General features: G+C 71.9%; 95 protein-coding genes and 2 pseudogenes (1 of these 97 cut by a window edge). 47 read left to right on the top strand and 50 right to left on the bottom strand.

The window, feature by feature from the left end:
* The 16 genes and pseudogenes from ACZ4IF_RS22355 to ACZ4IF_RS22280 form a co-directional block, all read left to right on the top strand.
* A protein-coding gene (locus tag ACZ4IF_RS22355) for a nitrate reductase subunit alpha (RefSeq protein WP_467565275.1) crosses the window boundary here: on the top strand, positions 1–1,033 show its 3' portion. Its footprint begins 2,669 nt before the window's first position; the window shows 1,033 of its 3,702 coding nt (coding positions 2,670–3,702); its start codon lies beyond the left edge, outside the window; the stop codon is at positions 1,031–1,033.
* 1 nt (position 1,034) lies between these two features.
* On the top strand, positions 1,035–2,561 hold the full coding sequence (narH, locus tag ACZ4IF_RS22350) for a nitrate reductase subunit beta (RefSeq protein WP_467565273.1): 1,527 nt from the start codon (positions 1,035–1,037) through the stop codon (positions 2,559–2,561).
* On the top strand, positions 2,558–3,349 hold the full coding sequence (gene narJ, locus ACZ4IF_RS22345; protein ID WP_467565271.1) for a nitrate reductase molybdenum cofactor assembly chaperone: 792 nt from the start codon (positions 2,558–2,560) through the stop codon (positions 3,347–3,349). The genes narH (ACZ4IF_RS22350) and narJ (ACZ4IF_RS22345) overlap by 4 nt, the downstream gene beginning before the upstream one ends.
* Positions 3,346–4,128, top strand: a complete 783-nt coding sequence (gene narI, locus ACZ4IF_RS22340) for a respiratory nitrate reductase subunit gamma (RefSeq protein WP_467565269.1) — start codon at positions 3,346–3,348, stop codon at positions 4,126–4,128. Before narJ (ACZ4IF_RS22345) ends, narI (ACZ4IF_RS22340) begins: the two co-directional genes overlap by 4 nt.
* Positions 4,125–4,760, top strand: a complete 636-nt coding sequence (locus ACZ4IF_RS22335; RefSeq protein ID WP_467565267.1) for a vitamin K epoxide reductase family protein — start codon at positions 4,125–4,127, stop codon at positions 4,758–4,760. The genes narI (ACZ4IF_RS22340) and ACZ4IF_RS22335 overlap by 4 nt, the downstream gene beginning before the upstream one ends.
* 280 nt (positions 4,761–5,040) lie before the next feature.
* Positions 5,041–5,580, top strand: a complete 540-nt coding sequence (locus ACZ4IF_RS22330) for a radical SAM protein (RefSeq protein WP_467565265.1) — start codon at positions 5,041–5,043, stop codon at positions 5,578–5,580.
* A 4-nt stretch (positions 5,581–5,584) separates the two neighbouring features.
* The gene (locus ACZ4IF_RS22325; RefSeq protein ID WP_467565344.1) at positions 5,585–5,833 is read left to right on the top strand and encodes a hypothetical protein; all 249 of its coding nucleotides are present in this window, start codon (positions 5,585–5,587) and stop codon (positions 5,831–5,833) included.
* A gap of 386 nt (positions 5,834–6,219) precedes the next feature.
* Complete coding sequence (locus ACZ4IF_RS22320; RefSeq protein WP_467565263.1) at positions 6,220–7,500, top strand: MFS transporter; 1,281 nt, start codon at positions 6,220–6,222, stop codon at positions 7,498–7,500.
* A gap of 48 nt (positions 7,501–7,548) precedes the next feature.
* Positions 7,549–8,025 carry a hemerythrin domain-containing protein gene (locus ACZ4IF_RS22315; protein ID WP_467565261.1) on the top strand — a complete coding sequence of 159 codons (477 nt, stop codon included), beginning with the start codon at positions 7,549–7,551 and terminating at the stop codon, positions 8,023–8,025.
* Between the two features lie 308 nt (positions 8,026–8,333).
* The gene (locus tag ACZ4IF_RS22310; RefSeq protein ID WP_467565342.1) at positions 8,334–12,023 is read left to right on the top strand and encodes a nitrate reductase subunit alpha; all 3,690 of its coding nucleotides are present in this window, start codon (positions 8,334–8,336) and stop codon (positions 12,021–12,023) included.
* Positions 12,023–13,714 carry a nitrate reductase subunit beta gene (gene narH, locus ACZ4IF_RS22305; protein WP_467565259.1) on the top strand — a complete coding sequence of 564 codons (1,692 nt, stop codon included), beginning with the start codon at positions 12,023–12,025 and terminating at the stop codon, positions 13,712–13,714. The genes ACZ4IF_RS22310 and narH (ACZ4IF_RS22305) overlap by 1 nt, the downstream gene beginning before the upstream one ends.
* Positions 13,711–14,373: a nitrate reductase molybdenum cofactor assembly chaperone gene (gene narJ / locus ACZ4IF_RS22300; RefSeq protein WP_467565257.1), complete on the top strand. Its 663-nt coding sequence runs from the start codon at positions 13,711–13,713 to the stop codon at positions 14,371–14,373. Before narH (ACZ4IF_RS22305) ends, narJ (ACZ4IF_RS22300) begins: the two co-directional genes overlap by 4 nt.
* Positions 14,370–15,137 carry a respiratory nitrate reductase subunit gamma gene (narI, locus tag ACZ4IF_RS22295; protein WP_467565256.1) on the top strand — a complete coding sequence of 256 codons (768 nt, stop codon included), beginning with the start codon at positions 14,370–14,372 and terminating at the stop codon, positions 15,135–15,137. The genes narJ (ACZ4IF_RS22300) and narI (ACZ4IF_RS22295) overlap by 4 nt, the downstream gene beginning before the upstream one ends.
* Complete coding sequence (locus ACZ4IF_RS22290; protein ID WP_467565254.1) at positions 15,134–15,481, top strand: cupin domain-containing protein; 348 nt, start codon at positions 15,134–15,136, stop codon at positions 15,479–15,481. The genes narI (ACZ4IF_RS22295) and ACZ4IF_RS22290 overlap by 4 nt, the downstream gene beginning before the upstream one ends.
* A 471-nt stretch (positions 15,482–15,952) precedes the next feature.
* Positions 15,953–17,545: pseudogene (locus ACZ4IF_RS22285) on the top strand (oleate hydratase).
* Between the two features lie 338 nt (positions 17,546–17,883).
* Positions 17,884–19,089: a globin domain-containing protein gene (locus ACZ4IF_RS22280; protein ID WP_467565252.1), complete on the top strand. Its 1,206-nt coding sequence runs from the start codon at positions 17,884–17,886 to the stop codon at positions 19,087–19,089.
* Between the two features lie 118 nt (positions 19,090–19,207).
* Here ACZ4IF_RS22280 and ACZ4IF_RS22275 read toward each other — a convergent pair whose 3' ends face one another.
* The 8 genes from ACZ4IF_RS22275 to ACZ4IF_RS22240 form a co-directional block, all read right to left on the bottom strand.
* The gene (locus ACZ4IF_RS22275; protein WP_467565340.1) at positions 19,208–20,977 is read right to left on the bottom strand and encodes an SWIM zinc finger family protein; all 1,770 of its coding nucleotides are present in this window, start codon (positions 20,975–20,977) and stop codon (positions 19,208–19,210) included.
* A gap of 1,385 nt (positions 20,978–22,362) precedes the next feature.
* Positions 22,363–25,206 carry a DEAD/DEAH box helicase gene (locus tag ACZ4IF_RS22270; RefSeq protein ID WP_467565250.1) on the bottom strand — a complete coding sequence of 948 codons (2,844 nt, stop codon included), beginning with the start codon at positions 25,204–25,206 and terminating at the stop codon, positions 22,363–22,365.
* 130 nt (positions 25,207–25,336) lie between these two features.
* On the bottom strand, positions 25,337–25,918 hold the full coding sequence (locus ACZ4IF_RS22265; protein WP_467565248.1) for a sugar kinase: 582 nt from the start codon (positions 25,916–25,918) through the stop codon (positions 25,337–25,339).
* On the bottom strand, positions 25,915–27,060 hold the full coding sequence (locus tag ACZ4IF_RS22260) for an ROK family glucokinase (protein WP_095937492.1): 1,146 nt from the start codon (positions 27,058–27,060) through the stop codon (positions 25,915–25,917). Before ACZ4IF_RS22260 ends, ACZ4IF_RS22265 begins: the two co-directional genes overlap by 4 nt.
* A 120-nt stretch (positions 27,061–27,180) precedes the next feature.
* Positions 27,181–28,002, bottom strand: a complete 822-nt coding sequence (locus ACZ4IF_RS22255) for an ATP-binding cassette domain-containing protein (protein WP_359500702.1) — start codon at positions 28,000–28,002, stop codon at positions 27,181–27,183.
* Positions 27,999–29,060, bottom strand: a complete 1,062-nt coding sequence (locus ACZ4IF_RS22250) for an ABC transporter permease (protein ID WP_467565246.1) — start codon at positions 29,058–29,060, stop codon at positions 27,999–28,001. Before ACZ4IF_RS22250 ends, ACZ4IF_RS22255 begins: the two co-directional genes overlap by 4 nt.
* On the bottom strand, positions 29,057–30,061 hold the full coding sequence (locus ACZ4IF_RS22245; protein WP_467565244.1) for a sugar ABC transporter substrate-binding protein: 1,005 nt from the start codon (positions 30,059–30,061) through the stop codon (positions 29,057–29,059). The genes ACZ4IF_RS22250 and ACZ4IF_RS22245 overlap by 4 nt, the downstream gene beginning before the upstream one ends.
* Positions 30,062–30,439: 378 nt before the next feature.
* Positions 30,440–31,189, bottom strand: coding sequence for a GntR family transcriptional regulator (locus ACZ4IF_RS22240; protein ID WP_467565339.1), 750 nt, complete (start codon positions 31,187–31,189; stop codon positions 30,440–30,442).
* Positions 31,190–31,305: 116 nt separating this feature from the next.
* On the opposite strand from ACZ4IF_RS22240, the gene ACZ4IF_RS22235 reads away from it, so the two are divergent.
* On the top strand, positions 31,306–32,319 hold the full coding sequence (locus ACZ4IF_RS22235) for a Gfo/Idh/MocA family protein (RefSeq protein ID WP_345649816.1): 1,014 nt from the start codon (positions 31,306–31,308) through the stop codon (positions 32,317–32,319).
* Between the two features lie 73 nt (positions 32,320–32,392).
* On the opposite strand, the gene ACZ4IF_RS22230 is transcribed toward ACZ4IF_RS22235, so the two are convergent.
* From ACZ4IF_RS22230 to ACZ4IF_RS22220, 3 genes are all read right to left on the bottom strand, one after another.
* Positions 32,393–32,896, bottom strand: coding sequence for a hypothetical protein (locus ACZ4IF_RS22230; RefSeq protein WP_359500696.1), 504 nt, complete (start codon positions 32,894–32,896; stop codon positions 32,393–32,395).
* Positions 32,897–32,960: 64 nt separating this feature from the next.
* Positions 32,961–34,136: a cytochrome P450 family protein gene (locus ACZ4IF_RS22225; RefSeq protein ID WP_467565242.1), complete on the bottom strand. Its 1,176-nt coding sequence runs from the start codon at positions 34,134–34,136 to the stop codon at positions 32,961–32,963.
* Positions 34,137–34,285: 149 nt separating this feature from the next.
* Positions 34,286–34,957: a response regulator gene (locus ACZ4IF_RS22220; protein ID WP_467565240.1), complete on the bottom strand. Its 672-nt coding sequence runs from the start codon at positions 34,955–34,957 to the stop codon at positions 34,286–34,288.
* 285 nt (positions 34,958–35,242) lie between these two features.
* Here ACZ4IF_RS22220 and ACZ4IF_RS22215 point away from each other — a divergent pair, with 285 nt between their 5' ends.
* The 8 genes from ACZ4IF_RS22215 (at position 35,243) to ACZ4IF_RS22180 (ending at position 43,621) form a co-directional block, all read left to right on the top strand.
* Positions 35,243–36,154: an arylamine N-acetyltransferase family protein gene (locus ACZ4IF_RS22215; RefSeq protein WP_467565238.1), complete on the top strand. Its 912-nt coding sequence runs from the start codon at positions 35,243–35,245 to the stop codon at positions 36,152–36,154.
* A 49-nt stretch (positions 36,155–36,203) separates the two neighbouring features.
* Positions 36,204–37,766, top strand: coding sequence for a class I adenylate-forming enzyme family protein (locus ACZ4IF_RS22210; RefSeq protein ID WP_467565236.1), 1,563 nt, complete (start codon positions 36,204–36,206; stop codon positions 37,764–37,766).
* Positions 37,763–39,325 (top strand): FAD-dependent monooxygenase, encoded by a 1,563-nt coding sequence (locus ACZ4IF_RS22205; RefSeq protein ID WP_467565234.1) that lies wholly within the window; start codon positions 37,763–37,765, stop codon positions 39,323–39,325. Before ACZ4IF_RS22210 ends, ACZ4IF_RS22205 begins: the two co-directional genes overlap by 4 nt.
* 20 nt (positions 39,326–39,345) lie before the next feature.
* On the top strand, positions 39,346–39,921 hold the full coding sequence (locus tag ACZ4IF_RS22200; RefSeq protein ID WP_467565232.1) for a flavodoxin family protein: 576 nt from the start codon (positions 39,346–39,348) through the stop codon (positions 39,919–39,921).
* Positions 39,918–40,574: a response regulator transcription factor gene (locus ACZ4IF_RS22195; protein ID WP_467565230.1), complete on the top strand. Its 657-nt coding sequence runs from the start codon at positions 39,918–39,920 to the stop codon at positions 40,572–40,574. Before ACZ4IF_RS22200 ends, ACZ4IF_RS22195 begins: the two co-directional genes overlap by 4 nt.
* Before the next feature lie 342 nt (positions 40,575–40,916).
* Positions 40,917–41,954 carry a 3-oxoacyl-ACP synthase III family protein gene (locus ACZ4IF_RS22190; protein ID WP_359500681.1) on the top strand — a complete coding sequence of 346 codons (1,038 nt, stop codon included), beginning with the start codon at positions 40,917–40,919 and terminating at the stop codon, positions 41,952–41,954.
* Position 41,955: 1 nt separating this feature from the next.
* On the top strand, positions 41,956–42,777 hold the full coding sequence (locus ACZ4IF_RS22185) for an enoyl-CoA hydratase/isomerase family protein (protein ID WP_467565227.1): 822 nt from the start codon (positions 41,956–41,958) through the stop codon (positions 42,775–42,777).
* An 82-nt stretch (positions 42,778–42,859) separates the two neighbouring features.
* Positions 42,860–43,621: an SDR family NAD(P)-dependent oxidoreductase gene (locus ACZ4IF_RS22180; protein WP_467565225.1), complete on the top strand. Its 762-nt coding sequence runs from the start codon at positions 42,860–42,862 to the stop codon at positions 43,619–43,621.
* A gap of 80 nt (positions 43,622–43,701) precedes the next feature.
* Here ACZ4IF_RS22180 and ACZ4IF_RS22175 read toward each other — a convergent pair whose 3' ends face one another.
* A complete protein-coding gene (locus ACZ4IF_RS22175) occupies positions 43,702–44,655 on the bottom strand; it encodes an NAD-dependent epimerase/dehydratase family protein (protein WP_345649851.1) in 954 nt (317 codons plus the stop codon).
* Positions 44,656–44,669: 14 nt separating this feature from the next.
* Positions 44,670–45,500: a thioesterase II family protein gene (locus ACZ4IF_RS22170; protein ID WP_467565223.1), complete on the bottom strand. Its 831-nt coding sequence runs from the start codon at positions 45,498–45,500 to the stop codon at positions 44,670–44,672.
* A gap of 414 nt (positions 45,501–45,914) precedes the next feature.
* Between ACZ4IF_RS22170 and ACZ4IF_RS22165 the strand changes: the two genes are divergently transcribed.
* Positions 45,915–47,297: a helix-turn-helix domain-containing protein gene (locus tag ACZ4IF_RS22165; protein WP_467565221.1), complete on the top strand. Its 1,383-nt coding sequence runs from the start codon at positions 45,915–45,917 to the stop codon at positions 47,295–47,297.
* Between the two features lie 96 nt (positions 47,298–47,393).
* Here ACZ4IF_RS22165 and ACZ4IF_RS22160 read toward each other — a convergent pair whose 3' ends face one another.
* On the bottom strand, positions 47,394–48,872 hold the full coding sequence (locus ACZ4IF_RS22160; RefSeq protein WP_467565219.1) for a flavin monoamine oxidase family protein: 1,479 nt from the start codon (positions 48,870–48,872) through the stop codon (positions 47,394–47,396).
* A 254-nt stretch (positions 48,873–49,126) separates the two neighbouring features.
* Here ACZ4IF_RS22160 and ACZ4IF_RS22155 point away from each other — a divergent pair, with 254 nt between their 5' ends.
* A complete protein-coding gene (locus ACZ4IF_RS22155; RefSeq protein ID WP_426682223.1) occupies positions 49,127–49,624 on the top strand; it encodes a cupin domain-containing protein in 498 nt (165 codons plus the stop codon).
* A 147-nt stretch (positions 49,625–49,771) separates the two neighbouring features.
* Here the strand turns inward: ACZ4IF_RS22155 and ACZ4IF_RS22150 are convergent, their stop codons facing one another.
* From ACZ4IF_RS22150 to ACZ4IF_RS22120, 7 genes are all read right to left on the bottom strand, one after another.
* Positions 49,772–50,209 carry a TIGR03618 family F420-dependent PPOX class oxidoreductase gene (locus tag ACZ4IF_RS22150; protein ID WP_218835054.1) on the bottom strand — a complete coding sequence of 146 codons (438 nt, stop codon included), beginning with the start codon at positions 50,207–50,209 and terminating at the stop codon, positions 49,772–49,774.
* Between the two features lie 335 nt (positions 50,210–50,544).
* Positions 50,545–51,798 carry an IS701 family transposase gene (locus ACZ4IF_RS22145; RefSeq protein ID WP_467565216.1) on the bottom strand — a complete coding sequence of 418 codons (1,254 nt, stop codon included), beginning with the start codon at positions 51,796–51,798 and terminating at the stop codon, positions 50,545–50,547.
* A gap of 155 nt (positions 51,799–51,953) precedes the next feature.
* Complete coding sequence (locus tag ACZ4IF_RS22140) at positions 51,954–52,409, bottom strand: hypothetical protein (RefSeq protein WP_095937471.1); 456 nt, start codon at positions 52,407–52,409, stop codon at positions 51,954–51,956.
* 92 nt (positions 52,410–52,501) lie between these two features.
* Positions 52,502–52,909, bottom strand: coding sequence for a VOC family protein (locus ACZ4IF_RS22135; protein WP_359500661.1), 408 nt, complete (start codon positions 52,907–52,909; stop codon positions 52,502–52,504).
* Positions 52,906–54,498, bottom strand: a complete 1,593-nt coding sequence (locus ACZ4IF_RS22130) for a GMC family oxidoreductase (protein ID WP_467565213.1) — start codon at positions 54,496–54,498, stop codon at positions 52,906–52,908. The genes ACZ4IF_RS22135 and ACZ4IF_RS22130 overlap by 4 nt, the downstream gene beginning before the upstream one ends.
* Before the next feature lie 14 nt (positions 54,499–54,512).
* Positions 54,513–54,887: a nuclear transport factor 2 family protein gene (locus tag ACZ4IF_RS22125; protein ID WP_028800567.1), complete on the bottom strand. Its 375-nt coding sequence runs from the start codon at positions 54,885–54,887 to the stop codon at positions 54,513–54,515.
* 23 nt (positions 54,888–54,910) lie between these two features.
* Complete coding sequence (locus tag ACZ4IF_RS22120) at positions 54,911–55,333, bottom strand: nuclear transport factor 2 family protein (protein ID WP_179332629.1); 423 nt, start codon at positions 55,331–55,333, stop codon at positions 54,911–54,913.
* Between the two features lie 359 nt (positions 55,334–55,692).
* Between ACZ4IF_RS22120 and ACZ4IF_RS22115 the strand changes: the two genes are divergently transcribed.
* Both ACZ4IF_RS22115 and ACZ4IF_RS22110 read left to right on the top strand, forming a co-directional pair.
* Positions 55,693–57,675, top strand: a complete 1,983-nt coding sequence (locus tag ACZ4IF_RS22115; RefSeq protein ID WP_467565210.1) for an MFS transporter — start codon at positions 55,693–55,695, stop codon at positions 57,673–57,675.
* Entirely contained in the window at positions 57,672–58,736 is a 1,065-nt protein-coding gene (locus tag ACZ4IF_RS22110) for an AMP-binding protein (protein WP_467565208.1), read from the top strand. The genes ACZ4IF_RS22115 and ACZ4IF_RS22110 overlap by 4 nt, the downstream gene beginning before the upstream one ends.
* Positions 58,737–58,791: 55 nt before the next feature.
* Here ACZ4IF_RS22110 and ACZ4IF_RS22105 read toward each other — a convergent pair whose 3' ends face one another.
* The 6 genes from ACZ4IF_RS22105 to ACZ4IF_RS22080 form a co-directional block, all read right to left on the bottom strand.
* Positions 58,792–60,369, bottom strand: a complete 1,578-nt coding sequence (locus ACZ4IF_RS22105; RefSeq protein ID WP_467565206.1) for a Na+/H+ antiporter — start codon at positions 60,367–60,369, stop codon at positions 58,792–58,794.
* Complete coding sequence (locus ACZ4IF_RS22100; RefSeq protein WP_467565204.1) at positions 60,366–61,592, bottom strand: low temperature requirement protein A; 1,227 nt, start codon at positions 61,590–61,592, stop codon at positions 60,366–60,368. The genes ACZ4IF_RS22105 and ACZ4IF_RS22100 overlap by 4 nt, the downstream gene beginning before the upstream one ends.
* A 1-nt stretch (position 61,593) precedes the next feature.
* A complete protein-coding gene (locus ACZ4IF_RS22095; protein ID WP_467565202.1) occupies positions 61,594–62,547 on the bottom strand; it encodes an alpha/beta hydrolase in 954 nt (317 codons plus the stop codon).
* Positions 62,548–62,636: 89 nt separating this feature from the next.
* The gene (locus tag ACZ4IF_RS22090; RefSeq protein ID WP_359500646.1) at positions 62,637–63,575 is read right to left on the bottom strand and encodes an NAD(P)/FAD-dependent oxidoreductase; all 939 of its coding nucleotides are present in this window, start codon (positions 63,573–63,575) and stop codon (positions 62,637–62,639) included.
* A gap of 113 nt (positions 63,576–63,688) precedes the next feature.
* A complete protein-coding gene (locus ACZ4IF_RS22085) occupies positions 63,689–65,848 on the bottom strand; it encodes an AGE family epimerase/isomerase (RefSeq protein ID WP_359500644.1) in 2,160 nt (719 codons plus the stop codon).
* Positions 65,849–65,950: 102 nt separating this feature from the next.
* A complete protein-coding gene (locus ACZ4IF_RS22080) occupies positions 65,951–66,637 on the bottom strand; it encodes an NAD(P)H-binding protein (RefSeq protein WP_359500642.1) in 687 nt (228 codons plus the stop codon).
* 634 nt (positions 66,638–67,271) lie between these two features.
* Here ACZ4IF_RS22080 and ACZ4IF_RS22075 point away from each other — a divergent pair.
* Positions 67,272–68,435, top strand: coding sequence for an IS701 family transposase (locus tag ACZ4IF_RS22075; protein WP_467565199.1), 1,164 nt, complete (start codon positions 67,272–67,274; stop codon positions 68,433–68,435).
* A gap of 129 nt (positions 68,436–68,564) precedes the next feature.
* Here ACZ4IF_RS22075 and ACZ4IF_RS22070 read toward each other — a convergent pair whose 3' ends face one another.
* Both ACZ4IF_RS22070 and ACZ4IF_RS22065 read right to left on the bottom strand, forming a co-directional pair.
* Positions 68,565–70,586: a helix-turn-helix domain-containing protein gene (locus tag ACZ4IF_RS22070; protein WP_467565197.1), complete on the bottom strand. Its 2,022-nt coding sequence runs from the start codon at positions 70,584–70,586 to the stop codon at positions 68,565–68,567.
* Between the two features lie 40 nt (positions 70,587–70,626).
* Positions 70,627–71,736 carry a transaldolase family protein gene (locus ACZ4IF_RS22065; RefSeq protein WP_467565196.1) on the bottom strand — a complete coding sequence of 370 codons (1,110 nt, stop codon included), beginning with the start codon at positions 71,734–71,736 and terminating at the stop codon, positions 70,627–70,629.
* Positions 71,737–71,978: 242 nt separating this feature from the next.
* Between ACZ4IF_RS22065 and ACZ4IF_RS22060 the strand changes: the two genes are divergently transcribed.
* From ACZ4IF_RS22060 to ACZ4IF_RS22045, 4 genes are read left to right on the top strand one after another with little or no spacing between them, the layout of a single operon-like run.
* Complete coding sequence (locus ACZ4IF_RS22060) at positions 71,979–73,151, top strand: 3-deoxy-7-phosphoheptulonate synthase (RefSeq protein ID WP_426682202.1); 1,173 nt, start codon at positions 71,979–71,981, stop codon at positions 73,149–73,151.
* Between the two features lie 22 nt (positions 73,152–73,173).
* Positions 73,174–73,971, top strand: a complete 798-nt coding sequence (locus ACZ4IF_RS22055) for a 2,3-dihydro-2,3-dihydroxybenzoate dehydrogenase (RefSeq protein WP_467565194.1) — start codon at positions 73,174–73,176, stop codon at positions 73,969–73,971.
* 50 nt (positions 73,972–74,021) lie between these two features.
* Entirely contained in the window at positions 74,022–74,648 is a 627-nt protein-coding gene (locus tag ACZ4IF_RS22050) for an isochorismatase family protein (protein WP_467565192.1), read from the top strand.
* Positions 74,645–76,573, top strand: coding sequence for an anthranilate synthase family protein (locus ACZ4IF_RS22045; RefSeq protein ID WP_467565190.1), 1,929 nt, complete (start codon positions 74,645–74,647; stop codon positions 76,571–76,573). Before ACZ4IF_RS22050 ends, ACZ4IF_RS22045 begins: the two co-directional genes overlap by 4 nt.
* Before the next feature lie 422 nt (positions 76,574–76,995).
* On the opposite strand, the gene ACZ4IF_RS22040 is transcribed toward ACZ4IF_RS22045, so the two are convergent.
* Genes ACZ4IF_RS22040 through ACZ4IF_RS22020 form a run of 5 tightly spaced genes read right to left on the bottom strand, consistent with a single transcriptional unit; the run spans position 76,996 to position 83,826 of the window.
* Positions 76,996–78,444 (bottom strand): nitrosuccinate lyase, encoded by a 1,449-nt coding sequence (locus ACZ4IF_RS22040; protein WP_467565188.1) that lies wholly within the window; start codon positions 78,442–78,444, stop codon positions 76,996–76,998.
* The gene (locus ACZ4IF_RS22035; protein WP_467565186.1) at positions 78,441–80,426 is read right to left on the bottom strand and encodes an FAD/NAD(P)-binding protein; all 1,986 of its coding nucleotides are present in this window, start codon (positions 80,424–80,426) and stop codon (positions 78,441–78,443) included. Before ACZ4IF_RS22035 ends, ACZ4IF_RS22040 begins: the two co-directional genes overlap by 4 nt.
* A complete protein-coding gene (locus ACZ4IF_RS22030) occupies positions 80,423–81,661 on the bottom strand; it encodes an FAD-dependent monooxygenase (RefSeq protein ID WP_467565184.1) in 1,239 nt (412 codons plus the stop codon). The genes ACZ4IF_RS22035 and ACZ4IF_RS22030 overlap by 4 nt, the downstream gene beginning before the upstream one ends.
* 4 nt (positions 81,662–81,665) lie before the next feature.
* The gene (locus ACZ4IF_RS22025) at positions 81,666–83,234 is read right to left on the bottom strand and encodes a class I adenylate-forming enzyme family protein (RefSeq protein WP_467565182.1); all 1,569 of its coding nucleotides are present in this window, start codon (positions 83,232–83,234) and stop codon (positions 81,666–81,668) included.
* 40 nt (positions 83,235–83,274) lie between these two features.
* Positions 83,275–83,826, bottom strand: coding sequence for an SRPBCC family protein (locus tag ACZ4IF_RS22020; RefSeq protein WP_467565180.1), 552 nt, complete (start codon positions 83,824–83,826; stop codon positions 83,275–83,277).
* Between the two features lie 224 nt (positions 83,827–84,050).
* Between ACZ4IF_RS22020 and ACZ4IF_RS22015 the strand changes: the two genes are divergently transcribed.
* Positions 84,051–85,022, top strand: coding sequence for an NADPH:quinone reductase (locus ACZ4IF_RS22015; protein ID WP_467565178.1), 972 nt, complete (start codon positions 84,051–84,053; stop codon positions 85,020–85,022).
* Between the two features lies 1 nt (position 85,023).
* Here ACZ4IF_RS22015 and ACZ4IF_RS22010 read toward each other — a convergent pair.
* The 5 genes and pseudogenes from ACZ4IF_RS22010 to ACZ4IF_RS21990 form a co-directional block, all read right to left on the bottom strand.
* Positions 85,024–85,170 (bottom strand): annotated as a pseudogene (locus ACZ4IF_RS22010) (IS481 family transposase); the annotation flags it as partial.
* A 267-nt stretch (positions 85,171–85,437) separates the two neighbouring features.
* Positions 85,438–88,641 (bottom strand): ATP-binding protein, encoded by a 3,204-nt coding sequence (locus ACZ4IF_RS22005; protein ID WP_467565176.1) that lies wholly within the window; start codon positions 88,639–88,641, stop codon positions 85,438–85,440.
* Complete coding sequence (locus tag ACZ4IF_RS22000) at positions 88,634–89,479, bottom strand: S1 family peptidase (protein WP_467565174.1); 846 nt, start codon at positions 89,477–89,479, stop codon at positions 88,634–88,636. The genes ACZ4IF_RS22005 and ACZ4IF_RS22000 overlap by 8 nt, the downstream gene beginning before the upstream one ends.
* Positions 89,476–89,805 (bottom strand): CU044_2847 family protein, encoded by a 330-nt coding sequence (locus ACZ4IF_RS21995; RefSeq protein ID WP_467565172.1) that lies wholly within the window; start codon positions 89,803–89,805, stop codon positions 89,476–89,478. Before ACZ4IF_RS21995 ends, ACZ4IF_RS22000 begins: the two co-directional genes overlap by 4 nt.
* A gap of 568 nt (positions 89,806–90,373) precedes the next feature.
* Positions 90,374–91,756: a sensor histidine kinase gene (locus ACZ4IF_RS21990; protein WP_467565170.1), complete on the bottom strand. Its 1,383-nt coding sequence runs from the start codon at positions 91,754–91,756 to the stop codon at positions 90,374–90,376.
* 179 nt (positions 91,757–91,935) lie between these two features.
* Between ACZ4IF_RS21990 and ACZ4IF_RS21985 the strand changes: the two genes are divergently transcribed.
* On the top strand, positions 91,936–92,151 hold the full coding sequence (locus tag ACZ4IF_RS21985) for a hypothetical protein (RefSeq protein ID WP_467565168.1): 216 nt from the start codon (positions 91,936–91,938) through the stop codon (positions 92,149–92,151).
* Positions 92,152–92,201: 50 nt separating this feature from the next.
* On the opposite strand, the gene ACZ4IF_RS21980 is transcribed toward ACZ4IF_RS21985, so the two are convergent.
* The 3 genes from ACZ4IF_RS21980 to ACZ4IF_RS21970 all read right to left on the bottom strand — a co-directional run bounded on the left by ACZ4IF_RS21980 (position 92,202) and on the right by ACZ4IF_RS21970 (position 94,656).
* On the bottom strand, positions 92,202–92,594 hold the full coding sequence (locus ACZ4IF_RS21980) for a guanyl-specific ribonuclease (RefSeq protein WP_467565166.1): 393 nt from the start codon (positions 92,592–92,594) through the stop codon (positions 92,202–92,204).
* Positions 92,595–92,680: 86 nt separating this feature from the next.
* Complete coding sequence (locus ACZ4IF_RS21975) at positions 92,681–93,586, bottom strand: DMT family transporter (RefSeq protein WP_467565164.1); 906 nt, start codon at positions 93,584–93,586, stop codon at positions 92,681–92,683.
* 251 nt (positions 93,587–93,837) lie between these two features.
* Positions 93,838–94,656 (bottom strand): AIM24 family protein, encoded by an 819-nt coding sequence (locus tag ACZ4IF_RS21970; protein WP_467565162.1) that lies wholly within the window; start codon positions 94,654–94,656, stop codon positions 93,838–93,840.
* Between the two features lie 97 nt (positions 94,657–94,753).
* Between ACZ4IF_RS21970 and ACZ4IF_RS21965 the strand changes: the two genes are divergently transcribed.
* A complete protein-coding gene (locus ACZ4IF_RS21965; protein WP_467565160.1) occupies positions 94,754–95,515 on the top strand; it encodes an SDR family oxidoreductase in 762 nt (253 codons plus the stop codon).
* Between the two features lie 251 nt (positions 95,516–95,766).
* Here ACZ4IF_RS21965 and alc read toward each other — a convergent pair whose 3' ends face one another.
* Positions 95,767–96,882: an allantoicase gene (alc, locus tag ACZ4IF_RS21960; RefSeq protein WP_467565158.1), complete on the bottom strand. Its 1,116-nt coding sequence runs from the start codon at positions 96,880–96,882 to the stop codon at positions 95,767–95,769.
* A gap of 55 nt (positions 96,883–96,937) precedes the next feature.
* Positions 96,938–98,260 carry an allantoinase AllB gene (allB, locus tag ACZ4IF_RS21955; RefSeq protein WP_467565338.1) on the bottom strand — a complete coding sequence of 441 codons (1,323 nt, stop codon included), beginning with the start codon at positions 98,258–98,260 and terminating at the stop codon, positions 96,938–96,940.
* Between the two features lie 367 nt (positions 98,261–98,627).
* Here allB and ACZ4IF_RS21950 point away from each other — a divergent pair, with 367 nt between their 5' ends.
* Positions 98,628–99,431, top strand: coding sequence for an IclR family transcriptional regulator (locus tag ACZ4IF_RS21950; RefSeq protein ID WP_467565156.1), 804 nt, complete (start codon positions 98,628–98,630; stop codon positions 99,429–99,431).
* A 36-nt stretch (positions 99,432–99,467) separates the two neighbouring features.
* On the opposite strand, the gene ACZ4IF_RS21945 is transcribed toward ACZ4IF_RS21950, so the two are convergent.
* The gene (locus ACZ4IF_RS21945) at positions 99,468–99,782 is read right to left on the bottom strand and encodes a DUF5955 family protein (protein ID WP_078629005.1); all 315 of its coding nucleotides are present in this window, start codon (positions 99,780–99,782) and stop codon (positions 99,468–99,470) included.
* 211 nt (positions 99,783–99,993) lie between these two features.
* Here ACZ4IF_RS21945 and ACZ4IF_RS21940 point away from each other — a divergent pair, with 211 nt between their 5' ends.
* Entirely contained in the window at positions 99,994–100,593 is a 600-nt protein-coding gene (locus ACZ4IF_RS21940; protein WP_359500596.1) for a nucleotidyltransferase family protein, read from the top strand.
* Between the two features lie 222 nt (positions 100,594–100,815).
* Positions 100,816–102,450 (top strand): malate synthase A, encoded by a 1,635-nt coding sequence (aceB, locus tag ACZ4IF_RS21935; protein ID WP_467565153.1) that lies wholly within the window; start codon positions 100,816–100,818, stop codon positions 102,448–102,450.
* Between the two features lie 3 nt (positions 102,451–102,453).
* Here the strand turns inward: aceB and ACZ4IF_RS21930 are convergent, their stop codons facing one another.
* From ACZ4IF_RS21930 to ACZ4IF_RS21920, 3 genes are read right to left on the bottom strand one after another with little or no spacing between them, the layout of a single operon-like run.
* Positions 102,454–102,735, bottom strand: coding sequence for an Rdx family protein (locus tag ACZ4IF_RS21930; RefSeq protein WP_037763571.1), 282 nt, complete (start codon positions 102,733–102,735; stop codon positions 102,454–102,456).
* Entirely contained in the window at positions 102,732–103,646 is a 915-nt protein-coding gene (locus ACZ4IF_RS21925; RefSeq protein ID WP_467565151.1) for a HipA family kinase, read from the bottom strand. The genes ACZ4IF_RS21930 and ACZ4IF_RS21925 overlap by 4 nt, the downstream gene beginning before the upstream one ends.
* A gap of 22 nt (positions 103,647–103,668) precedes the next feature.
* Complete coding sequence (locus tag ACZ4IF_RS21920; RefSeq protein ID WP_467565149.1) at positions 103,669–105,204, bottom strand: IucA/IucC family protein; 1,536 nt, start codon at positions 105,202–105,204, stop codon at positions 103,669–103,671.
* A gap of 93 nt (positions 105,205–105,297) precedes the next feature.
* Here ACZ4IF_RS21920 and ACZ4IF_RS21915 point away from each other — a divergent pair, with 93 nt between their 5' ends.
* The 3 genes from ACZ4IF_RS21915 to ACZ4IF_RS21905 are packed head-to-tail and all read left to right on the top strand — an operon-like array spanning position 105,298 to position 109,015.
* Positions 105,298–106,854, top strand: coding sequence for an IucA/IucC family protein (locus tag ACZ4IF_RS21915; protein ID WP_467565147.1), 1,557 nt, complete (start codon positions 105,298–105,300; stop codon positions 106,852–106,854).
* A gap of 59 nt (positions 106,855–106,913) precedes the next feature.
* Positions 106,914–108,176, top strand: coding sequence for a VWA domain-containing protein (locus ACZ4IF_RS21910; protein WP_467565145.1), 1,263 nt, complete (start codon positions 106,914–106,916; stop codon positions 108,174–108,176).
* On the top strand, positions 108,176–109,015 hold the full coding sequence (locus tag ACZ4IF_RS21905; protein WP_467565143.1) for a hypothetical protein: 840 nt from the start codon (positions 108,176–108,178) through the stop codon (positions 109,013–109,015). The genes ACZ4IF_RS21910 and ACZ4IF_RS21905 overlap by 1 nt, the downstream gene beginning before the upstream one ends.
* 246 nt (positions 109,016–109,261) lie before the next feature.
* Here ACZ4IF_RS21905 and ACZ4IF_RS21900 read toward each other — a convergent pair whose 3' ends face one another.
* Positions 109,262–109,888 carry a winged helix-turn-helix transcriptional regulator gene (locus tag ACZ4IF_RS21900; RefSeq protein WP_467565141.1) on the bottom strand — a complete coding sequence of 209 codons (627 nt, stop codon included), beginning with the start codon at positions 109,886–109,888 and terminating at the stop codon, positions 109,262–109,264.
* A gap of 84 nt (positions 109,889–109,972) precedes the next feature.
* Here ACZ4IF_RS21900 and ACZ4IF_RS21895 point away from each other — a divergent pair, with 84 nt between their 5' ends.
* The 3 genes from ACZ4IF_RS21895 to ACZ4IF_RS21885 all read left to right on the top strand — a co-directional run bounded on the left by ACZ4IF_RS21895 (position 109,973) and on the right by ACZ4IF_RS21885 (position 112,590).
* Positions 109,973–111,181 carry a pyridoxal phosphate-dependent aminotransferase gene (locus ACZ4IF_RS21895; protein WP_359501139.1) on the top strand — a complete coding sequence of 403 codons (1,209 nt, stop codon included), beginning with the start codon at positions 109,973–109,975 and terminating at the stop codon, positions 111,179–111,181.
* A gap of 83 nt (positions 111,182–111,264) precedes the next feature.
* Entirely contained in the window at positions 111,265–111,915 is a 651-nt protein-coding gene (locus ACZ4IF_RS21890; protein WP_467565139.1) for a histidine phosphatase family protein, read from the top strand.
* A 42-nt stretch (positions 111,916–111,957) separates the two neighbouring features.
* On the top strand, positions 111,958–112,590 hold the full coding sequence (locus tag ACZ4IF_RS21885; protein WP_467565137.1) for a hypothetical protein: 633 nt from the start codon (positions 111,958–111,960) through the stop codon (positions 112,588–112,590).
* 178 nt (positions 112,591–112,768) lie between these two features.
* Here ACZ4IF_RS21885 and ACZ4IF_RS21880 read toward each other — a convergent pair whose 3' ends face one another.
* Positions 112,769–113,170, bottom strand: coding sequence for a winged helix-turn-helix transcriptional regulator (locus tag ACZ4IF_RS21880; RefSeq protein WP_467565135.1), 402 nt, complete (start codon positions 113,168–113,170; stop codon positions 112,769–112,771).
* A gap of 90 nt (positions 113,171–113,260) precedes the next feature.
* On the opposite strand from ACZ4IF_RS21880, the gene ACZ4IF_RS21875 reads away from it, so the two are divergent.
* Positions 113,261–114,733, top strand: a complete 1,473-nt coding sequence (locus ACZ4IF_RS21875) for an MFS transporter (RefSeq protein WP_467565133.1) — start codon at positions 113,261–113,263, stop codon at positions 114,731–114,733.
* The last annotated feature ends 142 nt before the right edge of the window (positions 114,734–114,875 follow it).

The raw sequence follows: 114,875 nt of genomic DNA, 5'->3' as shown, positions 1-114,875 counted from the left end.
CTACGCCGCCGTCGCGCAGAAGATGCGCGCGGTCGGTCCGCTGCTCGACACTCTCGGCACCACCACCAAGGGCGTCACCGTCCACCCGGACCGGGAGATCGACGAGCTGCGCCATCGGTGCGGCACCGTCCGCGACGGGGTGGCCGCCGGCCGTCCGTCGCTGGCCACCGCGTCCGACATGTGCGAGGCGATCCTCGCCCTGTCCGGCACCACCAACGGACGCCTGGCCACCGAGGGGTTCAAGGAGCTCGAGCGGCAGACCGGCAGCGAGGGGCTGGTGGAACTCGCCTCCGAACGGGAGGCGGAACGGATCACCTTCGCCGACACCCGTACCCAGCCCCGGTCGGTCATCACCTCCTACGAGTGGTCGGGCTCGGAGACGGGCGGGCGTCGCTACTCACCGTTCGTCATCAACACCGAGCACAACAAGCCCTGGCACACCCTCACCGGCCGGCAGCACTTCTTCGTCCAGCACGACTGGATGGCCGAACTCGGCGAACAACTCCCGGTGTACCGGCCCCCGTTGAACACGCCCCGGCACTACGGCGACGAGCATCTGCGTGAGGACGGCCGGGCGGAGGTCACGGTCCGCTATCTGACGCCGCACTCGAAGTGGTCCATCCACTCGAACTACCAGGACAACAAGTACATGCTCGACCTGTCCCGCGGCGGACCCACGATCTGGATGTCCACCGCCGACGCCGAGAAGATCGGCGTGAAGGACAACGAGTGGATCGAGGCGTACAACCGCAACGGCGTCGTCGCCGCCCGGGCCGTGGTCACGCACCGCATGCCGGAGGGCACGGTGTACATGTACCACGCGCAGGACCGCAACGTGAACGTCCCCAAGACCGAGGTCGGTGGCAAGCGCGGCGGCATCCACAACTCCCTGACGAGGCTGCTGCTCAAGCCCACCCATCTCGCCGGCGGCTACGCCCAGTTCACCTACGCCTTCAACTACTACGGCCCGACCGGCAACCAGCGCGACGAGGTCACCGTCATCCGCCGCCGCAGCCAGCAAGTGGAGTACTGACATGCGCGTCATGGCACAGATCGCGATGGTGATGAACCTCGACAAGTGCATCGGCTGCCACACCTGCTCGGTCACCTGCAAGCAGACGTGGACCAACCGCACCGGCGTCGAGTACGCCTGGTTCAACAACGTCGAGACCAAGCCCGGCGTCGGCTACCCCCGCCGCTACGAAGACCAGGAACACTGGAAGGGCGGCTGGATGCTGGACAAGCGCGGACGCCTCGTCCTGCGCTCCGGAGGCCGCCTCAAGCGGCTCCTGTCCCTCTTCTCCAACCCCGACCTGCCCGCGATCGAGGACTACTACGAGCCGGTCACCTACGACTACGACAACCTCGTCAATGCCCCAGCCCAGAAGGACATGCCCGTCGCCCGCCCGCGCTCGGTCCTGACCGGCAAGCCCACGTCCATCACCTGGGGCGCCAACTGGGAGGACGGCCTGGGCGGCGCCCCCGAGAACGCCGGCGGCGACCCCAACCTCACCGGGGAATGGGCCGCGAGGGTCAAGTTCGAGTTCGAGCAGACCTTCCTCTTCCACCTTCCCCGCCTGTGCGAGCACTGCCTCAATCCGGCCTGCGTCTCCGCCTGCCCGTCCGGGGCGATGTACAAGCGGGTCGAGGACGGCATCGTCCTGGTCGACCAGGACCGCTGCCGCGGCTGGCGGATGTGCGTGACGGCGTGCCCGTACAAGAAGGTGTACGTCAACCACGCCACCGGCAAGGCCGAGAAGTGCACCTTCTGCTTCCCGCGCATCGAGGCCGGCCAGCCCACCGTCTGCTCGGAGACCTGCGTGGGGCGGCTGCGCTACCTCGGACTGCTTCTCTACGACGCCGACAAAGTGGGCGAGGCCGCGGCTACGCCCGACGAGCAGGACCTGCTGGAGGCCCAGCGGGGCGTCTTCCTGGACCCGCGCGATCCCGAGGTGATCGCAGCCGGCCGCGCCTCCGGCATCCCCGAGGACTGGCTGGACGCCGCCCGGCGCTCGCCGGTGTACGACCTGGTCATGCGCTACAAGGTGGCGCTGCCGCTGCACCCGGAGTACCGGACGATGCCGATGGTCTGGTACGTGCCGCCGCTGTCCCCCGTGCTCGACGCCGTCGACGCGGCGGGCGGTAACCAGGACGATCCCGACCACGTGTTCGCGGCTGTCACCCGGCTGCGCATCCCGCTGGAGTACCTGGCGGAGCTGTTCACCGCCGGGGACGCCGACGTCGTCGCCGGTGTGCTGATGAAGCTCACCGCGCTGCGCTCGTTCATGCGGGAGCGCACCCTCGGTGAGGAAGGCGACGAGGCGGTGCTGAAGGCCGTCGGCCTGACAGCCCGTGAGGCGGAGGATCTGCACCGGCTGCTGGCCGTCGCCAAGTACAAGGACCGCTACGTCGTCCCGGCCGCGCACAAGGAGGACGCGGCCGCGTTGACCGCGATGGAGAACCGCTGCCCGGTCGAGTCCTCGGGCGACGCCGAGCCCCGCAAGGTCATGCTCGGCATTCCCACCCTGCGACGCGACACCACTGCCGGAGGACGTCCGTGAGCCCGCTGCCCGCAACGATTCCCGCCCTCGTCCGCACCCGCGTCCGGGCGGCAGTACGCCGCCCGGCCCGGCTCACGCCCGAGGAGACGGCGGGCCGAGCGCTGATACTGCGGCTCGTGTCGCTCTTCCTGCAGTACCCGGACGCAGAATTGACGGCAGCAAGGACGGAGTTGACAACCGTGGTGCAGGCCCTGCCGGCCACGCCCGCGGCGCTGCACCTGGCACGGTTCACCGACTGGTTCGCCGCGCAGGTCCCCGAGGAGCTGGAGCGGCACTACGTCGAGATGTTCGATCTGCGCCGCAAGAGCAGCCTCTACCTCACCTACTACCTGCACGGCGACACCCGCCGCCGGGGCATGGCCCTGCTCACTCTGAACCAGCGCTACCGGGCCGTCGGCTGGGACACCGACGGCGGAGAACTGCCCGACCACCTCCCGGTCGTGCTGGAGTTCGCCGCCCTGGCGGGCCCGGGAGGAGGCGAGGCACCGCTGCGCCAGCACCGGCGAGGACTGGAACTGATCCACCACGCCCTGACCGACGCCCAATCCCCCTACCAGCACGTCCTGGCCACGCTGCTCACCCTGCTGCCACCCCCCACCCAGGCCGACCGCGCGGCAGTCGCCCGACTCGTGGCCGAGGGGCCGCCGAACGAGGACGTCGGCCTCGACCCCTACGGGACGTACGGGGACGGCGAGTTCGCCCCACCGGGCACCTTCGTTCCGCCGTCACCAGCCCCGCCGACCTGTGCGCCACCCGCCCCGACCAACCGTACGGAAAGTCCCCGATGAACGCCCCGCTGTCCCCCTTGGCCGCCGCCCCGGCGAGCGGCGCCGATCTGCTGCTGTGGGTCGCCTTCCCCTACATCTGCCTGGCCGTGTTCGTGGTCGGGCACGTCTGGCGCTACCGGCAGGACCAGTTCGGCTGGACCTCCCGCACCAGCCAGCTGCTCGAACACCGCTGGCTGCGCTGGGGCAGCCCACTGTTCCACCTGGGCGCCTTCGCCGTGATCGCCGGTCACGTGGTGGGCCTGGCGGTGCCCGCGTCCTGGACCGAAGCAGCCGGCATCAGCGAGCACGCGTACCACACCACGGCCGTCGGGCTGGGCTCCGTCGCCGGGGTCGCCATGGTTGCCGGCCTGGGCATGCTGTGCGCCCGTCGCCTGCTCGCCCGCCGGATCCGCCTCACCACCGACCGCAGCGACAAGGTGCTCTTTCCGCTCCTTTCCGTCACGGTCCTGCTGGGCTTCAGCGCCACCGCCGTGCACAACGTCTTCGGCGGCGGCTACGACTACCGCGAGACCGTGTCCGTCTGGTTCCGCGGCATCTTCTCCCTCCATCCGCACCCCGAGGCGATCGCCGGGGCACCGCTGCTGTTCCAACTGCACGCCCTCAGCGCCTGCCTGCTCTTCGCCGCCTGGCCCTTCACCCGCCTCGTCCACGTGTGGAGCGCCCCGGTCGGCTATCTGGCCCGGCCGTATCTGGTCTACCGGCGGCGGGCCACACCGGCCGCAGCCCCGACGGCGGGTGGCCGGCCACGGTCGGCCTCCGGGCCCAGGCGAGCGGCATGAGTCACGGACCCGCGCTCGCGCCGGACGCCACGAGCGCCCGGCGCGCGCACGCCGTGGGCGCGAGCCGCCGAACGGGCATGGTCATGCTCCTGACCGGGATCGTCGGCTGGCTCGCCTCCTTTGCGCTGACCGTGGACGACTGGCGGCTCCTTCGCGACCCCTCCTATCAACCACCGTGCAACCTCAGTCCGGTCGTGAGTTGCGGCAGTGTCATGTCCAGCCCCGAGGGCCACCTGTTCGGCTTCCCCAACATGCTGCTCGGACTGGGTGCCTTCGCCGCCGTGACCGCACTGGGCGCCGCCGTGCTCTGCGGTGCCCGCCTGCACCGTCGGCTGTGGCTCGCGCTGGACGCCGGGGCGCTGGCAGGGGTCGTGTTCGTCCACTGGCTGATCGGACAGTCGCTCTACGAGCTGGGCAAGATCTGCCCCTACTGCGCTGTCGTCTGGACCGTCACCATCGCTCTGTTCTGGTTCCTCGTCCTGCACAGCCTGGACAGCGGGCTCATCCCCGTGCCCCGGGGAGTACTGGAGATCGTCCGGGACACGCACTGGATGCTGTTGGTCGCCTGGTACGGGGTGATCGCGCTGCTCGTCCTCACCCGCTTCTGGTCGTACTGGAGCAGCCGGGGCTGACCGTGTCCGCCGCAGCCCACCGGGAAGGGACTGTCGGCCCACCAGGAAGGACTGTTCGGCCGTTGCGCCGGGCCACTCCGGCGCAGCATGCTGATCGGCGACCGATCCGGAAGTAGCCCGTGTCCTACTGCAACCAGCATCCGTGCGGCTGTCTCCACCGCCGTCCGCCGTCACGGGTGCGGCGCACGGTCCGGTCCGGTCACCGTCCGGCCGCCCGCCTCGTCTGCCCTGACTCCAGGGCGGCCGGACGCAGCCTCAGGGCGCTGGGCAGGGCGGTCTGATGAGCGGCACCGACCGTGCCATCCGCGGTCCGCGGCACGACGCGGCCGACCGGCCGTCCATCGTCATCTGGGAGTCCACCCGCGCCTGCCCGCCGGCCTGTCTGCACTGCCGGGCCGAGGCGGTGCCCGACCGCGACCCGCGCGAGCTGGACACCGCCGCCGCCAAGGACCTTCTGGACCAGGTGGCCGCCTTCGGACAGCCCGCCCCGCTGTTCGTGATCACTGGTGGCGACCCGTTCCAGCGCCCCGACCTGACCGACCTCATCGCGTACGGCAGGGAGATCGGGGTCCGGGTCGCCGTCTCCCCCTCGGGCACCCCGACACTCACCACGGAGCGGCTGCGCGCCGTGCACGCCGCAGGCCGCCGAGTTGGGCCTGAACGCCCAAGTGCGCCGGGCGCGGCGCCCGCCGCGGGACGTGAACGCGGGCCGCGGCTTCGTCTTCGTCCCGAGACGACGTTGCCCGCGGCCGGCCACTACTCCTTCGTCGACCACGACATGCGTCACGCCGAAGCCGGGGGCCCACGACCGGCGGGATGACTGGCTGCGGGCGGGCCAGGCACTTCAGTACGTGCTGCTCACGGCGACCGCGCACGGGCTGCGCACGTCACTCATGCACCAGGCCATGGAGTGGCCCGACCTGCGGGCCGCGACGGCCCTGCCGGGACACAAGCGGTGTCATCCGCAGATGCTGATCCGATTCGGCTACGGACCGGACGGCGGCCGCACCCCGCGAGCGCCCGGGCGTTGGCGTCCCGGAGCACCGCCTGCCACCGAAACCGAAACGAGTTGAGGGCGCGGACTGTCCCTGTGCCGTCCGAGGAAGACGGCGGACAGGCCGTAGCTGTCCGCCGAGAAGGAGGCCGGCCTCTCAGCCCCGCGCCGCAGGCATCCCCGGGGTCGCGGCCGGTAACGAGCTCCGCCTCAGTGTCCGAGCCGCCAGACGGGCAGTGATGGTGACAAGGGGCGGATTGGCCCTGCGTGCCTGGCCGTTGGGCGCGGGGGAGGCGGATCCGACCTTGAGGACCGTTTACCTGGTCCGTAGGGCCCCTCGGCCCATGTCGCCCGGGCGCCCGGATGCGGACAGTGGCTGCGAGGCGTTCGATCCGGGGCAGGGAACACGCGGTTCCCATACGACCCCACGCGCCGAACCGACGTGAGAGTGAAGGGACGGACACCATGGTCCAGCCGACGACGGAGAACGAGAGGCCGGTCTCGGGTGCGCCGGTGCCAGGCCGGGCATGGCTGATGCTGGCCCTGGCCACCATCGGGTTCGCCGTCAACTTCTGGGCGTGGGCGCTGCTGAGCCCGCTCGGCCCGCGGTTCAAGGACTCCCTCGGCCTGTCTTCGTTCCAGCAGTCGTTGCTGGTGGCGGTACCGGTCGTGGTCGGCTCCCTCGGCCGCATCCCGGTGGGCGCGCTGACCGACCGGTTCGGCGGCCGGATCATGTTCCCGATCGTGTCCGCGGCCACCATCGTGCCGGTCCTTTATCTGGGTCTGGCCGGGCATTCCTCGCTCACCGCGCTGCTGGCCGGCGGGTTCTTCCTCGGCATCGGCGGCACCGCCTTCGCCGTCGGCGTGCCCTTCGTCAACGCCTGGTTCCCGCCCGCACGACGCGGGCTGGCCATCGGCGTCTTCGGCGCCGGTATGGGGGGCACCGCGATCAGCGCCCTGACCACCGTCAAGCTGGTCGACGCACACAGCATGTCGACCCCCTTCCTGATCACTGCCGTAGTGCTCGCCGTCTACGCCGTGGCCGCCGGACTCCTGCTGCGCGACGCCCCCGGCCGCACGGCGCCGACCGAGCCGCTGACCCGTCGTCTGGCGGCCACCTTCAAGCTGGGCATCACCTGGCAGGCGTCCGCCCTGTATGCGGTGGCCTTCGGCGGCTACGTCGCCTTCTCCGTCTACCTGCCCACCTACCTCAAGACCGGCTACGGCCTCACCCAGGCGGACGCCGCGAACCGCATGGCCGGCTTCGTGCTGCTGGCGGTGGCGATGCGCCCGGTCGGCGGCTGGCTGTCGGACCGCATCGGCCCGGTCCGGGTGCTGGCCGCGTCGCTGGCCGTGGTGGCCGTGGGAGCGGTGGTGCAGTCCTTCACCCCGTCGCTGGCCCCGGTGGGCACCATCGCGTTCCTGGCCATGGCCGGCGCGCTCGGCGCGGGCAGCGGTGCGACCTTCGCCCTGGTGGCCCTGCTGACTCCGGCGAACAAGGTCGGCTCCGTCACCGGAGTGGTCGGCGCCGCGGGCGGCCTGGGCGGCTTCGTGCCGCCCCTGGTGATGGGTTCGCTCTACGGCGAGTACGGGACGTACGCGGCCGGCCTCGTCCTGCTGGCGATCGTGGCCGCCGCGGCGCTGGGCTTCACCCTCACCGGTGTCCGCTCCGCCGTCCAGGGCGGCGGCCGGGCTCCCCGCACCGACCGTGGACAGCGGCACCACGGGGCGCACACGACGGCGTGAGACCACGCGGCTGACAACGACGCAACGAACAGGCAAGGAGAAGCCCAGATGTGCGAGTACTGCGGCTGCCAGTCCCTGGCGTCCATCGACGAGCTGACCCGCGAGCACGACGAGGTCGTCCGTCTGATCAGCCACCTGCGCCCCGCCCAGGACGACGGTGGCGTGGCCCGGATGGCCGAAATCGCCCGTGAGATCACCACCGTGCTCGACCCCCACACCCGCGTCGAGGAGCACGGCCTGTTCCCCGCCATGGCCGCCGACTTCCCCGAGCAGATCGCCGCTCTGGAGGCCGAGCACCGCCGCATCGAGTCGGTTCTGGCCGAGGCCGCCGACGGCGTCACTCCCTCGGATCCCGCTTGGCCGGACCGCCTGATGGAGGTGATGGCGATGCTGCGCAACCACATCCTCAAGGAGCAGGACGGCGTCTTCCCGGCCGCACTCGCCGGCCTCGGCACCGAGGAGTGGGAAGCGGTCGAGAAGGTGCGCGCGGAGGCGGGCAGTGCCCTGTCCCCGCCGGCTGCCTGACGCTCATTCACAGCAGGTCACCACGGCGGTCCAGCCTCTACACCGGCTGGACCGCCGCTCGTCCGTACGGGCTGATCCGTTCCGGCGTCGTGTCTCGTTCGTGCATAGCCCTGCGAGAGCCGGTCAGCAGTTCGGCGCGCAAACGATCTCGGCGCCCGGTTTGCCTGACCGTGGTGCGGCTGTTGACCTCCCCGGGGACAGCGGTCGTATTGTCGTGAACGGCCAGACTTGATCACGACTCGAACGGGCCGGCACGCCCGGGGCGGAGTGACACGGTGAGCTCGGAAACCAGCCGGACACGGGCAGGCATGGACGGCGACCTGACGGACGCCCTGGTGCGCTCCCGCCGGTTCTTCACCCGGGCGGAGGTCTCCGAGGACCTGCGCACCGTGCACCGAAAGGGCGGCAGGCAGGCCGACGACTTCTACCGGGACCGCTGGTCGCACGACAAGGTCGTGCGCTCCACGCACGGCGTGAACTGCACCGGCTCCTGCTCGTGGAAGGTGTACGTCAAGGACGGCATCATCACCTGGGAAGCCCAGCAGACCGACTACCCCTCGGTCGGACCCGACCGCCCCGAGTACGAGCCGCGCGGCTGCCCACGCGGAGCCGCCTTCTCCTGGTACACGTACTCGCCCACGAGGGTGCGCCACCCCTACGTGCGCGGGGTGCTCCTGCAGATGTACCGGGAGGCGAAGGCCCGCCTCGGCGATCCGGTGGCGGCCTGGGCTGACATCGTCTCCGACCCCGAGAAGGCGCGCCGCTACAAGAGGGCGCGCGGCAGGGGCGGCCTGGTCCGTGCGAGCTGGGACGAGGCGACCGAGATGGTCGCCGCCGCACACGTGCACACCATCAAGGAGCACGGCCCCGACCGGCTCGCCGGGTTCTCCCCGATCCCGGCGATGTCGATGGTCTCGCACGCCGCAGGGGCCCGCTTCTACTCGCTGCTGGGCGGGGTGATGCTGTCCTTCTACGACTGGTACGCAGATCTGCCGGTTGCCTCCCCGCAGGTGTTCGGCGACCAGACGGACGTACCGGAGTCGGGGGACTGGTGGGATGCCGGCTATCTGATCATGTGGGGTTCGAACCTGCCGGTGACCCGCACCCCGGACGCGCACTGGATGGCGGAGGCCCGCTACCGGGGTCAGAAGGTGGTGGCGGTCTCTCCGGACTACGCGGACAACGTGAAGTTCGCCGACGAGTGGCTGCCCGCCCAGCCCGGCACCGACGGGGCGCTGGCCATGGCCATGGGGCATGTGATCCTCAAGGAGTTCTTCGTCGACCGGCCCACCCCGTACTTCACCGGCTACGTCAAGCAGTACACGGATCTCCCCTTCCTGGTCTCCCTCGACGAGGTCGAAGGAGAACCGGGCACGTACACGCCGGGCAAGTTCCTGACCGCCGCCGATCTGGGCGGCGAGCACGCCGAGGCCGAGCATGCGCAGTTCCGGACCGTGCTGCTCGATGCCGCCACCGGAAGGCCGGTGGTACCCAACGGCACACTCGGCGACCGCTTCGGCGAGTCCGGCGCCGGGAAATGGAACCTGGACCTCGCCGGCACCGACCCCCTGCTGTCCGCCGAGGGGAGTGACGAGGCACCCGTCGCCGTCGAACTGCCCCGCTTCGACGCCCCCGACGGCAGCGCGGACCGGTTGAAGCGCGGCGTGCCGGTGCGCCGGGTGTTTGGGCGGCTGGTGACCACGGTGTACGACCTGCTGCTGGCCCAGTACGGAGTGGCCCGCGACGGGCTGTCCGGCCACTGGCCCACCGGCTACGACGACGCGGCCGAGCCGTACACACCGGCCTGGCAGGAAGCGATCACCGGCGTGGAGGCCGGGAAGGCGGCCCGTATCGCCCGGGAGTTCGCTGCCAACGCCGAGGAGTCCAGCGGCCGTTCGATGATCATCATGGGTGCGGGGACGAACCACTGGTTCCACTCCGACACCATCTACCGGGCGTTCCTGACCCTGACCACGCTGACCGGCTGCCAGGGGGTCAACGGCGGCGGCTGGGCGCACTATGTCGGCCAGGAGAAGGTCCGGCCGATCACCGGCTACTCGGCCATCGCCACCGCGGCGGACTGGAACAGGCCGGCCCGGCAGATGATCCAGACCGCGTACTGGTACCTGCACGGCGACCAGTTCCGCTACGACCCGTTCTCCGCCGACACCCTGGCGGCGGCCGGCCCGGGCGCGGGCGGCCCGTTCGCCGGGAAGACCACGGCGGATGTGGTCGCGCAGTCGGCGCGGATGGGCTGGATGCCGTCGTATCCGACCTTCGACCGCAATCCCCTCGATCTGGCCGACGAGGCTGAGGCGGCCGGGCGCGGCGTGGGTGAACACGTGGTGGAGGAACTGAGGGCGGGGCGGCTGGGGTTCGCGGGCGAGGATCCGGACGCCCCGGAGAACTTCCCGCGCGTGCTGACGGTGTGGCGGGCCAACCTGCTGGGATCCTCGGCCAAGGGCAACGAGTACTTCCTCAAGCACCTGCTGGGCACCGATGCCTCGGTCCGCGCGGCCGAAGCGCCGCCGGAGGCCCGTCCGACGAACGTGGTGTGGCGAGATCAGGCCCCCGAGGGCAAACTCGACCTGCTGCTCACCCTGGACTTCCGCATGACCAGCACCACGGTCTTCTCCGACATCGTGCTGCCGGCGGCGACCTGGTACGAGAAGCACGACCTGTCCAGCACGGACATGCACCCCTTCGTGCACGCGTTCAACCCGGCCATCGCCCCGCCCTGGCAGACCCGCACCGACTGGGACGCCTTCCACACGATCGCGAAGGAGTTCAGCCGCCAGGCCGTCGAGCATCTCGGGGTGCGAAAGGACGTGGTGGCCGCGCCGCTGCTGCACGACACCCCGGACGAGCTGGCCAATCCGCACGGCCGGGTCCGCGACTGGAAGGCCGGCGAGTGTGAGCCGGTACCCGGCCGCACCATGCCCAAACTGATCACGGTCGAGCGCGACTACGGTGCCGTCGCCGACAAGATGGGTGCCCTCGGCCCGCTGCTGGACAGCCTGGGCGCCACCACCAAGGGCGTCACCTTCAAGCTCGAGCGCGAGCTGGAGTACCTGCGGCACAAGAACGGCACCGTGCACGGCGGGGCCGCCGACGGACGGCCGTCGATCGCCCGCGACGTGCACGCCTGCGAGGCGATCCTCGCGATGTCCGGCACCACCAACGGCCATCTCGCGACCCAGGGCTTCCACACCGTGGAGGCCCGGACCGGCACCCGACTGGCCGATCTGGCCGCCGAGCACGAGGGCAAACAGATCACCTTCGCCGACACCCAGGCCGCACCCGTCCCGGTCATCACGTCCCCGGAGTGGTCAGGCTCGGAGACCGGCGGGCGCCGCTACTCCCCGTTCACCGTCAACGTCGAACGCCTCAAGCCCTGGCACACCCTCACCGGACGCCAGCACTTCTATCTCGACCACGACTGGATGACCGCGCTGGGCGAGCAACTACCCGTATACCGACCACCTTTGAACATGCACGCGCTGTTCGACGAACCCCGTGTGGGCGAGGTCGGCGAGCTCGGGGTGACGGTGCGCTACCTGACCCCGCACAACAAGTGGTCCATCCACTCCGAGTACCAGGACAACCTGTTCATGCTGTCCCTGTCCCGGGGCGGGCCGACGATCTGGATGAGCACGAAGGACGCGGCGAAGGTCGGCGTGAGCGACAACGACTGGATCGAGGCGGTCAACCGCAACGGGGTCGTCGCGGCCCGCGCGATCGTCTCGCACCGCATGCCCGAGGGCACCGTCTACATGCACCACGCCCAGGACCGCCTGATCGACGTGCCCCGCACCGAGACCACCGGCCGGCGTGGCGGCATCCACAACAGCCTGACCCGGCTGCTGATCAAACCGAGCCACCTGATCGGCGGCTACGCCCAGCTGTCCTACGCCTTCAACTACCTCGGCCCGACCGGCAACCAGCGCGACGAGGTCACCGTCATCCGCCGCCGCACGGACCAGGAGGTGCAGTACTGATGCGCGTCATGGCCCAGATGGCGATGGTGATGAATCTCGACAAGTGCATCGGCTGCCACACCTGCTCGGTCACCTGCAAACAGGCGTGGACCAACCGCACCGGCGTCGAGTACGTGTGGTTCAACAACGTCGAGACCCGCCCCGGCCAGGGCTACCCCCGCCGCTACGAGGACCAGGAGACCTGGCGCGGCGGCTGGGAGCTGAACACGAAGGGCCGCCTCGCGCTGAAGGCGGGCGGCCGGTTCAAGAAGCTGATCACGATCTTCTCCAACCCGGTCCTGCCCACGCTCGACGACTACTACGAGCCATGGACGTACGACTACGAGACCCTGACGAACGCCCCGCTGCAGGAGCACACCCCCGTCGCCCGCCCCAAATCGTTGATCACCGGCAAGGACATGAAGATCTCCTGGTCGGCGAACTGGGACGACGACCTCGGCAACTCCGCCGCAACCGGTGAGAAGGACGTGCTGCTCCATCAGGTATCGGAGAAGATCAAGCTCGAGTTCGAGCAGACCTTCATGTTCTACCTGCCGCGGATCTGCGAGCACTGCCTCAACCCGTCCTGCGCCGCGTCCTGCCCCTCCGGCGCGATCTACAAGCGGGAAGAGGACGGCATCGTCCTGGTCGACCAGGACCGCTGCCGCGGCTGGCGGATGTGCGTGACCGGATGCCCGTACAAGAAGGTCTACTTCAACCACCGCACCGGCAAGGCCGAGAAGTGCACCTTCTGCTTCCCCCGCGTCGAGGTCGGCCTGCCGACCGTCTGCTCCGAGACCTGCGTGGGCCGGCTGCGCTACATCGGGCTCGTCCTCTACGACGCCGACAAGGTGCTGGAGGCCGCCTCCACCCCGGACGACACCGATCTGTACGAAGCCCAGCGTGGCGTCTTCCTCGATCCCGACGACCCGCGGATCGTGCGGGAGGCGGAGAGGGCGGGCATCCCCCGGGACTGGATCGAGGCCGCCCAGCGCTCTCCGATCCATGCGCTGATCAACACGTTCAAGGTGGCCCTGCCGCTGCATCCGGAGTACCGGACGATGCCGATGGTCTGGTACATCCCGCCGCTTTCCCCGGTGGTGGACGCCGTGCGTGACACCGGCGAGGACGCCGAGGACCACCGAAACCTGTTCGCCGCCGTCGACGCGCTGCGCATCCCCGTCGACTACCTCGCTCAGCTGTTCACCGCGGGCGACCCGGCCCCCGTGGATGCGGTGCTGCGCCGCCTGGCGGCGATGCGCGCCTACATGCGTGACATCAATCTCGGCCGTGAACCCGATGCCGCCATCCCCGAGGCGGTGGGGATGGGCGAGGAGCAGATGTACGACATGTACCGGCTGCTGGCGCTCGCCAAGTACGACGAGCGGTACGTCATCCCGCCCGCGCATGCCGAACAGGCCCACCAGCTCGAAGAACTCGCCACCGAGTGCAGCCTGGACTACGAGGGCGGCCCCGGCATGGGCGGCTCCGGCCCCTTCGGCGAGACCTCCGGCGGCGCCGCCCCGATCGCGGTGGAGAACTTCCACGCCCTGCGCGACCGCCAGACGTCCGACACTCCCGCCGCCCCCACCGACAAGGCCACCCGCGTCAATCTCCTCGACTGGGACGGCAAGAGCTCCCCACCCGGCCTTTTCCCGGACAGGCCATCCGACGGCAGCGCCACCGGCGGGGAGGGAGAGCGGAAGCCATGAGACGCAAGCCCACGCGCACCGCCCGCCCGCAGCCGTGGCACCCCCACGCCTGGCAGGTGCAGTCCCTGCTGCTCGCCTACCCCGACGAGCAGTTCGAACAGCGCCTGGCCCTGGCCGGCCGGGTCGCCGTCACCCTGCCCGAGCCGGTGGCCGGTCCCCTGCTCCGTTTCACCGCACACGCCGAGCGGACCGCCCCCGCCGATCTGGCCACGGCCTACGTCGCCACCTTCGACCACCGCAAACGCTGCTGCCTGTACCTGACGTACTACGCGCACGGCGACACCAGGAAGCGCGGCGTCGGCCTGTTGCGGCTGAAGCAGACGTATGCGGCGGCCGGTTGGCGCCTGAGCGACGACGAACTGCCCGACCACCTCGCCGTCGTCCTCGAGTTCGCCGCCACCGACCCGGCCACCGGACAACGCCTGCTCACCGACCATCGGGCCGGCCTGGAACTGCTGCGCCTGGCCCTGACCGAGGACGGCTCGCCCTGGGCGCACGTACTGGACTCCGTCTCGGCCACCCTGCCCTCCCTCGCCGGCGACGAGCGCGAAGCCGTCCTGCGCCTTGCCGCCCAGGGACCGCCCGAAGAACAGGTCGGCCTCGACCCGTACGCCTCGCCGGTGTTCCTGCCCGACCCCGTCGTAGGAGGCCCCCGATGACCGCACCCGCGCAGTCCCTCAACGCGGCGGCCGAGACGGGCACCGGCGGCATCCTGCTGTGGGTCGTCCTGCCCTACATCGCCCTCGCCGTCTTCGTCCTCGGCCATGTCTGGCGCTACCGCTACGACAAGTTCGGCTGGACCACCCGCTCCTCCCAGCTCTACGAACGACGCCTGCTGCGCATCGGCAGCCCGCTGTTCCACTTCGGCATCCTCGTCGTGCTGCTGGGCCACATCGGCGGCCTGGTCATCCCCAAGAGCTGGACCACAGCGGCCGGCATCAGCGAGCACACCTATCACCTGGGCGCGGTTGTCCTGGGCACGATCGCCGGCGTCGCCACGCTCGGCGGACTGGCCATCCTGGTCTACCGGCGCCGCACGGTGGGCCCGGTCTTCTCCGCGACCACCCGTAACGACAAGGCCATGTACCTGTCCCTGACGGTGACCGTCGTGCTCGGCCTGTCCGCCACGGTCGTCGCCAATCTCATCGGCGGAGGCTACGACTACCGCGAAGCCATCTCCCCCTGGTTCCGATCCATCTTCTACCTCCAGCCCGACCCCGACCGGATGACCGGTGCCCCGATCCTCTTCAAGCTCCACGCCATCAGCGCCATGCTGCTCTTCGCAGCCTGGCCCTTCACCCGCCTGGTCCACATGCTCACCGCACCCGTGGGCTACCTGACCCGCCCCTACATCGTCTACCGCAGCCGGGACGTCCAACTCGGTGCCCGCGCCCCGCGCCGCGGATGGGAGCGCACCCGATGACCTCGACCCCGAACGACTCCGGCGCGGTCGTGCCGTTGCGCAGCCTCGGCCAGGAACTGCTGGCCGAGGCCCGCACCGTCGACTCAGGGCGGGCCGCACGCACCATCGTGGCCCTGCCCGGACTGCGGACCACGCTGCTGGCCCTGACAGCAGGACGTGAACTCGCCGAACACCAGGCCCCCGGCGCCGCGACCCTGATCTGCCTGGCCGGACAGGCCCGTCTGGCCACCGCCGAGCGAGAATGGGACCTCCGCGAGGACGCCCTCGTAGCCGTCCCCGATCAACGTCACCGGCTCATCGCCGACAGCGACACGCTCGTCCTGCTCACCGTCCGACTGGGCTGAGAGCACACCGCTGGGGTGTGCGCATCGTGGCGGCATGCCCGCTCAGCTCGCGTTGGCCGGGCCGCGTGCACCGGTGTCCTGCGGCCCTCGGGTTCTTCCCGGCGTCGGGCTGAGGGCCACGTCGTTCGCGGTCCGGTGAGCGCCCTGACATGGCTGGTGGCCCGCTCAGCACACCGGACGGCACACCCATCGACTGGCTGCGCGCGAGCCGCGTCTGTCCGGCTGCGTCGTCGTACGCCTGCGTGTGGCACGGTGCCCGGGGCCGGGCCCGTCGGCGCCTGATCAGGGACATCCGGCCCCTGCCTGCACGGCTTCCCCTGGAATTGGCTGACGGTTACGGGCGCCGGTCGTCATCCCGCCGGCGCCACGCCGTGCGCACAAGTCAGCCTCATCACAGATGGCGCCCCGCCGCACGGGCCTTGACCACTGTCGGCCGCCCGGTGGACCTGGGCGGCAGAACGGAGGGACGTCATGACCGACGCTCCGCAGCAGTCCCGCGCCTACCTCGTCGGCGGCGGCATCGCCTCGCTCGCGGCGGCCGCCTTCCTCGTCCGCGACGGCCGCTTCCCTGGCGAGAACATCCGCATCCTGGAGGAGCTCCCCGTTGCCGGCGGCTCGATGGACGGCAGCGGCGAGCCCGCCGGCTACGTCACCCGGGGCGGGCGGATGCTGGAGGAGGAGGCGTACACCTGCCTGTGGGACCTCCTGGAAACCATTCCCACCCTGACCGACGAGACGGTGACGGTGCGCGAGGAGATCCAGGCGTTCAACGCCGAGTGGCCCACCGACGCCAAGGCGCGCCTGATCGGCAAGGGCGCCACTGTCCTGGACGCCGCCGACTACGGCCTGGATGCCCGGGACCGTCTGGAGCTGACCCGCCTGCTGGTGCTGCCCGAAGCGGTGATCGGCGCCCGCCGCATCGAGGACTTCTTCTCCCCGCACTTCTTCGCGACCAACTTCTGGGCGATGTGGCGCACCACGTTCGCCTTCCAGAACTGGCACAGCGCCATCGAGCTCAAGCGCTATTTCCTGCGCTTCATGCAGGAGTTCCCGCGCATGCACACCCTGGCGGGGGTGCGCCGCACCCGGCTCAACCAGTACGACTCGATCATCCGCCCGCTGCGGGCCTGGCTGGAGGACCTCGGCGTCCACATCGAGCACGGCGTACGGGTCACCGATGTGGACTTCATCACCGAGGACGACGGCACTCGGCGCGTGCGACGCCTGCACCTCGACCGCGCCGGGGAACCCGGCACAGTCGAGCTCACCGACGACGACTACGCGTTCCTCACGCTGGGGTCGATGACCGCCGACGCCGCCTACGGCAGCGACGACACCGTGCCCGAGCTGCACCGCGGCAAGCGGGACGGCGGCTGGCGACTGTGGGAGACCATCGCGTCCAAGGCCGGCGACTTCGGGCGCCCCACTGCCTTCAACGGCAATGTGGACGAAGCCAAGTGGGAGTCCTTCACCCTCACGATGCGCAGCCCCCTGCTCCTGCACCGCATCGAGGAGCTGTCCGGCAACCTCCCTGGCACGGGCGCGTTGATGACGTTCAAGGACTCCAACTGGCTGATGTCGATCGTGGTGCCCCACGCCCCGCACTTCGACGGCTAGCCCGAGGACGTCTACACCCTGTGGGGCTACGGACTGTTCGTCGACAAGGAGGGCGACTTCATCGGTAAGCCGATGGCCCAGGCAACCGGCCGGGAGATCCTCACCGAACTCCTCGGCCACCTCGGCATGTCCGACCTCGAGGATCAGGCCGCGGCGACCACGACGGTGATCCCGGTGATGATGCCGTACATCACCAGCCAGTTCGCCCCGCGCACGACGCACGACCGACCGCGGGTCATTCCGCGGGGAGCGGCGAACTTCGCCTTCCTCGGCCAGTACACCGAGATACCGGAGGACGTGGTCTTCACCGTTGAATACTCCGTGCGCGGCGCCATGCACGCCGTCTACGGACTGCTCGGCCTCGACGAGCGCGAGATCCCCGGCATCTACCACGCCCTCGCCGACCCGAGAACGGCCTTCGGCGCACTCAAGGCCGCGCTGTCCTGAGCCGCACTGCCATTCCTGTGGCGCCGGCACAAGTGTGATACCGCGGTGCACCAGCCTTCCGTCGCCCCCGTACGGGGGCGACGGAAGGGGTTTGCTCCCCCCTCTCTGGTGGCCTGCCCGGAGAAGCCGGGCCAGGCTTCCCAGAGCGGGCGCACCGGCGGGCCACCTGGAGGCAGTGACCGGACCGGCCCGACGGGCCCTGTCCTCAGGGAAGTTCGGCCCCATGTGTGGCCTCGGCGTCACCGACACGATCGATGTGCCGGTCGGATCCGCCTCACGGTCCCCGGCTGTGACGGTGAGCGCCGTCCCCATACGTGCCCGCGTTCCAAAGGAGAGCCATGCTTTCGCCCGAGTCGGCCGCTGTCATTCGCGCCACCCTGCCCGCCGTCGGCGGGGCACTGGACGAGATCACGGCACGTTTCTACGGCACCATGTTCGCCGAGCAGCCCGAGTTGCTGGACGGGCTGTTCAACCGCGGCAACCAGGCCAGTGGCGAGCAGCGACGTGCCCTGGCCGCGTCCATCGCGTCCTTTGCCCAGGCGCTGCTGGCCGACCCGGGCACCCGCCCCGACGCGCTGCTTGCCCGGATCGCCCACAAGCACGCCGCGCTCGGCGTCACCGAGGACCAGTACACGATCGTCCACAAGTACCTCTTCCGCGCCATCGCCGACGTGCTCGGTGAGGCGGTCACACCGGAGGTCGCCGAGGCCTGGGACGAGGTGTACTGGCTGATGGCCGGTGCCCTCATCGCCCAGGAGGCCCGGCTCTACCAGGAAGCCCAGGTCGACCCCCGGCACCCGTGGCGACAGTGGACCGTAGTGGAGCGACGGGAGGAGACCCCGGACGTGGCGTCCTTCCTGCTGCGCCCGGCAGACCACGGCCCCGTGCCGCCGGCCCGCGCCGGCCAGTACGTCAGCGTCCGCGTGCTCATGCCCGACGGCATCCACCAGACCCGCCAATACAGCCTGTCCAACGCTCCGGGCGACCGGCTGCGGCGCATCACCGTCAGGCGGGTGGCGAGCGTCGCCGAGGCCCCGGAGGGCGAGGTCTCCAGCCAACTGCACCGTACAGTCATGCCCGGCGGCGAACTCACCCTGTCGGCCCCGTTCGGAGACGTCGTGCTCGACGATGCCGACACCCCCCTCGTGCTGGTGTCCGCCGGCATCGGCATCACCCCCATGGTCGCCATGCTCGAACACCTCGCTGCCACCGGCTCGCCCCGTCCGGTCCATGTCCTGCACGCCAACCGCACCCCTGCTGACCATGCCCTGCGCACCGACATCCGCCGTCTCGTGGAACAACTGCCCGACGCACGGGCAGAGTTCTGGTACGAACAGGAAGCAACCGAGGAACCCGGTTCTCGCACAGGCCTGATGGATCTCGACGGACTGGACCTGCCCGCCGACGCCGACGTGTACCTGTGCGGATCGCTTCCCTTCATGCGCGCCGTCCGCTCCCAACTGCTCCAGGCCGGTATCCCCGCGCGCCGCATCCGCTACGAGGTCTTCGGCCCCGACCTGTGGCTGGCCCACGCCGAGGGCTGAGACGTCCGCCCGCCGAGGCAGCAGGAAGCAGGAAGCACACGATCAGGGACGGCCCACAAGGCTGGTGGTCAAGGCCGCGCGCGGGCGGGCCCGCGCCGGCCGTGGGACACCGCGGCGGTCACAGCTCGCCGGGTACCCCGAGGCCGGTCAGGGCGCCCACCGGATCGAGGTCGGGGGTGCCCCTGGGCCACCAGTCGTCGTGGCCCGGTTCCGACTCGTAGGCGTACCAGAGGCCGTTCTGGCCCAGGCGCAGCTGGGCGTGACCCCGCGGGTGGGTGAGGTGGTTGCGCCAGGGGCGGAAGGCGGGCAGGTCGGCGGCGAGCAGGAGCGGCCGGGCCCGGTCGAAGCGGCCCGCCGGAGGGTCCCAGGGCTCCTCGAGCACCCTGAGCGCCTCGAATCCGCCCTGGCGCCACGCGGCGACGGCCCGCGCCAGGTCGGTCGCGGTGCGCCCCGACGCGGAGGCCAAAGACGCGTACAGGGCGCGGGTCGCGGCCGTGAGTCCGGAACCGGGCCGGGCCGCGGCGATACGAACCGCGTCCTGCCACAGCGTCAGCTCCGCTACGGGGTCACGGCCCGTGGTGAGCAGCGCGTGCGCGCGGGCGGCGGCGTCGGTGGCCAACTGGTCGAGCGCGAACGTGTCCGGGCCCCCGGGCACGCCCGGGTAGGTCGGCGGCTGCGCGGGGTGCGCGGGCGGCGGCAGCGGTGCGGGGAGCGGCGGCAGGGCGCGCGTCGCGAGCACGTCACCGGCGCGCACGCCGGGGACGGGCGCCGGTTCCCGTTCCTGCGCGGCGCGGGCAGCACGGGCCGCGCTGCGCCGGGACAGCGCGTCGAGCAGCTCGCGCTCGCCACGACCGCGCAGCAGGAGCAGGACGAACGGGTCCTCGTCCAGCAGACGTGCCGCCTGGTAGCAGAGGGCGGCGGCGTGCTTGCAGGGATGGCCGGAGTCGGGGCAGCTGCACCGCGGTTCCAGGTCGCCGGAGCCGGGGAGCAGCGCGACCCCGCACTCCGCGAGCGACCTGGGCATCTGCTTGTCGAGGAGCGCGGCGATGTGTCCGGGCCGCTCGGCCGCGGCGTCCAGGAAACGGTCCCAGTCCTCGTCCGACAGCGTCCGGACCCTGACCTGCACGCGATACGGCCGCGGGCGCGTGCCGTGCACATACGCGAGCACCAGGCCCGGGGTGACGGTGATGGCGTCCACATGTCCGTGTCCCGCGTACGTCCGCCCGCGCGCCAGCCGTGCCGCGTCCAGCGCCCCTTCCTCCAGGGCACTGACCCAGGCGTTCCCCCACCATGTCTCCGCGAAGGCGTCGGTCTCCGGCACCCGCGCCGGGAAGGCCGGAAACGTACGGCGCAGCTCGCCGTCGCGCCCCGGGGACGCCATGGAACGGGGTAGCCGGTCGCCCGTGGGCACGGCCCCGTCCGCGGTTCCAGGGCGCGCCTCGCGTGCGTCGGCCGATCCGCCGTGCCCGGAGCCGGGACGCGCGGTACGGCCGCCGCGCGACGGCCCGCTCCGGTCGCCCGGTTCTCCGGACGGCTGGTCCGCGGCCGCCCGGTACCGAGCGTCGCTTCCGGCCGGGTCCGCGGCTCGCGGTGTCTCGTCCTCGTCGCCCGGCCGGCCGGGCGTGGGGGGCGGGGCCGCCGGGAGCGGCCCCCCGGGCAGCGCGGGGCCGCCACGGCGACCTCCGTCGTCCACGTCACCCGCTGCTCCGGATACGACGTCCGGGGCCGTCGCCGACAGGTCCGAGGGCCGCGCCGGGTGCCCGGCTACGGGCTCTCGGCCCGCACCGCGGGGCCCTGCGTGCGGCCGATCGGAGGGCACGGACGTGTCCTCGGTGCCGTCGGCGTCGTCGGTGGGCATCCGGAACGCCCCGGCGAGCAGCTCCCGCAGTTCGCGGGCCCGCGGCTCCGGGTCCCGGCGGCGCCGCGCAGGCGGGGCCGCCCGGCGACCGGTCCTCGACCCGGCGGACCGGCTCCCGCGCTCAACCGCCTCGGAAACAGCGGCGATGGGCCTACTCCTCCCGGGTCCTGCCTCATCTGTCGCGGCATCCTCGCGGGCTCGTCGCGCCTCGTCACGCGCCGCACGCAACGCCTCACGTGCCACGTCGCCGGGGCGGGCGCCGCGGCCCGCGGCGCCCGCGGCGGGGCTGTCCGCCGGACGGGGTCCGTGCCCGCCCGCCGCACGCAACGGACCCGGTCCGTCGGGCTCGGAGAGTTCGGAGGGCGACGCGGCGCCTGGTGAGGGCGCGGAGACCGAGGAGGTCTCGGAACCCGAGAGGGTCTTGGAGCCCGACGCAGCCGCGGCCTCCGAGGAGCCGTCGGCACCCGAGGGGTTCTCAGGGTCCGAGGGATTCTCAGGCTCTGAGGGGTTCTCCAGGCCTGAGGGGTTCTCGACATGCGAGCCCCCGGCCCGCGCGCGACTCGCGGCCGTCGCACGCCGGAGGGCTTCGCGGGCCGCCTGGGCGGGCCCGGACGCGGGACGCGGCGCGGAAGCAGGGGCCGGCTCGGGCGCGGAGTCCGACATGGACGCGTGGCCGGGCGAGGAAGCGCGGCCCCGCCCGGACGCGGCATCCGACGCAGCCGCGGGCCCCGGCCCGGAACCGAAGTCCCGTGCGGAACGGGAATCCGGTACGGAATCAGCGTCCGGTGCCGAAGCAAGGCCTGGCGTGGACGCCGGACGCGGCGCGGGAGCGAGCCCTCGCGCAGACACGGGACCCGTCGCAGACGCATGATCCGGCGCGGACCCGCTGCCCGGCGCAGACACGGGACCCAGCCCGGAACCGGGACCCGACGCAGACGCGCGACCGGGCCCGGAGGCGGGCCCAGCCCCCGAAGCGGAACCTCCTGTCGACGCGGAATCCGGCGCGGCAGCGGAAGCATGGGCCGACGAGGCAACGGGAGCCGGTGTCGCTCCGTCGCCCGGTGTCGGAGCCGAGGTAGGCCCCGCTCCCCCGTGAGCCCCGGAGGCGTCCCCCGGTGTGGCGGTCTCGCTCCTCGCCGAGGCGGCGCCCGGCGCGGAGGGCGGCTCGTCCCGGCCGGTGTCGGCCCCCGAGGACAGCTCATCCCCGTCGGTGCCGGACGCCGCGGACGGTGCGGGCGCGGGGGGCTTCGCCCCGGCCCCCCGCGCCCCCCGCTCCCGCGCGGCCCGCAGGGCACGGCGGGCCTCGTCGGCGGGGCGCCCGCCGGTCACCGGGCGGAGGTCCTGCGACGCGTCGGTCACCCGGCGGGAGTCGCGCGCCGCGTCGGTCGTCGGCCGTTCTTCGCCTGCGTCATCGGTCATGCGGACCTCCGCAGCGACACCAGGTCCGACAGCTCACGGTCGGTCAGTTCGGTCAGGGACGCCTCGCCGGAGCCGAGGATCGCGTCGGCCAGCGCCCGCTTCGCTTCGAGCATCTCGGCGATGCGGTCCTCCACCGTGCCCTCGGTGATGAGGCGGTGGACCTGCACGGGCTGGGTCTGGCCGATGCGGTAGGCGCGGTCGGTGGCCTGTTCCTCGACGGCCGGGTTCCACCAGCGGTCGAAGTGCACCACGTGGCCGGCCCGGGTGAGGTTCAGGCCGGTGCCCGCGGCCTTGAGCGAGAGCACCAGGACCGGCGTCGCCCCGCTCTGGAAGCGGTCCACCATGCGCTCGCGGTCGGCGACCGGGGTGCCGCCGTGCAGCAGCTCCACCGGGACGGCGCGGGCCGTGAGATGGGCCGTGATCAGCCGGGCCATGCCGACGTACTGCGTGAAGACCAGGGCCGAACCGTCCTCGGCGAGCAGCGTGTCCAGCAGCTCGTCGAGCAGGTCCAGCTTGCCGGAGCGGGCGGAGGGCCCCTGGGCGGCGGAGCCTGCCTCCTCCTTGAGGTACAGCGCCGGGTGGTTGCAGATCTGCTTGAGCGAGGTGAGCAGTTTCAGGACCAGCCCCCGGCGGGCCATGCCCTCGGACGTCTCGATCGCCAGCATCGACTCCCGGACCACCGCTTCGTACAGGGACGCCTGTTCACGGGTCAGCGGCACGGGGTGGTCCGTCTCCGTCTTCGGCGGGAGCTCGGGGACGATGCCGGGGTCGGACTTCTTGCGGCGGAGCAGGAAGGGGCGGATCACGCGGGACAGACGGGCCACCGCCTGCTCGTCCTCGCCGTTCTCCACTGCGCGGGCGTGCCGGGCGCGGAAGGACTTGAGGGGGCCCAGCAGGCCGGGGGTCGTCCAGTCGAGCAGGGCCCACAGCTCGGAGAGGTTGTTCTCCACGGGGGTGCCGGTGAGCGCCACGCGCGCGGGCGCCGGGACGGTGCGCAGGGCCTTGGCCGTCGCCGAGTACGGATTCTTGACGTGCTGTGCCTCGTCCGCGACGACCATGCCCCACTTCTGCTGGGCGAGCAGGGGTGCCGTGGACCGCATGGTCCCGTACGTCGTCAGGACGAAGCCGCCTTCGAGGCCGTCCAGGGTGCGGTCGGGGCCGTGGAAGCGGCGCACGGGGACTCCGGGCGCGAAACGGGTGATCTCCCGCTGCCAGTTGCCCAGCAGCGACGCGGGGCAGACGACCAGGGTGGGCTCGCTGCGGGCGCGCCGCAGGTGCAGCGCGATGACGGTGACGGTCTTGCCGAGCCCCATGTCGTCGGCGAGGCAGCCGCCGAGCCCCAGGGAGGTCATGAGGTCGAGCCAGGCGAGGCCGCGCAGTTGGTAGTCCCGCAGGCGGGCCTGGAGGCCGGGTGGCGGCTCGACCGGTCCCACGCCGGCCGTCAGGCGGTCGCGCAGCGCGGCCAGCGCGCCGACCGGTACCGCGTCGACGGTCTCGCCGTCGACCTCGGCGCTGCCGGTGAGGGCGACGGACAGGGCGTCGACCGGGTCGAGGAGGCCCAGCTCGCGCTTGCGTGCCTTGCGGACGAGGGCCGGGTCGACGAGCACCCACTGGTCGCGCAGCCGTACGACGGGGCGGTGGGCCTCGGCGAGGGTGTCCATCTCGGCCTCGGTGAGCGGATCTCCGCCGAGCGCCAGCTGCCAGCGGAACTGGAGGAGGTCCTCGCTCTCGAAGAATCCCGTGCCGTCCGTCGCCGACCCGGGCGCCGGGCGCACCACGGCGGCGGCGCTGAGGTCCTGGGCGAGGTCGCGGGGCCAGTGCACGGCGACCCCGGCGGCGCCGAGCCGGGTCGCCGCGATGCCGAGCAGATCGGACAGCTCCTCCTCGGAGAGGGCGAGCACGTCGGGCACGTCCTGTTCGGAGAGCCGGTCCAAGGGCGGCCAGACGCGGGCGGCGCGGCGCACGGCCAGGGCCGCGTCGACGCGCGCGCGGGGCCCGAACGTCGTGTCGGCGTCCCCCGCCCACAGGGCCGTGGCGTCCACGACGAGTGTGGGGTCGGCGAGGCTGTGCACCTGGACGACGGCCGCGCCGGCCCGGCGGGCGCCCTCGCCGTCGTCGAAGAGCTGGTACGCGGACAGGTCGAGCCGGAGCGAGATCCGCACGCCCGCGTCCATGCCCGCGGCGACCTCGGCGGCCCAGTCGTGGGCGCCGGGCAGCCGCTGGGGCTCCTGGGCGGCGAAGGGCCTGCCCGAGGTGTGGGGGGCCGCCGGGGTGCGGGGCAGGGTGTCGGCGACCGCGTCCAGGAAGGCCCGCACCAGGGCTTCCGGTTCCGGCAGGCGCAGCGGGCCCTTGCCGGGGAGGGGGACGGCGTGCCCCTCGTACGGCAGGGCGGCGGCCACGGCCCGCAGGTGGGTGATGTCGTCCTGGTCGAGGGGGCCGGCCCGCCAGGCGTCGAACCCGTCGGGGGTCAGACCCGGCAGCAGCCGGCCGCGTGCGACGAGCCGCAGCGCGTGCAGCGCCGCGGCGCCCCAGCAGGCGGTGGCGGGATGGGCGGCGGGGTCGCGGCGCGCCCCGGCCAGCAGGGGCAGGGCCTCGGCGACCGACAGGGTCACCGCGGGGACGGTGCCTCTGCGGACGCCGGTGCCGTGCGGCCGTACGACCGTGAGGTCGGTCCGGGGGGCCGGGGGCGTGCCGTCGGCACGCCCGGTGCCGGGGGCCGGTGTGCCGTCCGGATCCCAGAAGGCGATCCGCCCCTCGCGCGGCAGCGGCGCGGGGAGGAAGACGGCGGCGAGCCGCACGGACGGCGCCTGCCCGGTCGCCGTGACCACCCCGTCCCCCATACGTCCTGCCACCTCCCGCCCATCGGTCGAATCAGTTGTCTTCGACTCTACGGGCGGGCTCTGACAATCGGCCTCGCCGGCCGCGTCGCGCCGGACGAGGGCCGGGGTTCGGTCACGGTCACGGTCACGGTCACGGAATGGTGCGCGAGACCACGTACACCATGGGGTGCTCGGGCGTGCTCCAGTTCACGACGATGTCCTGGGTGGGCGCGGGGTCCTTCTGCTGGTGGACCAGGCCGGCCCAGGGGCCGGGGCCGGTGAACTCCCAGCCGACGACCTGCTGGTTGCGGGAGCTGATCGTGATGTCGTCCTTCTTCAGGGCGTCACGGCTGGTGCCGACGTCCTTGAGGAACGTGTCCAGGCCCGCCGGGGTGGTGCCGAACTGCACGTAGAGGCGGCTGGTCTTCCAGTTGTTCGTCTCGTAGTAGGCGACGTCGGTGGAGTTCGTCGGGATCGGCACCTGGTAGAGGCGGCGCTGGACGCGCGACGGCCAGCCGGCGGTGAGGCCGGTCGCCGAGTACTTCGCCTCCTTGTCCTTGCCGCTGTTGCGGCTCTGGTTGGCGGAGATCACCAGGTAGCCGGCGGGCACGCCGATGAGCAGCACGATGATGAGCAGCGTCAGGGCACGGCGGCGGAACTTGTGGCGCGGGTCCTCGGGAGGCCGCTGCGGCTCGTCCGGCGGGGACGCCTGGCGCGGCAGCGACGCCGTCACAGGGACCCCTGGGTGGTGCGGCGGGACTCGGCGTAGCGCTCGTACCGCTCGTAGCGCTCCACGCGGCGGCGCTTGGCGCGGCGGAAGCGGCGGGCGACGAGGCGGGCGAGGTCGGCCGCGCCGACCATGCCGGCCTCGGGGCCGAGCTGGGCACGGGCGATACGGGCCTCGGGGCGATAGCCGCGGCCCGTGAGGTGCCGGCGGAAGGCGTCCCGCGCGGGGCCGATGAGCAGGTCGTCGGCCGCGCTGACGCCGCCGCCGATGACGAAGCAGGAGGGGTCCAGGGCGGCGGCCAGGTTGGCGATGCCGACGCCGAGCCACTGCCCGATGTCCTGGAGCAGCTCGATGCACATGGCGTCGCCCTCGCGGGCCAGCTCGGTGATCATCGGGCCGGTGATGTCGCCGACGCTGCCCTTGACGTGCTCGATGATGCCGTACGCCACCGGGGAGTCGGCGGCGGCGAGCTCGCGGGCCTCGCGGACCAGGGCGTTGCCCGAGCTGTACTGCTCCCAGCAGCCGCGGTTGCCGCACGGGCAGCGGTGGCCGCCGGGCACGACCTGCATGTGCCCGAACTCGCCCGCGACGCCGAACTTGCCGCGCTTGACCTGGCCGTCCTCGAGGATCGCGCCGCCGATGCCGGTGCCGAGCGTGATCATCACCAGGTGGTCCTCGCCGCGGCCGGCGCCGAAGCGCCACTCGGCCCAGGCGGCGGTGTTGGCGTCGTTGTCGACGAGCACCGGGACGGAGAGCCGGCCGGAGAGCCGGTCGCGCAGCGGTTCGTTGCGCCACGACAGGTGGGGGGCGAACAGGACCCGGTTGCGTTCCGCGTCGACCCAGCCCGCGGCACCGATGCCGACGGCGTGCACGTCGTGCCGGTCGGAGAGGTCCAGGACCAGTTCGACGATGGTGTCCTCGACGACCTTGGGGCTCTTGGACTTGTCCGGCGTCTCGGCACGGACCTTCTCCAGGATGTTGCCGTCGGCGTCCACGACGCCCGCCATCACCTTGGTGCCGCCGATGTCGATGCCGACGGTGGGGACGCGGGGCGCCGTCAGGTGCGATCGGCGCTCACGCGTCCCCACGGTCCGCAGGACGGTGGCCCGCGCGGAGCCGCGGTGTGCGAGGTCGCGGTAGGTGCTCATCGCGCCGATTCTGCCCTAAGCCCCGGCAGGGCTGCACCGCGGGAGCGCGGGGCGGCCGGTGCGCCGGGGCCCGTGTGCGGCCGGTCGCACCGTGCCGCGTGCCCGGGAAGGGGGTGCTTCCTAGGCGCCGCGTTCCAGCTCGTGACGGAGATCGTCCAGCTCGCTGCCCCCGGCCATCTGGCGGGTGAGCTCGTCGAGGGTGATCCCGTCGCGGGTGTGGCTGCCGGACATCGTCCCGCGCTTCAGCAGGACGAAACGATCACCCACCAGGTACGCGTGATGCGGATTGTGGGTGATCAACACAACACCCAGTCCCGCGTCCCGGGCGGCGGCCACATATTTGAGGACCACACCGGACTGCTTGACGCCGAGGGCGGCGGTGGGCTCGTCGAGGACGAGGACCTTGGCACCGAAGTGGACGGCGCGGGCGATCGCCACGCACTGGCGTTCGCCGCCGGAGAGGGTGCCGATGGGCTGGTCGACGTCGCGCAGGTCGATGCCCATGCGCAGCAGCTCCGCGTGGGTGGTCCTGCGCATGTGCTCGACGTCCAGGCGGCGGAAGGGGGCGACGCCCTTGCGCGGCTCGGAGCCGAGGAAGAAGTTCCGCCACACCGGCATCAGCGGGACGACGGCCAGGTCCTGGTAGACCGTGGCGATCCCGCGGTCCAGCGCCTCGCGCGGGGAGGCGAGCCGGGTCTCCTCGCCCTCGATGCGGAGGGTGCCCGCGTCGTGCTGGTGCCGACCCGCGATGATCTTGATGAGGGTGGACTTGCCCGCGCCGTTGTCGCCGAGGACGCAGGTGATCTCACCGGCGTGGACCTCCAGCGAGACCCCTTCGAGGGCGCGGATGTTCCCGTAGTACTTGCTGACGTCGTCGAGCTCGACGAGTGCCGTACGTTCCGGGGCGGCCCGACCGGCCGTCGTGTTCGCGTCGGTCGTCACTTCGTCGCCTCCGCCCGCTTGCGGACCCAGTGGTTGAGCAGGGTGGCCAGGAGCAGCATCACCCCGAGGAAGAACTTGAACCAGTCCGGGTTCCACTCGGCGAAGACGATGCCCTTGCTGACCATGCCGAAGATCAGCGCGCCGACCGCCGCGCCGACGGCGGAGCCGTAGCCGCCGGTGATCAGACAGCCGCCGATGACGGCCGCGATGATGTAGATCAGCTCGTTGCCGACGCCTTCACCGGACTGCACGACGTCGAACGAGAACAGCAGGTGCTGGCCGGAGATCCAGGCGCCGAAGGCGACACCCATGTAGAGGCCGATCTTGGTCTTGTCGACCGGGACGCCCACCGCGCGGGCGGCCTCCTCGCCGCCGCCGACGGCGTAGATCCAGTTGCCGACACGGGTGCGCAGCAGGATCCAGGTGGCGACGGCGACCAGGGCCAGCCACCACAGAATGGTGATCTTGAAGCCGACCCCGCCGATGGTGATCGTGGAGGCGAAGACGTCCTTGGCGGAGGAGAAGCCCTCCATGTCGGAGATCGACTTCGTGGAGACCGTGCCGCTGATCAGCTTGGTGAAGCCGAGGTTCATGCCGGTCAGCATCAGGAACGTGCCGAGCGTGATGATGAAGCTCGGCGGGTCGGTGCGGGTCAGCATGACGCCGTTGAAGACGCCGATCGCCAGGGTCACGACCAGCGAGACGAGGACGCCGACCCAGACGTTCGCGGTCATCTGGTAGCTGAACATCGAGGAGACCAGCGCGGAGCTGGTCACCATGACGCCCGCGGACAGGTCGAACTCGCCGCCGATCATGAGGAGCGCGACCGGGACGGCCATGATGCCGATGGTGGAGGCGGCGTAGAGGACGGTGCTGAGGCTCGACGCCCGGACGAAGCTGTCGGCGAAGACGGCGAAGAAGACGAAGACCGCGATCGCGCCGACCACGGACCCGAGCTCGGGCCGGTTCAGCAGCCTGCGCAGGGTCGAGGTCTTCAGGAGGCGCTCGTCGGTCCTCTCGCCGGGCGACGGCGTGGGGGCGGGTGCCGTCGTGCTCATCGAGTGCCCCGCTTCGCGTAGTCCTCCAGCTCGGCGGCCTGGTCCTTGGTGATGATCTGCGGGCCGGTGAGGACCGGCTTGCCGCCGCCGAGGACGTCGGCGTTGTACTTGTACAGCCAGAGCAGGTCGACGGCCTCGTACCCCTGGAGGTAGGGCTGCTGGTCGACGGCGAAGCCGAGCGTGCCGTTCTTCAGCTCGGCGGCCACCTTCTCGTTCAGGTCGAAGGTGTCGATCTCGGCCTTGCTGCCCGCGTCGTCCTTCGCCTTGACCGCGGTGTCGGCGAAGGGCGCGCCGAGGGTGACGACCGAGTCGATGGACTTGTCGGCCTGGAGCTTGGCGCCGATGGAGGCCTGGACGTCGGGCATGCTCGTGCCCTGGACGTACAGGTTCTGCACGTCGCCGTCGAAGGTCTTCTTGATGCCGGCGCAGCGCTGCTCGTGGCCGACGTTGCCCTGCTCGTGCAGCACGCACAGGGCCTTCTTGCGGCCCCGCTTGTTCAGCTCCTCGCCGACCGCCTCGCCGGCGATGGTCTCGTCCTGGCCGATGTGCGTGAGCGCGCCGAACGCCTTCGACTCCTCGGAGCCGGAGTTCACCGTGATCACGGGGATGCCGGCCTTCTCGGCGCGCGCGACGGCCGCCTTCATGGCGTCGGGCTTCGCGAGCGTGACGATGATGCCGTCGACCTTCTTGTCGACGGCGGCGTCCACGAGCTGCGCCTGCTGCTGCGCCTCGGCGTTGTGCGAGTACAGGAAGTTGATGTTGTCCTTGACGGCGGCCTGCTTGGCACCGTTCTGGACGATGTCCCAGAACGTGTCGCCATCACCCGAGTGGGTGATCATCGCGAACGTCCACTTGGGCGTGTCCACCGCGGCCCTGCCCTGGGCCGCCGCCGCCTTGCGGGCGTCCTCGGCCCGCTTCCCGCCGGTGCTGCTGCATCCCGCGAGGGACACCCCCAGCGCCCCTGCGAGCGCGATGCTTACCCAGGTCCGAGTCCGTGCCACGAGGCCGTGCCCTTCTTGCTGTGCTCCTTGTGCGCCGGGCCTTGCGGACCGGGCCGGGGACCCTCCGTCAGGCCCTCGCGAGCCGGCGTCGCACCGGCCCAAAAGCCCAAGTATCAATCACGGGGATCGTCCACCTCACCAGCGGGTCCCGCGCGTGGTGGGCCCGGCGGGTGGCCGTACGGCGTTTCCGGCGGGGTCGGCCGGGCGGCGGAAGCCCTTTTGCGAGACGGCTCCAGGGCGGCTCGGACGGCTACGGGAGCGGGCTGCGAGGGGCCGAAGTGGGGGGAGGCCGGAGTGCGGGCGCGACGGAGGGCGCGGGCGAGGCGAAGCGCACGGCCGTACGCGGAGCCGGAAGCGGCTGCGGGCCGGCGCCGGGTCTCAGGGGCGCACGAGGAGCTGGAACTCGAAGGAGTAGCGCGAGGCGCGGTAGATGTGGGTGCCGAACTCGACGGCGCGGCCGGTGTCGTCGAACGTCGTCCGCTGCATGGTGAGCAGGGGTGCCCCGGCCGGCTCGCCGAGCCGCTCGCCCTCCTCCGCGGTGGCCGCGCGGGCACCGACGGACTGGCGGGCGCTGTGCAGCGTGATGCCGGCCGTGCGCATCAGCCGGTACAGGCCCGTGGCCTCCATGCGGTCGCTGTCCAGCTCCAGGAGGTCGGGGGGCAGGAAGTTGCAGAGGTACGCCATCGGCTCGCCGTGGGCGAGCCGCAGCCGCTCCACCCGGTGCACCTCGCTGCCCTCGGTGACGCCGAGCGCGGCGGCGACCTCGGTCGAGGCCTCCTCGACGGTGTTGACGAGCACCCGGGTGGCGGGACGCTGCCCGGCCGACTCCAGGTCGTCGTAGAGGCTGCTCAGCTCCAGGGGGCGCTTCACCTGGCTGTGCACGACCTGGGTGCCGACGCCGCGGCGGCGCACGAGCAGGCCCTTGTCGACGAGGGACTGGATGGCCTGGCGGACCGTGGGCCGGGACAGGCCGAGCCGTCCGGCGAGCTCGATCTCGTTGCCCAGCAGGCTGCCCGGGGTCAGCGCTCCGTGCTCGATGGCGGCCTCCAGCTGCTGGGAGAGCTGGTAGTAGAGCGGGACCGGGCTGCTGCGGTCGACGCTGAGCTGGAGCGAGACGGTCGGATCCACATCTGGTTTCGGCACGGCCCGAGCGTAGCTCCGGGAAATGTTGACGGGAAGTTGTGAAGTTCGATTGTCCGGACAAAGCATTGACAGGGTGCCGGGTACGCCCTCAGTTTGTTCCCATGCGCATCGGACTCATCGGAGCGGGTCGTATCGGTACATTTCACGCGGCCACTCTCAGTCGTCATCGCGAGGTCGGCGGCTCGCTGATCATCACCGACGCGGACACCGCGCGGGCCCGCCGGCTGGCGGACCGGCTGGGCGCGACGGCGGCGCCCAGCGTGGACGAGATCTTCACCTGGGGCGTGGACGCGGTGGTCGTCACGGCGGCGACGTCGGCCCACTCCGAACTGATCGGTCGGGCAGCGCGCTCCGGGCTCCCGGTCTTCTGCGAGAAGCCCATCGCCCTCGATCTGGCGGGCACGCTGGACGCGCTGGCCGAGGTCGACGCCGCCGGAACGGTTCTGCAGCTGGGCTTCCAGCGCCGCTTCGACGTGGGCTACACGACGGCCCGGGAAGCCGTGCGGTCGGGACGGCTGGGCCGGCTGCACACCGTCCGTGCGATGACGTCCGACCAGGCACCGCCCCCGGCCGACTACCTGCCGCACTCCGGCGGGATCTACCGCGACTGCCTGATCCACGACTTCGACGCGCTCCGCTGGGTCACCGGCCACGAGGTCGTCGAGGTCTACGCGACCGGGTCCGACGCCGGACCCTCCATGTTCCGCGCGGCGGGCGACGTCGACACCGCCGCGGCCGTGCTCACCTTCGACGACGGCACGCTCGCCAGCGCGACGGCCGCCCGGATCAACGGCGCGGGCTACGACGTCCGCATGGAACTCGCCGGCGAGCTCGACCAGATCGCCGTCGGGCTCGACGACCGGACGCCGATCGCCTCCACGGAACCGGCCGGACCGCCGCCCGCCGACAAGCCGTGGACGGGTTTCCTGGAACGCTTCGGACCCGCCTACGAGGCCGAACTCGTCGCCTTCGTCGAGGTCGTCCGCGGCGAACGCGCCAACCCCTGCGACGGACGTGAGGCCCTGGAGGCGCTGCGCATCGCCGAGGCCTGCGAACTGTCCCGGCACGAACGGCGCCCCGTGCGCCTCGCGGAGATCCCGGACGGGCGGACCTGACAGCGGCGCCCGCCGGCGCTCCCCGACATCACCGGGAAGGCGCCGCAGCGGACGCGGCGCCCTGCGCGGTGTCTCACACCAGCAGGCGCACCGACGGGCTCCGGGTGTCGGCCGCGAGTTCGCGGTCGCAGTGCTTGCACGTCAGTTCGTGCGGCCGCACCAGGTTGGTCTGGACGCTCGCGGTGCCCGACTCCTTGGCGCGCGGGCAGTGGTAGCCGAGATGCAGCCGGACCCAGGGGTGGCTGGTGGGCGCCGCGGACCTGTGGCCGTCGCGAGTGTCCGTGAAGGGCGCCCACCAGAAGTCGACCACGGCCCGCATCCCCATGCGGTCCCGGCCGCTCGTGGTGTCGAAGGCGGCGAGCCGCGCGGCCGTGTAGTGGCGCGCGAACCCGCTGCGGCTGCCCGAGCACAACGCCCGCTCGGCGCCGCGCTCGAAGACGGTCGTACGGCCGACCCGCTCGCAGACGAAGCAGTCCAGCGAGCACTCCAGCGTGCCGCGCCAGTACAGCTGATGGGAGTCCTCACCGCGTTGCTCCTCGCGGCTCAGCTCCGCGGTGATCTCGGCCGTACGCAGCACGGGCGACGCTCCTCTCGCGGCCGGGGTCCGCTCGCGCACCCCTCGTCGGACGGCACCGGGCCGCTCACCAGCGCACCGGCAGGCTGCGCACGCCCCGCATCAGCATGCCGGGCAGCCAGCCGCCGGACGGTCCGTCGAGCGCCAGGTCCGGGCAGCGCTCCAGGAGCGAGCGCAGCGCCACACGCGCCTCCAGCCGGGCCAGCGGCGCGCCCAGACAGTAGTGGATGCCGTGTCCGAAGGCGACATGGCCGCGGGTGTCGCGCCGGATGTCGAAGCGGTCGGGCACCGGGAAGCGCCTGCCGTCGCGGTCGGCGGCGCTGAGGCCGATCATCACCGGGTCACCGGCCCCGATCCGTGTGCCGCCGATGTCCAGCGGCTCGACGGCGTACCGGAACGTCGCGTTCTCCACCGGTCCCTCGTAGCGCAGCATCTCCTCCACCGCACCGTCGAGAAGGGTCATGTCGGCACGCAGCGCGGCGAGTTCGCCGGGGTGGGTGAGCAGTGCGCGCACCCCGCTCGACAGGAGGTTGACCGTCGTCTCGTGACCGGCGATGAGCAGGACGAAGGCCATGCCGCGCAGTTCCTCCGGGGACAGCCGGTCGCCGTCCTCCGCGGTGGTGCGGATCAGGCCGCTGAGCAGGTCGTCGCCCGGCCCGGCGCACCGCTTGTCCTCGATCAGTCCGGTGAGGTAGTCGGCGAGGCGGACGATCGCGTCGTACTCGCTCTCCGCGCTGGTGGGCGCGACCGCCTCGGTGGACATCTCGCGGAATGCGGCGCGGTCCATCTCCGGCACCCCGAGCAGTTCGCAGATCACGGTCAGCGGCAGCGGGTGGGCGAACGACGCCACGAGGTCGGCCCGCCCGCGCGGCAGCATCACGTCGAGCAACTCGTCGGTGATCTCCTTCACGCGCGGCCGGAGCGTCTCCACCCGGCGCGTCGTGAACTCGCGTGCGACGAGGGCGCGCAGCCGTGTGTGCTGCGGCGGGTCCGCGACCAGCAGGTACTTGCCGATCAGCTCCTCGTCGAGGAACGTGAGCCCGATCTTCTGCCCGTCCTTGGCCAGGCGCGGGTCGGCGAGTGCAGCGCGTGCCTCCTCGTGACCGACGACGAGCCAGGTCTCGTGATGCGCGTCGGCGCCCGGCAGCCGTACCCGGTGCACCGGTCCGAGCTCGCGCAGCTCGGCGTACACGGGATGCGGGTCCTCCGTGAACCGCTCCCCGAACTCCCCGAGATCGATCATCTCCGCTCCTTCCCCCGTCCCCCGTCCCTCTGTTCAACGACAGCGGCCGCCGATCGGTGCCCGCCCGGCGCGGAGGCCCGGGCCGGTGCCGCCTCGTGCCGCCGGCCCGGGACCGCGGGCCGACGTGCCGCCGGCGGCCCGCGAAGCCGTCACTTCCCGTGGTCCTCGAGCAGCCCGGCGTCGTACGTCAGCAGGGCGATCTGCACACGGTTGTTGAGGCCGAGCTTGGCGAGGATGCGGGAGACGTGGGTCTTGACCGTGGCGACGCTCATGAACAGCGACCCGGCGATCTCCGCGTTGGAGCCGCCCTGTCCCACGGCGACGGCCACCTCGCGCTCGCGGTCGTTCAGGACCGCGATCCGGGTACGGGCCGCGGACCGGCGGGTGTCGAGCGTCGAGCCCGCCGCGTGCTCGATCAACTGGCGGGTCACCGTGGGCGACAGCACCGGGTCGCCGGCCGCCACGCGCCGCACCGCCTGAAGGATCTCGGCCGGCGGGGTGTCCTTCAGGACGAATCCGGCCGCCCCCGCGCCCAGCGCCCGCAGCACCTGGTCGTCGGCGTGGAAGGTGGTCAGCACGATCACCTGGGGCGCTTCCTCCCGGCCGCGGAGCCTCTCCGTGGCGGTGAGTCCGTCGACCGTCGGCATCCGGATGTCCATCAGGACGACGTCGGGTCGAGTGCGGTCGACGAGGGCCTCCACCTCGCCGCCGTCGGCCGCCTCGCCGACGATCTCGATGTCGTCGGCACCGCCCAGCATGAGGGACAGGCCGGCTCTCACCAGGGGGTCGTCGTCCACCAGCAGCAGTCGGATCGCAGTCATGGATCCACCTAACCAGGTCGGGCGCCCCGGCCGGCCGCCGTCGGCCGGAACCCGGCGATCCGGCCGCCGGCCACCGTCCGCCGTCCTCCCCCACCGGGCCGCGACCGCCCCGGGCGAGGGCGACCTGACTGACTTCCCGGGCATCTGACGGACTGCGCCGGCCGTCCTCCCGCCCGTCGCCGGGCCCGCGCAGACTCGCCAGTGCGTGGTCGGCCGACAACGCGTCCAGGGCTCCTTGGTGGAGCTCACAGATGCCTTCCCGTGTTTCGAAGAGAGGTTTGCCCGATGGCTAGCAGCGTCCTTCCCACGCCGCCCGGTTCCGACCCGGAGTGGCAGACGGAACTGCTCGATCTCGACGCCTACTTGGCCCGTATCGGATACGACGGGCCGCGCACCCCCACCCTGGAGACCCTGCGCCGGCTGCACCGCGCGCACGCCGACGCCATCAGCTGGGAGATCGTGGACTCGGCCGTCGGCCGGCGCATCGCGCTCGACATCGAGAGCGTGCAGGAGAAGATCGTGGGCCGCGGCCAGGGTGGCTGCTGCCTGGAGAGCAACCTGCTGTTCGCGGCGGCCCTCGACCGGCTGGGCTTCCCGCTGGTGCGCCACCTCGCCCGGGTACGCCGCGGCACCCAGACGATCCGTACCCGCTCCCACGCCGTCCTGCTGGTGGAGGTCGAGGGCCGACTCTGGTTCGCCGACCCCGGCTTCGGCGACGAGAGCCCGCTGGAGCCGCTGCCGTTCACGCACGACAGCACCGTGACCGTGGGCGACTGGACCTGGCGTCTGCAGCGCGACGGTGAGGACTGGGTGCTGCAGAGCCTGCACGCCGACGGCTGGTTCGACGTGTACGCCTGGCAGCTGGAGCCGCACTACTTCCTCGACTTCGACATGGTCAACCACTTCTCGTACGCGGACCCGCGGTCGGTGTTCATGCCCCCGGGCGGGCTCAGCCATCTGATCGCGCAGCGCGGCGACGACAAGACCCGGCTGGTGCTGAAGAACCAGGTCCTGACCACGCAGTACCCCGACGGCCGTCTCGAGCACGCGGAGCTGACCGCGGACGAGGTCGTCGAGACCCTGCGGGACGCCTTCAAGCTGACCATCCAGCCCGAGGACGCGCAGTTCCTGCGGGAGCGCTTCGCGTCCGCTCCGGCCGCCCAGCAGGCCGCGCCCGCCCAGAAGTCCGCCCAGTAGGCGCGGGCAGTCCCGACCGGCAATCGAGGCAATCGAGGAGAGACACGCAATGCCCCGGATCCCTGTACGGCGCAGTGGGCTGTATCTCGGCGTGGTCGCCGAGCATGCGGCGGCCAAGAGCGCCGGCACACCGCTGACCCTCGACCACGACCTGGACGTCCTGCCCGGTACGGGCCGGGAGTTCACGGTGGCCGCCCTGGCCGAGCACGTGGACGACATGGCGGCCCGGCTGTGGGCCGCCGGTGTCCGGCCCGGCGCCCACGTCGCCCTCCACAAGACGTCCAACTTCGACATCTACATCCTGGCCAGCGGGGCGTCCCGCATCGGTGCCGTGCCGGTGATGCTGTCCCCCGCGCTGCCCGGCGAGAGTGTCGCCGCGCTGCTCGGGCGACTGAAGCGGCCGTACCTGGTGACGGACACGGCGAAGCTCGACGGCTCGCTCGCGGACGTCCCGCTGGACGGGCTCACCGAGCGGATCGTGCTGGCTGCCGGGCACCGCGCGGGAACGGTCTCACTGACCGACCTCGCGGGTGCCCCCCGGCAGAAGCCGGTGTTCAACGACCCCGACCGGCCCGCGCTGATGACCCACACGTCCGGCACCACGGGGCTGCCGAAGCTCGTCGTGCACTCGGCCCGCACGCTGCGCGGCCGGTTCCGTCCGCAGAACCGCCTCGTCGGGCTGATCCGCAAGCGGGAGACGGTGGCCGTGCACGTCTCGTTCGTGCACTCGCGGATGTTCCTGGCGATGGCGGTGCTGCTCCCGCGCGCCTTCCCCGTCGTGCTCATGGAGCACGGGGATCCGGAGCGCACCGCCGAACTGTTCGCGCGGACCAGGCCGGGCTTCCTGGAGACCCACCCCAACTCCTTCCTGGAGTGGGAGGAGATCGCCGACGACCCGCGCCGGCCGTTCGCCAACGTCAAGTACTTCAGCAGCACGTTCGACGCGATCCACCCGGGCACGATGGACCGGCTGCTCAAGGCCTCCGAGCGGCGCTCGCCCCTGTTCTTCCAGATCTACGGACAGAGCGAGTGCGGCCCGCTGGTCGGCCGCGGCTACACACGCAGGAACGCCCACAAGGCCAAAGGCCGTTGCCTCGGCTACGCCATGCCGGGCATCACCAAGTTCCGGCTGACCGGCCGCGGGGGCAAGCGCCCCTCGAAGGCCAACCCCGGCTACATCGACGTGTACACCCCCGGCCGTGCGGTGACGTACCACGGGGAGAAGGAGCGCTTCGAGAAGCAGGCGATCGGCGACTGGTGGCGCGGGATGGACATCGGTTACCGCAGCAAGTGGGGCTGTCTGCACCTGCTGGACCGCGAGGTCGACCATATTCCGGGCGTGCACAGCACCCTGGAGGTGGAGGACGCGGTCCTCGCCAAGCTCCCCGAGCTGACCGAGCTGGTCCTGGTGCCCGGCCCCCGGCAGGAGCCGGTGCCGGTGGTCAGCACCCGCAAGGACCTGCCCCTGGACCCGGAGCGCTGGCGCGCGGCCGCCGCGGACTACCCGCAGCTCGCCACCCCCGTGCAGCTGCCGCTGAGCGAGCTGCCGCGCACGGCCACGATGAAGGTGCAGCGGATCGAGCTCGCGCGCCGGCTCCAGGAGCAGACGTGAGCGCGCGGTCCGTGGTGCGGGCCGACGTCGACGTCCTCGTCGTCGGCGGCGGGCCCACCGGCCTGCTGGCCGCCTGCGAACTGCTCAGGCGGGGCGTGCGGGTGCGGATCGTCGACCGGGCCGAGGAGCCCATGACCGTGCCGAAGGCGCTGTCGCTGTGGCCGCGTGCCATGGACATCCTCGAGGACCTGGGTGTGGGCGAGGAGTTGAGGCGGTCGTCCAACCGCATCGACGCCTTCTCCTACTTCTCCGACGGCCGCCCGCTGGCCACCTTCGGCTTCGCCGAGGACCTGGCCTCGCGCACCCTCCCGCAGCCCGTGACGGAGAGCCTGCTCACCGCCCGGCTGCACGAGCTGGGCGGCAAGGTGGAGCGCGGCGTACGCCTGCTGTGCCTGGACGGTGTGGACTTCTCCGGGCGGATCGGCACGACCGACGGTGTGACCGCACTGCTGGAGCACCCGGACGGCACGCTGGAGCGCACCCATGTGCCGTGGGTGATCGGTGCGGACGGGGCGGGCAGCTCGGTCCGCGGGCAGCTCGGCATCGGCTTCCAGGGCAGTACGTACGAGATGGCGTTCGCGCTGATCGACACGCGGATCGAGGGCGAACTGCCGACGAACCGGGTGCTGTACTACCAGGCACCGTCGGGCACGCTGGTGATCGTGCCGATGCCGGACGGTGTCTTCCGGTTCCTGTCGGTGATGCCGGCGGGCGGCGGCGAGGTCACCGTCCCGATGATGCAGCGGATCCTCGACGAGCGGGGTCCGCGCGGGGTACGGATCACGGAGCCCGTGTGGCAGACCGTGTTCCGGGTGCACGCGCGGCACGCCACGGACTTCCGGCGCGGGCGGGTCTTCCTGATGGGCGACGCGGCGCACGTGCACAGTCCGGCGGGCGGTCAGGGCATGAACAACGGTCTCCAGGACGCCCACAACCTCGCCTGGAAGCTGGCCGCGGTCGTGCACGGCACCTCACCGGCCGAACTCCTGCTGAGCTACGGCCCGGAGCGTGCGGAGGCGACCCGTCGCATCGTGCGGGACACGGATCTGCAGACCCGGGCGTGGATGGCGGGGAGCCGGCCCGAAGTGGTCGCCCGCGACGCCGCGTTCAGGCTGCTCGACCGGACCGGGCTGGTGTCCCGGCTGTACGCGCCGGTGATGGCGGGGCGCAGGCTGGCCTACCGGCCCGAGCGGGACAGCCAGGTGCCGTCGGGCAGGCGCCGCTGCGGCCTGCGCGCTCTCAGGCCCGGTTCTGTCTTCCCGCGGCCGCTCGCCGTGGAGCACGGGATGTCCGGCCCCGGCGCGGACCCGAACGCCTGGACGCTGGCGGTCACCGGACCTGACGTACTCGCCGCGGCCGAGCAATTCGCGGACGGGCACCCGCGGTTGAGGGTGGTGCGGCTGCGCAAGGAGCGGGCCGCACCGCTCACCGGCTGCCGGCGGGCGGGCTACCACCTGATCCGACCGGACGGACACGTCGCGGCGCACGGGCACGCAGGGGACCTGGACCGGCTGCGTACCGAACTCGCCGTCGCGTTCACCCCCGTCGCCGCGGACTGACCTCGATTTGGAGTACGCACATGGGTACCACGGTCGCCATCGCCTACCACTCCGGGTTCGGGCACACCACGGTCCTCGCGGAGGCGGTGCGCGACGGCGTGGCCGACGCGGGTGCCGACGCCGTGCTGATCGCGGTGGACGGCATCACCGATGAGGAGTGGGCCGCCCTCGACGCCGCGGACGCGATCGTCTTCGGCGCGCCCACGTACATGGGCACCGCGTCCGCCGCCTTCCACGTCTTCGCCGAGTCGACGTCGAAGCGGTGGGCGCCACGGGCCTGGAAGGACAAGCTCGCCTCGGGGTTCACCGTGGCGGGCGCGATGAACGGCGACAAGCTGCACACCTTGCAGTACTTCTCGATCCTCGCCTCGCAGCACGGCATGCACTGGATCAACCTGGACCTGACGCCGGGCTGGTGCTCGTCGACGGGCTCCGAGCACGACCTCAACCGTCTCGGGATCACGCTCGGCGCGGGCGCCCAGGCCAACACCGACGAGGGCCCGGAGGCGGTCACCAAGGCCGACACGGAGACGGCCCGGCATCTGGGCCGGCGGGTCGCCACGGTGGCCAACAGCCTTTCGGGGGTGGCACGTTGAGCTCTCCCGGGGCCACCGCGCTGGTCGTGATCGACAACGAACTGCTCAGCCACGGCGTCCGCTCCATGCTCAAGAGCATCCCCGCCATGGGGTCGGTGTGGGCGTGCGGCAAGGCGTCCGAGGCGATGGCGCTGCTGCCCGCGCAACGGCCGGACATCGTGCTGTGCCTGGGCTCGGGCCCGGACACCGCCGGCCTGGTGCGCGGGGCGGTGCGGCAGGGCGCACGGACGCTGATCCTGCTGGAGGGCCCCGACCTCGACGTCCTCGACGAGGGGACGGTGCTCGCCGCGCACGGCTTCCTGATGCAGGCGGAGGTGACCGTCGACAAGCTCCGTGAGGCGGTGGACCAGGTGAACGCGGGAGATATTCCGCTGCCGCCCGCACTCGCCCGCAATCTCATGTCGCGTTCCCGGCGAAGGCCGGAGCACAGGCCCTCGCGACACATTTCCATCACACCCCGCGAGGAGGAGGTCCTGCATTTTCTGGCCGAGGGCCTGAGCAATAAGCAGATAGCACGCCGGCTCGGAATTTCCGAGCACGGAATAAAACGTCATGTCACCAATCTACTGGCGAAGTTGAACGCTCCCAACAGGACGCTCGCGGTCGCGCTGGCGCTCCAGGAAGGCCTGATCAGAGCCGTACAACCGGCGTAGAGCGTACGTCGGAGAGCAGGGCGTGCCGCCTCGGCGGCACGCCCTTTCCCGTTTTCCTGGCGGCTTTGTTCAAACGGCCGGACCCTACCCGTTCGGGTACCCCGACCGAGCACCCCGGAAGTGCATTACCGAATCCCGCCGGATACGCGAATCTATGGGTGCGGCAAGGAAATCCGAAACGCCTCCCAAAAGGACGAGCCGGAAGGCCGAGGGCCCAGAAGGCCAAGGCCGTTCCGCAGGCAGGGGCGCGGCTCCACGCGAGCCGCGCCCGGCCCGGCACCGCTTCCCCTTCTCCTCCGCACACGCCTTCATCCGTACTCAGCCTCACAGGAGTCACGTCCGATGGAACTCACCAAGAAGACCTCGCACGGCGTCGGCATCAAGGCCGTCGGGGGCCGCATCCCGGACCGGGTGGTCACCAACGCCGAGCTGGAGCAGCTGCTCGACACGACCGACGAATGGATCAGCAAGTTCATCGGCATCAAGGAACGACGCTGGTCCGCCCCGGACGAGTGGACGTCGGACCTCGGTGCCGCCGCCCTCCTCGACGCCTGCGAGCGTGCGGGGGTCAGCCCGGACTCGCTCGACCTGGTCATCTGCGGGACCTACACCCCGGACCACATGATCCCGGCCGCGGCCGTGGGCATCATGCGCAAGGCCGGCGTCCAGGGAGTGCCCGGCTTCGACGTGAACAGCGGCGGCTGCCCGGGCGGCGTCTTCGCCCTCGACGTGGGTGCCAAGTTCGTGAAGTCCGGTGACTACCGCCGCGTCGCGGTCGTGCTCGCCGACGTCAACACCAAGCTCTTCGACCCGGAGGACCGCACGGTCGGCGTCATCTTCGGCGACGGTGCCGCCTGCTACCTGCTGGAGCCGACCGCGCCGGGCACGGGCGTCGGTTCGGCGCTGCTGGCCAGCGACCCGAGCTCGTACCACACCGCGTACGTCAAGCGGGAGGACCGCACCTGGCCGGACGGCACCCCCAAGCTGTCGGCGTTCGGCAACAACTACTCGTACATGCACGGACGTTCGGTGCGCGACTTCGCGCTGGAGCACATCCCCGGCTTCGTCGAGCAGCTGGTGAAGGCCGAGGGCATGACGGTCGAGGACATCGACCTGATCATCTTCCACCAGGCCAACTACCACATGATCCACGCCCTGATGGAGAAGATCGGCCTCCCGGCGGACCGTACGTTCACCACGGTCGAGCGGTACGGCAACACCTCGGGCGCGGGTGTTCCGCTGGCCCTGCGCGACGCGATCGACGCCGGGCGGGTCAAGCCGGGCGACAACGTGGTGCTGGTGTCCTTCGGCGCCGGCATGAGCCACGGTGGCACCGTGGTGCGCTGGGCCGCGGAAGACGACTTCCTGCTGGGTGCCTGAGATGACGGTCACCACTGTCCGCGAACTCCCGGTCGGGAGCCGGGAGTTCAGCACCATCCGGGTCGACTGGAGCGACGGGGTGGCCCACGTCCTGCTGAACCGTCCCGAGCGGCGCAACGCCATCGACCTCACGCTCGCCCGCGACCTGCTGGACGCGGTGCACCTGGAGCCGGTGGCCCGCGCCCGGTGCGTGCTGCTCACCGGGGCGGGCCCGCACTTCTGCGTCGGCGGCGACCTGAAGAGCTTCCGCGCCCAGCCGGACATCCCCGGTCACCTGCTGGAGGTGACCAGTCACCTGCACGCCGCGCTCGCCCGGCTGGTCGCGAACGACGCTCCGCTCGTGGTGGCGGCCGGCGGCCATGTGGCGGGCGCCGGCCTCGGGGTCGCCAGCCTCGCGGACGTGCTGCTCACCGAGGAGGGCTCGACCTTCCGCTCCGCGTACGCGGCGCTCGGGCTCACCCCGGACGCCGCCACCAGCCACCAGCTCCCGCAGCTCGTGGGGCTGCGCCGGGCGCAGCGGATGACGATGCTCGGCCATGTGCTGGAGGCCGAGGAGGCCGTCGAGTGGGGGCTGTGCACCGAGGTCGTGCCGGCCGGGCAACTCGCCGAGCGGGCACGGCAGGTCGCCGAGCAGCTCGCCGCGGGTCCCACCCGCGCCTTCGGGGAGAGCGGGCGGCTGCTGCGGGCCGCCTCGCGCCGGGCGCTGGCCGAACATCTGGAGGACGAGTCGACGACTCTGCGGGCCACCGCGGGCACGCTCGACGCGGCCGAGGGCATCGCCGCGTTCGTCGAACGCAGGCCCGCCTCCTTCCGGGGGCACTGACCCCGCACGCACGGACCACCGCACGCACGGACCGGACACGGCGGACCGGGCGCGCGAGACGTACTCGACGAGACGAGGAGTCATGAACATCGAAGGCAACGTCGCCCTCATCACGGGCGGCACCTCGGGCCTGGGACTCGCCCTGGCCCGGCGGCTGCTCGCCGCGGGCGCCCAGGTCGTGCTGACCGGCCGCTCCGCCGAGCGGGGCGCGAAGGCGGCGGCCGAACTCGGTCACGACATCGGGTTCGTGCAGGGCGACGTCTCCCGCGAGGAGGACGTCGAGGCCGCGGTCGCCGAGGCCACCCGGCGGGGCCGGCTCGGCATCGCCGTCAACTGCGCGGGCTCGGCCCGCACCGGCCGGGTCCTCGGCCGCCGCGGCCCCCTGCCGGCCACCGAGTTCGAGGACGTCGTGCGCGTCAACCTGCTGGGCACCTTCAACGTCGTACGGCTGGCAGCCGCCGCGATGGCGGGCAACGAACCGCAGGACGGCGACCGAGGCGTGATCGTGTGCACGGCGTCCATCGCGGCCTTCGACGGAATGGCCGGGCAGGCCGCCTACGCCGCGTCCAAGGCCGGTGTCACCGGGATGACGCTGCCGCTCGCCCGGGACCTGGCCAAGCACGCCGTGCGGGTGGTCACCGTGGCACCCGGCCTGTTCGAGACCCCGATGGTCGCGGGGCTGCGGGACGACATGCGGGCTTCGCTGGTGGGACAGACGCCGCACCCCCGGCGCATGGGCCGGCCCGACGAGTTCGCCTCGCTGGTCACCCACGTGGTGGAGAACCCGATGCTCAACGGAGAGGTGATCCGGCTGGACGGCGCGGTGCGTCTCGGTGTCGCATGAGACGCACCGCCGCCGTCACCCGCGGGGCCCGGCCGCCCCGACCGCCGTCGGACCGGCCGGGCCCGCCTTCCCGGCTCCGGTCAGGCCGCCGCGGGCGACGCGGTGCTGCTCAGCTCCGCGGTGAAGCCGGTACGCCAGGTCGGGTACCGGGGAGTCCAGTCGAGCTGGAGCTTGGCGCGGGAGTTGTCCGCGCCGCGCAGTTGGGTCATGAAGGCAACGCCCCACCCGCCGACGGCCATCCGGGCGAGCGCTGCGGGCGCGCCCTTGGGCTTGCGGGCGCCGAGGATGTCGGCGAGTTCGGGCAGCCACACGTTCATCGGCGCCGGCTCGTCGTCGACGACGTTGAGCACACCGCTGTAGTCGGAGTTGAGCGCCGCGACCACCGCGGCGGCCGCGTCCCGGGTGTGGGTGAAGGAGAAGGTGGCGGTGCCGCCGCCGACCAGCGGGACCTTGCCCGCCCGCACCTGCTGGACGAAGGAGCCGTCCTGGGCGTAGATCGTGCCCGGCCCGTAGAGATGCCCGAGGCGCAGCACGGCACCCTCGGCGAGCAGCGTCTGCCGCTCCAGGTCACGCAGGGCGCCGAGCACCGGCACGAACTGCTTGGGCGGGTTCTTCCACAGCGGCGCCTCCTCGTCGGCGGGGCCGCTGCCGCCCGGCTCGTAGGCGTAGGCGAGCCCCTGGGCGACGACGCGTCGTACGCCGATGTCGCGGGCGACCTCGAGGAGGTTGCGGGTGCCCTCCGTGCGCAGCCGGTTGGTCAGTTCGAAGTCCTTGGCCAGGCGGCGCGGATTGATCTCGGCCGGGATGGCCGTGAGCATGTTGACGATGGCCTCGGGGGCGGCGGAGCGCAGCGCCTTGGCGACCGCGGCGCGGTCCAGCGCGTCCGCCTCGACGACCTTCGCCCCGAGCCGGTCGGCGGCCGTCGCGCTGCGCCCGGGACGGGAGAGCACGACCACGTCGTGGCCCGCCGAACGCAGCAGCGGCACCAGCTGCCGACCGATGACGCCGGTCCCTCCGGCGACGAGAACTTGCATGACTACTCCAGGAATCAGGCCCCGGCTGCCCGGGAACGATGGGTGACTTCAGGACGGGCGACGGCACGTCGCTGCGACAGTTCGTCGATGTGATGCTGGTCACTGTCACCGGTGAACCGGTCTATCTCGTGGGCGAGTTCGGCCAGCAGCCGGGGCGGCGGGTCGAGGAAGGCGTGGTGTCCGCCGGGCAGCGTCACGCTCCGGAAGGCGCCCCGCGCGGAGCAGGCCGCCCAGCCCGCCATCCGCTCCGGCGGCACCTGGTCGTCGTCGCGCCAGCCGATGGCGTGCACGCCGACGGGCAGCGGCACAGGGAGCTGGACGCTGTAGCGCTGGGCGGCGGTGACGTCGGCCCGCAGCACGGGGAGTCCCGCGCGGATGGTGCCGAGGGACTCGACGCCGCCCATGGCGCGGGTGAGCCTGCCGATCTCGGTGACGAGCTGGGCGTCGCTCATGCGCAGCAGCGGGCCCCAGGGGCCGTGGTGCGGCGCCACCTGACCGGAGACGAACAGCCGTTGCGGCAGCGGAAGTTGCCTTCTGACCAGGTGCACGGTGAGCGCGAAGGCCTGCAGGGCCCCGGTGCTGTGGCCGAGCAGGGCGAAGGGCCGGTCGAGCAGCGGCAGCAGTGCTTCGGCGGCCCGCGCGGCGAACGCCTCGTACGTGCCGTAGTGCTCCTCGCCCCGGCGCGCCTCCCGGCCCGGCGGCTCGACACGGCAGAGTTCGGCTCCGGCGATCCGGTCCGGCCAGTGCCGGTAGGCGGAGGCGCCGAGACCGGGGAACGGGAAGCAGAAGACTCGGGCGGCGGCCTCCGGCGCGGGCGTGCGGGACAGCCAGGGTTCGGTCGGCACGGGGACACCTCCAGACGCGGTGGGGGGCGGTGCCGGGTCAGCTCTCGGCCGTGCGGGCGGGCCCGGCCGGCGGCCGGGTCGCGGGGTGCGGCCCTCGGTCGCGAAGTCGCCTCAGCGGTGCCGTCGACAATTGGGGGCCCCGGGCATGGTTGGAGCCTTCCACAGCGGGAATTTGACTTCCGTAGTCAAGTCCATGCACCTCGGACAGTCAATCAAATCTGACACAGTGTGGCGATCCGCTACGGCGCAGCACGTCGGAGCGGGTGTGGCGGGAAATGGAGAGGAACAGACTTCGGCCATTGCCCGGGTACCCGCATTGACACGCTGACAATTGGCGGTAAACAAGAAGTCGCACCGTGCCCGCAACCACCCCCCATGCTGTGCAAGGGCATGTCAGTAAGCCCCTGGAGAAACATGAAACCGCCATTGAGCGCGTCCAGCGGCATCGGCCGGCGTCTGCGCGAGCAACGCCGACGGCGCGGCCTGAACCAACAGGACCTGGCCTCGGAGGACATCTCCGTCAGTTATGTGTCCCTGATCGAGACGGGCAAGCGGATGCCGTCTCCCGCGATCCTCGAAGCACTCGCCGACCGGGTGGGCTGCTCCGTGGAGTATCTGCGCACCGGGCGTGACGACAACCGGCTCAAGGAGCTCCGGCTCAAACTCGCCTTCGCCGACATCGCGTTGCGGGGCGGCTCCCACGGGGAGGCCCTCCAGGCCTACAGCGAGGTCCTCGACTCGGCCCGCCTCCTCGACGGTCCCGCCCTGAGCAGGGCGAAACTCGGCCAGGCCCTGACCATGGAGCGACTGGGCCACACCGAATCCGCCCTCCAGCTCCTGCACTCCCTCTACGAATCGCCCGACACCACACCCGGCTCGGCGGAGTGGGCCCAGCTGGCGACCGCGCTCTGCCGCTGTTATCGCGCCGCCGGCGACCTGGACATGAGCATCGAGATCGGCGAGAAGGCCACGCGCGTGCTCGACGAGCTCGGCCTGGAGTCCACCGACGACCATGTGCAGCTGGGCACCGCCCTGATGGGCTGTTACCAGCTGCGCGGCAATCTGCCGCGGGCCCACATGCTCGCGGCCCGGCTGGTGGAGACCGCGGAGCACACCGGTTCGCGGGTGACACGTGGCTCGGCGTACTGGAACGCGGGTCTGGTGGCCCACTCCCACGGCCGGACCAGTGAGGCCCTCGCCCTGATCGAGCGGGCTCTGGTGCTCATGGCGGAGACGGACAACGTCCGGCACCAGGCCATGCTCAAGAGCTCGTACGGCATCCTGCTGCTCGAGTCCCACACCCCCGAGCCCGAACGGGCGTTGCGGCTGCTGGAGGAGGCACGGCGGGAACTGGCCGAAGTCGGCTCGGGGACGGAGCGCGCGCTGGCCGAAATGGGTGTCGCCTGGGCCACGCTGCGCTGCGGCCGCGCCGCGGAGGCGGCGGAACTCGCCGAGCGGGCGCTCGGCCTGTTCGGGGCGCAGGACTCCCCGGAGGCCGTGGAGACACGGTTCATCCTCGGCGAGGCCCTGTTCGCCACCGGGGACGCCGGCCGCGGTGAGTCGGCGTTCCAGGACGCGGTGCTCCTGCTCGGCGGGATCCCGCCGAGCAGGAAGACCTCGAAGCTCTGGCGCCGCATCGGCGACCTGAGACAGCACCAGGGCCGGTCGGCGGAGGCCCTGGGCGCCTATCAACAGGCGCTCGCGGGAGTCGGGCTGCATCCGCTGCCCGCGTCCGAACCGCTGTCCCTGGAACAGCTTCCGATGCGCGAGGTGGTGCTCACCGAACCGCACCTGTGAGCCGGGGGCGGCCCTCCCCGCCTCCCGGCCCGCGGGCCGGGGGCTCGTCCCGGTGCGATCGGGACGAGCCCCGTGCGGCCCACGGAGCGAGGCCGTTCATCCCTTGAGGATGTCGGCGGCGGCCTGCTCGCCGGAACGGACGGCGCCCTCCATGTGACCGTTCCAGAAAGTGGCGGTCTCGGCGCCCGCCCAGTGGACGACGCCCGTGGTCTTCCTGATGGCGGTGCCGAACCGGGTGAGGACACCGGGCGGCGTGAAGCCCGGCGCGCCGCCGCGGGTGTACTCCTCGGCGTCCCAGCGTCCCAGCACGAACTCGGTGGGCGTGGCCGCCTTGGAGCCGAAGTACCGGGTCAGGTCGTCGAGGATCAGCTGCTTGAGGGTGGCGTCGCTCTTGTCCTCGACCGCACGCATCTGGTCGCCGTCGAGGAAGGCGAGCAGGGCGCCGTACGAGCCGTCGGGCGGCGAGTTGTCGAAGGTGCTGCGCGTCGTCCCGGTCAGGGCCGCCACCTGGCCGTTGAGGCCGGCGTCCCGCCAGAAGGGCTTGTCGTAGACAGCGATGGCCTTGCCGATGGAGGAGAGGGGGAAACGCTGGGTGAGCTGGTCGCGGGTCGCGGGCAGCGCAGGGCTGTACACGATGCGGCCGGCGAGTGTGGGCGGCAGAGCGACGACGACCGAACCCGCCGACACCGCGAGGTTGTCGGCGACGACGAGGGCGGAACCGCCGGACTGCACGATGCGGCGGACCGGCGTCTTCAGGACGACCTTGCTGCCGAGGGCGGCGGCCATCTTCGTGGCGATCTGGTACGGGCCGCCGACGAAGCGTGAGTCGCGGGCGCCGCCGAGGGTGCTGATGAGGCGGGTCAGGTTGCCCGGGTTGGTCTCGTTCCCGGAGACGGCTATGTAGGAGAGGATCCAGAGCAGCGAGATGTCGCGGGACTCGGCCGAGAGCGCTCCGTTGGACATCAGGTGGAGGATCGTCTTCGCGTCGGCGTTGCCGACGTTGCCCTCGATCCAGCTCGCGAAGGTCTGGCCGTCCAGCTCCTCGGCCTTCGGCGCGGCCCAGGGTGCGTCGACGGGGACGGTCGAGGCGAGCGTGTCGAGCTGGTAGATGGCCTGCCCGAGCGCCTGGTAGGAGTCGTCGTCCATGGGCGGCAGCGCTCCGGTGTAGCGGATCGCCGTGCCGTCGGCGGTGTAGTAGATGCTCTCGCCGGTGTTGTAGCCGGTGAACGTCTTCACGCCGAGTTCGTCGGCGAGCGCCTGGAGCCGGGTCTGGGTGGGGCCGGTGAACTGACCGCCGCGCTCGATGGTTCCGCCGTTGGCGAGGCGGATGTCGTGGACGCGCCCGCCGACCCGGTCGCGGGCCTCCAGGACCAGCACCTTCTTGCCGGCGGCGACCAGTTTGCGCGCCGCGGCCAGGCCGGCGAGTCCCGCTCCGACGACCACCGTGTCGACGACGGCGTCGGCGCCGTCGACGGCCTGCGCACCGGCGGGGGTCGCCACGGCGGTGGTGGCGGCGCCGGCTCCCAGGGCGACACCGGCGCCGAGGAGGCTTCTGCGGTTCAATTGCGGTCTCATGATTCCCCTTCGAATGCGTGGCATGGCTGGCGTTGCGTGCTCGGGACGTGGGCGTGCCCGTGCGGTGCTGCGCGGTGCGTCGTGAGGAAAGGGCTACGCGTCCGTCCTATCAGGACCGGACCAAGTGTTTCGAAATCCCGTGCGGGTGCGGGAAATTGTCCGGGGGCCGCCTTTGCACTGCGTCAAGTTCCGTGGACAGGAATATGCGTTGTGGATACAACGGCAGTCACCGGATTCCTCGGGAGGGTAAAAGGATGTCCGCATTCCGCCACGAACCCGTTCTCGTACGGGGCGCTGAGGCCGAGACCATCAGCCATGCCACCGGCGCCGCTTTCCTGCTCACCGACTCGGCGAGCACGGCGGGCGCGCTCAGCTGCCACCGGGTGCTGCTCGCCGCGGGAGCCGACGGTTCCGCACCGCACTACCACGCCCGCTCCTCGGAGTTGTTCTACGTCGTCTCGGGCGCCGTGCAGCTGCTCAACGACGACAAGGTCGTCGAGGCGGGCCGCGGCGACCTCGTCGTCGTACCGCCGTTCATGCCGCACGCCTTCGCCGCTGTGCCCGGGTCGGAGGCGGAGCTGCTGATCACCATCACGCCGGGTGTCGACCGCTTCGACTACTTCCGGCTGCTGGGCCGCATCGTCAACGGGGAGGCCCCGTACTCGGACCTGCTGGCCGTCGAGGACAGCTTCGACAGTCACTCGGTGCAGAGCGAGATCTGGGCGGCGGCGCGTTCCCCGCAGGCGGCCTGAGGGCGCGTCGACGCCTCGTACGCACATGTTCCACCCAGGCCCGCGGCATCCGGACCGGCAGGACGTCTGCACTGCCGGTCCGGGCGTCCGCGGGTCCTGCCGTGCCGGGCGTCGCGGCCCCGAGCTGATCGATCCGAACGAAACCCCCTAGTCCCAGGGGCCGAAGCCGGTCACCCGGTCGACGGTGGTGCGGACGACGAATCCGGTGGCTCCGGCGAAGCGGTCGGCGGGCCAGGTCCTGCCGTCCTCCAGGTACGGTGCGGCGATCCGGCCCAGCAGCGCGACGGCGCCGCCCTCCAGGACCTCGGCGGTGCCGTGCGCCACGAAGTGGTACTCCATGCCCTCCGGGCTCCTGACGCCCGCCGCCATGGACAGCGCGACCCGCGGGTCGCGCCGCAGATTGCGGATCTTCTGCTGCGCGTAGAGGTGCCCGGAGACGATCCGGTCCTCCTCGTCGAGCCCCACCCAGACGCAGGCCACCTGCGGACTGCCGTCGGGGTTGAGGGTGACCATGTGCGCGAGACGACCGGAGGTGAGGGCCCGGCGCACCGGTTCGGTCAGTCGGTAGGCCTTCGTGGTGGTCAAGGTGGTCCCTCTCTCACTAACTAACCAGCCGGTAAAAGGGAAACAGCTCCCGCCGCCCGACCCCTGGCGGCGGGAGCTGTGCGGGGACGCCGCTTCGGAAAAGCGTCCCCGGTCTGTGGGGGGAAATTGCGGGAGACCGCCGGTGTGAATCCGTCGGACTCCCGTGTTCCGGTCCTCCGCCTTTTCGGATCTGTTCGTTCCGGGTTTCCCGGGTATTCGGATCGACAGGTCCTCGGAGCACCACGGAAGTCACCTGGCCCCGGTCGCGACGCGGGGCCGGTGATTCCTGCCCGTACGGTGCGCCGTGCGGCACCGCGTCGGGTGGCGCGGGTTCCTCACGGGGACATGGCGGCCACGGCGGGCATGGCCGGAATTCCCCCGTGCCGGCGCAGGACACCGGCCGCCCGCCGGGCCGCGAGCCGCTCCAGGGCCTGGAAGCCGTGCGCCGCGGAAGCCAGCGTCACATGGTGGTGCCAGCCCCGGAAGGAGCGCCCCTCGAAGTCCACGAGCCCGCACTCCTCGCGCAGCCGGCCCAGGTCGTAGCGGGAACGCCAGCGCAGCTTCGCCGTGGTGACGAGGTCCGGCAGCCTGCGCGAGCCGAGGTTGGTGACCCAGTAGGTGCGCGGCTGCGGGCGTCCGACCGGCCATTCGACCAGAAGCTGGCGGGGCCTGCGAAAGCGGCGCTCGCCGTGCCGGGCGGTGGGCCCGCCGGGTCCGGCCGGGATCTGCGCGGCGAGGAACTGCGACTGCCGGACCCGGCTCTCGACGCCCTCCCGCCAGGCGAGCGTGACGCGGGCGCTGCGTCGGCCTGCGGTGTGCATCATGTCGGCGGCGGTGCCCAGCACGACCGGCGATCCGTTCGCCGAGGGTGCCGCGAGCAGCGGCGCACCGCCGGAGACCTCGACGAGATAGCCGAGCCCTCGGGCCTCCAGGCCGTCGAGCAGGGGCAGTACGTCGGGCTCGTGCCGCCAGTCGGCGAGGATCGGGGCGGGCTTGAGGTCCCACTCCTGCACCATCTCGTCGAGGCTGTCCAGGACGTGCCGCCAGCGCGGCTGATGGCGCTCGACGTCCGGCACCCGGGCGGCGCCGCGCCGCCGGTCGTCGTCGTCCCAGTGCGGCGGCATCAACAGCCGCCAGTTCACCGGGATGCTGGCCTCCTCGGTGGCGAGGGAGACGGCCAGACCCAGCTGGCAGTTGGCGGTGCGCCCCTCGGCCGGCACGTACTGGCGGGCGACGCCCGCCGAGTGGTTGCCGTTCTTCGGGAAGACGACCTCGTCCACGACCCAGGCATCGGGCTCGGCGGCCTGGAACACCTGCTCGGCGAGCCGCTTGCGGACGTCGGTGCATTCCCAGGGACTTTGGCTCACGAACTGTTGCAGCGACTGCGAGGCGCGGCGACCGAGGACGTGCTCGGAGATGCGGGCCGGCGTCTTGCGGCCACTGGCATCGAGCAGTCCACGCACATAGACCTCACCCCAGCGACGCTGGTCGGAGCGGGCGAATGGCGAGAAGAGATACGCGCAGTATTCGGAGAGACCGTCTCCCCAGCCCCGCTCCCGCGTGGCGTTCAGGTCAGCGTTCAAAGACATGGAGACCCCCTGCGTGAAGCATCAATGACAGTTAACTCCGCCTGTGAAAATCTGTCAAGTGACCAGTCAAGCTGCGAGTTGACCCGGCGTCACACAGCAACGGGCGGAGCCTCCGACCTGCGGAGACTCCGCCCGTTGCGGAGGGAGAACGCGTGTTACAGGGACGCCGAGCCCTCCATGGGGTCCAGGTCGTCCACGATGTACGTCTTCACCAGCGGTCGGCCGTCCTCACCTGCCACGACGATCCAGGTCTGGTAGGCGTCGAAGCCGAGCCACTGGCTGCGTGCCGCCGGCGGATTCCAGATGTGGGCCTGCCAGTTGACAACCACCTTGACAAGCGTTTCACCGCCGACGGCGGGCTCCACCTCGACGCTCTTGAGCTCGTGCACCTCGTCGAAGAAGCGATTGGTCACCGCCTCGTACCAGCCCTTGAACTCGTCCAGGGTGGTGAGCGTCGCCTCGGGGAAGCGCATCTCCAGGCCGTCCTGGACGAGATAGGGCAGCACCTGCTCCAGCGGGACGTGCTGGTCCAGTGCGACGTACCAGTCGCGGACCGCGTCCTTGATGGACTGTTCGGTCAGCGAGGCGCCGAGCAGCGTGGATTCGGTCATGGCAAGCCTTCTTCCTCGTACGCGTGTGATCGGTCTCATTCAGTGCGAAGGGCGGGCCGGCCGTCGCTGCGGCCCGCCCGCCCCGCCGATGGTCAGGAGGCGTCCCGGTATCCCTCACTGACCTCGACGATCACCCCGTCCGGGTCGGTCAGCCAGACGGTCTGCCACCCGGGGATGAAGTCGTCGAAGTGCAGCGGGCCGAGCGTCACCGGGACCTCGTCGCCCACCCTGGCCAGGAAGCCCTCCAGGTCGTCCGTCTGGAAGGCCAGATGGCGGGCCACGCCCGGCTGCGCGGGGCCGTCGCCGGCCGGCTTCACCAGCGGCTCGGTGTCGGTGTGGAACAGCTCCAGGTACACGTCGCCCTGCCGCAGGAACACGATCCGGTCGTCGTCCAGTTCCACGGTGCGCGCCCGGCTGAAGCCGAACCACTTCTCGTAGAAGGCCTCCGTCGCCCCCAGATCACGGCAGTTGAGCCCCACGTGGGACCACCGAAGGGTCATACGTCCCCCTTGATCAGGTCGGCGGCGCGCTCGGCGATCGCCGCGATGGCCGTGTTGCAGTTGCCCGACGGCACCGCGGGCATCACGCTCGCGTCGACGACCCGCAGCCCGCGCACCCCGTGCACCTTCAGGTCCGGGTCGACGACCGAGAGATCGTCGATGCCCATGCGGCACGAGCCGGCCTGGTGGTGGTAGCTGTCCGCGCGCTCGCGCACGAACCGCTCGATGTCGGCGTCCGTGCGCACGTCCGGGCCGGGCAGCAGCTCCCCCTTGAGGTGCTCCTTGAAGGCCGAGGTGGCGAAGATGTCGCGGGACAGCTTCACCGCCTGCACCAGACGCTCCACATCGGAGCGGTCCCCCAGGTAGTTGGGGTCGACCAGCGGCTTGGCGAACGGGTCCGCGCTCGCCAGCCGCACCGAGCCCCGGGAGTTGGGACGCACCACACCGGGCAGGATGCTGACCGCGTTCGGGTGCTGCTGGCCGACGATGATGTCGAACGGCACGTGAACGAAGGCGATCTGCAGATCGGGGGCGATCATCCCGGGCCGCGAGGTGGCGAACAGCGCCGACTCGGAGAGGTTCTGGTGGCCCTGCTCCACGGGCTCCGTGGTCTCCGCGATCAGACCGGTGAGCACGTGGTTGTGGAAGTTCTCGCCCACACCCGGCAGCGCGTCCGTCACGTCGATGCCCAGCGGCCGCAGCTGGTCGGGGGATCCGATCCCGGACAGCAGCAGGATCTTGGGCGATTCGATCGCGCCCGCGCACAGCAGGACCTCGGCACCGGCCCGTACGGTGTGCTCGCCCGGCTCGCCGGGCCCCGCGTTGGGCACGGTGCGCCCCTCACCGGCGGGGGCCACGTCCTGCTGGACGTAGGTGACGCCGATGCACCGGCCGTCCTCCACCACCAGCCGGGAGACCTGCGCTCCCGTACGCAGCGTCAGGTTCGGCCGGTCCAGGGCGAGTTCGAGGTAGGACACCAGGGCACCGCGTCGCCGGCCGTCCCGGGCGTCGAGGTGGTGCCAGCCCGCGCCGATCATGCGTGAGCCGTTGAAGTCGTCCAGCTCGGAGTGCCCCAGCTCCACGCACGCGTCGATGAAGGTGCGGGAGAGCGGGTTGGGCCGGTGCGCGCCCGCGTTGGTGACGACCTGAGGTCCGCCGACGCCCGTCTCCGGGCCGTGCGGGTCCTCCTGGTCCTCCATCCTGCGGAAGTAGGGCAGCAGGTCCTTGTACGACCATCCCGCGGCGCCCTGGTAGGCCCAGGCGTCGAAGTCCGAGGGGTGCCCCCGGACGTGCATCATGATGTACAGGTTGCTGCTGCCGCCCGGGATCTTGCCCCGCGGCTCGTACGTCGAACGTCCGCCGAGGGCGGGCTGCGGAACACTCGTGTAGCCCCAGTCGACCTCGGAGCCCAGCAGCGTGAACCAGAGCGGTGCCTGGTCGACGTTGGCCGGGATGTGGTTGCCGCCGGCCTCCAGGAGCAGGACCCGTACCGCGGGGTCCTCGGTGAGGCGTGCGGCGAGCACGGAGCCCGCGGTGCCCGCGCCCACGATGATGTAGTCGTAGTCCTTGTGGTCCTCGTGTTCCGCCATGGCGGCTCCCGCCTCTAGTCGGTCCCGAGCACGGGCCGGAACGGGACGGTGTCGTGGTGGTTGGACATGTACGAGATGAGACCGCCCTCCACCCGGAAGTAGTTGACGACGTCGGCCTCGATCGGCTCGCCGGCGTGCGTGGCCGCCGAGATGTGCGAGACGACGGCGGCCTGCTCGCCCTCGACCACGATGTGCCGGGGGGTGTTCGTGAACGAGGCGTACATCGCCGGGAAGCCCTGCATCATGGCGCGCAGGGTCTCCCGCCCCTCCACGTGCCCGGCGAGCTGCTCGTCCATGGTCTGGCGCTCGGCGAACAGGTCCGTCCAGGCGTCCCAGTCACCCTTGTTGGCCAGCTCGTAGTAGCTGTTCACCACTTGCCTGGTGTCCACGTGAGTCTCCCCTCGGGCAGGGCTCAGACGGCGATGCGCTCGTCGATCGACTTGAGCTGGAAGACCGTCCACATGAAGCGGTCCACGCTGTGCTGGTCCGCGGTGTGCACCTGGACGTCGGCGATCTTCCCGTCGCGGATGCCGTACGTCGTGGACGTCGGGAACAGGTACTCCTCGGTGTCCGCCTTCGCGTGACCGAGGTGCTTCTCGACGACGGTGCCGTCGTCGAGCTCTCCGAAGTGGACGTTGTCGACGGTGACGCCGGCCTTGAACAGCTCACCGAAGAAGGCCATGACCTGGCCGGCGCCCCGGTGGTCGCCGGAGAGCGGGTGGTGGCCGGGCATCTTCCAGGAGATCTCCGGGTGGAACAGCTCCTCCTGGATGCGGTCCAGCTGGCCGGAGTTGAAGTACTCGTACATCTTCAGAACCAGGTCGGTGTTCGACACAGCGCTCTCCTCGGATCGTGGTGGTTGTCTCGCAGCGGCGGCCGGGCCCGGCGGGGGGTTCGCGCTACCGGGCCCGGCGGCCGCTCGGCGGGACCCCTGCGCCGTGAAGGGGGGATCGGCGCACGCGGTCCGGCCGGCTCGGACGAAGAACTGGTCGTTCCTGAATTTCGGGAGACCCTCGAAAGCGGCATCCTGTGAATCCAGCGGAAAGGTGTTCCCCTTCTGCTGCCTTTCTGCGGGATCGCCGCCGAGTAAGAGTGAAACGGCGCTCCCTCTTCCCTTGCGACAACATGGGACTACGTCGGCGACACTTCGGCAGGTCGGCGACGTACTCGCCCTCCGCGCACGAGACTTCCTGCATGTTGAGCGCACAGCGCGGCAGCGGGCGCCGCTGGGTGAGCCTCGCAGTGATCCTGGCCGGCGCATTCATGGCCATTCTCGATGTGGCTGTCGTCAACGTCGCCATGCCGTCGATCCACAATGATCTCCATACGAACCTCGGCGCCGTCGAATTGGTGGTTTCCTCATACACCCTTCTCTATGCGAGTTTCCTGGTGACCGGTGGGCGGCTGGGTGATGTCATCGGCCGGAAACGCATGTTCATCACCGGTCTCGCGGTGTTCACGGCGGCGTCCGCGCTCTGCGGTCTGGCCCCCGACATCCGCGTCCTCGTCGCGGCACGCGCCCTGCAGGGCGTGGGCGGCGCGCTGTTGTACCCACAGGTCCTCGCGATCATCCAGGTGACCTTCGAGGGTCCCGAACGTGCCCGCGCCCTGGGCGTGTTCGGTTGTGTGGTGGGTGTCGGTGCCATCGCCGGGCAGATCGTCGGCGGGCTGTTGCTGGCCTGGAACGTGTTCGGCCTCGACTGGCGGCCGGCCTTCCTGATCAATGTGCCGATCGGCGTGGCGACCATCGTGGCGAGCCGGACGCTCCTGCCGCCGGACGAGCCGCCCCGGTCGCGTCCGCACCTCGACGGGCGCGGCTCCGCCCTGTCGGTGCTGACCCTGGTGCTGCTCATCGTGCCGCTGCTGATGGGCCGCGACGCGGGCTGGCCGCTGTGGATGCTGCTGGCGCTCGCCGCCGCCCCTCTGACCGCCGCGCTGTTCCTGCGGCACGAGCGTGCGGTCGCCGAGCGGGGACTCGATCCGCTGATCAGGCTCACGCTCTTCCGCAACCGCGGTTTCGCGGGCGGGGTGCCGATCGCCGCCATGTTCAGCTTCTCGTACGTCGGCTTCATGCTGGTCCTCGCGCTGTACCTGCAGATCGGTCTGGGCTTCTCACCGCTGCACGCCGCCCTGGTGTACACGCCGAACGCCGTCGGCTTCCTGATCACCTCACTGCTGGCCGCGCGGATCGCGCGCCTGCTGGGGCGCCATGTGCTGACGCTGGGCTATCTCGTCGCGGCCGTGGGACTGTGCTCGGTGGCCGCCACCAGCGCCGCCCAGGGAGCCGGGCTCAGCGGCTGGGAGCTCGGGCTGCCGATGTTCATCGCGGGCCTGGGCCAGGGACTCGGCATGACCCCGCTCATCGGCACCATCATCGGCACCCTCTCGCCGCGCGACGCGGGAGCCGGCGCGGGCGTGGTGACCACCACCCTCCAGGTGGGCAACGCGCTGGGAGTCGCCCTGATGAGCCTGCTGTTCTTCGCGGTGCTCGGCGACGGCACCTCCCACGCCGCCTACGCGACGGCCTTCGCGCAGGTACTGCCGGTGGCCGCGCTCGTGACGCTGATCGCCGCGTTCATGGTCACCCGGCTGCCCCGCGGCACCGGCGCCGGCAACGCCCTGCTGGAACGGCTGCCCGGCCACACGGTCGGCTTCGCCTACTCCATGTACCTGATGACCGGCGGCCGTATCGGTGACCGGCTGTTCCACGAGATCCTCGGACACGTCACCGAGCGCCGCGCACGCGAGATCCGCGAGGCTCCGAGTGCCGCCGGCGACTTCTTCGTCTACCACTTCGAGTCCGCGCACCACGACGCCGCCTGGCTGACCTACCTCACGCGCGAGGCGCTGGCCTACGGCAGCGCTCCCGTACCGCACGAGGAGGAGCGGCGCGCCGTCATCAAGTCGCAGGTGGACGAGATCCGCAGCCGGCAGTCCGGCGGAGAGCTGCGCCCGGAGCTCGATCCCGAGCTGCTGCGGCTGCTCACCTTCGCCCTCACCAACTATCCGCGCCTGCTGCCGCAGATCACCCGGATGGCGACGGGCCTCGGCCCGGACGACCCCGGGTTCACCGCGCGCTGGGAGCTGTTCCTCCAGCAGCTGGGAGATCTGCTGCACGCGGGCCCGCCCACCACGTCCCTACCGCGCGTGAGCGCATCCTCCGGAGGACAGGAATGACCACCATCGATCCCTTCGACCCGCTCGAACCCTTCGATCCGTTCGACTCGTTCGACGTGATCAGCCCGTTCGACGAGAACCTCGTCATCGATCTGCCGGTGTACGAGACGGTGCTCGGCGAGGCCGCGGCCCGCGGCACGAGCCCGGCGCTGATCGACGGCGTGACCGGCCGCGCGATCGGCTACCAGGAACTGGAGCGGGCCACCCGCCGGATCGCGGCGGGCCTCGCCGACGCCGGCGTCGAGCAGGGCGACGCCGTGGCGCTGTTCGCCACCAACACCCTGTGGTACCCGGCCGTGCCGCACGCCTGCGCACGCGCCGGCGCCGTGGTGTGCGTGCTGGACAGCCAGGCCGACGAGGCGGAGCTGGCCGCCCAGCTGACGGAGAGCGGCGCGCGGTGGCTGTTCACCACGCCCGCGCTGCTGCCGATCGTGCGTGACGCGCAGCGCCTGCGCGGTGCGGGACAGCAGCCGGTCGAGGAGATCTTCACGCTGGAGCCGGTCGACGGCCACCGCTCGGTCCAGGACCTGATCGCCTCGGAGTCCCCGGAGCCGGTCGTGGACATCGAGCCCGTCACGGACATCACCGTGGTGCACCACGCGGTGGGTTCCCGGCGGCGTGCTCAGCTCACCCACTCCGACATCGCCGCGGACCTCGCCGTGCTGGCCTCGGACAATCCGCTGGAGAAGGGTGAACGGGTCCTGGCCGGGGTGCCGTTCGCGCAGCAGGACGGCCTCGCCTTCCTGACCCAGCACGCGCTGCGCTGCGGTGCGACCGTGGTGGTGGTGCCCGAGCTGATGCACGCGCCCGAACTGCTCGACGCGATCCGTGCCCAGCGCGTTCGTACGGCCTTCGTCACCCAGTCCGTGCTCTACAGCCTGGTCGCCTCGGCGCCCGAGGACGTCGACGAGCTGGGGCCGCTGGAGCGGGTCGTCTGTGTGGGTCCCGAGCTGACGCCGGACACCGCGGAGACCTGTGCGGCCCTGCTCGGTGTGGAGCGCATCGAGTATCTGGGCCGGCAGGCGTTCGCCGGGATCGCTCCCCCGCTGCCGGGGGCCTGAGCCGCATGGGGGTGCCCCCGCCGGAGATCCGGCGGGGGCACCCCCATGCGCGCGCTCACAGGTGCAGATCGCGGCTGAGTGCCGCCTCCTCGAAGTCGAGCTGGTGGACGACCTGGCGGGCCACCTCGTCGTCGAGGCGTCCCTGGTTGCGCATCATGATGAACGCCTCGCGCTCGGCCGTGAGCATCTCGCGGCGCAGCAGGCGGTAGGCGGCGGACGGCGACTGGCTGCCGAGCCGGCCGTCGTCGCGCAGCCGCTCCCAGGCGGCGACGCGGCGGTACTCGGCGACCTCCCGCAGCCGCAGCACCACATGCTGCGGGCAGTGCTTGTGTTCGTGCGCGACCAGCTCCTCCAGGCGGTGCTGCGCGAGCCGGGCCGCCTCCTCCTGCGCCTTGGCCTCGGCGAGGTGGTCGTCGTGCTCGCCGTTCGTGCCCGCGATCCCCAGCAGGCGCACGAACGCCGGGAACCCGAGCCCCTGCACGAAGAGGGTGCTCAGGGTGACGGAGAAGGTGAGGAAGAGGACGAGTTCGCGGTGCGGCATGTCGTCGGGCAGCGCGAACGCCGCGGCCAGTGACACGACGCCGCGGATCCCCGCCCAGGACAGCGTCGCGGGCAGCTGCCACGGCGGCGAGGGGTCCCGGGCGCGCAGCCGGGGCGACAGCCACCGCGGCAGATAGGTGGCCGGGAACACCCACAGGAAGCGGCCGAGCATGACGGTGACGGAGACGGCGGCGGCGTACCAGATCAGGGACCAGGGCGGAATGCCGTCCAGCGATCCGAGGACCGGGCGGAGCTGGAGTCCGATCAGGGCGAAGACCAGGGATTCCAGCAGGAAGACGATCAGCTTCCAGGATGCCTGTTCCTGGATGCGGGCCGCGTGCGAGGCGCGGTTGGAGTGGTGTCCGAGGTACAGCCCGGCGGCGAGGACCGCGAGCACTCCGGAGGCGTGCAGGTACTCGGCGAGGGCGTAGGTGACGAAGGGCACCAGCAGGGAGACCGCGGTGTGCGCGACGGCGTCGCCGAGCCAGCACTGGAGCCGGCGCACCGGCCAGGCGATGAACAGGCCGAGGAAGAGTCCGCCCGAGCAGGCGAGCACGAAGTCGCGGACGCCGTCGAGGAGGGAGAATCCGCCGCCCGCCACGATCGCCACGGTGATGCGGTACGCGGTCAGTCCGGTCGAGTCGTTGAACAGCGATTCGGCGGTCATGATCCGTACGAGTCTGCGGGGCAGCCCGAGTCTGCGGGCGACGGACACGGCGGCGACCACGTCGGTCGGTCCGAGGACCGCGCCCAGCACGAAGGCGACGGGCCAGGACATGCCGGGGACGACGGTGTGCGCGACCAGCGCCACCAGCGCCATGGTGAACAGGACCAGCCCCACGGACAGCAGGGCGATGGGGCGCGCGTTGACCCGGAAGCTGAGGAAGGAGCTCTCGCAGGCCTCCGAGTACACCATCGGCGGGATGAACAGGAACAGCACGACGTGCGGGTCGAGATGGTAGTCGGGCACGCCCGGCACGAAGGAGGCGAGCAGACCCGCGAGGACCAGGCTGACCGGTGCGGAGATCTCCGCCCGCCGCACCACCACCGCGAGCAGGGTCACGGGGACCACGAGGAGCAGGACGTCTGTCACAGGGCATCGCCCGGCGCGGAGTACGACGGGGCGCTGCCGCCCGGCGCCGGATGCAGATGCCGGCCGAGTCCGGCCAGCCGGTGCTGCTTCGGCCGGCAGCCGCAGTGGCAGCTCGGCGCCATGCCCACCAGGGCGGTCTCGACGACGGCCGCGGCCGTCACCGGCACGGTCAGCAGGCCGAGCGCGAGCAGGCCGGAACGGCCGTCCGCCACGAGCGGGACGAGCAGGGCGACGGCGGCGACGGCGAGGCGCACGGTGACGACCGAGCGCGGCAGTCGCCAGCGCGGCCAGGCGAACACGGTGTGGAAGCCGGCGGCTCCGGCGCACATCAGCCACAGGACGGGTGTCTCCGGCGCGGCCCGTGGGTGCGCCACGGCCGACCACACGCCGACGGCGATCGCGGAGACCGAGCCGAGGAGGCAGTAGTGCCCGTAGGCGAGGAGCTCGCGCACCACGCGGCTCTGGTTGTCCTCGGTGCGCAGCTGGTGGGCGATACGGCTGTTGCTGAGGTGGAAGTAGATCCACCACAGGGAGGCCACGAGCAGGAACGCGGTGCCCAGCGCCACGGCCTGGCGCGCGGAGAAGTCGTGCGGGATCTTCCCCCCGGCGTCCACGAAGGGCACGCCCAGCGCCAGGATGACGACCAGGCCGAAGCGCTCGGGCAGGTGCAGCACGTCGACGCGTATGTGGTTGAGGCGTCTGCGCAGCAGGAAGGTGCTGGACAGTTCGACGGCCATCAGGACGGCCCAGGCCACCCGCTGCTGCTCGTGTCCGAGCCCGGCGGTGAGCAGCAGCAGCGGGGCGGTGAAGAACGCCGACACGGAGAACGGGTTCAGCCGCAGCCCGCCGAAGACGTCGATCGCCCACCACAGCAGCAGGGCGCGCAGCAGCAGGTAGGCGCCCGCGAAGAAGAGGCCGTGCCCGTGCAGGGCGGTGGGCGCGGCGATGGTCATCATCGAGGTGATCAGCGTGATGGCGAAGAGCCGCAGACGGTTCTTCACGTCGTGCAGGTCGGTCAGGTTCGACAGGATCCCGGTGCCCACCCACGACCACCAGAACGGTGTGAACACGGCCCAGGCGTTGACCAGGCCGGTCCAGGAGACGTCGTCGGCGAGGGTGTGGGTGACCTTGTTGACCGCGAAGACGAGCACCAGGTCGTAGAAGTGCTCCGCCACGTTGATGCGTTTGGACTGGATGAGCGGTGCGACGCGGCTCGTCGCCATGTCAGCCTCCGGCGGTGGGCCTCACCCGGTCGAAGCTGTGGCGGAAGTGCGCGTCGACCGCCTCGACCGCGGAGCCCACCTGGGGCTCCTGGTCGTAGAAGTCGAACTGCGTGCCCTCCAGCCACAGCACGCGGGCCGCCGTGGGCAGCAGGGTCGCGAAGCGCCGTACGCCGTCGGGCAGGGCGGCCTGCTCGCTGTGCACCACGATGGTGGGGACGTCTATCCGGGTCGCCGAGGGGATCGGGCTGAAGGTCAGCCAGTCCCACCAGCCCATCACCGCGAACCGGTTGGGCCACTCGGGCACGCCCCCTCGCTCGGGCGAGAGGTAGTAGTCGTAGGGCCCGTACATGGCGGCCTCGGGGTCGGTCTCGCTGACCGCCTTCACATACCGGACGGTGCCGGTGCGGGCGTACTCCTCGCGGGCGAGTGCCGCCTCGTCGAGCTTGCGGCGCACGGCGTCCTGGCCGCCGTAGACCTGGTGCACCAGGGAGGCGTCGTGCAGCCACGGGGCGACGAGGGCGAGCGAGCGCACCCGGGGGTCGTTGGCGGCGGCGACAGCCGCGTAGCCGCCGCCGGCGCAGACGCCGAGCAGGCCGACCGACTCGGGGTCGACCATCGGGTTCTCCAGGAGGTGGCTGACCGCGCTGCTCATGTCGCCGACCTTGCGGCCGACCAGCTCGGTGTCCCGGGGGTGCCCCGTGGACTCCCCGTGGCCGGTGAAGTCGAAGGCCAGGGCGAGGTATCCGAGCCGCGCGAGGCGTTCGGCGTACAGGCCGGCCATCTGTTCCTTGACCGTGGTCCAGGAGCCGGCGACCACCACGGCGGGGCGCGGTTCGCCGTCTTCGGTCTGCGCCAACTGGTAGAGCGTGCCGACCAGTTGCTCACCTTCGCTCTCGAAGGTCACGCGTGCCCTGCGCACCATGGGCGTCTCCTCGATGCGGCGGTCCGCTTCCATGACTGTCATCCTCACGAGCAGTTAAACGGGGAGTCAAATCCGTGCCCGGCCAAGGGGCGTACTCTGTCGAGTCGCGCTCCGTGACCCGGTCAGGCGGCCTTCAATTCGGCCGGGTACAGGAAGTAGTTGGCCGCCGAGGCGGCCTGGGAGCCCTCGTGGACGGCGGCGCTGACCTGGTGCGAGTGGAGCGAGGAGACGTCACCGGCCGCGTACACCCCCTCGGCCGACGTCTTCTGCTCGGTGTCGACGGCGATGTGGCCGCTCGGCGCGAGCGCGAGACCGAGCGGGCCGGCCAGGGCGATCTCCGGGGTGGCGCCCTGGATGCTGAACAGGGCGTCCGCCTTCAGGTGGTGCCCGCCGCGGGTCACGACGGTGCGCAGCATGCCGTCCTCCCCCTCCACCGAGTGGATCCGGTCGTGCAGGACGGGGATGCCGGCCGCGTCCAGGCGCCGTCGGTACAGCGGGCTGATCTCGTCGCTGCGGCTGTTGGTGAGCAGCTGGATGTCGTCGGTGAGGCTGTGCATCTGGAGCGCCTCGGCGGCGGTCACGTCGGTGTGGCCCGCCATGAGGACGCGTTTGCCGCGGTTCTCGTAGCCGTCGCAGGCGATGCACCAGAACAGGGAGCGGCCCACGTAGGACTCCCAGCCGTGGAAGTGCGGGAAGTGGTCGAGCACACCGGTGGCGACGACCAGCGTGCGACCGGTCCAGGAGCCGGTCTGCGCGTGCACCGTGAACCCGCGCCCGGCGTCGCCCTCGGCGCGCACGACGGCGTGGTGGACGATGCGGGCCTGCGGGTAGGCGGCCAGTTGCGCGCGGCCCAGCTCGCGCAGTTCGACGGTCGGGATGCCGCCCGGGAAGCCGAGGTAGTTCCGGTTGACCTGGTGATGGGTGGAGCGTCCGTGTCCGGTGTCGAAGACCAGCACACGGCGGTTGTAGCGGGCCAGGCACAGGGCGGCGGACAGCCCGGCGGGGCCGCCGCCGACGACCAGGGTGTCGGCGTCGGGAACCGATGGGGCCGTGGTGGCCATGGGGTGAACCTCTCCGTCCGTCCGGGACTTCGGATGCCGGGCGCCGCCCCCGCCGGGGCGGGCGGGGGCGGCGCCGGCGACTCATGGCGGCTGGTCTCCCGCCGCCCGTTCCGTCACTCGTCGTCGCAGCGTGCGTGCGGGTCGGTGAGGAAGGCGTCCGTGGCGGCCAGGGCCCGGGTCACCTCCGGCGGGACCTCGCCGACGATGACGAAGTCGACGTCCAGACCTGCCTTCGTGCGCTGGAACAGCAGCTCGTTGATGGGCTCGCGGGAGATCTCGGTCACCCGGCACATGTGGAACTCGACCCGCTCGGGCCGGGCCTCCAGCGCTTCGTTCAGCGTGCGCCGCAACTTCTCCAGCGAGTCCCGGCCGAGGACGCCCTCACAGGAGACCCGCGCGGTCCTGCCGTCGAAGCTGCTGGAGATCCGCATGGGCATCTCGGTGGGCTCGATCTCGACGCGTACCCTCAACCGCTCCGTGGACTCGGGGAGTTGCACGGTGAGGTTCTTCGGGTCGAAGTCCTCGTAGCGCTCACCGTCGATCCACACCCGGGCGAGCCGGACGGCTTCCCTGGGCAGCAGGTCGGGCGCGACGCGCAGCGTGCGGCCCGGGAAGGACGCGGGCAACGGGCGGAAGTGCAGGGTGAGCACGTTGTCGCCGACCAGCAGGTTGCCGTAGGTCGCGGCGAGGTAGCACAGTTCGAGGGAGTGGTAGCCGGCCATGGCGTGGCTGCCCTTGAGCCGCTCGGTGCCGAGCAGGTAGGGGATGCCGTTGGCGAGGACGTTGAAGTACACGCCGCCGTCCTCGTAGTCGAGGAAGAAGGCGTTGTAGAACGACGCGGCCTCGCGGGCGAGCCGCCGGTGGTCGGGGTCGCCGGTCGTGCCCGCCAGGATGAGGTAGGCGAGGATCGACTGCTCCTGCTGCCACCAGGCCTTGCGGTCGTGCCAGACCAGCCGGTGGTCGCCGAAGCGGGGGTCGGCGCGCCGCTCGACGACGTCGTACCAGCCGCCGCGCTGCTGGTCGCTGCCGACCGCCGGCATGATCTCGGCGATCCGCTCGGCGAGTGCCACGTACTCAGGCTTGGCCACCAGGCTGTTGATGCGCATGAGGTTCCACGCGATCTTCAGGTTGTGGCCGACGACCGCGCGGTCCTGCTGCCAGCCCCAGGTGCGGTCGGGGCTCCAGTCCTCGTGGAAGCGTTCCTGCACGAAGGGGCTGTTGGGCTCGTCCGGGAAGTGCCGGACGATGGTGTCGGCGGTCTCCTCCAGCATGTCGGCCAGGTCGGAACGGCCGGTCGCCAGGTAGGCGTTGATGAGGTAGGCGGGGGCGTGGTCGCCCACCGAGTTCCAGTTCTTGCGGGCCCGGTTGCGTCCCAGGGAGTCCGCGCGCGGGTCCATGGTGATCGGGTCCAGGTGCGAGAAGTAGCCGCCGCGGACGTAGTCCTTGAAGTAGCGGTGGAACAGCTCGACGGTCCGGTCGATGTCGGCGGCGATCCGCGGATCGCCGGTGATCCGGTACGTCTGGGTCGGCCCCGCCAGCGCGTAGATCTGCTCGTACATGGGGATCGCGTCGAAGTCGTCCCCGAACTCCGAGGCGAACACCTTGCGCTGCCCGGCCCGGGTGATGTCGATGCCGTGGTACCAGTAGACGATGCCCTCGCGGTCGTCGGCCACCTGCATGTGTTCGCGCAGGTACTCCGTGCCCGACTCGGCCGCCTCCAGGAAACGGTCCTCACCGGTCAGCAGGAAGGCGGTGGCGAGCCCGTACACGAGGCGGGAGATCGTGTCGGTCTCCTGCCGCACGTCCTGTCCGGCGCCCTCGGGAAGGTGGGTTCCGCTCAGCGTCAGGTGCGTGCGGAACTTGCGCCAGTCGTAGACCTCGTCGGGGAACTGGCCGCGCAGATAGAAGTCCGCGATCTCGCGGGCCTGATGGACCCACCATTTGGGATCCTCGAAGACGTAGGAGCCGCGGTGTTCCTCGGGGAAGGTGATGCTGCGGGCCTCGATGCGCGCCCCGCCGTCCCATTCGTAGAAGATTCCGTAGACAAAGACGTAGCGGCCCTCGGCGAGCATGTCGAGGGTGGCCTCGCTGGTGTCGCGGTGCCCCTCGGCGAGATTGCGCACGATCTGGGAGCCCAGGAGGCCGTCCAGGTGGATCGTGAACTCGCGCCCGTCGGTGGTCCGCAGGCCGAAGCGCTGGTGAGCGGGCTCGTAGGCGCTGACATATCCGGCGATGCTGTCGCTGTACGTACGGCGTATCTCGGGTGCACTCATCGAAGGGTGCCTCCATCATCGGGGGGTGCCATGAGCAGCACGGCGCTGTCTCCATGGGGGGTGGAAAGGTGTGGCCGTGGACAGGGGTCTCCCGTCCCCGGCTCAGCCCACGGGAATCCGGTCCCAGTCCAGTGCGGCGAAGGAGGACTCCCAGTCGGTGACCGCGGGTCCGGTCTCGTTGAAGAGTTCGAAGGTCACGCCGATCGCGGAAGGGCAGTACATGGCCTGGATGCAGGCCTCCGCGGCATGCTGCCGCGAGACCTCGCCCGTGGCGCGGTCGCCCTGCACCAGGCGTACCCGGGAGCCGGCCCGCTGGTCGTCCACGAGCCAGCCGGGGCGCACCACGGTGTGCGAGAGGCCCGACTCGCGGACCTCGTCCTCTCCCGCGCGGCGCCAGTCCAGCACTTTGCCGTAGGCGTTGAGCGGGTGGCCGTAGTGCGTGGCGTGGATCTGGCTGACGAGGACGACGTGCGGACGGCGGCCCGTGCGGACGGCCGACCGGAGCGCATGGCGCACGCCCAGGTACATCGTCGTCTCTGGCCGGTCCGGTCCGGTGTCGTCGGTGCCGGGAGAGACGCAGTAGACCAGCGCGGAACAGTTCGCGAGCGGTGCGTCGAGCGAGCCCGGTTCCCGTACGTCGGCCGCGGTGTAGGTCACCCCTGCGGGCAGCGCCTCCCGGAGCGCGCCACGGCCGACCACGTGGACGCGCTCACCCAGATCCAGCAGTCTGCTCACGACCAGACGCCCGAGCCGGCCCGAGCCTCCGATCACCACCACCGGGCTGTCCATCGATTCCTCCTCGTATTGGGGCGGTTCATCCAGGGACGGTTCATCTGGGTACGGTTCGTCGCGGAACGTTTCGTCGGGGGCGGCGCCACGATCGTGGTGCCGCGGATCGTCGTGGGTGGCCCGGCTCCGGGCGGTGTCAGGCGCGCCGGGCCGTCGGCAGGGCGTCCGGCCGTGCCGGTTCCCTCCGGCCGCCACCGGCCGGCATGGCGGCCTCGGTCCGGCTCGTCGCCCCAGGCATGCAGGCCTCCCCGCTAGTCGCAGCCTCTCCGTTCGAGATGGAACCCCGCGGTGTCGAATGCTGTCAAATGCCTTGTAAATTAAGGTTGGACCTCGTCAACTCGGCCTCGGCGAATCTCATGTGGGGCCGTGGAAGCGGGAAATCCCGTCCGGCGTCCGACCGGTCGATCGTGCCGCCCGGCGGGTGCCGCGGACGGCGTCACGGGTCCGGACGCGGTGGTCCGGACACCGCCCGGGGAACCCTCGTGGTGGGCTCCCCACCATCACGGCCCGCGGCGGTTGCCCGGCCACCGCGACCGCCCCCAACCGTGTGTCCGGACCACCTGGGCGTGGCACTGAGTGCCGCGCACTGTGGAGCCAGCTCAACAGAGCGACTCCGAACCGAGGTGGGATTCCGATGAGCGGCACCGAACTCTCTTCCACATTGTTCGCCACCTTCCCGCGCAGCGATCAGCGCAGGAAGGGCGAGGAATACATCCAGGGCCTCCTTGCCACCGAAGGGCGCAAGTCCATACGGAACATGGCGGCTCCGGCCGGCGGCTCGGCCCGCGAACAGAGCCTCCACCACTTCGTTTCCAGTTCAACATGGCACTGGATGCCGGTCCGCAAGGCACTCGCCCAGTACGTCGCACGGACCGTCGCCCCGGAGGCCTACGTGATCCGCCGCATGGTGATCCCGAAGGCGGGCGACAACTCGGTCGGCGTGTACCGGCGTTACGTCCCCGAGCTCGGCCAGATCCGTGGCGTGCAGCAGGCCGTGGGCGTGTGGGCGGCGGCGCAGGAGTCCAGTGTTCCGGTCAACTGGCGGCTGGACATCCCGCAGGACTGGCTGGACAACGGCCTCCGTCGCCGCCAGGCCGCCATCCCGGACAGCGTGCGCGAGGAGTCGCCGGAGGAGGCCGCGGTCGAGGCCATGCTCGCCGTGCGGGACTGGGGGCTGCCGGCCCGGCCGGTGGTCATGGACGCCCGCGACATGGACGCCATGTCCGTCGTGCGCCGCTTCCGCTCCTCCGGAGTCCCGCACCTGCTCCGTGTCAGCGGTTCCCTGCGGCTGACGCCCGCGGATCCGGCGCAGATCGGCCGCCCGGCACCGGAGTCGCTGCCTGCGCAGCAGATCATGTCCGCCGCCAAGCTGCTGCGCCGTCCCGCGGTGTGGCGCGACCACAGCCCCGAACACGCCATGCGCACCAGCCTGGTGGCCGCCGTCCGCATCCGCGGCGCCTCCCGTGCCCCCGGAATGCGGGGCGGCGGGGACATGCTGCTCATCGGCATCGGCGACAGCGGCAAGGCGTGGCCGGGCGAGCTGTGGCTGACCGACCTGGTCGACATGAACCCCGTCTCCCTGCTGCGGCTCACCAAGCTTCTCGGCCGGGTCGACCGGGACTTCACGGAGATCTCCGAGCAGGTGGGCATCCGCGACTACGCGGGCCGTTCCTTCAACGGCTGGCACCGGCACGCCACGCTGGCCTCGGCCGCCCACGCCGTCGCGACGCTCGACGGGACGTACGGAACGTACGACGAGGAGCTGCGCAGCGGCGAGGTCGTGCGCCAGGCATCCTGAGAGGGCCGCGGCCCGCCGCGCCGCCGGGCCACGCCCGCGGGGGACGAGGTCCCGTCACGGCCCGGGCCCACGGAACACACACGCCATTCGCCGCCCCCGGACCGCACCTCAAGCCTTGCGGCTCACGGCTCACGGCTCACGGCTCACCAGATGGTTGCGGATTCTCAACAGCCGTAGTGCCAACTGCACTTCGAGCGCCCGTCCCGGCTGCTGCCAGTCCGGGCCGACCAGTTCGCTGATCCTTTCGAGCCGCCGGGCGACCGTGTTGGGATGGACGTGCAGCCGCCGCGCCGCGTACGTGGGGCTGGCCCCCGCCTCGAAGAAGGCCTCCAGCGTGTGGGTCAGCTCGGAGAGCCGCTGCTCGTCGTAGGCGAGAAGCGGTCCGAGGACCGACTGGATGTACTTCTCCGCGTCGTGGGTGTCCGACAACAGCAGCCCGAGAAAGCCCAGTTCGCCGGCCGAGCCGGCCCGTCCCACCGCCCCCAGCGCCGTCATCGCCTCCAGGCAGCGCACCGCCTCCTGGTAGCTGTGCCGCACCCCGGCCGGGTCCGCGACGGGCCCCGAGGCGGCCACCGTCACCGGATGGCCGAGCAGCGGCGTCAGCTCGCCCGACAGCGCGCGGGCCGCGGCGCCGGGATCGTTGCCCGGCAGCAGGAACACCGCCGTGCCGTGCCGGATGCTCTTCAGGCCGCTCTTGCGGTACGCGTACGAGGCCGCCCACACCGAGGCCCTGGCCGGCGTCTCCTCCTCCGGCCGGGCGACGACGACCACGTGCGGGCCGTCCAGTTCGACGCCGAGCCTGCGCGCCCGGGTCCGTATCTTCTTCGGTGACAGGTCGGGATGGGTGAGCAGCTCGTCGAGGAGGTCGTCGCGTACCTGCCCCTCGGCGATCGCCGCCCGGCTGTTCTCCAGCAGCATCAGCACCGCCATCGCCTGGGTCGCGAACCCGAGCAGCTGCACGGCATGGTCGGTGAGCGGCCGGTTGGGGTGCACCAGGACGGTGCCGAGGTCGACGGTGCCGGTGCAGATCGGCGCGGCCCACATGCCGTCCTCGTCCAGCGGTACGGGATGGCAGGCGCCGTGCGCGTCCAGGGCGCCGACCGCCGCGTGCTCCCACTCGACCTCCGGCACCTCGCCCGCGGTGGCGAGGACCACGCCGTCGGAGCCGCAGATCCGCACGGCGCCGTCGAGGAGCTTGCTGGTCTCCTCCGCCACCTCGTTCAAGTCCCCGCCACCGAGCACCAGTTGGAGCATCTTGGCGTGCGCGTCGCCGGACTCGCGCAGGGCCGCCGTCCGGTCCAGGAGCCGGGCCCGTTCCAGGGTGGCGCCGGCGAGTTCGCCGTACGCGCTCATCAGCGCCACCTCGTCGGCCGTGAAGTGCCGCACGGTCCGCGCGGCGATGTGCAGCACGCCGAAGGGCCGGGTCTGCCGGTTCAGCGGCACCGCCATCACGGTGCGCAGTCCCTCCGCCCCGATCACCTCGTCGACCGCGGCACTGCGCTCGATCCGCTCGTCGGCAAGGTAGTCCGGGGTCCAGAAGGGCACCGGGTCCGTCATCGCCATGCTGCCCGGCCCCTCGCACAGCGGCAGGGTCAGCCCGACGTCCAGGCCTGCGATCCGTCCGTCCGAGGCGTGGACGCGCACCCGTGCCGTGGTCGGCCCACCGGCCGGCGCGCCCTCGTCCCGCGCCCCGGTGAGAGGCGCCTGCTCCGTGAGCGTTCCGTTCCGCGAGCCCGCGAGGACCCGTGACGCAGGCTCCGAAGGGTCCCCGTCCCGGTGCACCGAAAGGTCGCGCCGGCCCGCGTCGTCCTCTTCGGGGAAGCAGACGTACGCCATGTCGAGGCCCAGCAGCAGCCGCGCGCGCCGGGCGATCGCACGGACCAGCGTGCTCTCCGGCTGGTGCACGGCGCCCAGGTCGCGCGCGGCCTCCAGCAGGGTGGACAGACCGCTCTCGCGTTGCCGGTGACGCTCCCAGCGCGAGGAGATGCTCAGTCCGAGCCGGGCGGCACGCTCCAGCTCCGCGAGCTCCGCGGCGTCCACGCCACGCACCCTGGCCTCGTCCACGAGGGACGTGAGACGGTCGCCGGAGGCTCCCGCCGCCAGCAGTTCCAGTACGGCGGAACTGGCGTCCCGCGTCGGCTCCTGGGACACACTGCCTCCCACTCCCCCGCGCGTGTGCTCTGGTGTGTCGCTATCGGGCGCCGTGCAGCCGCAGTTGGGTGCCCACCGTCCCGCGGAGTGCTTCCCACGAACGGATCAGCCGTTTCTCGCCATGCGCGGCGAGCCTCCCGGCGACCGCCTCGAAGCGTAGGCCGGTCCGTTCGAATTCGTCCAACACGCGAAGGGCCTCCCCGCGGCGGCCGTCGAGCGTGTCCCCGCACGGCGTTCCCCACCGGTCGGCGGCCACCAGGGAGCGCAGCGGAAGAGCCAGCGCGGTGTGCCATCCGACCAGCCGGGCCGCATATCCCGCCTGGTCAGGAGTGTGCGGTCCGTCCACCGTCCAGAGCAGCCGCTGCGGTCGGGCGCCCGCGGCGGCGAGCCTGCGCCAGCGGTCGCTGCCCAGCCGCTCGTCGTAGTCGTGGTACATCAGCCGGGCGAGGGCGAGGGCGGTCCCGCCACGCAGCGCGTCCGCGGCGGGGGTACCCAACTCGGCCAGTCGCGCGTCGCATTCGACGTCGATCCGGTACACCGGCGCCGAGGCCAGTGAGACGATGCCGTGCAGTGCCCGGCCTGCGTCCCGGGCGATCTCCAGTCCAGCGCAGTAGGCGTCCGCGACCTCCCGGTGGCGCCGGGGTGTGTAGATCTCGACCGCGTGCACTCCGATGCCCCGGCCCACGCAGTCCCTGATGGCCGTGAGCCCCTCGTCGGTGGCCGGGATCTTCACCAGCGCGTTCGGGCGGGCGACGGCGGACATCAGCGCGGTGGCCGCGGCGACGGTGGCCGCGGCGTCGTGGGCGAGCCCCGGGTCGAGGTCCAGGGAGACGTGCCCGTCGCGGCGGCCCGCGGCCTCGTGGACGGCGCCGAGGTCGTCGCAGGCCAGGCGCGCGTCCTGGGTCTGCAACGCCCTGAGCGCGGCGCCGACGCCGGTCCCGTCGCGGGCCAGCCGGGCCAGCTGCGGACGGTAGGCGTGCTCCGTGAACAGGGCGGCGGCGAGCAGGGCCGGCTGCGCGGTCGCGCCGCGCACGCCTTCCTCGGCCGCCAGCGCGGACAGCCGCCGTGCCTGGAGAAACCCCCGGTGAAATCCGTTCAGCCATGGGGAAACGCCCTCGGAAATGAGACGACGCAGAATTCCGCCCCGCATAACCCCTCCCGGCGCCGTGATTGAGGACGACGGGTCAGCATGCGCGGTCCTTCCGCACTGCGCGACTTCGCTGGTCGGACAATGTCAACTCGTGCTGTGCGGGCGCCCGTCGGAAGGAACGGGCGACCTGATGGACATGCGCTTCATCTGACGTATTCGCCGACGCGTCGTTGGCCGATACCCGCCGCCCTCGCACCCTTTGTCACCAAGGAGCACCCGTAGGAACAGCCTTGGAGACAACCGTGGACATTGATCTGCCCAGTGTCCGATCGCGGACTGCGCTGCAGCAGCCGGATTGGGACAGGACAGAGTTGATCCGTTCGGTCAGAGGGGAGTTGTCGAACAGTCAGGCACTCGTCGGCCACGACGACGTCACCGCGTTGCGCGACCTGCTCGCGCGGGTGGCCGTCGGTGAAGCCCATGTGGTCCAGGCCGGGGACTGCGCGGAGGATCCCACCGAATGCACCGCGGGCTATGTCGCCCGCAAGGCCGGCTTGCTGGACGTGCTCGCCGGCACCCTAAAGATGATCACCCATACGCCCGTGGTCCGGGTCGGCCGGATGGCCGGCCAGTTCGCCAAGCCGCGTTCCCGGCCCACCGAAGTGATCGGAGGCACCGAACTCCCCGTCTATCGCGGGCACATGGTCAACAGCCCGGAGCCCGACCCGGAGCTGCGCCGGCCCGACCCGCGCCGCCTCCTCGACGGCTACGCGGCCGCCCAGGAGGCCGTACGGCATCTCGGCTGGCTCGACGACGGACGCCCGTCCGTGATCTGCCCGCCGGTGTTCACCAGCCACGAGGCCCTGCTGCTCGACTACGAACTGCCCATGGTCCGCCGGGACGAGGAGGGCCGGCTGCTGCTGACCTCCACCCACTGGCCGTGGATCGGCGAGCGCACCCGGCAGCCGGACGGCGCCCATGTCGCCCTGCTGTCGCAGGTCGTCAATCCGGTGGCCTGCAAGGTCGGTCCGAACATGTCGGTGCGCGATCTGCTGACCCTGTGCGAACGGCTCGACCCGCAGCGGCAGCCCGGCCGGCTGACCCTCATCGCACGGATGGGAGCCGACCTGGTCTCCGAGCGACTGCCCTCGCTGGTGTGGGCGGTGCGCGCCGCCGGCCATCCGGTCATCTGGCTCACCGACCCCATGCACGGCAACACGGTGACGGCTCCCGACGGGCTGAAGACCCGCTTCGTCGAGACGATCGTCCGGGAGGTCGAGGGCTTCCAGTGCGCGGTGCGCACTTCCGGCGGCATCGCCGGCGGACTGCACCTGGAGACGACTCCGGACCACGTCACGGAGTGCGTCACGGGCGTCGACGACATCGACCACGTCGGCGACAAGTACACGAGCTTCTGCGACCCGCGGCTCAACCCGGTCCAGGCCGCATCCGTGGTCTCGGCCTGGCGCGGATGACCGGACCAGGGAGGTCCCGCACATGGAGAACCGGCAAGGAAACGAGGAATGGGAGAACCGGGTCGCCCTCGTCACGGGCGCCGCGGGCGGCATAGGCGCCGCGGTCAGCCGCGCGCTCGCCGAGCGGGGCGCGACGGTCGCGGCCCTCGACCGTGACGCCGACGCGCTCGGCGAGACGGTGGAGAAGCTCCGGGCGGACGGGCTGCGGGCCGAGGCGTTCGCCACCGACGTCAGCAGCAGCGCGCAGGTCGAGGCCACGGTCGACGCCGTCGAACGGCGGCTCGGCCCAATCCAGTACCTGGTGAACGCGGCCGGCGTGCTGCGCCTCGGCGAGGTGCGCGGCTTCAGCGACGAGGACTGGCAGACCACGTTCGCGGTCAACGTGCACGGCGTGTTCCACGTCAGCCGCGCGGTCGTGGACCGCATGGCGGAGCGCGGCAGCGGCGCGATCGTCACGGTCTCCTCGAACGCCGCGGCCACCCCGCGCACCGAGATGGCCGCGTACGCCGCGTCCAAGGCCGCCGCCACCATGTTCACCCGGAGTCTGGGGCTGGAGGTGGCCCGGCACGGGATCCGCTGCAACGTCGTCGCGCCCGGCTCCACCGACACCCCGATGCTCAGCTCGATGTGGCACGACGAGTCCGGCCCGCGGGGCACCGTCGAGGGCCGCGCGGACGCCTTCCGCGTCGGCATCCCGCTCGGCCGCATCGCACAGCCCTCGCACATCGCCGACGCCGTGGTCTTCCTGCTCTCGGACCGCGCCGCACACATCACCCTGCACATGCTCACCGTCGACGGCGGCGCGTCGCTGGGCGCCTGACCCACCGCAAGGCGCCCGACCCACGCAGATCCGAAGGGACTTCCACTGCCATGGCAGGCATTCCGACCATCGAGCCGTACGCGATGCCCGCGCCGGGCGACCTGCCGCCGAACACGGCGGCCTGGTCCGCGGACCCGGACCGCGCGGTCCTCCTCGTCCACGACATGCAGCGCTACTTCCTCAAACCCATACCCGACCAGGGTCCGGCCGACGAACTCGTGGCCAACGCCTCGTCGTTACGGGACCGCTGCGCCGAACTCGGCCTGCCGGTCGCGTACACCGCGCAGCCGGGCGGCATGGACGCCGGGCAGCGCGGACTGCTCGCCGACTTCTGGGGTCCGGGCATGCGGGTGGACCCCGCGGACCGCGAGGTCGTCGAGCCACTGGCGCCCCGGGAGGGCGACTGGATGCTCACCAAGTGGCGCTACAGCGCCTTCTTCAACACGGATCTGCTGGAGCGGATGCGCGCGGCCGGCCGCGACCAGCTGATCATCTGCGGTGTGTACGCGCACGTCGGTGTGCTGATCACCGCGACCGAGGCGTTCTCGCACGACATCCAGCCGTTCGTCGTCGCCGACGCCGTCGCCGACTTCTCGGCCAAGGACCACCGCACCGCTCTCCACTACGCGGCCCAGCGCTGTGCCGTCGTCATCCCCGCAAAGGAGGTCTTCGCATGACCGGCGCTCCGCGCGACCTGCTCGACCAGGTGCTGTCCGGGCAGTCGCCCGCGTACGCCCTGGTCCACCGGCCAGCGGCCACCGGCCGCGCCGCACTGGAGGTGCTCGTCGGCGAGGTGAGCGAGCCGGAGACCCTCGACGGCATCCCGCTTCCCGCCGCGTCCGCGCCCGGCCACCAGGTGCTGGCCCTCGTCCCCTACCGGCAGATCGGCGAGCGCGGGTTCGACGTCGCCGACGACGGGGCGCCGCTCGTCGCCATGGCGGTCACGCGACAGCAGACCCTGCCGGTGGCCGACGTGCTGGCGCGCATCCCCGACGTGCCGATCCGGCTGGCCGGCGGGCACTTCGACATCGACGACGCGGCGTACGCGGACACGGTCCGCCGGATCATCAAGGAGGAGATCGGCGAGGGCGAGGGAGCCAACTTCGTCATCAAGCGGTCCTTCACGGCCGACATCACCGGCTACTCGCCGGGGAGCGCGCTCACGCTGTTCCGCAGGCTGATGGAGCAGGAGTCCGGCGCGTACTGGACCTTCCTCGTGCACACCGGGACCCGCACGCTGGTGGGCGCGAGCCCCGAGCGGCACATCAGCGTGCACGGCGGTACGGCGGTGATGAACCCCATCAGCGGCACGTACCGCTATCCCGCCGCGGGGCCGACCCTGCCCGACGTCATGGACTTCCTCGCCGACCGCAAGGAGGCCGACGAGCTGTACATGGTCGTCGACGAGGAACTCAAGATGATGGCCCGGATCTGCGCGACGGGCGGCCGGGTGGTCGGGCCGTACCTGCGGGAGATGGCCCGGCTCGCGCACACCGAGTACTTCATCGAGGGCGAGACGGACCGCGATCCGCGCGAGATCCTGCGCGAGACGCTGTTCGCGCCGACGGTCACGGGTTCCCCGCTGGAGAGCGCCGCCCGCGTCATCCGACGGCACGAGCCGCACGGCCGCGGCTACTACAGCGGTGTGCTGGCCCTCATGGGCCGTGACGCGCAGGGCGGACGGACGCTGGACTCCTCGATCCTGATCCGTACGGCTGACATCTCCGCCGAGGGCCGGCTCGCCATCGGCGTGGGCGCCACCCTGGTGCGCCACTCCGATCCGGACTCCGAGGTCGCGGAGACGCGTGCCAAGGCGGCCGGGCTGCTGGCGGCGCTGGGCGCGGAGGAGCCGGCGCGGTTCGCCGAGCACCCGAGCGTGCGGGGTGCGCTGGCCGCGCGGAACACCACGATCGCCGGGTTCTGGCTGGCCGAGGGCGCGCGGCAGGCTCCCGCGGCGGACGGCCGCAAGGTCCTCGTCGTGGACGCCGAGGACACCTTCACGGCCATGATCGCGCACCAACTCCGTTCCATGGGACTGCTGGTGACGGTCCGCCGGTTCGACGAGCCGTACTCCTTCGACGACTACGACCTGGTGGTCATGGGCCCGGGCCCGGGTGACCCGCGGGATCTGACCCACCCCAAGATCGCGCATCTGCGCGGGGCCGTCCGTACGCTCCTGGACTCCCGCAAGCCGTTCCTGGCGGTCTGCCTCAGCCATCAGGTCCTGAGCCTGGAGCTGGGGCTCGACCTCAACCGGCGTGCCGTGCCCAACCAGGGGGTCCAGCGGGAGATCGACCTCTTCGGGCGCCTCGAACGGGTCGGCTTCTACAACACGTTCGCCGCGCGCAGTGCCGCGGACCGGCTCGACGTCCCCGGTGTCGGGGAGGTCGAGGTCTGCCGTGATCCCGGCAATCGCGAGGTTCACGCGTTGCGGGGGCCCGGGTTCGCGTCCCTGCAGTTCCACCCGGAGTCGGTGCTCACCCAGAACGGGCCGGCCGTGATCGCCTCCCTCATCGAGGACGTCCACGCCCCCCTCCGGACCGACGACGTCCACGCGCCCCTCCGGACCGACGACGTCCACGCCCCCCTCCAGACCATCTGACCCCGTCCCCACAGGCCCCGGCCCTTCCCCCAGGGGGCCGGGGCCTTCCCCTGTCCGGGTCCCGCACCGGACGTCTCTCGCCCCCGCCGCCCCTACCCGTCCCTTACCTCGGGGGCTCCGCCCCCGGCCCCCGTATCGGCCTGAACGGCCTCGTCCTCAAGCGCCGGACGGGCTGAAACGCTTCGGCCCGTCCGGCGTTTGAGGAGCGGGGTCCATCCGAGGGCCGAGAATCAGCCCCTCCGGCGTTTGAGGAGCGGGGTCCGGGGCGGAGCCCCGGAGACGGGACGGGTAGGGGCGGAGGGGGCGAAAAACCGGAGAGGCCCTCCCCTGGGTGTCCGGGGGAAGGCCTCTGCGGTGGGGCGGGCGGCTACGCCCTGGGCCCTGGGGCGGGGCGGCGGCGCCCTGGGCCCCGGGACGGGCGGCTACGCGGCGTCGCGTTCGACGGTCGGGGCCGACGGCAGGCCCAGGGCCCGGTCGACCAGCGCCCCCGCACCCCCGGTGTATCCACCGGGATCGCACAGGGCGTCCAGCTCACCGGCCCCGAGAAGGCGGGTCACGGCGGGCTCGTCGGCCAGCACGTCGGGCAGCGGACGGCCCGTCTCCCGGGCCACCGTCACCGCGTCGCTCAGCAACTGCTTCGCCCGCACCTTGCCCATCCGGGGCGCTAGGACGGCGGCGATCCGCTCCGAGACCAGCTGGGCCCCGCTGTGCGCGAGGTTCTCACGCATGCGGCGCGGGCTGACCTCCAGCCCCCGGGCGAGCTCCACGGCCGTGTGCGCCGCGCCGCCCACCAGCCGCAGGCACTCCCGCAGCAGTTGCCACTCGGCGTGCCAGGCTCCCGCCGACCGCTCGTCCTCGGAGAGCAGACACTGCGTCAGTCCTGCAGCCATGACGGGCACTTGGAGGGCGGCGGCACGCATCAGCGTGGCCAGCACGGGGTTGCGCTTGTGGGGCATCGCGGAGGAGCTGCCGCGTCCGGCCGCCGTGGGTTCGGTGACCTCGCCGACCTCGGTGCGGGTCAGCGACTGCACGTCCACGGCGATCTTCCCCAGCGCGCCGGCCGTGAAGGCCAGCACCGCGGCGACGTCGGCGACGGGCGTGCGCAGCGCGTGCCAGGGCAGGACGGCCGGAGCGAGTCCCGTCTCGACGGCGAACGCCTCGACGAGACGGTCGAGGTAGTCGCCCGCCTCCCCCACCTCGCCGTCGAGCGCCGCGTACTCCAGATAGCCGGCGAGGGTTCCGGCGGCACCGCCCAGCGACACCGGCAGGCCCCCGTCGAGGACCCGCTCGACCCGCCGCGCGGCGTCGAGGACCAGCTCTCGCCATCCCGCCGCCTTGAGGCCGAAGGTCGTCGGCACCGCCTGGAGGGCGAGCGTGCGGCCCGCCATCAGGGTGTCGCGGTGCTCCAGGGCCAGCGCGCCGAGGGCGTCGGCGACGCGATGGAGGTCGGTGTGCAGCAGCCGCAGTGCCCGGGCGGTGACGAGCATCGCCCCGGTGTCCAGGACGTCCTGGCTGGTGGAGCCCCGGTGCACGTACTCCGCCGCGCCCTCGTCCCGGTCCGCGACGGCCCGGGTGAGGGCCTGGACCAGACCGACCACGGGGTTCGCGGTCTCGCGGGAGGCGAGTGCGAGGGCCCGCAGGTCGAAGCGGTCCGCGCGCGCGGTGCGGGTGATCACGTCGGCCGCGGGTTTCGGCACCGTCCCGAGCCGTGCCTGGGCACGGGCCAAGGCGGCCTCCGCGTCGAGCATGGCCTGGAGCCATGCCCGGTCGCAGACGGCCGCCTCGACGGGGGTACCGGCACGCACGGGGGACAGCAGACCTGAGTCGGTCGGCACGTCCGTGTCCAGATGTGCGTCCAGTGGGTGGGTCACACGATCACTCCTGTCAGATCGGTGTCGGTCTCGTCGGTCACCGGCCGTACGCCCGCGGGGACCTGGGACGCCGGCGGCAGTCCGAGGACGGCACGGGCGATCGCGTCGGAGTCGCCGAGGGTCACCGAGTCGACGCCGGGCCGGATGCCGGCCGCGGTCACCCAGTGCACGGACTCGGTGGGGACGCCGTAGGCGAAGCGGCGCGGGTGTGCGCGCCCGCGGGCGTCGAGGAGCCGGTTGGGCCGCTCGGTGACGGCGAGTCCGCCCGTCTCGTACGTGGTGCCGCAGCTGCCGTCGATCCGGAACGGCCCCGCCTGCTCGGTGTTGATCAGGTGGCTGAGCAACGGGTCGTCGGTGCGCCGGATGTCGGGCTCGGGCAGCCGGGCCTCGATGAGGGCGGTGGCGCGCACCGGAGTACCGGGCACGGCGCTGGAGTCGGCGACGAAGACCTGGTTGCGGGTGTCGAGCCGGACCTGGGTGCCGGGCCCGGTGATCTCCAGGACGCCGGCCTCGATGAGCGCGACCATCTGCTCGATACGGGCGGCGGGCGGGCCGATGGACAGGAAGGCGTTGAGCGGTGTGTACCAGCCCTCCAGGTCGTCGCGGTGCGAGTTGCCCTCCAGGCCGCCGTGGTCGACGGCGAGCCGGATCTCGTTGCGCAGGTCGCGCAGGACGTCGAGGGCGGCCTTGAGCGGTCCGCTGACGTTGCCGGAGCGGGCCGCGGTCACGTCGGCGCGCAGGTAGTCGAGGAGCCACCCCTGGAAGTCGTCGCGGTCGGTGAACTTCCGGCTGCCGTAGGGCCGGGAGAGCTTCTCCCAGTCCCAGCGCTCGGTGCTGTCGATGCCGTACGAGTCGAGCAGCGCGTCGGGGCTCTCGCCCTCCGGCAGCGCGAGGTAGGCGCTCACCAGCGCCTCGCGGTCCTCCTCACGGCCCTTGGCGGACAGCAGCGTTCCGTAGAAGACGCTCTCCACCTCGCGGGAGATGTACGGCCACAGGTCGGCGGTGAAGTTGATGCGCTCGCCGTCCTCGGAGCGCTTGCGGAGGTCCTCGATGTACTGGCCGGTGAGCAGCTTCGGGTAGTAACGGCCGTACGCGCCCTTCTCGTTCTCGCCGCGCGCGTGGTACGGGACACCGCGCCGGGAGAAGGCGTACAGCTTGGGCTCGCGGCCGGAGGGGTGGTACACGAGCTTGCCGTCCTCCTCGACGAAGCTGCCGCCGCGGCCGAGGGTGAACAGGGCCATGTGGTCGAAGAAGTTGAGGCCGAGGCCGCGGATCAGGACGTTCTGGCCGGGCGCGACGGAGCTGAGGTCGGCGTCGGCCGGGTTGCAGGGCGTGATGTAGGTCAGGTAGTGGATCCGGGCCAGGCTCGCGGTGCGGGCCTCGCGCGGGGTGAGGCGCGCCGGGAGGTGGCCCTGCGCCAGGATGATCGCGTCGAGCTGGTTCAGGCGGGTGCCGTCCTCCAGGCGCAGGCCCTGCGGGCCGCCGGGGACGCCGTGCGTGTCGGCCATGGCCACCGCGCGGGAGGCGTGCACCGTGATGGTGACGTGCCGGGGGGCGCGGGCGACGACGCGCTTGAAGGCGTCGTGCAGGTAACGGCCGTAGAAGGCACGGCTGGGGTACGAGTCGGGGCCGAGGCGCTCGGCCTCGTCGAGGGTGTCGTTGTCGTAGCCGCCGAACTGGCCGAGCAGGGAGAGGCCCTGGGCCCATTCGTACAGGCTCGGACCCGGCTCGATGGGGCCCTCGATCTGCGCGCTGTCGTCCGTGTAGACGGTGATCTGCGAGGCCACCGTGTTGGTGAGCAGATGCCGGGACTGTTCCGCGCGCCAGACCGCGCCGGCACCAGCCGGGGACGGGTCCACGACGTGCACGACGACTTCCGTGTGCGTGGGCCGCTTGCGCTCGCCGGCGCACAGGCGCTCCAGTACGGACAGTCCGCGCGGTCCGGCACCGACTATGGCGATCTGGAGACGGCTGCTGCTCATTCCTGAACTCCGTTCTGATTCGGGTGGGTGGGAAGGTAGGCCGGTGCGGGGGTGGTGGCGCCGAAGTCCCGGGCGCCGTGCATCCAGGCGACCTGGTCGTGCAGTTGGCCGGGGGTGAGCTTGGCGAGGAGGGCGTTCCTGGCGAGCGCGGCGCCCCCCGCGGGGTGCCACAGCCGGGTGCTCTCTCGTGCGGCGAGCTGGATGGCGGCGGTGCGTTCGCGGCGGTCCGCGGTGTACTTCTCGAAGCGCTGGTACACGTCGTCCCCGCTGCCGTCCTCCAGCAGGTCACCGAGGTGGACGGCGTCCTCCAGGGCCTGGCAGGCGCCTTGTGCCGCGTAGTGCAGCATGGGGTGGGCGGCGTCACCGAGCAGGGCGACGCGTCCGTCGGTCCAGGTCTCGACCGGGTCGCGGTCGACGAGCATCCAGGACCGCCAGCCGTCGCCGAGCTCGACGAGACGCTGTGCGTCCTGGCCGAGGGCGCCGAACTGCCTGCGTACGTGGGCCTTTTCGACGGGTACTCCGGCGAAGGTCCGGGTGCCTCCGTCGTCCTTGCTGCCGGCGAGGTTGAGGTACTTGCCGCCGGCGATCGGGTAGTGCACGAAGTGGCAGCCGGGGCCGGTCCACCACACCACGGAGGTGTCGCGGCGCAGTTCCGGCGGCACCTGGTCCATGGGGATGACCGCGCGGTACACGGTGATCCCGGAGACGCGGGGTTCGCCGTCGCCGACGAGCTGTGCGCGGACGGCGGAGTTGATGCCGTCGGCGCCGATCAGGGCGTCTCCGTGGACCCGTTCGCCGTTCTCCAGTACGGCGCTTGCGCCGGTGGGGGTCTGCTCGTATCCGGTGACGGCGCTGCCGCCGCGCAGTTCGATCGTGTCCCAGGCCCGGCAGGCGTCGAGGAGCACGGCGTGCAGCTCGGCGCGGTGCACGACGACGTACGGGTTGCGGAACCTGCGGCGGTACTCCTCGGTGAGCGGCACGCTGGTGACGTGGTCGCCCGTCACCCCGTCCATGAACCGCAGTTCGTCCATGCGGACGGCGAGGGAGCGTGCCTCGGCGCCGACGCCGAGCCGGTCGAGCGCGTGGATTCCGTTGGGGGCCAGCTGGATGCCCGCGCCGATCTCGGCGAACTCGGGGGCCCTTTCCAGGACGACGGCCCGGTGACCGCTGCGGGCCAGGCCGAGCGCGGTGGCGAGCCCGCCTATGCCACCGCCGGTGATGACTGCCTCGATCATCGTGTCAGCCGCCCTGGTTCGTGAGGACGCGCGCCAGTTCCAGGCGCTTGATCTTCGTGGTGGCCGTCTGCGGCAGATCGGCGAGCCGCCACTGGACGGGGTCCGCCATGGGCGGCAGGCCCTCGGCCGCGGACCGCCATGCGTCGAGGTCCAGCGGTACGTCGTCCTTGGTGCACACCACGGGGACGGCCGTGCCGTCCGCGCCGGGGATGATGATGACCTCGGCGAGGTCGTCGAGCCGGGCGAACAGGCGGTCCTCGGCGGCCAGCGTGGAGCCGAAGCCCTCGATGACGTCGACCTCCCGGTCCAGCAGGTGCAGACAGCCCCACTTGGTGCGGTAACCCACGTCGCCCATGCGCCACCAGCCGCCGTCCGACAGCTGCTTGTCGTAGCGCTCCTGCTCGCCGAGGTAGGTGACGATGCGGCCGTCGCTCTTGACCTCGATGAATCCGGGGTTGTCCTTGGACGGCGGCCGGCCGTTGCGGCTCACGACGCGGACGTCGGTCATGCCGGGGAACGGCATGCCCACGCAGCGCCCGTCGGCCTCTTCGGGCCGGCGCCTGCTGAAGGAGCGCACCACGGCGGGGCCGATCTCGCTCTGTCCGTAGAGCTGGCCGAAGACGGGGGCCCGGCGGTCGGTGGCGGTCAGCAGCCGCCGCACGGTCCGGGGGTGGATGGCGTCGAAGGTGCTGCTGTACAGCTTGACGTTGGACAGCGGGCGGCGCGGGTCGTCGGCCAACTCCTCCCATTTCATGAAGGAGTTGGGGTGCGCCTCCAGGATTCCCGGCCGCAGCTGTGCGAACAGGTCCCCCACGTGCGCCGGGTCGGAGTCGGCGAGCACGACGACGGGGAATCCGCGGTGCAGCGAGATCGCGAGTGCCGTGAAGAGCCGCGAGTGCACGAACGACACGTGCATGGCGATCGTCTCGCGTCCGCGGACGAGCGGGCCGACGACGGAGGCCTGTGGCCGGTAACGCGCCTGCAGGGTCCGCCCGGTGTGGACGGCGAGCTTCGGCGTGCCGGTGGTCCCGGAGGTGTGCGTGATGAGCGTCGGGTGCTCGGGCGGCATGGTCACCGGCGCGACCCGCTCGACGCCCTCGAAGTCGGCGAGCGGGGTGGCCGCCGGGTGCGTTCCGGAGGTCAGCAGCACGGCGGAGGCCAGTCCGACGACCGAGTCGGGCAGTTCCTCCTCCAGCTTCGCCTGGTCGGTGACGAGGTACGGGCGGTCGGTGCGCCGCACCAGCTCGGTCACCGTCCCGCCGTCGAGCTTCGGCGACAGCAGCACCGGTACGGCACCGACGCGGGCCGTGGCACAGGCGAGCAGGGTGATGTCGAATCCGTCGGACTTGTAGATGACCACCCGGTCGCCGGGCCTGACCCGTGCCGCCCACAGCCGGGACGCGAAGTCGTCGACCAGGTCGGCGACTTCGGCGACCGTGGCGCGGCGCCCGAGTCCGGGCGCGATGTCGAGATCGTGGTCGAGTATCAGTACGTTCGCGGGGTGCCGGGCGGCCGCTCGCTCGAAGAGCGTCCCGAGCCGGATTCCCCGGTTTCCTATCCGTTGCAGCAACACGTGCTCGCCCTCTCCTACCCAGGCTCAACAGGCTCGGAATTCAGCTCTTGAATTCGCCTTCGATGACGTCCTTGATGCGCTTGACGGTCGCCGCCAGGTCCTTTTCCAGCTTGGCTCCCCAGTCGGCGAAGAACTTCTGCTTCTGCTCCGCGTCCATCTCTGTGGTGATCCCGCGGATTCCCTCCGTGGCGGCGCCCATCCGGAAGTGGTGGACCAGCCGGCTGCCGGTGCCGTCGGGCTCGATGTCGAAGGTCCAGACGCTCTCCTGGGCGCGTCCCGCCGAGTCCTGGATCGCCCAGGAGAACGTGGCGCCGGGCTCCGCGGCGATCACCTCGGACCGGGTGCTCCAGGAGCCGCGTACGACGGGCGCCCAGGCCACCACGTCCTTCTCGCGGTGGTTCTCACCACGGAAGACGGCGCCCACGGTGGCGGGCTCGCCCTCCACCCACTCGCCTCCGACGCACTCCTCGCTCCAGTCGCCGCTGCGGCCGAGGTCGCTGACGACGGAGTAGACCTGGAGGGGCGTGGCGTCGACGTGCACATCGGCCGCGGCGCGGAACAGGGGGCTCTCCCCCGGGACTTTCTCACTCACGGTGTTGTCACCCACGGTCTTGTCTCTCCCGGTGTTGTCGGCTGATGCCCGGAATGCTGCGCCGCTCGGGGAGCGCGGGCAAAAGTGCCCGTGCGGGTCCGTCAAGTCCGCGGCGCTTCCGGTTCCTCATCTTCGGAGTGCGGCGGGAGGGAATTGCGGACGACTTGACGAAGAACGCGCGCGTTTCGCCCGGGTGCGCCCACCCGGTGGAAGAATCCATGGCCATGCGTGCCGCTTATGCCGAACAGCTCGGCCCACCCGACGTCATTCGCTACGGAGAGCTCGCCGCACCTGTGCCGGGCCCGGGCGAGGTACTCGTCGACGTGCGGGCCACCACGGTCAACCCCGTCGACACCTTCGTGCGTTCAGGGGTGTTCCGTACGCCGCTGGAGTTCCCCTTCGTCGTCGGGCGCGACCTGGTGGGCACGGTCGCGACGCCGGGCGGCGGCTTCTCGGTCGGTGACGCCGTGTGGTGCAACAGCCTCGGGCACGGCGGGCGTCAGGGTGCGGCGGCCGAGCAGGCCGTGGTGTCCCTGGACCGGCTGTACCCGCTGCCGCCGGGCGTGGATCCCGAGGTCGCCGTGGCCGTGGTCCACCCGGCGGCGACCGCGTATCTCGCCCTGTTCACGCACGGCGGCCTGCAGTCCGGCGAGACCGTGGTGGTCGGCGGGGCGGCGGGGAACGTGGGGGCCGCGCTGGTCGTCCTCGCGGTCCGTGCGGGTGCCCGTGTCATCGCGACGGCGTCGCCCCGGGACCACGACCACTGCCGGGACCTGGGCGCCGCGGAGGTCGTGGACTACCGCGACCCGGATCTCACGGGTCATCTGTCGCGGCTCGCCCCGGACGGGGTCGGCCTGCACGTCGACACCTCCGGTCACAACGACCTCGCCTCGGCCGTCGCGCTGCTCGCGCACCGCGGCCGCATCGTCCTGCTCGCGGGGGCGAAGGACGAACCGGTGCTGCCGGTGGGGCCCCTGTACATGAAGGACGCGTCCGTACGGGGGTTCGCGATCTCCCACGCCACGCCGGCCGAGCTGGCGTCGGCGGCGGGCGCCATCAACGACCTGCTGTCCGCCGGTCTGTTGCGTCCGCGCGGCACGGAGGTGCTGCCGCTGAGTGCGGCGGCGGAGGTGCACCGGCGCATGGAGCGGGGTGAGCTCCACGGACGCAGGGTGATCCTGCGTCCGGGCGCCTGACACCCCGGGGGCTCCGCCCGGTGCAGTTGATGTCGACGTGTACGAGGTCACCGGGGGTGGCGTGCTCGTAGCGCCGGATCGCCTGGCCGGTGGCCCGGTCCAGGTGGGCCAGGCGGGCGAGGCTGTAGCGGGTCAGAACGCGGTGCAGGACGACGCAACGGGCCAGACGCAGGCGGCCGGTCTCGGTCAGGGGTGCATGACGAGGGGGCACGAGGGCCTTCTGCTGTTCGGTGAGATGTCGCAATCCACGCCGAACCCGGAAGGCCCTCTCCCGTTCAAGATCACACAGCCGTGATCACGGTCACCGACCTCCATGGACAGAACAGCTAGTGAGCCGTCCATGCACCGATCTTGACAGGGGTTGCGTCCGCAGCCCCAACTTGCCGCTTACCGGTCGCGTCTTCCGGCGTGCGGCCTACGTACCGTCGGGTGACAAGCGGGGCGCAGGGGCACTCCGCCCCGGGAACGCCGACGCCGTCATGCGCTCGTGTTCCTGGGCGAACGCCGGATCGGCGTTGTAGTCGGTGTGCCCGCGGATCGGCGCGGGCAGTGGGTGCTCGACGCTCCGGCCGAAGGTCAGGGGATCCTTCAGCTGAACGTCGACTTCGGGGCCGTCCGGCTGTGCCGCGAGGAACACCGGGCCACCGATGGGATCGGTGGCCCGCCACAGATTGCGCCAGCTGTGCACCTCGCGGTGCAGGGCCCGCAGCTCCTGCTGCCCGAAGAATGCCGGGAACAGCCGCCCGTACAGGCGCTCCAGCGGTGAGCCGTAGGTGAGCAGTTGGACACGGTGGCGTTCGGGCGGGGGGAGCTGCCAGATGGCTGCGGCCGCGAGCACACTGCCTTGGGAGTGTGCTGACACCAGGATCCGGCCGCCCGTCGACCGGGACCACGTGGACATCCGCCAGGTGAGATCGGGGACGGCCCGCTCCGAGTAGCTGAGCCGCGCGAACGGGTGGGCGGCGCGGGGCCAGAAGGTGCCCAGGTCCCACACGATGCCGAGGAGGCTGCGGGACGTGGGCGCACGGGAGGCCCGGCGGCTGGAGTTGAGGAAAACGACGACCCCGACGGCGATCAGCCAGGACCCGATCCCCTTCAGCGCCTGGCTCAGCTCCACCAGTGGCTCCGGCAGCCCGGTTCCGGAGCCACCCGGCGGGGCGCCGGTGACGAAGGCCCCCGCCAGGGAGGCCGTGCTCAGCAGCAGGACGGCCGTGGCCATGGTGCTCAGCATCATGGGGATCGAATCCGTGATGCGGGCGCGCGCCCGTGCGGTGGCGATCCGACGCGTGCGCAGCAGGTCGTAGCCTTCGCCCGGATACTCGGCTTCCACGGAGGTGAGCAACCGCTGCTCGATTCTGCGGAGCTGGAGGCGCATCGCACCGGCGAGAGCCAGCAGCACGGCGAGCAGCACGGGGATGGCGGACATCTGCCAAGTGACCAGGGGAGGGGGTCCCGCGATGGAGCCGCCTGCGGTGCCCGGCTTGCCGTAGTCGCCCAGCCAGTCCGCGAGGCCCTGAACGGCGCCGGCGGCCATCATGTTGTAGAGGGAGAAGGCGAGCGTCACGGCGGTAGCCGGGGCCAGGCCCCGCAACAGGATGTGTGGGGCGGGAGCACTGCGGAACAGCACTGTCCCGGCTATGGCGAGCGCCACCACGATCGCGCCCTGCGCCAACAGCAGTCCTCCGTAGACCAGTTCACTGCTCGGCAGCAGTCCCGCGGACCGCCAGCCGGGCCGGGACCACAGGGCGTACAAGAGGCACAGCGCGACGAGTGCGGCCGAGCCGGTGGGGGCGGCCCGTGTGAACTCCGGGTCCAGGCGGCGGTCGATCCGGCTCTCGGAGCGGCCCCGACGACAGACCCCCCAAACCGCCATGAAACCGAAGGTAGCGATCAGCGCTCTGAGCAGCTCGCCGCACATGACCAGGGCGACCGGTCCGCCGGCCTGCCGGTCGTAGCGGCTTGGCGCCGCGACGAGCAGCACGGCGACAGTGCACAGCCCGGCGGTGGTGTGCATCGAGTTGAGCCGGGCCAGGAGACGACTGCCGTACCAGAAGCCCGGCCTCGAGAGGGCAGGCCGAGGCGCCCCCTCGTAGTCGGTCTCGCTCGGGGGGTGGGACAGCGGCTGCTGGGACTCGTACGCGTTCCACGTCCGCCGTGACAGTCGCCACAACAGATAGATGAGCGCGCACGGCAGAAGCGATCCCATGGCGAGACGGCGGCCAGGCTGCCCCCACCAGCCGGACTCCGCCGAGAGGAAACCCAGCCAGAAGCTCTGACCGCGGGCGCACGCGGTCTGGCCCGCGCACTGCCAGGCGACGAGGTCCAGGGAGAGCTCGCAGACGGCGGTCACCACCATGACCGTCAGGCTGAGCCCCGCGAGCCTGATCAGAACGCCGTGCAGCCTGATGGTGCGCTGGTGACCACGGGCGGGCGGGCGCATCCAGTGGGCGAGGTTCACGAGCATGAAGGGGAGCAGCAGGAACCACAGCACCTGACCGGGGCGGCCTGGCGCGAGCGGCCCCCAGCTGTAGGTCTCAGGCACGGTGCGCCCCTGATAGTCGTGTGGCCGCTGCTCTGCGTCCGCGTCCTCGGCCCTGCGGTGAAGCGCCGCGATCTCGTCACCGGCGATTTGCACGACGCGCGGGTCAGCGAGCGTCCGCTCGGGCGTCGCGCCTTCGATACCGTGGACGAGGAGTTCGAGGACGAGGCCGAAACTCGCGTGGCGCTCTGGGGTCGAAGGCCGTGGGGCGGCGACCAGGTCAGCGCGGGCCCGGGCCGTGACCTCGTGCGTGTGGGCGAGGGCCTTGCGCACCGCTTTGGCTTGCGGATGCCGCAGCCCCAGCGTGGTCGACGCACGCTGGGCCGCCACCGCGAGGACGTCGACGAGCCGCTCCATACCGGTCAAGTCGCCGTCCAGCGCGGCGGTTTCATGCCGGGCCGAGGCCATCAGGACCAGGGCCTCCAGGGACCGAGGATGGTCGTCCCCCAGCCGGTCCATCTGCTGCCGGCACAACTCCTCGAGGCCGTGGGCCAGCTGCCGTACTCGCACGTCGTCCTCGGCGCGGCCCGCGGACAGGAAGAGAACGGAGGTGGTGCGCAGGAGTACGTCGAGCCGGGACCCGGACTCTGGCAGCGAGTTCCCCAGTTCCTTCCCCTGCCGGGCGTGCGACTCAGCGGCCCGCCACTTGCCCTGCCCGGCGGCGCACAGGGCGAGGTTCGTGTGGGTGTGAGCCTTCTCGACCGGGGTGTCCGCGGCGTCAAGCGCCGACTCCAGCGCGGTCAGGCCGTTGTCGAGGTAGGAGCCGCCCTCGTCGATGAGGGCCGCAGCGAGCCGGTTGTGCACCACGCACCGGTGTTGCGGCCCCACGCGTCCCGCATCGATCCATTCCACGGCCACGTCCAGCGCCGCGGCGAGCTCTTCGGCCAGGTCCAGCTCGCGCAACAACGTGACCAGGTAGGCGAATTGCTGTGCGTCGTCAGGGGTGTGGAGAAGCCCCTGGTCGTCGGCCAGCGTCGTGAGGTCGGCGCGCAGCGCATCCAGCGATCCGTGCTCGCCACGCACCGCCCGCTCGGCGGCGCCGATCCGCTGCGACCACCTCGCCGCGGTGTGCTCAGTCACCCGAAGCCCCGCCCAGCAGCTGGTCATCCAGCGCACGAAGCGCCCGATCACGACTCCGCGCGGCTTCCTCCGGCGTGATGAGGCCGTCGTCCAGCAACTGCCGGACCCTCTTCAAGTACCCCTCGACACCTGCGGTCGGCGGGTCCCGGCGGGGCTCGACCAGGGGTCTCGGGCCCGGCAGGACCGTCGGCTTCCCGGCCACCACATCGCGCAGATGGCCGACGTCGAAGTACGGGAACCGCTCGGCGGCGTGCTGTACGGATGCCGCGAACACCACGTTCGTGTCCCGGGAGCCGTCCGCTCGGCTGAGCTCCTGCTCCATGAGGATGCCCACGACGGGCCGCTCACCCGGTTCCGCGTCGGCGGGGACGGCGTGCACCGGGCTGCCGGAGTAACCTGCGAAGTCGTGCACCAGCTGGGCAACGGTCATCTGCAGCCCTGTGAACTCGCCGTGCGCGTCGCTCCGATGAGTGATGGGTGCGTGGGTGACGTGCCCGCTCAGCGCGGTCTTCGTGTCCGGCGGCCGATAGTTGCCGAGCCATGCCACGTCCGGCCGCGGACGGTCGGTGGGTGGGGCGAGCGGGAGGTCGTACGCGTGGGCGTCGAGGACTGCGATGAGCGCGAGGTCCGAGTCCTCGATCCGGTCGCACAGCCGTCCCGGCACCCGCTGTCCATCCGGGAGGTGCAGATTCAGGCGCACGTCGTCGCCGGATGCCGCCGACACGACGTGCAGTGCGGTCAGGACGAAGCCCCGCGTGACCAGGAACCCTGCACCCAAGTGCAGCTCACCCTCGTGTATCCGCACCCAGTACGCATCCGCGTACGACTCTGCGCTCATGGCGCACCGTCGGCCCGCTCCACAGTGAGCGTCACCTCGAGAGACGCCTCCGCCGACGCCTTCGAGAGGATGACGCCTGCCTCGGCAGCGAGCGTCAGGCCGAAGGCGACTTGCACGCTGCTCACTGCCCAGCCGTGCCGCTCGGGCACCTGGGCCAGAGAGTCCTGGGCGATGACCGTCGCCTGCTGGATGGCTGCCCGCACCTCGTCGGCACGCTCGGCGAGCGGGGCCGAGCGTCGCGTCCTGTTGCTGATCTGACGCGAGCCGTGCCCATCGGTCTCGACTGTCTCGATCCGTACGAGCGAAGGAGCGTCCCGATCAGCCATGGTCGCTCCCCGTCCCGTCAAGTCGTCCCCGTTGCAGGCCAGCGTAGACCCGAAGGAACGGGTGGCGGCGGGGAACGAGAGGTTTCTTCATCGAGCCATCGGCCGGCCACATCCTTGTCCCGGAGTTCCCCCGGTCCTGGCACAACCATTTCCCTTCCGGCCCTGTGTGCCCCGGTCCGACGTGCGTTCAGAGGCCCAGGACCCACCGATGCGAGAGGCTGCCCAGGAGCATCAACGAGCGGAGGATCGCCGTCCGGATCGTCGGCTTCGACCAGGACGACACCGGATACGTCGACCGCCAGGGCGTATGCGCTGCGCGAGGCCCGGATTCACCGTTGCCCTTCACCTGGTCCGCCAACTCGTCGAAGGGAAGTCATCCTCCGGCCTGACCGCTGATCAGCAGATCGACACGCTGTCCATGTCGGTGGACACCTATCGCCGGGCCCCGAAGCGAGACGCAGCACCGGCATGAGCCTGTTCGACGAGTGCGCGATCGTCGATGCCGAACTCGTCGAGAACGGGGAGCTGGTGCGCGCCGCGCCGGCCGCCCGTCCCCTCGGGGCCGGTGTCAGGCGGGCCAGGGCAGCCAGGCGCGGACGTGGAATCCGCCGTCGCCCTCGGCTCCGTGCTCCAGTCGGCCGCCCGCGAGCGTGGCGCGTTCGGTGAGGCCGATCAGTCCCTGGCCGGAGCCGGGGACGAGCGGGACGTCGCCCGGCGGGGCGGGGTTGCGGACGGACAGCGTCAGGCCGTCGCCGGCTCCGCCCGACACCGTCACCGTCACCTCCGCGCCGGGCGCGTGCTTGCGGGCGTTGGTCAGTCCCTCCTGGGCGATCCGGTACGCGGTGCGTCCTACGGACGCGGGCACGGCGGCCGGGTCGACGACGCGATTGGCCAGGGCGACCTTCATCCCGGCCGAACGGGACTCGGTGACCAGCGCGTCGAGCGCGGCCAGCGTCGGCTGCGGTCGCCCTGCCTCGTCGGAGTCCCCCGCGCGCAGCACGCCGATGATCTCGCGCAGGTCCTGAAGCGCCTCGTGGGCGCTCTCCCGGATCACGCCGGCCGCCCGCGCGACCTCCTCGTGGGGCGCGTCGGGCCGGATCTCCAGGGCGCCCGCGTGCACGCTGAGCAGGGTGAGCCGGTGCGCGAGCACGTCGTGCATCTCGCGCGCGATCGCCTCGCGGGCGAGCCGCTGGGCCTGTTCGGCTCGCAGTTCCGCCTCCGTCTCGGCGCGCCGGGCCCGGTCCCGCAGGCTCAGCATGAGCTGACGCTTGGAGCGGACGAACATGCCCCAGCCGACCACCGTGGCGGTCAGCAGGGCGGTGACGGCGATCGCGGCGAGGTACGGCAGATCGGGGTCGGGCCGCAACCAGAAGTACAGCGGGAGCAGCGCGAGCTGGAGACCGGCGAGCGTGCCGACGTACTTGAAGGGCCGGTGGACGGCGAGCGTGAAGAGAGCGACCAGGCCCGCGCCGCCCGCGGTGGTGGAGACCAGCCCGACGGCGATCAGGGCGGCGGCGAGCCCCAGCGGCCACCGGCGCCGCAGCCATACCGCCCCGCAGGCCAGCGCGCCGAGCACCTGGTCGACGACGGCCAGGGCGTGGGGGGTGTTCGGGTCCTTGGTCAGCGTGTTCGCGGCGGCGAGACCGATGGCCAGGGCGAGCAGGAAGCAGCCGAAGTCGACGATCCAGTCGCGTACGGTGCGCCGGGGCCGTCCGGAGCGGGCCGGGCGGCCGGCGTCGAGGTCCAACTCGGCGATCACGGTCGACGGGAGCAGCCAGCGCCGGGCGGACAGGGTGCGCAGCGAGGGCACCGGTTGCGGGGCCAGGCCCTCCGGGGAGGTCGTCGCCCCGTGCGGCAGGGGCGTCGGGTCCGTCTTCGCGGCCTGGGCGCGGGGCATGGCCGTCCGCCCCGGTACGTCGCGCGCCGACCGCGCCGGATGGTCACCATTCACGGTCGACAAATCTACGCAGGCCCGTCCGGTGCCACCGCATCGCGACGGTGATCGTCGACCAAAGTCGCGGCCCTTCAGACTTTCGGCGCTCCGGTGCGGCGGGGTCGCAGACTCGGGACGGGCATGGCTCGCCCCACGGCCGATGGTCGTGGGGGAGGCCGTGGGGCGAGGGTCGTCCCATGAAGCGGATTCTCGAAGTGCTCGGTTTCGTGGCCCTGGTCCAGGGCGTCCTGGGCCTCATACCGGCGATCACCGGCCCGCTGCACGTGTCGGGAGTGTGGGGGCTGGTGCGCCGGCTCGGTTTCCTCGACGGCTACGAGGTGTACGCGAGCGTCGCCCTCATCGTGCTCTCGGTCGCGCTGTTCGCGGCGGCGGAGAGCCGGAGGTCCGGCTGATCGCGGACCGGACCTCCGGCGGGCCGGGTCGCCCTGGGATCACGGGCGGTTCAGCAGCCGAAGTCGACCAGCCTGAACGTCACGTAGTGGTCCGAGGTGTAGTAGTCCTCCTGGGTCTCCTGGCCGGTGACGATGCGACGGGCGCCGCGGGTGGGGGAACCGGGTGTGATGACCGTGTACTCGTGGTAGTAGCCGGAGGACTGAGAGGGCAGCACACCCTCGCGGTTCTGGAAGACGGTCCCGTCCTGGGGGTACGGGAAGGGGCCACCCGCGTCGATCAGGTCCAGGGTGTCGTGCGCCTGTGAGGGCAGTGCGCCGTAACAGACGCTGCCGACGGCCGCGGTCGCGGCGTCGGCGGGGGCCACCGCGGTGCCGCCGACGAGCAGGGCGGACATGAGGGAGACGAGCGTGCCGATGCGAGTGATTCGTGGGGGGAATCTCATGCCTTCAGGATGACGCGCGTAGAGCATGGCATGTCAATGTCAAGGAGGCGGTTTTCTCCCGCCGGGTCCGATGATTTTTCCGGGAGTTAACCTGCCGACCGGCGTCCCCAAGCGGTCCCCACGAGCACCAGGACGCCGCCCGCCAGGCCCGCCGCGCCGAGCCGCTCACCACCGAGGGCGATACCGGCCGCGGCGGCCCACAGGGGTTCCGTCCCGAGCAGCAGGCTCACCCGGGACGGCGAGGTCCGGCGCACCGCCCACATCTGCACGAAGAAGGCGAACAGGGTGCAGAAGGCCGAGAGGAACAGCAGCCCGGCCCACTCCCGTGCGCCGAAGCCCGCGGCGGCGCTCCAGGGGGTGGCGTCTGCTCCGGTCGACAGCAGCGCGAACACCGCGACGGCCGCGCCCAGTTGGACGGTGGTCAGCGGCAGCGCGTCGGCCCCCTGCACGGCCTTGATGCGGGACATGGCGAGCACGTGCACCGTCCGGGCGAGAGCGGCGAGCAGCATCAGCAGGTCGCCGAGGGACGGCCGGGTGAAGCCGCCGCCCTGGGTGAGCAGCACCACGCCGAGCACGGAGACACCGGCCGCGGCGAGGAAGGCGCGCGGGGGACGCACCCGGGTGACGGCCGCTTCGGCGAGCGGCGTGAAGATCATGGTCAGGCTGATGATGAGGCCCGCGTTGGTGGCCGAGGTGTGGACGACGCCGTACGTCTCCAGGAGGAAGATCCCGCTCAGGATCAGCCCGAGCACCGCCGCCCCACGCCACTGCGCCGCGGTCAGGGACCTCAACGCGCGCCGTCCCGCGATCACCAGCACCGGCAGCACGACCGCGAACCGCAGCACCAGGACGGCGATCACCGTCCGCGCGGTGGTGATGTCCTTCGCCGCGAGATAGCTGGCGCCCCACACCACGGCCACCAGCAGGACGGGCAGGTCGGTGAGCCAGGCGCGACGGGGCGCGAGCGCGCCGGGTACGGCGATCGACGACATGGGAGCGGTCTCCAGCGGTCACGGGCGGGCGTGGAGACGTCGACGGCTCCCACGGGGACGATCACCGTACCGACGGGGGTGCGTGGGGGCTACACCGTTTCGCCACGCGGATGCCGGGTGACACCGCAGGAGACAGTCCCCGGTGGCTCCGGTACGTGGCACGACCGTCCCCGCTCGTAGCCGTGGACGGTGACGCCGGAGCCCGTGACGCCGCCGCCGGCCTGCCGGTCGCGCGCCTCAGTCCGCGTGCGTCAGCCCGCGTGCGTCGAGAAAAGGCCGCCCGTCGGCCCCTGCTTGTCCCCGCCCTGGGCCTTCCTCAGGGCGTTGGCGAGGCCCTCGATGGTCATCGACTGGAGGATCACGCGGCCACTGCCCTCCAAGGTGGCCAGCGACAGGCCCTCGCCGCCGAACACCGCGTTCATCAGCCCCTGCCGGTTCAGGCCCCCGACGCGCTGGACGCCGTACCGGATGCCCTCCTCGAAGGCGACGACACAGCCCGTGTCGACCTCGATGCGACCGCCGAAGTCGGCCGGGTCGAGGTCGATGAAGTTGCCGGCGCCCGCGATGATCACCGTGCCCTGCCCGGTGAACTTCTCCAGCACGAACCCCTCGCCGCCGCTGCGGCCGGTCCGGCCGCCCTGGAACGCGATGCCGAACTCCACGCTCGACTCCGCGGCCACGAAGGCGTCCTTCTCCGCGAACCACGCGCGCGTGCCGTCGAGCTCCAGAGCGCGCATCTCGCCGGGGAGCACGCCCGCGAATCCGACGGTGCCCTCGCCGCCCGTGGAGGTGAAGTACTGGAAGGCCAGCGACTCGCCCGCGAGTGCGCGCTGGCCGACCTGCATGGCCGTGCCCATGGCCTGGCGGAGCATGCCGCCCATGCCCGAGCCGCCGTTGCCGGCCGGAGGGGTGCCCCCGCCTCCGGAGGGCCCGGACAGGCGGGTCTCCATGGTCACGTTCGCCGTCTTGAACAGGAACTTGCCGGCCTCGCAGTACACGGTCTGACCGGGGCGCAGGTTGACGACCGCCATCTGCATGGCGTTGCCGACGATCTTTTGCTGAAGAGTCACGAGGGGGGAACGCAAAAAGTGGAAGGAAGAGTTCCGCATCGAACTCGGTGTCCGTTCGCCGCCAGCACCCCGGGGCCGCGCCCGCTGGGATGGACGCATGACCTCACAGGAAACGACTGATCTCGCAATGAACGGCAAGGTGGCCCTGGTGACCGGCGGCAGCCGTGGCATCGGTGCGGCGACGGCGGTACGGCTCGCCCGGGAGGGCGCCGACGTGGCCCTCACGTACGTCCGCAGCAAGGAGGAGGCGGCCGGCGTCGTCCGGGCCGTCGAGGCGCTGGGGCGGCGCGGGATCGCCCTGCGGGCGGACTCGGCGGACCCCGCGGAGGCGGCCGGGGCGGTGGGCCGCGCCGCGGAGGCGCTCGGCGGGCTCGACGTCCTGGTGAACAACGTGGGCGTGGGGGTCCTCGGCCCGCTCGACTCACTGTCCCCCGCGGACGTGGACCGGGTGCTCGCCGTCAACGTCCGCGGTGTCTTCCTGGCCTCCCAGGCCGCGGCGGCGCGGATGGGCCGGGGTGGCCGGATCGTGACCGTCGGCACCTGCATGACCCAACGGGTGCCGGGACCCGGCGGGACGCTCTACGCGACCGGCAAGTCGGCCCTGATCGGGCTCACCAAGGCCCTGGCCCGGGAGCTGGGTGACCGCGGGATCACCGCGAACATCGTGCATCCCGGGCCGATCGACACGGACATGAACCCCGCCGACGGTCCGTACGCGGCGGGCCAGGCGGCGATGACCGCCCTGGGCCGCTTCGGCACGGCCGACGAGGTGGCCTCGGCCATCGCCTATCTGGCCGGGCCGGAGGCGGCCTACGTCACGGGGGCCGAGTTCTCGGTGGACGGGGGCCACGCGGCGTAGCGGCCTGCCGCCTCCCCCGCACGCGCGTGCCGGGCAGGGCGATCGAGCCCTGTCCGGCACGCCGGGTGCGGGGTCCGGGCCGGCGTCAGGCGGCGAAGGGGCACCCTGCCCGCAACAGGGCGCCCACCCCGCCGGGAGCGGGGGGATCGGAAGAGCACGCCCACCCTCGCCACGAGCACGGGGGGCGGAAGAGCACGCCCACCCTCGCCACGAGCACGGGGGCCGGCAGCGACGGAGGGGAGGGACCGAAGTCAGCCGCCCAGCTCCTGGTGACGGGCGGCCAGCCGCGCCGTGCCTTCCTGCGTCAGCGACCCGAACAGCCGCAGCCGCGAGATCCCGCCGTCGGGGAAGATGTCCACGCGCGCGTGGGTGCCGACGGCGGGGGTGTCCAGGACGAAGCGGTGGTTCGTGTCGGGCTGGAGGCGGGTCCGCGGCAGCGCCTCCACCCACTCCCCCTCGGCCCCGTCCCGTACGGACACCGACGCCCAGCCGGCGCTGTTGCCCTTCAGGTACGCCGTGTCGATCTCGATCGCCCGGATCTCGGACTGTCCGGCGAGCCGGTAGCTGATCCAGTCGTTCCCGTCGTCCCGGCGGCGCCGCGTCTCCCAGCCGTCGTCCATCTTGCGGGAGCGCCCCGGCTGGATGGTGTTGGTGGCGGGCGAGTAGAAGAGGTTCGAGGCGTCCTCGACCTGGCCGCCGTTCTCCAGCGCCACCACGTCGAAGGTGCCGAGGACCGAGAGCCAGCGCGGATCGGGCACGACCTCGCCGTACACCCGCAGCCGGGCGATGCCGCCGTCGGGGTGCTGGTTGACCCGCAGGTGCGTGAAGCGCTGCTCGGCCGAGACCGCGAAGCCGTTCGCCGCGTGACCGCCGACGGCGGTGCGGGTGACGAGGGTCGTCCACTTCACGTCGTCGGCGAGGAGTTCCTCGGGCGAGGGGGAACCGGGCACGCACGCGCCCTCGACCGACACCGCCTGCGGGTAGTTGCCGCGGAAGTGGGCGGTGTCCACGACGATGCCGCGGACGACGCCGGGCGCGCCGAGTCGGACGAGCGCCCAGTCGTGGTCCTCCGCCGTCGGCCACGGGTGCTCGGCCGAGACACCGCGGCGGCGCCGTGTCTCCCAGCCGTCCATGATCTTGCCCTTGTGGCCGAAGTGCTCGGGGTCGAACTCGGCGGCTGTGGGCACCAGAAGGTTCTCGCGCTGGGCGAAGAACTCGTCGTTGGCGGCGATGACACCCGCGCCGAGCTGCCGGTCGGCGAGGTTGGCGTACTGGGTGAAGGGGAAGTCGGCGGTGCGGTAGTCCGCGTACGGGTCGCCGCCTCCGTAGGGGTTCGCGTCGCCGGTGAAGTGAGGAATCGCCGTCACGATGATCAGGTCTGCCTTTCGGGATCGGCCGCTGCGGGTGCGGGGCTGGTGCGGGTCACGGGTGGCGGGAGAGCAGCCGGCCGGCCGGTTCGGTGAACTCGCCCCGGTCCACGATCCGCCGGCCGCGCAGCCAGGTGGACTTGACGACGCCGCTCAGGGTCCTGCCCGCGTAGGCGGTGACGCGGTTGCGGTGCTGGAGCGCGGCGGCGTCCACGGTGAAGGTCTCGTCGGGGGCGAGGACCGCGAAGTCGGCGTCCCGGCCGGGGGCGATGGCGCCCTTGCGGTCGTCGAGGCCCACCAGCCGGGCGGTGCTCGTGGACATCCAGCGGACCACGTCGTCGAGGGTGTGGCCGCGCCTGCGGGCCTCGGTCCACACCGCGGACAGACTGAGCTGGAGGCCGGAGATGCCGCCCCAGGCGGTCGCGAAGTCGTCGGTCTTCAGGTCGGCCGTGGAGGGCGAGTGGTCGGTGACGACGCAGTCGACGGTGCCGTCGGCGAGGGCCTGCCACAGCAGGTCCTGGTTGGCCGCCTCACGGATGGGCGGACAGCACTTGAACTCGCTGGCGCCGTCCGGGACCTCCTCGGCGGTCAGGGTGAGGTAGTGCGGGCAGGTCTCGACCGTGAGCCGTACGCCGTCCGCCTTCGCGGCGGCGATCAGCGGCAGCGCGTCGCTGGACGACAGGTGGAGCACGTGCACGCGTGCGTCGAGCCGCCGGGCCTGGGCGATGAGGTGCTCGATCGCGGTGTCCTCGGCGTCACGGGGACGCGAGGCGAGGAAGTCGGAGTACTTGCGGCCGCCCTTCTGCGGGGCCGCGGCGAGGTGGTGCGGGTCCTCGGCGTGCACGATCAGGAGGCCGCCGAAGCCGGCGATCTCGGCGAGCGACTGCGCGAGTTGTTCCTGGTCGAGCTCGGGGAACTCGTCGACGCCGGAGGGCGACAGGAACGCCTTGAAGCCGAAGACGCCCGCGTCGTGCAGGGGTCGCAGATCCTTCACGTTGCCGGGCAGCGCCCCGCCCCAGAAGCCGACGTCGATGTGTGCCTTGGGGCGGGCGACGTCCTTCTTGGTGCGCAGGCTGTCCACCGTCGTGGTGGGCGGCAGGGAGTTGAGCGGCATGTCGACGAGGGTGGTGATGCCGCCGGCGGCCGCGGCGCGGGTCGCGGTCCAGAAGCCCTCCCACTCGGTACGGCCGGGGTCGTTCACATGGACGTGGATGTCGACGAGGCCGGGCAGCAGGACGTCGTCGCCGAAGTCCTCCAGCCGGGCGCCGTCCGGTACGTCCGCGTCGTGCGCGAGCACGGCCGTGATGGTGCCTCCGGCGACCGCGACCGTGGCGGCGCGCGTCCCCTCGGGCGTGATGACACGCGTCGAGCGCAGCATCAGTTCGACCCCTCCGACACCAGACACCCGGACCCCTCTCTCTGCCGCTGCTGATCACTGCCGCCGCCGTGACGGCGCGGTTTACTTCCGCGTAACGGAATTCAACGATCTGTTGAAGGAGTCTTCCCCGCGGCCCAGGTGCCGTCAAGAGCGCACACCTCCACTGTGCTCCCGGGACACCCACTCTGGATGTTTCCACAAAGCGGAAGTAGAATTCCAAAGAGCAGAACGTAGCTATGCACAACACGGGAGTCAACCAGCCGCCGGGTAGGCTGCATCACTACCCTCCCGGCGCACACCGCCGCCCTGCGAGAGGCCCTCCGCCGGGCCGACCCTGACGTTCCTGAGCCGTGAAAGGACCGCCGCCGTGCCGCCGTCCAGCGCCCGCACCACCGACGCCGCCAAATCGCCCGCTCCCAGTGGTGGCGTCCAGTCCCTCGAGCGCGCCTTCGACCTGCTGGAGCGCATGGCGGACGCCGGGGGCGAGGTCGGCCTGAGCGAGCTCTCCGCGAGCAGCGGACTGCCGCTGCCCACCATCCACCGGCTCATGCGCACGCTGGTGGCCTGCGGCTACGTGCGTCAGCAGCCGAACCGCCGGTACGCGCTCGGACCGCGCCTGATCCGCCTCGGCGAGTCCGCGTCCCGGCTCCTCGGCACCTGGGCCCGCCCGTATCTGGCGCGACTGGTCGAGGAGACCGGCGAGACCGCCAACATGGCCCTGCTCGACGGGGACGAGATCGTCTACGTCGCCCAGGTGCCGTCCAAGCACTCGATGCGGATGTTCACCGAGGTCGGGCGTCGCGTACTGCCGCACTCCACCGGCGTGGGCAAGGCGCTGCTCGCACACACCCCGGCCGACGAGGTGCGCGCCCTGCTGGCCCGGACCGGCATGCCCGCCGCGACGGATAAGACGATCACGACTCCGGACGGCTTCCTCGCCGCCCTGGAAGAGGTCAGGAGTCTCGGCTACGCGGTCGACGACAACGAACAGGAGATCGGCGTCCGCTGCCTGGCGGTCTCCGTGCCCGACTCCCCGACCGCCGCCGCCATCTCCATCTCCGGGCCCGCCGGCCGTGTCACCGAGTCGGCCACCGAGAAGATCGTGCCCGTGCTCCAGCAGGTGGCGCAGGAGCTGTCGGAGGCCCTGGCCAGCTCGGGCCCGGCCGCCTGAGCCCCGGATCCCGCTGCGGGGCACCCGCCCCGCAGCTCAGCGGCGCGGCGGTTCCCCGAACAGCTCCACCGCGCTGCGCACGTCGGCCAGGCGCGTCGACAGCGCGCTGACCGAGCCGATCGCACCCGCGACCAGCAGCAGGGAGCGGCGCAGCCGAGGGGTCTCGGGGATGCCGCCGGCGGCCATCGCGGCGAGGGCCGCGAGCTCGTCCTCGGCGATGCCGCGGTCGGGGAACTCGGCCGGATGCGCGGCCAGTTCACGGCGCAGCCGGGAGACGGCGATGCGCAGTTCCGCCACCCTCGGGTCCTCGTCACTGCCGGTCACTGCCCTCTGCCCCAAGCTCCGCAACACAGCACTCCCCCCTCGCACGCCGTTGTGCGTCGATCGTCCTCACCAGGCCCCAGCTCCCCATGGCGGTGGTCGGGCGCCGGGGGACGCGGGTCAGTAAACGCCACCGCGTGCGCCGGGCGCCACCGCACGGACCGAAATTCAGCCCTGGGACATCGGGCGGCCCGGCCGGGTTCCGGCGCGCGCTCCCGCCCCGCTCGGGTATGCAGGGAGCATGACGGACAACAAGGACCAGGTCGTCGGACTGCTGCTCGCGGCCGGCGGCGGGCGCCGCCTCGGGGGGCGCCCCAAGGCGCTCCTGCGACACCGCGGGCGGCCACTCGTCGAACACGCGGTCGAGGTCCTGCGGGCCGGCGGCTGCGCACGCGTCCATGTGGTGCTGGGCGCCCGGGCCGACGCCGTGCGGGCGCGGGCCGCGCTGCCCGGATGCGTCCTCGTGGACAACCCGGAGTGGGAGGAGGGCATGGGCTCCTCGCTGCGCGCGGGCCTCGGTTCACTGGCGGACACGGGTGCCGGCGGCGCGCTGGTGCTCCTGGTCGACCAGCCGGGGATCGGCCCGGAGGCGGTGTCCCGGGTCCTCGGCGCGTACACCTCTCCCCTCTCGCTCGCCGCCGCGTCCTACGACGGCGAACGCGGCCACCCCGTCCTCTTCGGGGCCGGGCACTGGGACGCCATCGCGCGCAGCGCCACCGGCGACCGGGGCGCCCGCGCCTATCTCAAGGCCCATGAAGAGGCGATCACGCTCGTCGAGTGCGGGGACGTGGCGCAGGCCTACGACATCGACACCGCGGCCGACCTGGTCCACCTTGAGTGAACGGCGTGGCACCGAGCGCCACCTTGTGTCGACCCGGAGAATCTCGACATCAACAAACCATTGAACTTCCACCATGAGGAAACTAGTATCCACTGTTCAGAAGCGTCTGACCGCTCCGCGGGCGCTCTTTGCCCCCCTTCGCGCCGGTCGGCACCCAGTGCCACGGCACGGTGGCGATGCACGTGGTTCGCTGAAACAGCTCCCCGAAGGAAGTGACAGCTCATGTCCGCACCAGCGCCGTCCCCGCTGGCCATCGTCGACGCCGAGCCCCTGCCCCGGCAGGAGGAGGTCCTCACCGACGCGGCCCTCGCCTTCGTGGCCGAGCTGCACCGGCAGTTCACGCCCCGGCGTGACGAGCTCCTCGCCCGCCGTGCGGAGCGCCGCGCCGAGATCGCCCGCACCTCCACCCTCGACTTCCTCCCGGAGACCGCCGCGATCCGCGCGGACGACTCCTGGAAGGTGGCCCCCGCCCCGGCGGCGCTGAACGACCGCCGCGTCGAGATCACCGGCCCCACCGACCGCAAGATGACCATCAACGCGCTCAACTCCGGTGCGCGCGTCTGGCTCGCGGACTTCGAGGACGCCTCGGCGCCGACCTGGGAGAACGTGGTCGCCGGCCAGCTCAATCTGATCGCCGCCTACACCCGCACCATCGACTTCACCGACCCGGCGTCGGGCAAGTCGTACGCCCTCAAGGCGAACGAGGACCTCGCCACCGTCGTCATGCGCCCGCGCGGCTGGCACCTGAGCGAACGCCACCTCGTGGACGCCGACGGCACACCCGTCCCGGGCGCCCTCGTCGACTTCGGCCTGTACTTCTTCCACAACGCCCAGCGCCTGCTGGACCTCGGCAAGGGCCCGTACTTCTACCTCCCGAAGACGGAGTCGCACCTGGAGGCCCGCCTCTGGAACGACGTCTTCGTCTTCGCGCAGGACCACCTCGGCATCCCGCAGGGGACCGTGCGCGCGACCGTCCTGATCGAGACGATCACCGCCGCGTACGAGATGGAGGAGATTCTCTACGAACTCCGCGACCACGCCTCGGGACTGAACGCGGGCCGCTGGGACTACCTCTTCTCCATCGTCAAGAACTTCCGTGACGGCGGCGCCAAGTTCGTCCTGCCGGACCGCAACGCGGTGACGATGACCGCCCCGTTCATGCGCGCGTACACCGAACTCCTCGTCCGTACCTGCCACAAGCGCGGCGCGCACGCGATCGGCGGCATGGCCGCGTTCATCCCCTCGCGCCGCGACGAGGAGGTCAACAAGGTCGCCTTCGAGAAGGTCAAGGCCGACAAGGACCGCGAGGCGGGCGACGGCTTCGACGGCTCCTGGGTCGCGCACCCCGACCTGGTCCCCATCGCGATGGCGTCGTTCGACGCGGTTCTCGGGGAGCGGCCCAACCAGAAGGACCGACTGCGCGAGGACGTGTCCGTCGCCGCCGGCGACCTGATCGCCATCGACTCCCTCGACGCCAGGCCGACGTACGAGGGCCTGGTCAACGCGGTGCAGGTCGGCATCCGCTACATCGAGGCCTGGCTGCGCGGCCTCGGCGCGGTCGCCATCTTCAACCTCATGGAGGACGCGGCCACCGCCGAGATCTCCCGCTCCCAGATCTGGCAGTGGATCAACGCGGGCGTCGTCTTCGAGCACGACGGGAAGACCGTGGCGGCCACGCCGGAGCTGGCGCGCCGGGTCGCCGCCGAGGAGCTCGCCCGCATCCGCGCCGAGATCGGCGAGGAGGCGTTCGCGGCGGGCAACTGGCAGCAGGCCCACGACCTGCTGCTCCAGGTGTCGCTGGACGAGGACTACGCGGACTTCCTGACGCTGCCGGCCTACGAGCAGCTCAAGGGCTGACGCTCACGCGGATCTGTCCGAGTGGCCCAGGGACCTTCCCGGGGCCACTCGGTCGCGTACGGCCTGCTTCACCGCGGTCGGCTCCGGGAAGCCCTGTTCGCGGCGGTCCCAGACCACCTCGCCGTTCACCCGGACCATGAAGACCCCGCCCGTGCCGGGCTTGAGGGCCAGTTCCGTCAGCTCGGTCTCGAAGGTCGTGAGGAGCTCCTGCGCCAGCCAGGCCGCCCGTGGCAGCCAGCGGCACTGGGTGCAGTACTCGATCTCCACGCGCTGGACGCCGCTCATCCCAGGTGCACCGACCAATCCTGTTCCGCCGCCGGTTTGCCGTGCAGGTCGGGGACACGCTTGAGCCAGTTCGGGCGGCCCTGCTGTGTCCTCGCCGCGCGCTGCTCCTCCTCGGCGGCGAGTTCCTCCCGGGTGGGGAAGTCGGTGGGCAGCCAGGCCGCGGACGCCGCCACGCGCGCGTGGAGGTAGTCCACGTACGCCGTCCTCACCTCGTCGGGCGTCGCGTACCCCTCCTCGACGGTCAGCCAGGCGTCCGGCACGGCCGCCGTGACCTCGCGGAGCAGCTCGCGCGTCACCCGCGGCGCCAGCTCGGCGTCGGCGGCCCGGGTGTCCGGCGTGTAGTGGCCGAGGGCGTGGTGCCGGAAGTCGTAGGCCTTGGCGGGGTCGGAGGCGTCCCAGCGGTGGTGGAAGACGAGGGCCGCTCCGTGGTCGATCAGCCACAGCCGCGGGGGCGCGGTGCCGAACGTGGGCCACACCATCAGGTTCGAGCTGTGGACCGTACGGTCCACGTTCACGGTCAGCGCGTCGAGCCAGACGATCCTGCCCGCCTCCAGGGCGTCGACCGGGAACCTCTTGGCGACCTCCGGCGTGAAGTCCTTCGCGCCCGGCAGGAAGTCCATGCCGAGGTTGAGGCCCGCGCTGGCGCCGTGCAGGTCCCGCACCTCCTGGTGCGGTTCGGAGTCGGCGATCGCGGGGTCGAAGTGGACGAGGACCAGCTCGGGGAAGCGCAGCCCGAGCGCACGGGCCAGCTCGCCGACGATCACCTCGGCGACCAGCGCCTTGCGGCCCTGCGCGGAGCCGGTGAACTTCACGACGTACGTCCCCAGGTCGTCGGCCTCGACGACTCCGGGCACGGAGCCGCCCGCCCTCAGCGGGGTCACGTATCGAACAGCAGTCACGTCGCGCAGCACACCCGCCAGGGTAAGTCAGCGCTCACCCGGCCAGCGGGTTGGGCAGCGGCACGTACCGGGCGTCCGCGCCGTCCGCGCCGGTCCACCGCAGGAGCAGGTTCGTCTTGCCGGGGACGGTGGGCGCCGCGAGCAGGCCGGCGATCTCGGGCAGGCCGTGCTCCGTGTCGTAGCGGATCAGCTCCTCCCGGACGGCGGGCCACGGGTCCAGGCCGGGGTGACGCTCGGCGAGCAGCGCGGCCAGCTCGGCGAGGTGGTTGACGAGCAGGCAGTACACGAGCCGCTCCCAGCACGCCTCGCGCGTCCCGGCGGGCAGCAGCTTCACGCCCTCCGCGTCCCTGAACAGCGCCTGCACGGGAGTCCCCGCCGCGTCCACGGCCACCAGCACGTTCTGCAGGTGGGCCTCGACGACGACGCCGTGGCGCGCGAACGCGTGCAGCACGGGCGGTACGACATGGCGAAGATACGCGGCCCACCAGGCGGACGGGTCGGCGAGCCCGTCCAGGGGGCTGCCGTCGAAACCCTCCACCAGGGCGGCGGCGAGCAGCGGGGTCGCGCCGGGCACGAGGTGGCCGCGCAGTCCGTCCCGGACGAGGACGGCGAGTTCCTCGAAGGCGAAGTCGGCGGTGCGGTAGCCGCGGTCGCTCAGCCAGGCGGCGGGGCCGGGTCCCGCGAACGCAGCGGCGGCGGCCGAGTCGGTGCCGCGCATCTTCAGCAGGTCGTGCCGCCACAGCCGGCGGATGTCGTTGGTGACGCGCACGTCGAGGCTGAACTTCACGAACACGTCGTCCTCGGGCGCGTACAGCGTGCGGATCGCCGCCGTCGGCCGGAGCGGGCGCGGGGTACGTCCCACGCGCAGCAGCCGCCCGTCGCGGAACGCGGCCCGGATCTCCGGGCGGTCGCCGACCAGGCCGAGCTGCCAGGGGTGGGCGGGCAGTAGCCGGTAGCCGGGCGGGGCCTGGCCGAAGGCGTCGAGCGCCGTGGTGTCGCCGTCCTCGACGACGGCGTCCTCGCGGACGGCGAGGAGTTCGAGCGGGAAGCGGGCGTACGCCTCGGGCGCGTACGGCAGCCAGTCGGTGGCCGGACCGCCGCCGCGCGCCTTCGGTGCCGGATGGTGGGGATGCCCGGTGATCAGGGACTGCTCGGAGCGCAGGTACGGGTCGCCGGGCGGTGTCGCACGCTGCCGCGCGGTGAGCAGCGCGGCGACGGTGTCGCGGCTGTCGGTCATCTCCGCGGGCAGTTCGGAGTTGGACAGGCCGGTGGCGCGGCGCAGTTCCTCGGCGGTCAGTTTGACCAGTTCGGCGTGGGTGAGCCGGTGCCAGGCACCGGCGGCGCGCACCTCCGGCCGCGCGGGCCGCCGCGCGCCGCGCACCCTCAGCAGCCTGCCGCCCGCCTTCAGGCGGTACACACCGGGGTCCTCCGCGGGCTCCGCCGCCTCCCGCAGGAGACAATTCAGCAGGGGCGCCGCGGCGTACGCGTCGGCGGCCTCCGCGACATCGCTGCCGGGATCCTCCCCGGCGAGTGGGGGGAGCAGGGGCGGCAGGGAGTCCACTCGGTCCATTCGCTTCATTCATTCCATACGGTGCACTGGTGATCAGTATGTCTGCTGCCGTGGACGACCGCGACGCAGTCCCCGTACCCAAGGAGCCCACCCGTGCACCGTCCCCCCACGCCCGAGGCCGCGCCCGCCGGCGGGCCGAGCGCCGTGCGCCCCGAGCTGTCGGCGCCGTACGCGCGGGCGGTCCCCGGCGCCAGGGCGGCGGTACTGACCCGTCTGTGGCGTGCGCTGGCGTACGAACCGCTGCCGTGGATCGCGGGCCACGAGACGGGGCGTGACGGTCTCACGGTCCGGCTGGCCGACGGCCGGCGGCTGCACGGCCCGCACCCGGACCCGTACGCCGTCACCGGGTACGTCGGCGCAGTGCGGCTCGACGGGCGGCCGTACGACCGGCCGGACCGGCTCGTCGAGGCGCTCGGGGTGCCGCACGGCCCCGCCTTCGCGGCCGAACTCGCCGACAGCGTCGCGTCCTTGGCGCTGTCCCGGGCAGGGCAGACGGTGTTCGGCGCGGCGACCGGGCCGGCGACCGATGGCGCCGCCGGCCCGGCCCCCGCGGACGGCGTCGCGTGCGGACCCGCCGAGCATCCGGCGGCGTGCTGGAGGTGGGAGCAGCGGGTCGTCGACGGGCACCCGTACCACCCCAACTGCCGTTCGCGGCCCGGTTTCTCCGTGGCCGAGCAGCTCGCGTACGCGCCGGAGCACCGGCCGGTCGTGGACCTGGGGCTGATGGCCGCCGACGACTGTCTGGTCACCGGCGAGTGGCCGAAGTGGCTGCGGGACGGCGAGCGCGTCCTGATCCCCGTCCACCCCTGGCAGGTGGCGCACGTACTGGACGGACCGGTCCAGGAGGGTTTCGCCGCACACCCGTTGATGTCCCTGCGTACGCTCGCCCTGCCGGACGGCCCGCACGTCAAGACCGCGCTGAGCGCCCGGCTGACGTCCTCGGTGCGCGACATCTCGGTGTCCTCGGTGGAGACCGCCGCGACGGTGTCGGCGTTCATGGAGTCGGTGGCCGGCCGTCTGGACGCTCCGCTGCACATCACCCGGACGCTCGGCGCGGCCACCGCGCACCGCCCCGATCTGGCGGCGGTGCTGCGCGAGTCGCCGGACCAGTACGCGGGCCCGGGCGAGCAGATCGTCCCGGTGGCCGCCCTCCCGCTGACGGGACTGCCCGAACACCCCTCCTGGCTGGCCGATTTCACCCGCCTCGTGCTCACGACCGGGCTGCGCCTGCTCGATCTGGGCGTGGCCCTGGAGGCGCACGGCCAGAACCTGCTCGTCGTCCTCGACGGCGCGGGCGCCCCGGTCCGGCTCGTCTACCGCGACCTCGCCGACATCCGGATCAGCCCGGCCCGCCTGGCCCGGCACGGCATCCCGGCTCCCGCGCTCTCCGGCCGCGTGGTCACGGACGACGAGAGCGCCCTGCGGCGCAAGTTGTTCGGCTCCCTCGTGGGTGGCGCGCTGGGTGCCACGGCGGGCTCGACCGCCGCGCTGCGCGGAGCGCTGGAGGCGGTCGCCGGTGATCTGCCGCGCACCGCGGACCGCGCCGCCCTGCTGGGCGAGCCGCTGCCCACCAAGGCGCTCACCCTGATGCGGCTCTCCCCGCGCACCTCCGGCGACCTGTGGACACAACTGCCCAATCCGCTCACCTGATCCGGGCCCGGCACCCCCTCGTTTTGAAGCGCGACACCTTTGATCAATAGGATCCGCCGATGATCACAAGACAACGGCTGGCGGCGGGTCTGTGCGCCCTGCTCGCCACCCTGACGGCGGGGGTCGCCTTCCCGGCCGGAGCGGTCGCCGACGAAACGGCCCAGGCCGCCCCCAAGGTCGAACTGGTGCTGGACGTCAGCGGTTCGATGCGGGCCCGGGACATCGACGGCGGCTCGCGGATGGCCGCGGCGAAGCAGGCGTTCAACGAGGTGCTCGACGCGACGCCGGAGGAGGTGCAGCTCGGCATCCGTACGCTCGGCGCCGACTACCGTGGCGACGACCGGAAGACGGGCTGCAAGGACACGGCGCAGCTGTACCCGGTGGGCACGCTCGACCGCACCGAGGCGAAGACGGCTGTCGCGACCCTCACGCCCACCGGCTGGACGCCGATCGGCCCCGCCCTGCTGAAGGCGGCCGACGATCTCGAAGGCGGTGACGGCACCCGCCGTATCGTGCTGATCAGCGACGGCGAGGACACCTGCCAGCCGCTCGACCCGTGCGAGGTGGCGCGCGAGATCTCGTCCAAGGGCATAGGCCTGACCATCGACACCCTGGGGCTGGTGCCCGACGCGAAGACGCGCGACCAGCTCAGCTGCATCGCCGACGCCACCGGCGGCACGTACACCTCCGTCCAGCACAAGGAGGAACTGGCCGACCGAGTCGGGCAGTTGGTGGACCGGGCCGCCGATCCGGTGGTGACGCCGGTCGCCGTGGAGGGTGCCGCCGAGTGCGCGCAGGCCCCGGCTCTGAAGTCCGGCCTCTACACCGACCGCGAGGAGTTCACCAAGCACCGCTGGTACCGCGTCGAGGTCGAGCCGGGCCAGGAGCTGCGGGCCTCGGTCAGCGTCGCCGCGGACCGCGCGGTCGCCCCTGACTACGGGGTGCTGCTGCGGGCCGTCACGGTGCACGGGCGGGAGATCGTCCGCGGCGAGGCCGCGGGCAACGGCCGTACCGACGTCGTCTCGACCGGGCTGCGCTACCCGAAGGCCGAGAGCGACGACGAGGACGCCACCGCCGAGGTCGTGTGCCTCCAGGTGTCGAACTCCTTCGCGGCCGCCGCGGGTGTGAAGACCACGCCCGGGCTGCCGCTGGAACTGACCGTCGACGTCGTCGACGGGCCCGACCAGGCGGGTGACGTCGCCTCGTTCGGTCTCGGACGCGGCTGGTGGCTGCTCGGCGCCCTGGTGCTCACCGGCTTCCTCGCGGGTGTGCTGTGGGGCTGGATCTCGCGCTGGCGTGTCGCGGTCTGGAGGACCAACTGATGCGTATCCGACGTGTGCTGACCACGGCACTGTTCCTGCTCGGGGCCGCCGCTCCCGCCGCGCTCGCGGTGGCGGCGGCACCCGCCTTCGCCGACTCCTCGCCCTCGCCGAGCCCGTCGGGCGACGACGGCGCGCCCACCGAGGCGGGCACGTCCTTCCGTACGGCGACGGAGATCGAGCAGGGGCAGCGGGCCACCGCCGGCGCCTCCACGGGCGACTATCTGTACTGGTCCTTCCCGGCGGACGCCGGACAGCGGCCCACCGTGAAGGCGACGGTGAAGCTGCCCGGGTCCGCCGCGCGCGGCGCCGCCGAGACGTGGCAGATCGACGTGTACGACGGGCTGCGGCGCCGGCAGGCCTGCCAGTACGGGGCGCAGACGCGGACGGCGGCGGCCGGCGCGGCCTCCGTCGAGCTGTCCTGCACGCTGCGCACGGTGCGTGCCTGGTCGGAGACCTGGGCCAACGACCCGTTGCCGGGCACCTACTACATCCGGCTCACCGCCACGGGTCTGCCGGCGTCCGGTCTCGGCCTGCCGGTGAACGCCGAGGTCGAGGTGGGCTCCAAGGACATCGGCGGCGCGGCGGCGGTCGACGGTTCGCTCGCCGAGCCGCTGGTGCCGGGCATCGCGACGACGGGCGGGAAGTCCGACGAGGACTCCGACTCGTCGACGGCCGTGCTGTCCTCGATCGAGCCCGACGACGGCTGGGCCTCGGGCTGGTGGTCGGACCGCTGGGTGTGGACCGCGATCGGCGGTGTTCTCGCGGCGCTCGCCGGCATCGGCGGTTACGCGCTGACCCGGGGCGCGGGGCGGCCGTCGCGGGTGCCGCCGGGCGCCTGACCCACCATCGGAACCACCTGAGGGGCCCGCCGAACCGCACCGGTACGGCGGGCCCCGTTCGGTCCTGGCGCCGCCCCGGCCTCCCGGCTGTGCCCGGAGACCGGGCGTCACGACCGCTGCCGAGGCCCCGCATCGCCCGGCCGGCCCGGACACGGGCCGGCACCGCGGATCGCCTCCCGCGGGCCGGTCGCCGACGGCGCCGGTGCGGCAGCGGCCCCGCCCGGGCCGCGCGGCGCGGGCGGCCCGTCAGTCCTCGCGGAGTGCCTTGGCCGGTGCGCCGTCTCCCGTCACCTCGATGCGCCCCTGCCGGACGGCTTCCCGCAGGCCCAGCGCGCCGCGGCTCACGGCCTCGCAGGTCTCGCTGTCGAGCGTCAGGCGCGCGTCCGGCTCGCCGCGGGCGGGACCCTCCCCGTACACCGGCCCCTCGGCGGTGCCCAGCCACAGGTGGAACACGCCTTCGTCCAGGCGCACTTCGACCAGGCCGTCGCCTTCCATGGCGCGCAGCAGCGGCAGCGCGAACCAGTGCGCCCGCACCGCGTCGGTGGGCCGCCGCTCCTCCAGCACGGGCGCGCCCCACTCCCCGAGCGCCTGGAGCACAGGGAGCAGGTCACGGCCCCTGCGGGTGAGTTCGTAGACGTACGCCGCGCCCGGCGGGGGCAGGCGCCGCCGTGTGGTCAGCCCGTCGCGTTCCATGTCCTTGAGCCGGGAGGCGAGGACGTCCGTGCTCACGCCGGGCAGATCGGCGTGCAGGTCGGTGTAGCGGCGCGGTCCGCCGAGCAGCTCACGGACGATCAGGAGGGTCCACCGGTCACCGACGGCGTCGAGCGCACGGGCGGCGGAACAGTACTGGTCGTAGCTTCGGCGAGGTGACATGCGGCGCAGTCTAGCCATCTTGTTGGACTTTCCAAGCTCACACTTGGTAAAACCAAGCAACACAACGAACCGGAGGGCGCACGCATGGAGTTCCGGCAGTCGAGCAAGCTCAGCGAGGTCTGTTACGAGATCCGCGGCCCGGTGATCGAACACGCCGACGCACTGGAGGCGGCGGGCCACAGCGTGCTGCGCCTGAACACCGGCAACCCCGCGCTCTTCGGCTTCGAGGCGCCGGAGGAGATCCTCCAGGACATGATCCGGATGCTGCCCCGGGCTCACGGCTACACCGACTCGCGTGGTGTCCTCTCCGCGCGCCGCGCCGTCGCCCAGCGCTACCAGGACCGCGGCCTCGACGTCGGCGTGGACGACGTCTTCCTCGGCAACGGCGTCTCCGAGCTGGTCTCCATGGCCGTGCAGGCGCTCGTCGAGGACGGCGACGAAGTCCTCATCCCCGCCCCGGACTTCCCGCTCTGGACGGCCGTCACCACGCTCGCGGGCGGCAAGGCGGTGCACTACCTCTGCGACGAGCAGTCCGACTGGTACCCGGACCTGGCGGACATGGAAGCGAAGATCACCGACCGGACCCGGGCCGTCGTGATCATCAACCCCAACAATCCCACCGGCGCGGTGTACCCGAAGGAGATCGTCGAGGGCATCCTCGACCTGGCGCGCCGTCACGGGCTGATGGTGTTCGCCGACGAGATCTACGACCAGATCCTGTACGACGACGCCGTGCACCACTCGGCCGCCGCGCTCGCCCCCGACCTCGTGGTCCTCACCTTCTGCGGGCTGTCCAAGACCTACCGGGTCGCCGGCTTCCGCTCCGGCTGGCTCGTCGTCACCGGCCCCAAGCAGCACGCCCGCAACTATCTGGAGGGCCTCACCATGCTGGCCTCCATGCGACTGTGCGCGAACGCCCCCGCCCAGTACGCCATCCAGGCCGCGCTCGGCGGCCGGCAGTCCATCCACGAGCTCACGGCGCCGGGCGGACGGCTGCGCGAACAGCGCGACCGGGCCTGGGAGAAGCTCAACGAGATCCCGGGCGTCTCGTGCGTCAAGCCGAAGGGCGCTCTCTACGCGTTCCCGCGCATCGACCCCGAGGTGCACAGGATCCACGACGACGAGAAGTTCGTCCTCGACCTGCTGCTGCGCGAGAAGATCCAGGTCGTGCAGGGCACCGGATTCAATTGGCCGCGCCCCGACCACTTCCGCATCCTGACCCTGCCGCACGCCGACGACCTGGACGCGGCGATCAGCCGGATCGGACGCTTCCTGAGCGGGTACCGCCAGTAGGGCCGACCGGCGCAGCCGGTGCTGCGCCCGCCGCCCGCCGGTGACACCGTACGGAGGGACGGCGGGACAGAAAGGGTTCGGCGATGGGTGACCTCCTTCTCGTACGGCACGGTGAGACCGAGTGGTCCTTGTCCGGGCGGCACACCGGCTCGACGGACATCCCGCTGACCGACCGGGGCCGGGAGCAGGCGCGCAAGCTGGCCCCGCTGATCGCCCGGCACCACATCGCCGCGGCCTTCGTCAGCCCGATGCAGCGGGCCCGCGAGACGGCCTCGCTGGCCGGGGTCGACGGCGCCGTGGTGGACGCCGACCTCTCCGAATGGGACTACGGCGGCTACGAGGGGATCACCACCGTCGAGATCCACCGCAGCAGGCCCGAGTGGTTCCTGTTCACCGACGGCGTCGCGCCCGGCCCTCCCGAGCACCCCGGGGAGAGCCCGGACGAGGTCGGGGCGCGCGCCGAGCGCATGCTCGCCAGGATCGACGCGGCGCTCGCGGAGTCGGAAGGCAGCGTGGTCGTGTTCTCGCACGGGCACTTCCTGCGGGTGCTGACGGCGCGGCGGCTCGGGCTGCCCGCCCAGGCGGGGGCGCTGTTCCAACTCGGCACCGGCACGATGAGCCGGCTCAGCACGGAGCACCGCCGCCATGTGGTGGCCGGCTGGAATGTCAGACCCGACGCGTACTGTTCCCATGGGCCGCTCTCCCCTGCCGGACAGGGGCCCGCGGAGCACTGACCGGCGGCGGAGCGCCGCCGACGACGCCGGAGGGAGCGCGCCGTGACCCGACCCCCCACCGCCGCGCAGCGGCGTGTGATCGAGGCCGCCGATCCGGTGACCGGCCGGCTGAAGGGCACCCCGGCGCAGCTCGCCGCGCTGGTGCAGCGTGGGCTCGCCTTCCGGCATCCCCGGCCGCCGCACGACCACTTCCTGACCCCCGCCGGCCGTCGCGTACGTGAGGCCCCGGAGCCGGCCGGGGCACCGCCGCCGCAGCCATCCGCCCCGGCGGATGCCGGCGTGTTCGCCGCGCGGACCGGCGGCGAAGGGCCGTCCGACGCCGGGCCCGCGCGCGGGCGTGAGGTGCACAGCGCCTGGCAGGGACTCCTGGAGCTGCGCCGCATGACCAATCCGGGCGGCGACACGGACCGGCCGTGCGGGTGGGAGCGCACGCATCTGGTGCAGGCCGCCGCGCTCGCGCTGGAGGCGGCAGGGCACCGCCCCGCGGGCCCGGAAGGCGGTGGCTACCGGGTGCGGTCGACGCCGCAGCCGGAGGCCGTCGCCGTGCGCGAGCCGGACCCCGAGGCGCTGCGTGCCTGTGCGGCGACCCTGGAGAAGGCGGGCTGGCAGGTCGGCGAGCACAGCGAACCCCGCACGGGCGCCCGGTACGTGCTGGCCTCGCCGCGACGCGTGTGAGCGTCCGCCCAGCCTCGGCGCACCGGACCGGGGCCGCCCGGAATCCGGAAGTGCCCTACAGGGCACCGGAAGTGCCGTACGGGGCAAGGGAACTCGCCACCCGGCCGCGCGCGACCGAAGAGCCCGAGGTGTCCTGCGCTGTCGTCCGGAGCGAGGGCGAGGGCTCGCACGGGCGGGCCTACGCGGCCGGCAACTCCGGGCTGTGCTCGGCGTCGTAGGCCGCGCGCGACTCGGCGACGGTCACCCGGTGCCGCTCCGCCCAGTCGGTCAGGGACAGCAAGGTCGCATGCAACTCCCGTGCCACCGGCGTGAGTTCGTACTCGACCTTGGGCGGGACCGTCGGATGGACCGTGCGGGTGACGAGTCCGTCGCGCTCCAGATTGCGCAGGGTGAGGGTCAGCATGCGCCGGCTGATCCCCTCCACGCTGCGCTCCAGTTCGGTGAAGCGGATCGGGCCGTGGGCCGCCGCCACGATGATCAGCACGCTCCATTTCCCGGCGACCCTGTCAAGAACTTCGCGGACCGGGCACGCCTGCGCGAGCACTGCCTGCGAGGTAACACCGGTGTTCCCCTGGGACATCCAAGTGCCTCCTTATGCCGGTCTCCATGGTCTTCCACGATGTACCCCGTTACAAGTCGTGCACCTTTGGAGAAGGCCGAGGTCATCGCCATGTCGTCGACGAGTGGGTCACCGACACCACGAACGTACTCCCGCTGGGCCGCGCTCGTCGTGCTGTGCGCGGGCACGCTGATGACGATCCTGGACGGGAACATCGTCACGGTCGCGATGCCCGCGATCCAGAGCGATCTGGGCTTCTCCGGCCCGGGACTGGCCTGGGTCGTGAACGCGTATCTGATCCCCTTCGGCGGACTGCTGCTCCTCGCGGGCAGGCTCGGGGACCTGGTGGGCCGCAGGCGGATGTTCGCCGCCGGGCTCGTGGTGTTCACCGTCGCGTCGGCGCTGTGCGGGATCGCGACGGACCGCGGTGTGCTGGTCGCGGCTCGCGCGCTCCAGGGCGTCGGCGGCGCGATGACCTCGGCCGTCGTCCTCGGCATGCTGGTCGCGCTGTTCCCGGAACCCCGCGAACGGGCCCGTGCCATCGCCGTGTTCAGCGCGGTCGGCGCGACGGGCGGCGCGCTCGGCACGTTCCTCGGAGGGGCCCTCACCCAGGGCCTCGGCTGGCACTGGATCTTCCTGATCAACCTGCCGATCGGAGTGGCGGCGTGGGTCGCCGCGCTGCGGATCCTCGCCCCGGACGACGGGCTGGGGCTGGGCAGGGGGGCCGACTACCCCGGGGCGGCCCTGGTCACGGGTGCGCTGATGCTGACCGTGTACACGATCGTGAGCGCCGGGGACCACGGGCCCGGCACCACCCTGGCCCTCGCCGCGCTCTCGCCGGCTCTCCTCGCCGCCTTCGCGGTGCGGCAGGCGCGTGCCGCCCGCCCGCTGCTGCGGCTGCGGCTCTTCCGCTCCCGGGTCCTGGTGAGCGCCAACGTCGTGCAGATCCTGATGATCGCCGGCATGTACGGCTTCCAGTACATCGGGGCGCTGTATCTCCAACGGGTCCTCGGGTACGACGAGTTGCTCACCGGTACGGCCTTCCTGCCCGCGCCGGTGCTGATCGGGGTGCTGATGCTGAGCCTGTCGGCGCGCACCGTCGCCCGCTTCGGCGCCCATCGCGTCCTGTGCGCCGGGCTCGTCCTCATCACGGCGGGCATGGCGCTGCTGAGCCGGGTCCCGGCGGACGGCGGGTACGTCACCGACGTGCTGCCCGCGATGCTCCTGCTCGCCGCCGGTTTCGCGGCCGCGATGCCCGCGGTGACGGGACTCGCGATGTCGGGCGCGATCGAGGAGGACGCGGGCCTCGCCTCCGGCCTCTTCAACACCACGCAGGTGGTGGGTGGTTCGCTGGGTCTCGCGGCCCTGACGACGCTGGCGGCGGCCCGCGCGGAGCGCCTGACCGCGCGGGGCGAACAGATCGTGGCGGCGACGGCGGACGGCTATCGGCTCGCCTTCACGGTGGCCACGGGGATCGCGGCGCTGGCCCTGGTGCTGGCGGCGGTGCTCCTGCGTCCGAGGAGCGCCCCCTCCTCCCCCCTGCCGGAGGAGGCACCGGTGCCGGCCAGGGCCCCTTCGGTGTAGTCCTCGGACAGGCCGGCCTCGGGGGACCCGGGGGGGGCGGGGGGCGGGGGGGGGGGGGCGGGGGCGGGGGCCCGGGCCCCCCCCCCCCCCCCCCCCGCCCCCCGGTGGGGGGGCCCCCCCCCCCAGAAGACACCCCGGGGCG

The sequence above is a fragment of the Streptomyces sp. NPDC025784 genome (genome assembly GCF_055558435.1).
This window is presented reverse-complemented; position numbering and strand designations above follow the sequence as displayed.

Excerpts from the sequence above, each read along its gene's own strand:
- narI (WP_467565256.1), top strand. The coding sequence starts at position 14,370 with ATGACCGCACCCGCGCAGTCCCTCAACGCGGCGGCCGAGACGGGCACC.
- narH (WP_467565273.1), top strand. The coding sequence starts at position 1,035 with ATGCGCGTCATGGCACAGATCGCGATGGTGATGAACCTCGACAAGTGC.
- ACZ4IF_RS22215 (WP_467565238.1), top strand. The coding sequence starts at position 35,243 with ATGGCTAGCAGCGTCCTTCCCACGCCGCCCGGTTCCGACCCGGAGTGG.
- ACZ4IF_RS22045 (WP_467565190.1), top strand. The coding sequence starts at position 74,645 with ATGACCGGCGCTCCGCGCGACCTGCTCGACCAGGTGCTGTCCGGGCAG.
- allB (WP_467565338.1), bottom strand. The coding sequence starts at position 98,260 with ATGCTGCGCTCGACGCGTGTCATCACGCCCGAGGGGACGCGCGCCGCC.
- ACZ4IF_RS22280 (WP_467565252.1), top strand. The coding sequence starts at position 17,884 with ATGCTTTCGCCCGAGTCGGCCGCTGTCATTCGCGCCACCCTGCCCGCC.
- ACZ4IF_RS21930 (WP_037763571.1), bottom strand. The coding sequence starts at position 102,735 with ATGAGCGGCGTCCAGCGCGTGGAGATCGAGTACTGCACCCAGTGCCGC.
- ACZ4IF_RS22115 (WP_467565210.1), top strand. The coding sequence starts at position 55,693 with ATGTTGAGCGCACAGCGCGGCAGCGGGCGCCGCTGGGTGAGCCTCGCA.
- ACZ4IF_RS21880 (WP_467565135.1), bottom strand. The coding sequence starts at position 113,170 with ATGTCCCAGGGGAACACCGGTGTTACCTCGCAGGCAGTGCTCGCGCAG.
- ACZ4IF_RS21895 (WP_359501139.1), top strand. The coding sequence starts at position 109,973 with ATGGAGTTCCGGCAGTCGAGCAAGCTCAGCGAGGTCTGTTACGAGATC.
- ACZ4IF_RS22165 (WP_467565221.1), top strand. The coding sequence starts at position 45,915 with ATGAAACCGCCATTGAGCGCGTCCAGCGGCATCGGCCGGCGTCTGCGC.
- narI (WP_467565269.1), top strand. The coding sequence starts at position 3,346 with ATGAACGCCCCGCTGTCCCCCTTGGCCGCCGCCCCGGCGAGCGGCGCC.
- ACZ4IF_RS21875 (WP_467565133.1), top strand. The coding sequence starts at position 113,261 with ATGTCGTCGACGAGTGGGTCACCGACACCACGAACGTACTCCCGCTGG.
- ACZ4IF_RS22110 (WP_467565208.1), top strand. The coding sequence starts at position 57,672 with ATGACCACCATCGATCCCTTCGACCCGCTCGAACCCTTCGATCCGTTC.
- ACZ4IF_RS22250 (WP_467565246.1), bottom strand. The coding sequence starts at position 29,060 with ATGAGCACGACGGCACCCGCCCCCACGCCGTCGCCCGGCGAGAGGACC.
- ACZ4IF_RS22155 (WP_426682223.1), top strand. The coding sequence starts at position 49,127 with ATGTCCGCATTCCGCCACGAACCCGTTCTCGTACGGGGCGCTGAGGCC.
- ACZ4IF_RS22185 (WP_467565227.1), top strand. The coding sequence starts at position 41,956 with ATGACGGTCACCACTGTCCGCGAACTCCCGGTCGGGAGCCGGGAGTTC.
- ACZ4IF_RS22065 (WP_467565196.1), bottom strand. The coding sequence starts at position 71,736 with ATGCGGGGCGGAATTCTGCGTCGTCTCATTTCCGAGGGCGTTTCCCCA.
- ACZ4IF_RS22315 (WP_467565261.1), top strand. The coding sequence starts at position 7,549 with ATGTGCGAGTACTGCGGCTGCCAGTCCCTGGCGTCCATCGACGAGCTG.
- ACZ4IF_RS22220 (WP_467565240.1), bottom strand. The coding sequence starts at position 34,957 with ATGACTGCGATCCGACTGCTGCTGGTGGACGACGACCCCCTGGTGAGA.
- ACZ4IF_RS22290 (WP_467565254.1), top strand. The coding sequence starts at position 15,134 with ATGACCTCGACCCCGAACGACTCCGGCGCGGTCGTGCCGTTGCGCAGC.
- ACZ4IF_RS22145 (WP_467565216.1), bottom strand. The coding sequence starts at position 51,798 with ATGTCTTTGAACGCTGACCTGAACGCCACGCGGGAGCGGGGCTGGGGA.
- ACZ4IF_RS22100 (WP_467565204.1), bottom strand. The coding sequence starts at position 61,592 with ATGGCGACGAGCCGCGTCGCACCGCTCATCCAGTCCAAACGCATCAAC.
- ACZ4IF_RS22210 (WP_467565236.1), top strand. The coding sequence starts at position 36,204 with ATGCCCCGGATCCCTGTACGGCGCAGTGGGCTGTATCTCGGCGTGGTC.
- ACZ4IF_RS22270 (WP_467565250.1), bottom strand. The coding sequence starts at position 25,206 with ATGGGGGACGGGGTGGTCACGGCGACCGGGCAGGCGCCGTCCGTGCGG.
- ACZ4IF_RS21905 (WP_467565143.1), top strand. The coding sequence starts at position 108,176 with ATGCGTATCCGACGTGTGCTGACCACGGCACTGTTCCTGCTCGGGGCC.
- aceB (WP_467565153.1), top strand. The coding sequence starts at position 100,816 with ATGTCCGCACCAGCGCCGTCCCCGCTGGCCATCGTCGACGCCGAGCCC.
- ACZ4IF_RS22095 (WP_467565202.1), bottom strand. The coding sequence starts at position 62,547 with ATGGAAGCGGACCGCCGCATCGAGGAGACGCCCATGGTGCGCAGGGCA.
- ACZ4IF_RS22035 (WP_467565186.1), bottom strand. The coding sequence starts at position 80,426 with ATGAGCAGCAGCCGTCTCCAGATCGCCATAGTCGGTGCCGGACCGCGC.
- ACZ4IF_RS22085 (WP_359500644.1), bottom strand. The coding sequence starts at position 65,848 with ATGAGTGCACCCGAGATACGCCGTACGTACAGCGACAGCATCGCCGGA.
- ACZ4IF_RS22190 (WP_359500681.1), top strand. The coding sequence starts at position 40,917 with ATGGAACTCACCAAGAAGACCTCGCACGGCGTCGGCATCAAGGCCGTC.
- ACZ4IF_RS22330 (WP_467565265.1), top strand. The coding sequence starts at position 5,041 with ATGAGCGGCACCGACCGTGCCATCCGCGGTCCGCGGCACGACGCGGCC.
- ACZ4IF_RS22075 (WP_467565199.1), top strand. The coding sequence starts at position 67,272 with ATGAGCGGCACCGAACTCTCTTCCACATTGTTCGCCACCTTCCCGCGC.
- ACZ4IF_RS22050 (WP_467565192.1), top strand. The coding sequence starts at position 74,022 with ATGGCAGGCATTCCGACCATCGAGCCGTACGCGATGCCCGCGCCGGGC.
- ACZ4IF_RS21900 (WP_467565141.1), bottom strand. The coding sequence starts at position 109,888 with ATGTCACCTCGCCGAAGCTACGACCAGTACTGTTCCGCCGCCCGTGCG.
- ACZ4IF_RS22055 (WP_467565194.1), top strand. The coding sequence starts at position 73,174 with ATGGAGAACCGGCAAGGAAACGAGGAATGGGAGAACCGGGTCGCCCTC.
- ACZ4IF_RS21940 (WP_359500596.1), top strand. The coding sequence starts at position 99,994 with ATGACGGACAACAAGGACCAGGTCGTCGGACTGCTGCTCGCGGCCGGC.
- ACZ4IF_RS22310 (WP_467565342.1), top strand. The coding sequence starts at position 8,334 with ATGGACGGCGACCTGACGGACGCCCTGGTGCGCTCCCGCCGGTTCTTC.
- narJ (WP_467565257.1), top strand. The coding sequence starts at position 13,711 with ATGAGACGCAAGCCCACGCGCACCGCCCGCCCGCAGCCGTGGCACCCC.
- ACZ4IF_RS21995 (WP_467565172.1), bottom strand. The coding sequence starts at position 89,805 with ATGGCTGATCGGGACGCTCCTTCGCTCGTACGGATCGAGACAGTCGAG.
- ACZ4IF_RS22030 (WP_467565184.1), bottom strand. The coding sequence starts at position 81,661 with ATGATCGAGGCAGTCATCACCGGCGGTGGCATAGGCGGGCTCGCCACC.
- ACZ4IF_RS21890 (WP_467565139.1), top strand. The coding sequence starts at position 111,265 with ATGGGTGACCTCCTTCTCGTACGGCACGGTGAGACCGAGTGGTCCTTG.
- ACZ4IF_RS22015 (WP_467565178.1), top strand. The coding sequence starts at position 84,051 with ATGCGTGCCGCTTATGCCGAACAGCTCGGCCCACCCGACGTCATTCGC.
- ACZ4IF_RS22260 (WP_095937492.1), bottom strand. The coding sequence starts at position 27,060 with ATGAGCACCTACCGCGACCTCGCACACCGCGGCTCCGCGCGGGCCACC.
- ACZ4IF_RS22200 (WP_467565232.1), top strand. The coding sequence starts at position 39,346 with ATGGGTACCACGGTCGCCATCGCCTACCACTCCGGGTTCGGGCACACC.
- ACZ4IF_RS22235 (WP_345649816.1), top strand. The coding sequence starts at position 31,306 with ATGCGCATCGGACTCATCGGAGCGGGTCGTATCGGTACATTTCACGCG.
- ACZ4IF_RS21980 (WP_467565166.1), bottom strand. The coding sequence starts at position 92,594 with ATGAGATTCCCCCCACGAATCACTCGCATCGGCACGCTCGTCTCCCTC.
- ACZ4IF_RS22175 (WP_345649851.1), bottom strand. The coding sequence starts at position 44,655 with ATGCAAGTTCTCGTCGCCGGAGGGACCGGCGTCATCGGTCGGCAGCTG.
- ACZ4IF_RS22135 (WP_359500661.1), bottom strand. The coding sequence starts at position 52,909 with ATGACCCTTCGGTGGTCCCACGTGGGGCTCAACTGCCGTGATCTGGGG.
- ACZ4IF_RS22180 (WP_467565225.1), top strand. The coding sequence starts at position 42,860 with ATGAACATCGAAGGCAACGTCGCCCTCATCACGGGCGGCACCTCGGGC.
- ACZ4IF_RS21910 (WP_467565145.1), top strand. The coding sequence starts at position 106,914 with ATGATCACAAGACAACGGCTGGCGGCGGGTCTGTGCGCCCTGCTCGCC.
- ACZ4IF_RS21920 (WP_467565149.1), bottom strand. The coding sequence starts at position 105,204 with ATGGACCGAGTGGACTCCCTGCCGCCCCTGCTCCCCCCACTCGCCGGG.
- ACZ4IF_RS22160 (WP_467565219.1), bottom strand. The coding sequence starts at position 48,872 with ATGAGACCGCAATTGAACCGCAGAAGCCTCCTCGGCGCCGGTGTCGCC.
- ACZ4IF_RS22090 (WP_359500646.1), bottom strand. The coding sequence starts at position 63,575 with ATGGCCACCACGGCCCCATCGGTTCCCGACGCCGACACCCTGGTCGTC.
- ACZ4IF_RS22130 (WP_467565213.1), bottom strand. The coding sequence starts at position 54,498 with ATGGCGGAACACGAGGACCACAAGGACTACGACTACATCATCGTGGGC.
- ACZ4IF_RS22225 (WP_467565242.1), bottom strand. The coding sequence starts at position 34,136 with ATGATCGATCTCGGGGAGTTCGGGGAGCGGTTCACGGAGGACCCGCAT.
- ACZ4IF_RS21975 (WP_467565164.1), bottom strand. The coding sequence starts at position 93,586 with ATGTCGTCGATCGCCGTACCCGGCGCGCTCGCGCCCCGTCGCGCCTGG.
- narH (WP_467565259.1), top strand. The coding sequence starts at position 12,023 with ATGCGCGTCATGGCCCAGATGGCGATGGTGATGAATCTCGACAAGTGC.
- ACZ4IF_RS21965 (WP_467565160.1), top strand. The coding sequence starts at position 94,754 with ATGACCTCACAGGAAACGACTGATCTCGCAATGAACGGCAAGGTGGCC.
- ACZ4IF_RS22080 (WP_359500642.1), bottom strand. The coding sequence starts at position 66,637 with ATGGACAGCCCGGTGGTGGTGATCGGAGGCTCGGGCCGGCTCGGGCGT.
- ACZ4IF_RS22335 (WP_467565267.1), top strand. The coding sequence starts at position 4,125 with ATGAGTCACGGACCCGCGCTCGCGCCGGACGCCACGAGCGCCCGGCGC.
- ACZ4IF_RS22140 (WP_095937471.1), bottom strand. The coding sequence starts at position 52,409 with ATGACCGAATCCACGCTGCTCGGCGCCTCGCTGACCGAACAGTCCATC.
- ACZ4IF_RS21985 (WP_467565168.1), top strand. The coding sequence starts at position 91,936 with ATGAAGCGGATTCTCGAAGTGCTCGGTTTCGTGGCCCTGGTCCAGGGC.
- ACZ4IF_RS22320 (WP_467565263.1), top strand. The coding sequence starts at position 6,220 with ATGGTCCAGCCGACGACGGAGAACGAGAGGCCGGTCTCGGGTGCGCCG.
- ACZ4IF_RS22000 (WP_467565174.1), bottom strand. The coding sequence starts at position 89,479 with ATGAGCGCAGAGTCGTACGCGGATGCGTACTGGGTGCGGATACACGAG.